The sequence below is a fragment of the Streptomyces sp. HUAS 31 genome, from assembly GCF_028198125.1.
In the GTDB taxonomy this organism is placed as follows: Bacteria; Actinomycetota; Actinomycetes; order Streptomycetales; family Streptomycetaceae; genus Streptomyces; species Streptomyces chartreusis.
Window position 1 is genome coordinate 8439661 of the sequence record NZ_CP116353.1, and the last position, 115343, is coordinate 8555003.

Genomic DNA, 115343 nt, shown 5'->3' on the forward strand with positions numbered 1-115343 from the left:
GTCCGCTTCGGCTACCCGTCCGCCGACAAGGTCTCCCTCGCCTCCCTGGAGGAGGTGGCCAACCTCGACACGCGCGGCGGCGCCGAGGTGCTGCACGGCGTCTCCTTCCGCGCCGAACCCGGGCAGACCGTCGCCCTCGTCGGCTCGTCCGGCGCAGGCAAGTCGACCGTCGCCCAACTCCTGCCGCGGCTCTACGACGTGGACGAGGGCGCGGTACGCGTCGGCGGCGTCGACGTCCGCGACCTGAGCGCCGAGTCCCTGCGCGACACACTCGGCATGGTCACCCAGGACGGCCACCTCTTCCACGACACCGTCCGCGCCAACCTGCTGCTCGCCCGGCCCTCGGCGACCGACGCCGAACTCTGGGACGCCCTGTACCGATCCCGCCTCGACGAACTCGTACGGTCCCTGCCCGACGGCCTCGACACCGTGGTCGGCGAGCGCGGCTACCGGCTCTCCGGCGGTGAGCGCCAGCGCATGACCATCGCCCGGCTGCTGCTGGCAGGCCAGCGCGTCGTCATCCTCGACGAGGCCACCGCCCACCTCGACAACACCTCGGAGGCCGCCGTCCAGGAGGCGCTCGCCGAGGCCCTGGAGGGCAGGACGGCGGTCGTGATCGCGCACCGGCTGTCGACCGTGCGGGCGGCGGACCTGATCCTGGTGGTCGAGGCCGGCCGGATCGTCGAACGCGGCACGCACGAGGAGCTGCTGGCGGCCGAGGGGCGCTATGCGGAGCTGTACCGCACCCAGTTCGAGGAGCGGCCCGGCGGGATCACGGAGGTCGAAGTGGTGGCGTAGAGGGCGGCGCGGCCGGCGACCGAGGGGGCGGAATCGGCCAAGGTCGTCGGCCGTACCCATCAGGAACAAACAAACATCGACAGCCTCATTGCTTCCCCTGTGTTCTCAACCTAATGTGCGTTGGGTTTCCGAACAGCACCGCACATGATCTGACGCTCCCTCAAGCCGTGCAGCGCCGCACTGTCGTCCCGAGGAAGGCCACCGTCGATGCCGCTCTCTCCCGCGTCCCCCAACGGCCCGTCCCGCTCGCCGGGCATGCCGGTCAGCCGCCGCCGTCTGCTGGAGGGAGGAGCCGCCCTGCTCGGCGCGCTCGCCGTCTCCGGGTCGTCCGCCACGGTGCACGCGGCCGACGGGACCCCGACGGCGGCCGGCACCCCGGAGTGGAACGGCCACATCGACGTCTTCCGGATCGGCACCCAGCCGCCGCACACGACGCTCATGCCGTACGCCGACGTCGCCCAGGCGCTGGCCGCCGACCGCACCCGCTCGCCGTACCGCCTGAGCCTCGACGGCGCATGGAAGTTCGCCTACGCCGACCGGCCCGACGACCGGGACGCCGACTTCCACCGCACCGACGTCGACGACAGCGACTGGGACACCATCCCCGTGCCCTCGGTCTGGCAGATGCACGGCTACGACCGCCCGATCTTCGTCAACATCACCTACCCCTGGTGGGGCCCCAACGGCCTCGGCGAGGAGGCGCAGCCCCCGGCAGCGCCCACCCGCTTCAACCCGGTGGGCCAGTACCGGCGCACCTTCACCGTGCCGCGGGGCTGGGCGGGACGCCGGACGTTCCTGCACTTCGAGGGCGTCAAGTCCGCGCACTACGTGTGGATCAACGGGGAGTTGGTCGGATACGCCGAGGACTCCTTCACCCCCGCCGAGTACGACATCACCGAGCACCTGCGGCCCGGCACCAACCAGATCGCCGTGGAGGTGTACCGCTTCTCCGACGGGGACTGGCTGGAGGACCAGGACATGATCCGGCTGAGCGGGATCTTCCGCTCGGTCCACCTCTACTCCACGCCGGCCGTCCATCTGCGCGACTTCAAGCTGGACACCCCGCTCGGCGACGACTACACGGCCGCCGAGCTGGCCGTGACCGCGAGCGTGCGCGCGTACGACGGGCGGGGCGAGGGCGACTACTCCGTCGAGACGCAGTTGTACGACGCCGCCGGCCACCCCGTCTGGCCCAGACCGCTCCAGCAGCCCGTCGACCTGACCTCCGCACCCGCCGGCGAGGACGTGATCGTCCGGGCGAGCAGGGCCGTCCCCGCGCCCAGGCTGTGGTCCGCCGAGCACCCGAACCTCTACACCGCCGTACTGCGCCTGCGCGATCCCGCGGGCAGGGTGACCGAGACCCTCTCGCACCGCGTCGGCCTGCGCGAGTTCGCGCTCAAGGACGGCCTGATGCGGATCAACGGCAAGCCCGTCTCGTTCCGCGGCACCAACCGGCACGAGATGCACCCCGACAGCGGCATGGCGCTCACCCGCGAACACATGGTCACGGACATCGAGATCATCAAGCGGATGAACATGAACTCCGTCCGCACCTCGCACTACCCCAACAACCCGCTGTGGTACGAACTCGCGGACGAGTACGGCCTCTACCTCGTCGACGAGACCAACCTCGAGACCCACGGCATCCGCGGCGAGTACCCCGGCGACCACGCCGACTGGACCAAGGCGTGCGTCGCCCGTGCCCAGGCCATGGTCCACCGCGACAAGAACCACGCCTCGGTGGTCGTCTGGTCGCTCGGCAACGAGGCGGGCGGCGGCAGCACCTTCGTCGCCATGCACGAATGGATCAAGTCCTACGACACGACGCGCGTCGTCCAGTACGAGGGCGACGACCGCCCGGCGATCAGCGACATCCGCTCGGAGATGTACGACAGCCCCTCCCGCGTCGAACAGCGCGCGAAGGACACCTCCGACACCCGGCCGTACGTGATGATCGAGTACGCGCACGCGATGGGTAACTCCAACGGCAACTTCAAGGAGTACTGGGACATCGTCCGCCGCTACGACGTCCTCCAGGGCGGCTGGATCTGGGACTTCGTCGACCAGTCGCTGAGCTGGCCCGTGCCCGTCCGCAAGATCCTCACCGAGTCCGGGCCCGGTGGACTGCGCGGCGAGGTCCTCACCGCCAGCGGTACGTTCGACCGCGCCAAGGGTGTCTCCGGCGCCACCGTCTTCCCCCGTGACTCCCGCCTCGACCTCACCGGCTCGCTCACCCTCGAAGCCTGGATCACCCCGCACCACACCGGCTACCACCAGCCGATCCTCGCCAAGGGCGACACGCAGTACGCGCTCAAGCAGTCGGACCGGACCCTGGAGTTCTTCATCTACGGCGGCGGCCAGTGGATCACCGCGAGCTGGGCCCTGCCGGACGACTGGACCGGCAGCGAGCACCACATCGCCGGTGTCTTCGACGCGGACGCAGGCACGCTCACCCTGTATGTCGACGGCGCGGAGAAGGCCACCCGTACCACCACGCGCAGGCCCGCCGCCAACACCGCGCCCCTCGCGCTCGCCACCGATGTCGACAACCCCACCCGCGAGTTCAGCGGCACGATCCGCCGGGCACGCGTGTACGCGCGTGCGCTGAGCGCCGCCGAGCTCGGCTCCGACTCACGCGGCCCCGGCGACGACGGCGTACGGTTCTGGTTCGACGCGGCCACCGCCGGCCTCACCGAGAAGCGGCCCCGGCAGAAGACGTTCTTCCCGTACGGCGGCGACTGGGGCGACAACCCCAACGACGGCACCTCCAACGCCGACGGCATCGTCACCGCCGACCGCCGGTACACCGGCAAGGCGGCCGAGATCAAGCGGATCTATCAGGCCGTCCACGCGACACCCGCCTCCGGTGACGTACTCGCTCCCGGATCGGCGATCACCCTCACCAACGAGTACCTGTTCACCAACCTCCGTGAGTTCGACGGCTGTTGGGAACTTCTCGCCGACGGCAAGGTGATCCGCCGCGGCAAGCTGAGCCGCGCCCAGCTGGACGTCCCGCCCCTGAGCAGCAAGGACATCACGGTGCCGGCCGGCCTGCCGGGCGACCCGGCACCGGGCACCGAGTACTTCCTCGAACTGTCCTTCACCACCAAGGACTCCACCCCCTGGGCGAAGGCCGGCTTCGAGGTGGCCAAGCAGCAACTGCCCCTCGACGCCGACGTCCCGGCCGTGACGCCCGCGCCGCTGGCGAGCGTGCCCGTGCTGAAGCACACCGACGGGGACCAGGCGGTCACGGTCAAGGGCAAGGACTTCTCCGTCACCGTCGACAAGAGCACCGGGACCATCACCTCCTACGAGGCCCGGGGCACCCGGCTCATCACCTCGGGCCCCGTGCCGAACTTCTGGCGGGCGCCCACGGAGAACGACCGCGGGAACGGCCAGCACACCCGCAACCAGACCTGGCGCGACGCGGGCACCGACCGGGCCGTGACCGAGGTCAGCACACGCCCCCTGGGTGACAAGGCCGTCGAGATCAAGGTCGCCGGCACCCTGCCGACGGCCGTCGAGTCGACGTACACCACCACCTACACCGTGTTCGGCAACGGCGAGATCAAGGTCGACAACACCCTGCACCCGGGCGCCGCGTCCCTGCCCTACATCCCTGAGGTCGGCACGCTGCTGCACCTGCCAGGACGGTTCGAGCGGCTGCGCTACTACGGCCGCGGACCTGAGGAGAACTACGTCGACCGCCGCGACGGCACCGACGTGGGCGTGTACTCCGGCACGGTGTCCGAGCAGTGGACGCCGTACATCCGGCCCCAGGAGAACGGCAACAAGACCGACGTCCGCTGGATCGCCCTGACCGACGCCTCGGGCAGCGGCCTCCTCGTCTGCGGGGAGCCCCTGCTGGAGGTCAACGCCTCGCACTTCACCCCGGAGGACCTGTCTTCCGGAGTACGGCACGAGTACCAGCTCGCCCCGCGCGAAGAGGTCGTCCTGCGCGTGAACCACAAGCAGATGGGCCTGGGCGGCGACAACAGCTGGGGCGCCCACACCCACGACCGGTACAAGCTGTTCCCGAGCCGGGACTACTCCTACACCTACCGGCTGCGGCCGCTGGCCGACGTGGCCGGGGCGATGGCGGCCTCGCGCAGGCCGACCGGGGTGGAGTGACCGAGGGGATGGGGGTCCGGACGCGCGCCCGGACCCCGGTCAGCCGGTGTCCAGGGCGCCCACCAGACTCGCCACCGTCACGGTGTTGAAGACGAACGCGATCGCGGAGTTGGCCGCCACCGTGCGCCGCATCTCCCGCGAGATCACCGACACGTCAGTGGTCCCGAACGTCGTCATGACCGACAGGGCGAAGTAGACGTAGTCGGCCCAGGCGGCGGGCTGGTCGCCCGGGAACTCCAGGCCCCGTTCGTTCTCCAGCAGGTTGTCGGCCTGGAAGGTGACCGCGAAGGACACGCACACGCACATCCAGGCCATGACGACGAGAGCGAGCGCCGTCAGCACCCGGGGCTCCACGGGGAACCGTGAACCGAGATGCCCGGGGCGCCACACCACGGCCACCACGAGCGCGGCCGCCGCGATGAACAGCGACACCCCGGGGCCGGGCGCGGTCCCGAGCACATAGCGCTGGAGCAGCGTGCCCCGGTCGCTGCGCTCGGCCCAGTTGCGGATCCGCTCGTCGGAGGCCGTCGAGAAGGCGGGCACCGTGAGGACGAGATAGGTGAACAGATAGACGAACAGGATCACCACGCCCGCGTCCGCGCCCGAGAACGCCCCCAAGTGGTCACGGAGGGCGGCCACCAGGGCCAGAATCGCCGCCACGAGGAGCGCGACGACGGTGCTCACTCCCGCTCGACGGCGTTCGGAGAGCCAGGAATGCACCGACGAACTCCTCTGGATCGCGGCTTTCACACCGATCTCACCCTGTTCGGGCGAAGCCGTAGCCTAGTGGCCCGGCCTTGCTTTTCACCCGCGCAGCGCGCGGCCGGGAATCCCGCGTGACGAGCCTCTCGATGCGGTCCCGCACGGCCTTTCCGTACGCTGGTCCCGCCCATCGGGTGCATGAGCCCTTGACCTGCACAAGCAGGCAGGGAGCCGAACATCAGGGAGTACTTCGTGCTGCGCACCATGTTCAAGTCCAAGATCCATCGCGCCACCGTCACCCAGGCCGACCTGCACTACGTGGGATCGGTGACCATCGACGCGGATCTGCTCGACGCCGCCGACCTGCTGCCCGGCGAGCTCGTCCACATCGTCGACATCACCAACGGCGCCCGCCTGGAGACCTACGTCATCGAGGGCGAGCGCGGCTCGGGAGTCGTCGGGATCAACGGGGCCGCCGCCCATCTCGTCCACCCCGGCGACCTCGTGATCATCATCAGCTACGCTCAGATGGCCGACGCCGAGGCGCGGGAGTTCCAACCGCGGGTCGCGCACGTGGACGGCGCCAACCGGATCGTGTCCCTGGGCGCCGACCCGTCCGAGCCGGTGCCGGGCTCCGACCAGGAGCGCAGCCCGCAGGCCGTACCGGTGGCCTGACCGCCGCACTCGGCAGCAGACGGAAGACGGACCAGGGAGCGTGCCATGAGCGACATCGAGATCCGCGACGACCGTGCGGCGGGCCGCCTGGAGGCCCTCAAGGGCGACGAAGTCACCGGCCACATCGAGTACTTCGTCCTTGAGTCCCCGGCACGCGCCCTCGTCCCCGTCCACACGATCGTGGAACCGGCCCACGAGGGGAAGGGCATCGCGGGTTCCCTGGCGCGCGAGCTGTACGGCATGGCGGAGCGCGAGGGAATCGTCGTGGCGCCGCTGTGCCCGTACGTCGTGAAGTGGGCCGAACGCCACCCCGACGAGGCCCCGGCCGCCGACCCGGCGCTGCTGGAGGCGGCCAAGGACTGGCTGCGGGCGCACCCCGAGCGGTTCTGACGCGGGGCGGTTCCGAGCGGGCCGTTCCTGGGCGGGGCCGGCAGGGACGACACCGGGCCTGACGCGGGGCGGTTCCGAGCGGGCCGTTCCTGGGCGGGGCCGGCAGGGACGACACCGGGCCTGACGCGGGGCGGTTCCGAGCGGGCCGTTCCTGGGCGGCCCGGCAAGGACGACACTGGTCCTGACGGGCCCACTTGGCCGCCGTCGTTGACGCGGGTGAGTGACTGGTGGCGCGGCCCTCGGGTACGCGGGGGAGTAGTCCAGAGCCGATGTCACGGACTGCTGGAGGACGCCATGACCAACCCGTATCCGGACCCGGTCCATCCGGGACCGACCCCGGGCCCGGAACCGCCGCATCCGGAGCCGCCGCACCCCGAGCCGCACCCGGTTCCGCCGCCGGAGCCCACGCCGGCTCCCGAGCCGCCCCCACCCGCACCACCTCCGCCCGGACCGCCCCCCACGCCCGGTCCGCCCCCGACTCCGGGTCCCCCGCCCACCCCGGGTCCGCCCCCGCCGGGACCCCCGAGCCCGCCTCCGCCCCAGCCCCCGGACCCTTCCCCGTCGCCGATCCCACCGGGACCGGAGCCGGTGCCGAGCCCCGAGCCGGGGCCGCCGCTCACCTGAGCCCGCCATGTACGCAGGGTGAGACCGACGCCGGTTCCTGCCGCGCGACGAGCGCCGGCTCGTGCTGATCCGGCGCTCGTCGACGGGGTCGGTGCCGGTTCAGGTGGCGACGAGAAGTCGCCACCCACCGCACGCGCCCGGGAGCGCGGAGAGCTGTGCGATCAGCTCCCCGCGCACCCCCGCGCCCCAGGGCCGCACACGGCCCGCGCGCCGACCCGCCCGGACCGTTCTACGGCGCGATCTCGAACCGGGGCGGTCGGAGCCCCGCCAGGCACGACTTGTTCGGCGCCGTCGGAGAGTCGAAGAAGGAGACGGTGATCGAGCGCGCGCACGGCGATTCGGCGAACGCGACATGAGCGACGTAGGGGACCGTGACGACCGTCGACCGGCTCAGGGTGCGGGCGACGTAGGCGCCGTTGCTCGCCCCGGTCTGGGCGTCGAAGCCGGCCGACATGACGAGCGTCGGGATGCTGCTGCGCGTCACGTTCCTGATCGAGCGCGGGGCCGGGGGAACGCTCCAGGCACGGCAGTCCGCGTGGAGGAAGGGGAGCTGCGGCGCGTTGGCCAGGACCGAGCGGGGGAACGACGGGAAGGCGCGCCGCCCCGCCCGGATCACATCGGCCTCGCTCTCGAAGGGCGTCCACTCGGAGCAGAAGACGCCGTAGGCGAGGCCGTGGGCGAGCCTGCCGATGGCCTGGGGGCTGAGTTTGCCGCCGGCCCACTGTTCGGCGATGCGCTGCGGATTGCCGTGGGCCAGTTCGTCGATGGAGCGGGGCACTCCGGCCGCCAGATGGGTGGCCGAGGTCAGCCAGTTCACCAGGACTCCGCCGTCCAGCACGACCTTCACCGGTGCCGGGCGGCTCGGGACCGTCACGGTGGTGGTGATGGGCCGGGCCTCGAGCTGACGGACGAGGCGCTCGAAGGTGTCCGACAGATGCGGGTAGCGCCGGTTGCAGGAGGGCTGCTGGGCGCATGCCCTGAACAGGCCGTCGAAGCCCTGACGTGCGGCACTCCAGGTCAGGCTCGCCCCGGCGAGGGACGGCGGGAGGACGCCGTCGATGCCGACCGACCGGACGCCCTGCGGGAACTTGCGCATGTAGGTGAGCGCCAGGTCGGTGCCGTAGGAGATGCCGAACACGTTCCACTGTCTGATGCCGAGCGCGACGCGCAGGGCGGCGTAGTCGGCGGCGCTCTCACCGGTGTTGTAGGCGCTGAGGGCGGCCCCTTGGCGCTTCAGCTGCTCGCGGCAGGCCCGCGTCGCCCGGACGTGCAGGCGTCCGGTGGAGGGTGCGCCGTAGACGAGGCCGACGGAATCGGCGTTGAACCGGTCGATGTTCGGGCACAGGAGAGCCGGATCGGCCGAGTACGTGCCGCGCTGCGACATGAAGATGACGTCCCGGTCACGGTTCAGGCCGCCGTCGATCGCCAACTGGGCCTCGGAGACCGCGTCGTCTCCCGGTCCGCCGGCGAACCACACGATCGGGTCGGCCGCCCGCTTCTTCACCGCCGCCACGATCGCGACGCCGAGGGTGATCGTCCGCCCCTTGGGCCGGTCGTGCTTCTCGGGCACGGTGAGCGTGCCGCAGCGGGCCCCTTCGAGCGCGGGGATCGGATCGGCGGTGCGCGGGCAGGGGCCCGGCACGAAGCGGGCGTCGCCCACCGTGCGGGCGACCGTGCCGAGCGGCGCTCCCGGGCCGTTCTCGGCACTGGCGGGCGCGGCGACGAGACCGGCGAGGAGGAGACCGGCGGTGGCTCCGGCGAGCGCGGCAGGGAGCCGTCGCGGGGTGCGCCGGTGGTGGGGCTGACGGATGGACATCATGCGGTCTCCGGGGTGGGCGTGATGGTGAACGGCTTCGGCGAGAGCCCCGACACACAGCGGGTGTCGGGCGCGGTCGGACGGGCGAGGAATGAGGCCAGGACGTTCTGCGCGCAGGGCGACTGGGGGACCACCCAGTGGCCGATCCCGGGAATCCGCACGACGGTCGACCGGGACAGCGTGCGGGCCGCGTAGGCGCCCCAGCGCGCCCCGGTCTTCGCGTCGAAGGTGCCGGACAGCACGAGCGCCGGCACCGTGCTGACGGTCGTCACACGCTGGACGGCGGTGCGGTCCGGGACGCTCCAGGCGCGGCAGACGTCGTACTCGAAGGGAAGCTGCGGCGCCTGCGCCAGGACCGTGTCAGGGAACCCGGGGAAGGCCCGGCGCCCCGCCCGCAGCAGGTCGGCCCGCGTGTAGCCGGGCACCCATTCGCTGCACGCGACCGACTGTGTGAGGCCGTGCGCGAACTCGCCGAGGACGGGTGTGGCGCCGGCGGCGCGGGCCCGCGCGAAGCGGGTCGGGTTGCCGTGGGCGAGCTCGTCGAGGGCCGCGGGGACGTCGACGGCCGGTACGGCGTTGGCGACCAGCAGATTGACCAGGGCGCCCCCGTCGAGGACGACCTTCACCAGGGCCCCTCCGGCCGGCGGCCGCGCCATCACCGTCAGGGGGCGTGCCTCCAGCCGCCGGACCTGTTCCGTCAGCACACGCGGGAGGTTCGGGTAGCGCTTCTTGCAGCGTGGCTGAGCCGCGCAGGCCGCGAAGATCGTCCGGATCCCCTCACCGGCGCTGTCCCAGGTCCACGGCAGACTGACGATCTGCGGAGGCACGACCGAGTCGATCGCGACCGAGCGCACGCCCCGGGGGTGTCGGCGCAGGTAGGTGAGCGCCAGGTCGGTGCCGTACGAGTAGCCGTAGACGTTCCACCGGTCGATGCCCAGCGCCCTGCGCAGGTCTGCGAAGTCCGCCGCGTTCTCGGTGGTGTTGTAGGCGCTCAGCTCCACTCCGCGTGCCGTGACGCGGGTGAGGCGGTGGCGGCACTCCTTGGTCGCGCGGACCAGGAGCCGCCCGGTCGACGGGGCGTCGTAGCGCAGCCCCACGGCGTCGGCGTAGAAGCGGTCGACCTCCGGGCAGGCGAGGTTCGGCTGTGCGTGGAGCGTCCCGCGCTGGGCCATGACGATCAGGTCGCGGTTCCGGTTCAGGCCCGAGTCGATCAGGAAGGGGATGTCCCCGATGGCATCGCCGCCGGGACCCCCGGTCATGAACACCACCGGGTCCTTGGCCGGCCTCGCCGACACGGCCGGGATGATGGCGACGGTCAGCCGGATGGTCCGCCCGCCGTGCCGGGCCCGGTTCTCGGGGACCTCGAGCACCCCGCACCGCCCCGGAATCGGCTCGGGCACGGCCGGGCAGGGACCGGGCACGAACCTCGCGGGCGATACCGGCCGCGGCCCGCCCAGGGGCGCCGCCACGGCACCGCCGGGTGTCGGGGCGAGCACGGCCAGGAAGGCCAGCCCTGCCGCGACCAGCCCCGCTCCGCCACGAACCCGCCGTCCGCGTCTCTGTACGTACCCGTACCGCGTCCGCCTTCGTACGGACCCGCCGTTCCTGTGAACGGGCGGCACGCAGCCCGCCCTGTTGCCCCATTTGGCCATGTGATCCCGTTTCTCCGACGTCCCGGACACGTCGACGTCGACGACGCCGCGTGGCGCCGCCCGCCGGCGGTCAGGTCTCGGCGGGCACGGCGTACGTCAGCCTGGGCGGGCGGGCGGAAGCCCACCACTCGTGGGCGCCAGTCGGAGCAGTCCGGGCTCACCCGGACAGAGGTCCGCCCCCCGCCCGGTCGAGAACCGGGCAGGGGGCGGTCACATGACGGTCGGCCAGGTGCTAGGAGGAGACCTCCGAACGGTCGCCGCCCCACAGCGTGTGGAACGAGCCGTCGCGGTCGGTGCGACGGTAGGTGTGCGCACCGAAGAAGTCGCGCTGCCCCTGGGTGAGCGCCGCCGGCAGCCGCTCGGCGCGCAGTGCGTCGTAGTACGCGAGGGCCGCGGCGAAGCCCGGCGTGGGCACGCCCTGCCGGGTCGCGGCGACCAGGACCTCACGCCAGTCGTCCTGCGCGGCCGCGATCTCCTGCGCGAACGTGTCGTCCGACAGCAGGCTCGGCAGGTCGGCGCGGGCGTCGTAGGCCGCCCGGATGCGGTCCAGGAAGGCCGCGCGGATGATGCAGCCGCCGCGCCAGATGGCCGACACGGCACCCAGGTCGATGTCCCAGTCGTACTCGGCGCGCGCCGCGTCGATCTCGTGGAAGCCCTGCGTGTACGACACGATCTTCGACGCGTACAGCGCCTGCTCGACCCGGTCGGCGAAGGCCGCGGCCTCGGCCTCACCGAGCGGCGTCGCCTTCGGACCGGCCAGTCCGCGAGAGGCCTCGCGCAGCGCCGCGTGCCCGGACAGGGAGCGGGCGAAGACCGCCTCCGCGATACCGGACACCGGGACACCCAGGTCGAGCGCGATCTGCACGGTCCACCGGCCCGTGCCCTTCTGCTCGGCCTGGTCGACCACCACGTCCACGAACGGCTTGCCCGTCGCCTCGTCGACGTGGGACAGCACCTCGGCGGTGATCTCGATCAGGTAGGAGTCCAGGCGGCCCTGGTTCCAGGTCCGGAAGATCTCCGCGATCTGCGCGGGCTCGTACCCGGCGACGTCCCGGAGCAGCTGGTACGCCTCGCCGATGAGCTGCATGTCGGCGTACTCGATGCCGTTGTGCACCATCTTCACGAAGTGACCCGCGCCGTCCGGACCGACGTGCGTCACGCAGGGCGCGCCGTCCTTCGCCTTCGCGGAGATCTTCTCCAGCATCGGGCCCAGCGAGTCGTACGACTCCTTCGGGCCGCCGGGCATGATGCTCGGCCCGTGCAGCGCGCCCTCCTCGCCGCCGGAGACGCCCATGCCCACGAAGTGGATGCCCTGCTCGCGCAGGTCCCGCTCGCGGCGGCGGGTGTCGGCGAAATGCGCGTTGCCGCCGTCGATGATCATGTCGCCCGGCTCCAGCAGCGGCGCGAACTCCTGGATCACCGCGTCGGTCGGCTCACCGGCCTTCACCATGATCACCAGGCGCCGCGGGCGCTCAAGCGCCGCCACGAACTCCTTGGCGGTCTCGGCCGCGATGAACTCGCCCTCGTTCCCGAACTCCTCCACCAGCGCCCGCGTACGCGCGGGCGTCCGGTTGTGCACAGCGACCGTGTAGCCGTTGCGGGCGAAGTTCCGGGCCAGGTTGCGGCCCATGACCGCGAGACCCGTGACGCCGATCTGCGCCGAAGTGCTCATGCGTTGGCTCCTAGTGACCTCGATATATCAGCGGTGCCGGTCATGCCCGCCAGTATTTCCCCATCGTCCATCCTGACGTGCCGGTACTCCGAGCGCACATCCGGGGTGGCGTGATGTCGCAGGCACATACGCACGAAACGCCCCGGCGCACTCAGCCGTCCCGGGTGCCGGACAACGTGCGCCCCTTCCGCGCCACTTGGCGTACAGGGGCGGCTGATTTTCCGTCTTGTCATGGCCTGTTCGCAGCGCTTACTTTTGCCCCTCCTGACGCACGTCAATGGGGGGCTCCTTCATGGCCGTACGCGGCCGGCACCGCCGGTACCAGCCGAACAGGATCAACCGCGCCTCGCTCACCGTCACCGCGGGCGGCGCCGGCATGGCGCTCCCCCTCATCGGCACCGGCGTCGCACACGCGGCCGACCTGGACACCTGGAACAAGGTCGCCGCGTGCGAGTCGACCAGCAGGTGGCACGTCAACACCGGCAACGGCTTCTACGGCGGACTCCAGTTCGCCCAGTCCACGTGGGAGGCCTACGGCGGCACGCGGTACGCGCCGCGCGCGGATCAGGCCACCAAGGACCAGCAGATAGCCGTGGCGGAGAAGGTGCTGGACGGGCAGGGGCCCGGAGCCTGGCCCGTCTGCTCGGAGCGGGCCGGCCTGACCCGGGGCGGGGACGCCCCGGACATTCAGCCGGCCAGTACCACGAAGCAGACGCCGAAGAAGACCCCGAAGACCTCCGTCCAGGACGTCCAGCCGCAGAGCACGCCCCAGTCGCGGGCCGGCAAGGCCGAGATGTACACCGTGGTCCGCGGCGACACCCTCTCGGAGATCGCCGAGTCGCAGCAGGTCAAGGGCGGTTGGCGGGGCCTGTACGCCGCGAACCGCAAGGCCATCGGCGCGGACCCCGACCTGATCCTGCCCGGACAGCGCCTCGCCGTGCGTGGCAAGGCCGCCACCATCACGGAGCCGGCGCCCACCACCAGATCCACCCCGAAGAAGACCTCCGCCGAGCCGAAGGAAGAGGCCACCACCAGCAGCCGCTCGATGGTCGCCCCGGTGAGCGCGGCCACGGGCACGCCGTACCGCAAGGCGGGAGCGCTCTGGTCGAAGGGCTACCACACCGGCGTCGACTTCGCCGTGCCGACCGGCACGTCCGTGAAGGCCGTGGGTTCCGGCCAGGTCGTCAGCGCCGGGTGGGAGGGCTCCTTCGGTTACCAGGTGGTGATCCGGCACGCCGACGGCCGCTACACCCAGTACGCCCACCTCTCGGCGATCTCCGTGCGGGACGGGCAGTCGGTCGGGGCGGGCCAGCGCATCGGCCGGTCCGGGTCCACGGGCAACAGCACGGGCCCGCATCTGCACTTCGAGGTGCGGACCGGGCCCGGTTTCGGCGCCGACGTCGACCCGGTGGCGTACCTCCGGGCCGGCGGGGTCAGGATTTGACGCGCGTCCGGTGCCGGTCCAGCACCGGCAGTGGGACGTACGGGCCGCCGTAGAAGGGGCCGTAGAGGTTCGGGGAGTCGTGACCGTCGGGAAGCGCCGGCTCCGGCTCCTCGTACGGCGCCTGCGCGACCTGCGCCGGGATGAGGATGCCCTCGATGCCGTCCGGGACGAGGATCTCCTCGTGCAGCTCCTCGCGGGGGAGCGCCACGGCACGCTCCGGAAGCGTGTCCAGCAGCTCGGCGGCGGGGAGCGCGCCCAGGTCCCGCCCGGTGGGCGTCGCCTCGGCCGGTACCGTCTTCGGGAGGACCGGCTCGGTCCCGGTGCGGGCGATGCGCTCCGTCGTCAGCAGGATCAGGCCGCCCGCGGCCACCACACCGCAGCCCAGGGCGAGCACCGTGCCGGTGGTGCCGTACCGGAAGGTCTCGCCGAACATCGTGATGCCGACCGCGGCCGCCACCACCGGGTTCACGACCGTCAGCGTGGCCAGCGGCGCCGCGAGCCCCGCACCCCGGTAGGCGGCCTGCGACAGCAGCAGTCCGGCCGTGGCGAAGACACCGATCGTGGCCAGGGCGGGCACGTCGGCCGCCGACACCCCGCCGTTCCAGTCCACGGCGACGATCTTCGTGAACACCGAGGACATGCCGAAGGCTATGCCGGACGCCGTCGCGAGCAGCATGCTGCGCACCGCCGGGTGCCGGTGGGCCGCCCGGCCGGCGACCATCAGCGTCACCACGATGCCGCCGGTCACCAGCGCCACGGCCACCCGCTCCGCGGTGTCGAGGGACTGCGACTCGGAGGCGCCGACCAGGGACAGCAGCCCGGCGAGACCGACCGTCGCCATGATGGCGCCGCGCCAGGCCGTCGACCCGGCCCTGCGGCCGAAGAAGAGCGCCGCCATCGGCAGCGCGAACACGATCGTCAGGGCACCCGACGGCTGCACCAGACTCAGCGGACCGAAAGCCAGCGCCACCACATGAAGCAGACCACCGAGGCCGTTCAGCGCGACCGCCGCCCACCAGCCCGGCCGGCGCATCGGCGCGAACTGCTGCCCCGGCGAGGACACCGCGACACGCTCCTGCACGATCGCCCCGCCCGCGTAGGCGACGGCGGAGACGAGCGACAGCAGCACGGACAACGCGAGGGCGCTCATGAGCTGCTCCTCTGCGTGAAGCGGGGGCGCGAACCCCGGCGCGGCGAACGGTCGGCTTTCATAATCAACACGATGCCTCGAAAAGCTCTTCCCGTCGTCGTACCAGAGCACGCACTGTGTCGTACTGCCGATGGAGTACCCGAGCGCCGGACTCATCCCTCAGGGGGGTGACCCCGGGCGGAGACCCCCAGGTGAAGACCCCGACACCCCCTGGTACTACTGCTCTTCGTGGATCTCGACCCCGATCTCGCAGCGCTCCGGCCGCTCGGCGGCTTCTTCGTCCTACGCGCGACCGGGGAACCTCTTCGGCCACCCGCGACGCTGGCGCAGACCTACGCGCGGCCGGCCCTCCCGGACAACCAGGATCCTCTTGATTTCCGGGTCCGGAAAGTCGGGCACGCCCTGCGCGCCCCCGAGCCGCGCGTCGCCGCCTCCATCGCCCAGCAGGGCCTCGCCGCCCGGCTGTGGTCGGTCGCGCTCGGCTGCGCCGCCCTGTACGACGCCGTCCCCGACCTCGACCCGCGGCTGCTGCGCTGGGACCCCGACGGCAGCGCCCCCGACGACCTGTGGCTCACCGAGGTGCGACCGCGCCCCGCGGACCCGGCGACCGTCGCCGACGTCGTCCTGCACGGCCACCTCGAACCGCTGAACGCCGCCCTGCGCTCCCGGTACCGCGTCGCCGACGGTCTGCTGCGGGGCAACGCGGGGTCCGCGCTCGCGGGCGCCGCCCGGCAGCTCGACCAGTGGGCCCGCGCCCACGGCCGTACCGACGTCGCCGCGCGCACCCGCGCCCTGACCGCCGAACTCCTCGCCCACCCCCTGCTCGCCGGCACCGGCACCCTCACCGCGGCCGGGTTCCGGCGCCGCAGCTGCTGCCTCTACTACCGGGTGCCCGGCGGTGGCGTATGCGGTGACTGTTGCTTCACACGAGCCCCGCGCTCTTCCCCACACGCACCATCTGGGTGACCATGAAAGGGCAACCAGCCGCTGAGAACAGGGGGTTCCGGGTGCGAGTGGGACTGCTGACCCGGGAGTACCCGCCGGACGTGTACGGCGGCGCGGGTGTCCATGTCGAGTTCCTCGCCCGGGAGTTGCGGGATCTCGTCGACCTGGAGGTGCACTGCTGGGGCGAGGGCCGCGCGGTCGGGGTGCTGCGCCACCGCCCCTGGTCCGCGCTCGACACCGGCAACGACGCGCTGCGCACCTTCTCGGTGGACCTCGCCATGGCCGCCGGCCTCGAAGGCCGCGAACTCGTCCACTCCCACACCTGGTACGCCAACCTCGGCGGCCACCTCGCCAAGCTGCTGTACGGCATCCCGCATGTGATGACCGCCCACTCCCTGGAGCCGCTGCGCCCCTGGAAGGCAGAGCAACTCGGCGGCGGCTACGCCTTGTCCAGCTGGGCCGAGGCCACCGCGATCGAGGCCGCCGACGCGGTGATCGCCGTCTCCGGAGCCATGCGCGAGGACATCCTCGGCTGCTATCCCGCGCTCGACCCCGGGCGGGTCCACGTCGTGCACAACGGCATCGACACCACCCTGTACCGGCCCGACCACCGCACCGACGTCCTCACCCGCTTCGGCCTCGACGCCGACCGCCCGTTCGTGCTGTTCGTCGGCCGCATCACCCGCCAGAAGGGCGTGCCGCACCTGCTGCGCGCGATACGGCACATCGACCCGGCCGCGCAGGTCGTGCTGTGCGCCGGCGCGCCCGACACCCCCGAGATCGACCAGGAGTTCCGCGATCTCTACCAGGAGCTGAGCCGGGTCCGTGAGGGCGTGCACTGGATCCCGCAGATGCTGCCCCGCCCGGAAGTGATCCAACTCCTCACGCATGCGGCGGTGTTCGTCTGCCCTTCGGTGTACGAACCGCTCGGCATCGTCAACCTGGAGGCGATGGCCTGCGGAACCCCCGTGGTGGCCTCGCGGGTCGGCGGCATTCCAGAGGTCGTCGACGACGGCAAGACCGGCCTGCTCGTCCCGCTGGACGACGACTTCGAGGCCGGGCTCGCGCACGCCCTCGACTCCGTCATCGGCGACCCGGAGGCGGCCCGCCGGATGGGGGAGGCCGGACGGGAGCGCGCGGTGGGGGAGTTCGGCTGGGACGCGGTGGCGCGGCGGACGGCCGGGCTGTACCGGGAGATCCTCAAACAGGCTTAGTGCGCGCTACTCAGGGGCAGGCTGGCATCAACCACGGTGAGGGGAGCGGCCATGCGTCGTGGCGGACCTTCGGTGCTCGGAATCGTACTCGCGGGCGGAGAAGGCAAACGCCTGATGCCCCTGACCGCGGACCGCGCGAAACCAGCAGTCACCTTCGGCGGTACGTACCGCCTCGTCGACTTCGTCCTCTCCAACCTCGTCAACGCCGACATCCTGCGCATCTGCGTCCTCACGCAGTACAAGTCGCACTCCCTGGACCGACACATCACCACCACCTGGCGGATGTCCAGCCTGCTCGGGAACTACGTCACCCCGGTCCCCGCCCAGCAGCGGCTCGGCCCGCGCTGGTACCTCGGCAGCGCGGACGCCATCCTCCAGTCCCTGAACCTCGTCCACGACGAACGCCCCGAGTACGTCGCGGTGTTCGGCGCCGACCACGTGTACCGCATGGACCCGCGCCAGATGCTCGCCCAGCACATCGAGGGCGGCGCGGGCGTCACGGTGGCCGGCATACGCGTGCCGCGCGCGGAGTCGTCGTCCTTCGGCGTGATCAGCCCCGACACGGACGGGCAGACGGTGGACCGCTTCCTGGAGAAGCCCGCCGACCCGCCCGGACTCGTGGACGACCCGGAGTGCGTCTACGCCTCGATGGGCAACTACATCTTCACCACCAAGACCCTCGTCGAGGCGCTCCAGCGGGACGCCGAGGACGAGAACTCCGTGCACGACATGGGCGGTTCGATCCTGCCCCAGCTCACGGACCGGGGCGAGGCCCAGCTGTACGACTTCAGCGCCAACCACGTCCCCGGCGAGACCAACCGCGACCGCGGTTACTGGCGGGACGTCGGCACCCTGGACGCGTACTACGACGCCCACATGGACCTGATCGCCGAGCGCCCCGCCTTCAACCTCTTCAACCGCAGCTGGCCCATCTACACCCACTCGGGCCAGCTGTCCCCGGCCCGCTTCAACGCGGGCGGCATGGCCAGCGAGTCGATCATCAGCGCCGGGTGCCTGATCCGCGGGCAGGTCACGCGGTCCGTGCTGTCGCCGGGGGTCGTGGTCGACCCCGGGGCGGTGGTGCAGGGGTCGGTGCTGCACGACAACGTGCACATAGGGCGGGGCGCGGTGGTGCGCGGCGCGGTGCTCGACAAGAACGTCGACGTCCCCCCGGGTGCGACGATCGGCGTCAATCCGGAGCGGGACGCCGACCTGTACACCGTCTCCAAGGGGGGCGTGATCGCGCTGGGGAAGGGGCAGCGGGTCTCGTAGCCGGGGCCGGGAGACTTCCGGCTACGACAGCGCGGCCGTGAGCCGTTCCACGCCCGGACCGGACAGCCCGGCCAGTGCCGCGGGCCGGCCGGTCGCCAGGAGGAGCAGGTCGCCGACCGGTCCCCGGGCCTCGTCCGGCCCCTCACCCGTCGACCAGTCCGCGTCGGTCGCCACCAGGCGCACGCCGCGCAGCCGCTTGGCCGCGCCGTAGAAGCGGCTCGCCACCACGTGGTCCAGTGCCGCGACCGTCTGCTCCGCGGGCATCGCGTGTGCCCGCCCCAGGGGGCGGGCGATGTCCTGCCCGTGGACGAGGAAGTCGGTGAGCGGGTCCAGCGGGGAGGACAGGGGCGCGCGCCGTGCCGAGCCCGCGGTCTCGCGGATCTGCGCGATCAGTTCATGAGGGCCGAAGCGGGCCGCGCGCTCCCGGGCGACGTCGAACTCCATCCGGTTCCAGTCACCGCGCGCCCGGATCGCCGCCTTCAGCGTGCCCAGGAGCGTGGAGCGGGTCGACAGCGACAGATGGGCCACCACGTCGTGCACCGTCCAACCGGAGCACAGTGAGGGCACCGACCAGTCGCCGTCGTCGAGCCCGTCCAGAAAGCCGGCGAGATTCAGCCGCTCGTCCTTCGTCCAGGAAAGAACCCGATGTGTGTCCATGACCGACTCTCCTCAAGGGGGCGGGCGGCAGCGGCGGCCGCTGTGCTGTCGCTGCTGTGACCGCCGGTCGGGCAAGGACTGATCGGGCCACTGAGGTGACCTGAGTCACCCCCGCTTTGACGCCTCCCGGGTGACGCGCTCGGGATGCCCGGTGACGCTACCCGTGCTGAAGTGACCTCATATGCACCATGAGTCCCGCCCCTTTCACGAGAGGCGGGACTTAATCTGTCGTTAACTGAGCGTAGCTTGATCGTACTTGACTGTAATCGCCAGAGGGCGATTGACTGCTGGTCCACCCCTTCGTCGACGCGAGGCAAGCCATTGACTTCTGACCTGCTCGCCCCCCTCGACCTGGCGTTCTGGAACATCGAGTCCGCCGAGAACCCCATGCACCTGGCTGCGCTCGGGGTCTTCGCGGCGCACTCGCCGACCGCCGGGGCGCACGCGGCCGACCTGCTCGCCGCGCGAGCCGCCGCCGTGCCGGGGCTGCGGATGCGCATCCGGGACGCCTGGCAGCCGCGCGGCATCCTCCAGCCGTTCTCCTTCGGCGGCGCCGCCCGCGAGCCCGCGCCGCACTTCGACCCGCTCGACCACGTCCGGCTGCACGCCCCGACCGCCGACTTCCAGGCGGTGGCCGGACGGCTCATGGAGCGCCCGCTGGAGCGCGGCCGGCCGCCGTGGGAGGCGCATGTACTGCCGGGCGAGGACGGCGTGTCCTTCGCGGTGCTGTTCAAGTTCCATCACGCCCTCGCCGACGGTCTGCGGGCGCTGACGCTCGCCGCGGCCGTCCTCGACCCGATGGACCTGCCCGCGCGCAAACCCCGCCCGGAGGAGCCCTCGCGTCGGCGGCTGCCCGATGTGCGCAGGCTGCCGGGGCTGGTGCGCGGCGCCCTGTCCGACGTCGGCCGGGCACTGGACATCGGCGCCTCCGTCGCCGTGTCGACGCTGGCGGTGCGCTCGTCGTCCGCGCTGACCGCCGAGCCCAGCGGCACCCGCCGTACCGCCGGGGTCGTCGTCGACATCGACGACGTGCACCTGATCCGCAAGGCGGTGGGCGGCACCGTCAACGACGTCACCATCGCGGTCGTCGCGGGCGCCCTGCGCCGCTGGCTCGACGAGCGCGGCGACGGCAGCGAGGGGGTCGCGCCGCGCGCTCTGATCCCCGTCTCCAAACGCCGCCCGCGCACCGCGCACCCACAGGGCAACCGGCTCTCCGGCTACTTGATACGGCTTCCGGTGGACGACCCCGAGCCGCTGCGCCGCCTGGCCGCGGTGCGCACCGCCATGGACCGCAACAAGGACGCGGGCCCCAACCGGGGCGCGGGCGCCGTCGCGCTGCTCGCCGACCACGTCCCGGCGCTCGGTCACCGGCTCGGCGGACCGCTGGTCGGCGGTGCCGCCCGGCTCTGGTTCGACATCCTCGTCACCAGCGTGCCGCTGCCCGGCATCGCCCTGAAGCTCGGCGGCCACGCCGTCACCGAGGTCTACCCCTTCGCCCCGCTGGCCCGCGGCCAGTCCCTGGCGGTGGCGATCTCGACCTACCGCGGGCGCGTCCACTACGGGCTCGTCGCCGACGCCGAGGCCGTGCCCGATCTCGATGTGCTCGCACGGGCCCTGTCCGAGGAGGTCGCCGCGCTGATCACCGCCTGCGCCCCCTGAGCCCTCGTTCTCCGGCCTGATTCGCCGGATTTTGGAGGAGAGGCCCGGCCCTCCGTACAATTCCCCGTTCGAAAGCGGGCGCGACCGGAGCGCCGCGGGTGATCAGGGAAACGGCAGCGGCGATGACGGTGACAGAGGACGGCGCGACGGCGACCACGGCGGACGTCGTGCACGAGCCCGGTGACGAGATCGTGTACGGCCCCGGCATCGACCCGGAGCGGCTCGCCCTGTGCCTGAGCGTGCTGGAGGAACTCGACCGGCTGGAGGTCGACCACCCCGACGCCATCGCCGTGCGCCGGGCCACCGCCGGCCTCTACCGCACCGTCAAGCAGCGCCGCCGCCAGGAGCGCCGGGCCGCCAAGACCGCGCACGACAAGCAGGTCACGGAGGCCACGGCGACCGGCTCCGCCCAGCGCATCGACGACGAGACCGAGGGCCTGCTGCCCTCGTCGAACACCGAGGAGGGCAGGATCGCGGGGATACTCCAGCGCCCGCGCTCCTGCTACACCTGCAAGTCCCGGTACGTCGAGGTCGACTACTTCTATCACCAGCTCTGCCAGGACTGCGCCCGCCTCAACCGCGGCAAGCGCGACGCCCGCGCCGACCTCACCGGCAAGCGCGCCCTGCTCACCGGCGGCCGCGCCAAGATCGGCATGTACATCGCGCTCCGGCTGCTCCGCGACGGCGCGCACACCACGATCACCACGCGCTTCCCCAAGGACGCCATCCGCCGCTTCAAGGCCATGGACGACTCCGGTGACTGGATGCACCGCCTTGAGGTCGTCGGCATCGACCTGCGCGACCCCGCCCAGGCCGTGGCCCTCGCCGAGCAGGTCACCGAGGCCGGGCCGCTCGACATCCTCGTGAACAACGCGACCCAGACCGTACGCCGGCTGCCCTCCGCCTACGCCGCCCTGGTCGACGGCGAGAGCGCGCCGCTGCCCGCCGGTGAGCTGCCCGCCCACCACGTCATCGGCGCGTTCAACTCCGGCGCGGTCGACGGCCTCGCCGCGCTGCCGCTGGGCACCAGCGGTCTCGACGCCCAGAAGGTCGCCGACCTCGCCCTGGTCGCGGGCAACGCCAGCGTCGCCCGGCACCTCGACGGCACCGCCATCGACGCGGGCGGCCTCGTGCCCGACGTCGTCGACTCCAACACCTGGGTGCAGACCATCGACCAGATCTCCCCGGTGGAGCTCCTGGAGACCCAGCTCTGCAACTACACCTCGCCGTTCATCCTGATCAGCGCGCTGCGCCCGGCGATGGCCGACGCCGCGAAGAAGGCGTCGAGCGGGCGCGCCTACGTCGTGAACGTCTCCGCGATGGAGGGCGTCTTCGGCCGTGGGTACAAGGGCGCGGGGCACCCGAACACCAACGCCGCGAAGGCCGCGATGAACATGGTCACGCGGACCAGCGCGCAGGAGATGTTCGACAGCGACGGCATCCTCATGACGTCGGTCGACACCGGCTGGATCACGGACGAGCGTCCCCACTACGACAAGCTCCGCCTTGCCGAGGCCGGGTTCCACGCGCCGCTCGACCTGGTGGACGGGGCGGCGCGGGTGTACGACCCGATCGTGCGGGGCGAGGCGGGCGACGATGTGTACGGGGTCTTCTTGAAGGACTACGCGCCGGGTAAGTGGTAGGCGAGGTCGGTGGGGCGCCTGCGGGCCCGTTGTGGCTGATCGCGCAGTTCCCCGCGCCCCTAGGAGGTTGCCGTACCGCGCGATCGAAGGCGCTCGTGGATCGCGTATCCCGTTGCTGTCCCTGCCGCTCGCACCCGCGTCCCGCCATCCACCAGCAGATCCGCCCCGGTGATCCACTCCGCCGCGTCCGACGCCAGCCACACCACCGCTCGGGCCACGTCCTCCGGCTCGCCGATTCGGCCCAGCGGCAGACCGGCAGCGACCTCTTCCTCACCCGGCTCCCACACGAAACGCGCCATCTCCGTGCGGACCAGTCCGGGCGAGACGGAGTTGACCCGGACCCTCGGGCCCAGTTCGCCCGCGAGCTGCCGGGTCAGGTGGAGGAGGGCCGCCTTGCTGGTGCCGTAGGCGCCGATGCGGGGGCCGACATGGGTGGCGCCCTCCGTGCAGACGTTGACCACCGCGCCGCCGTGTTCGCGCATCCAGGCGTGCCAGGCGCACTGCACGAGCCGCAGTGGTGCCTCGACGTTCACCGTGAACGCCTCGCGCCAGGCGAGCGGATCGACGTCCATGAGGGGGCCGTACGGCTGGTTGGTCGCCGCGTTGTTCACGATCACGTCGATCCGGCCGAACTCGCGCAGGGCGAGGTCCGTCACCGCCCGGGGATGTTCCGGGTCGGCCACGCTCCCGGCCAGCCCGACGCCGCCCAGCTCGGCGGCCGTCCGCCGGACCTCCTCCGCGTCCCGCGCGGTCACGCAGACCAGCGCCCCGGCGGCGGCCAGCTGCCGGGCGACGGCGTGGCCGATGCCGCGTGTGGCGCCGGTGACGACGGCGGCCCTGCCCTGGAGACCGTACGGCGGCGTCATCGCCGTACGGTCTCATGACGAGCCGTCAGTTGGCAGCCCCGAGGGGCGAGTTCCTGGACGCCACCAGCTCCAGCACCGCCCGCCAGTCCTCCAGCACCCCGGCTTCGAACTCGGCGCTGCGGCCCTCCTCGTCGGCCTGGTGCAGGCGCATCAGGTCGTCGTCGGCCAGGTCGCGGGCCCGGCAGTGTTCGCGGACGAGGCGGGAGACCCGTTCGCCGAGCAGGGGCCGGACCGCGTCCGCGGCGCAGTCGGAGTGGTGGGTCACGTCGCCCGGGCGCAGCAGCGGGCCGATGGCATGAACGAGCCCCGCGACCTGGAGTTCCTTGTCGGCGGGGCGGACGCGGCGCAGCAGCGCGGCCGTCTGGAGTGCGTGTTGGTGGAGATCGACCCGGGTGCCTGCGAGGCCCGGGGCGTCCCGGCTGCCCCGGCAGGCGTTCAGCAGATCCATCAGCTCTTCGACACTGCGCAGCTCCATGCGCCAGTCCTCCCGCCGGACGAGCCGTTGCCGTCCGTCAGCAGATCATGGCCGCCTTGCGAATCGGCCAACGGGACTTGAACTGCGCTGCGTCCATGGGAACGGGGCCGGGCGGAGACGCGTCGCTGAGCCGAACGGGTGACTGGTAAACGCAGTATTACGTAGGAAAACAGTGGATAACGGGCAGGTGAAAACTGGTCGACTCCGGATAGTTACAGGTTGTTTGCAGCCCCATCGAGCGGGGGGCCGCTCATTTGGTTAATCTGTAGCGGACGGACAGCAATACAGGGTTCCAACCCACACCCACGGTCCGTCCCGGGACAAGCCGGCGCACAACGGCCTGCTCTCGCACCAGTTATCCGGCGCCACCGCGACCGAGTCGACGTTGAGTTAGACCCGAGCGGGCGTCAGGTGCCGGACCGCAGACTGGTCCGGCCCGCCCCGAGGGTGATCCGACACAGAAGGAGTGCGCGGTGACACCTGAGAAGACGAATCGCGAGCAGCGCCCCAAGGAACGCACGGAGCGCGCGGGCCGCCGGTCCACGGAGCTCGGCAGTCTCGATGTGTGGGCCAGGTCCGCCCCCATCCGTCTGGCGGGGTACGAGGACGACCTCGCCGAGCCCCACATCCTGCCCAGCGTCGACTGACCTGGCAGAACCCTTCGCGATCGCCGACCGCATGGGCGTGCGAGACTCACGCCCATGCTGATCAGAGAAGCCGCGGCCGACGACTGGCCGCGGATTTGGCCTTTCTGGCACCGGATCGTCGCCGCCGGCGAGACCTACGCATGGGATCCGGACACCTCTGAGGACGCCGCCCGTGCGCTGTGGATGAATCCGGCCAAGGACGTCTACGTCGTCGAGGACGACGCGGGGTCCCTCGTCGCCTCCGCCTACGTCACCCCCAACTACGGCGGCCCGGCCGCCGGAATCGCCAACGCCGGCTTCATGGTCGACCCCGCCCACGGCGGCCGCGGCATCGGCCGTGCCCTCGCCGAGCACATCGTGGCCGTGGCCAGGGCTGACGGCTACCGGGGCATGGTGTTCAACGCCGTCGTCGAGACCAACCCGGCCGTGGCCCTGTGGGCCTCCCTCGGCTTCGCGATCCTCGGCACCGTTCCGGACGCCTACGACCATCCCCGGCACGGCCGGGTCGGGCTGCACATCATGCACCGGGCGCTTTAGCGGTCCGCCTTCACCTCCTCATTGTTTGCCTAAAAGCTTTAGGCAAGTGCATACTCGCTTTCGGCAAGCGAGAGGATGGCTATGGCACGCGTAGGGCTGACCACGGAGCGTCTGGTCCGGGCCGGGGCGGAGCTCGCCGACGAGATCGGCTTCGAGCAGGTGACCGCGTCGGAGCTCGCCCGGCGGTTCGACGTCAAGGTCGCGAGTCTGTACTCGCACGTGAAGAACTCCCAGGACCTCAAGACGCGCATCGCCCTGTTCGCGCTGGAGGAGCTGGCCGACCGGGCCGCCGACGCCGTCGCCGGGCGCGCGGGCAAGGACGCCCTCGTCGCCTTCGCGAACGTCTACCGCGACTACGGCCTCGAACACCCCGGCCGTGCCGCCGCCACGCGCATGACCCTCGACGCCGAGACGGCCGCGGCGAGCGCCGGCGTCCGGCACGCGCAGATGACCCGCGCCATCCTGCGCGGCTACGACCTGACCGAGCCGGACGCGACCCACGCCGTACGGCTGCTGGGCAGCGTCTTCCACGGGTACGCCAGCCTGGAACTGGCGGGCGGCTTCAGCCACAGCGCGCCCGACTCCGAGGAGACCTGGCACCGGATCCTGGACGCCCTGGACGCCCTGCTGCGCAACTGGCCCACCGAGCCCACCCCTTGATCGACAGGCTGAAGGACATGGACACCGAGCACGACTGGATCACCACGACCGTCACCGCCGACCTGCTGCGCGGCGCCCTCGACGTCGAGCGGACAGAGCGCGGTGTGCTGCCGCACCGGCTGCCCGCCCGGGCGCGTGCCCAGAACACCGACGGACAGCTGGCCATGGCCGAGTCGCAGCCCTCCGGCGTACGGCTGGCCTTCCGCACCCGCGCCACCGCCGTCGAACTGGACACCCTGCCCACCAAGCGCACCTACGTCGGCGCGCCGCCCCGCCCACACGGCGTGTACGACCTGGTCGTCGACGGCCTTCCCGCCGGGCAGGGCAGCGTCACCGACGGCAACGTCCTGATCATCGACATGATGGCCGGCACCACCGAGGAGCGCCCCGGCCGGCCCGGCACCGTCCGCTTCACCGGGCTGCCCGCCCGCGACAAGGACGTCGAGATCTGGCTGCCGCACAACGAGACCACCGAGCTGATCGCCCTGCGCACCGACGCCCCCGTCGAGCCGGCCGGCGACCCGGGCCGCAAGGTGTGGCTGCACCACGGCAGTTCGATCAGCCACGGCTCCGACGCCGCGAGCCCCACCGCCATCTGGCCCGCGCTCGCCGCGTCGCTCGGCGGCGTGGAGCTGATCAACCTGGGCCTGGCCGGCAGCGCCCTGCTCGACCCGTTCACCGCCCGCGCCCTGCGCGACACCCCCGCCGACTTCATCAGCGTCAAGATCGGTATCAACCTGGTCAACATGGACCTGATGCGGCTGCGCGCCTTCGGCCCCGCGGTCCACGGCTTCCTCGACACGGTCCGCGAAGGCCACCCGACGACGCCGCTGCTCGTCGTGTCGCCCATCCTGTGCCCCATCCACGAGGACACACCCGGCCCCTGCGCACCGGACTTCAGCGGCATGAGCGACGGCGGGCTGCGGTTCGTCGCCATGGGCGACCCGGCGGAACGCGCGAGCGGGAAGCTGACGCTGGGTGTCATCCGGGAGGAGCTGTCCCGCATCGTGAAGCAGCGGGTGGCCGACGACCCGAACCTGCACTACCTCGACGGCCGGGAGCTCTACGGCGAGACCGACTCCGCCGAACTGCCGCTGCCCGACGACCTGCACCCCGACGCCGCCACGCACCGCCTGATCGGTGAACGCTTCGCACGCCTCGCGTTCACCGCCGAAGGACCGTTCGCGGCGCCGGACCACGGCGGGTCCGTCTAGTCCAGCGGCGCCGTCCGCCGCCAGGGCCGCAGCTCCTCCATCCGCTCCGCCAGCGCCAGCAGCTCAGCCTCCGAGCCGGGCCGACCGACCAACTGCACCGCGGTGGGGGCGCCGGACGGCAGCGTGCCGAGCGGGACCGCCATCGCGGGCCAGCCGGTGAGGTTCCACGGCGGCGTCAGCGGCGAGTAGTTCGTGTTGGCCATGATGTTGCGCAGCCAGCCCCGCTCGTGCCAGGGCTCGGACCTGGGGGAGCGGCGGGCGAGCGCCGGGGTGAGCAGCACGTCGTACTCGTCGAAGAACGGCTCCAGCCTCCGGCGCAGTTCCTCCCGGCTCGCACCGGCGCGCGCCCGGTCGACGAACCGCTTCCCGACAGCGGCGTGCACCCGCGTCCGGCGCGTGAGCCGCCGGGCGTCGAGGCCCTGGGCGTCCACGGCCGTGCCCGCGGTCCAGTGGGTCAGCGAGGTGACGCCCAGCGACATCGGGTACGGCGGATCGGCCCGCCGCACCTGGTGACCGGCCTTGATGAGCAGCCCGGCGGCCTCGCGCGCGGCACTCGCGTACGGCTTGCTGACGGCGACCCCGGCTATCGGGCTGCGCAGGGACACGGCGATCCGGTACGTGCCGGGCGTGTCCGGGCGTACGACCTCGGTGTCGGCGAGTACCGACAGCATCAGGCGGGCGTCCTCGACCGTGGTGGCCAGCGGGCCGTTCTCCGACATGCCGAACCAGTCGCCGTCGCTGACACCGGCCGGGACCACGCCGGTGCCGGGCTTTATCGTGACCAGTCCGCAGTTGGCCGCGGGTATCCGCAGCGAGCCCATGCCGTCGTTTCCGAGGGCGATCGGCACCATGCCCGCGGCGACCGCGGCCGCGCTGCCGCCGGACGAACCGCCCGCCGTGCGCGAGGTGTCCCACGGGTTGCGGGCGGTGCCGTGCACGCCCTCGGTGGTGCCGAAGACGCACAGCTCCGGCACGTTCGTCAGCCCCACGACCACCGCGCCTGCGGCCCGCAGCCGGGCCACGGTGACATGGTCCTCGTCGGACGGCGTGTCCGGTGTCGCCGCCGAGCCGACGCGCTTGGACTCGCCGCGCACCGCGAGGTTGTCCTTCACGGCCACCGGCACGCCCGCCAGCGGGAGTTCGGCGAGGTCGCCGCGCGAGGCCACCTCGTCGGCCTCGGCGAGCGCGGCCTCGGCCCGCACCACCCGGAACGCGCCGATGTCGCCGTCGACGCGCTCGATCCGGGCCAGGTGCTCGGCCACCACCTCCCGGGGGGTGGCCCGCTTCTCGCGTACGGCGGCGGCGATCTCGGTGGCGGTCCGGCCGACCCAGCTGGTCACGGGCGCTCCTCAGGGCTTACTCGCGAGTATGTAGGAGGAACTCTGCCGCTCGGCGGGCCCGGCGTCGAGAGGCCGCCGGGCTTGGATATTCGCGTGGCTCTTGTTGGACTTTTCGCGCCGCGGCTTCTCAGCACCGCCCCGTTGACCTGCGCATCATCCGACGAATGCGCCAACTCGGCTGTTCCCAACTCCCATTGACAGCCCTTGGGGCCCGCTCAATGATCAGACATCCGATGAATGGGAGTGTCTTATGAGGAGACGCTGGAGAGTCGCCGGAGTGCTCGCGGCGCTGACGCTTCTGCTCACGGCGCCGCTGCCGGCCCTCGCCGTGGAGGAGGCTGCGCAGGCGCCGGTCACGGTGCCCGCGCTGACCGACTGGACCCCGGCGGCCGGCAGTTACCGCTACGCGCCGGGCGCCCGCCTGGTGGCCGACGGGGCGAGCGGGCGGAGGGTCGCCGGCACGCTCGCCGACGACCTGCGCGACGCCGGACACGGCACGGTCCCGGTGGTGTCCGCCGGTGCGAGGAACGGCGACATCGTCATCGACGTCCGGCCGGACCGGACCTCCCTCGGTGCCGAGGGCTACGAACTCGCCGCGGGCAAGCGGCTGTCGGTGACCGCGGCGACCGAGACCGGCGCCTTCTACGGCACCCGCACCCTGCTCCAGCTCCTCGCCCGGGGCGACCGCGTCCCCGCCGGCCGCACGGTCGACGTACCGCGCTACAAGGAGCGCGGTGTCGGAGTCTGTGCCTGCTACATCCACGTCTCGATGCCGTGGCTGGAGAACCTGGTCCGCGAGATGGCGTACAACAAGCTCAACCAGCTGCTCCTCGAACTGAAGGTGAAGAGCGACACCCATCCCGAGGCCAACACCTGGGGCTACTACACCAAGGACGAGATCCGCCGCTTGGTCGCCCTCGGCAAGCGGTACCACGTCGAGATCATCCCGGAGATCAACTCCCCGGGCCACATGGACCCGTGGATCGAGAACCGGCCCGATCTCCAGCTGACCGACTCCGACGGCGACAAGCAGCCCTCGCGCCTCGACATCACCAGGCCGGAGGCCCTCGCCTACTACACCGGCCTGATCGACGAGTACGCCGAGGTCTTCACCTCCACGTCCTGGCACATGGGAGCCGACGAGTACATGCTCGGCTCCGACTTCGCCAAGTACCCGCAGATCCTGAAGTACGCCCAGGACAGTTACGGCCCCGGTGCCACGCCGCAGGACGCGTTCATCGACTTCGTCAACCGCGTCCACGCCCACGCCGCGGACAAGGGCAAGCGGCTGCGCATCTGGAACGACGGGCTCACCGGCGCCAACACCGTCCCGGTGACCGCCGGCACGACGGTCGAGCACTGGCTGAACGTGGCGACCAAGCCGAGCCAACTGCGGGCCCAGGGCTACCCGTTGATGAACGCCGCCTACGCCCTCTACCTCGTCCGCGGCGGCTTCCACAGCGACACCGAGGGCCTGTACGACCAGAGCTGGGACCCGCGCAGCTTCGAGGGCGAGAAACTCGCCACCTCCGACGGCATCACCGGCGCGAAGATCAGCCTCTGGCCCGACAACGGCCGCGGCGAGACCGAGAACGAGGTCGCCGTCGCCCTGTGGCCCGCACTGCGGCACATCGCCCAGGCCACCTGGGGCGACCCGCACCCCGACAGCACCTACGCCGCCTTCACCGCGCGCGGCACGGCGGTCGGGCATGCGCCGGGATGGCGGGACCTCACCCGGGTACCGGTGGCGGACGGCCCGTACACCTTCCGCACCCGGGGCCGGACCTTCGACGCCGAGGTGGCGCGCACCGCCGACGGCCATGTCACCGTGCGGACGGCGGAGGGCTGCCTGGAGATCCGGGGCGGGAAGCTCACGCTCAACGTGCCGCTCCAGCCCGGCGTGGAGGCGGCCCCGCAGGTGTGCGACCCCCGCAACACCCTCCAGCGCTGGCAGCTGGAGCCCACCGCAGGTGGCTACCGCCTCGTCAACGCCATCACCCGCATGCCGGTGGGCGTCACGGACGACGGGCGGCTCGCCCAGTACCCGCCGGACCAGCGCACTCCCGCCGTATGGCGCCTGAGCGCCTGAGCACTTGCCCCTTGAGCGCCTGAGCACCTCAGCATCTGACCCGAGGAGCCTTCCCATGGCCGTTTCCCGACGCGTGTTCCTCGCGACAGCCGCCGTCCTCACCGCGACCGGCGTGAGCCGACCCGCCCTGGCGGCATCCGCCGGCGCGACGGAGGACCCCCGCTACCGCATCCCCGTCAGCCCCGACGACACCGAGGCCGACCTGGTCCGCAAGGCCTCCCAGGTCCGCCCCACCGCACGGCAGATCGCCTGGCAGCGCCTGGAGCGCACCGCGTTCCTGCACTTCGGCGTCAACACCTTCACCGGCCTCGAATGGGGCACCGGCGACGAGGACCCCGACGTCTTCCGGCCGGCCGGCCTCGACACCGACCAGTGGGCCCGCGCCCTGCGCGACGGCGGCTTCAGGCTCGCCATCCTCACCGTCAAGCACCACGACGGCTTCGTGCTCCACCAGTCCCGCTACACCGACCACTCGGTGGCGTCGAGCAGTTGGCAGGGCGGCCGGGGTGACGTCCTGCGCTCCTTCGCCGACTCCATGCGCCGCCACGGCATCAAGGTCGGCGTCTACATCTCGCCCGCCGACGAGAACCAGTACCTCCACGGCGTCTACGCCAATGGCAGCGCCCGCACCGACCGCACGATCCCCACCCTCGTGGCGGGCGACGACCGCACCCCGCCCCGCTCGTACACCCTCCCCGCCACCGACTACGGCGCCCACATGCTCAACCAGCTCTATGAGGTCCTCACCGAGTACGGCCCGATCGACGAGGTGTGGTTCGACGGCGCGCAGGGCCGCATCCCGCCGGACAAGGTGGAGAAGTACGACTGGGACAGCTGGTACACCCTCGTCCGTTCCCTCGCGCCCGACGCGGCGATCGCCGTGTCCGGCCCCGATGTGCGCTGGGTCGGCAACGAGGGAGGGCTGGCCCGGGAGGACGAGTGGAGCGTCGTACCGGTCCAGGAGAAGGACCACGGCCGCACCGACTACGCCCTCGCCTACGACGCGCCCGACATGGGCAGCCGCGCCGCGCTGGTCAGGGCCCGGCCGGTGGCCGACCACCTCCAGTGGTGGCCGGCCGAGTGCGATGTGTCGATCCGCGACGGCTGGTTCTACCATGCCGACCAACAGCCCAAGAGCGTCGAGCAGTTGACGGACATCTACTTCCGGTCGGTGGGCCGCAACTCGGTGCTCCTGCTCAACGTCCCGCCCGACACCGACGGCCTGCTGCCCGCCGCCGACGTGGCCCGGCTGCGGGAGTTCCGCGAGCGCGTGGAGCGCGAGCTGCCCGAGGACCTGGCACGCGACGCCCGCACGACCGCCGCACCGGGCCGGATCGCCGTCGACCTCGGCCGGGAGCGGGAGGTGGACCGGATCCGGCTCGCTGAGGACATCCGGCACGGGCAGCAGGTGGAGAGCTTTGTCGTGGAGGCACAGCAGGGCGGCGCCTGGACGGAGGTGACCCGGACCGGGACCATCGGCGCGAGCCGGATCGTGCTCCTTGCGGCACCGGTGCGGGCCAGGCGCTGGCGGGTGCGGGTCACCGGCTCGCGCGCGGCGGTCCGGCTCGCGGAGTTCGGGCTGTACCGCTCACGGGTCTAATTCGGTTGACCGGGGCGGGGCCGTACGGGCTGGATGGGGTGCATGGCCGACATCCAGGGCACCTACGACCGTCTGTTCATCGCCGTGCCGAACGCGCTGGCCGACATGCTGGAGGCGGGGGACGCCGGCGGCTCCGTCGCGGTCTTCGTGGACGGCGAGCCGGTCGTGGACGTGTGGGGCGGCTTCACGGACGCCGACCGCACCGTTCCGTGGGAGCGCGACACGATCGTCAGCGTGTTCTCCGTGACCAAGACGATGACGGCGCTGTGCGCCCTGGTCCTCGTCGACCGGGGCGAACTCGACCCCGACGCCCCGGTCGCCCGCTATTGGCCGGAGTTCGCGGCGGAGGGCAAGGAGAAGGTGCTTCTGCGGCACCTGCTCTCGCACACGGCCGGCCTGCCCGACTGGGACGGCCCGGTCGACGAGCTCTACGACTGGCCGGCCGCCACGTCCCGGCTCGCCGCGCGCACCACCCGCTGGGAGCCGGGCACCGCCGCCGGGTACCACTCCCTCACCCAGGGATTCCTGGTCGGCGAGGTCGTGCGCCGGGTCACCGGCCGCAGCGTGGGGGACTTCCTCGCCGCGGAGGTCACGGGTCCGCTGGGCGCCGACTTCCACATCGGCCTGCCGCCCGAGCACGATCACCGGGTCGCCCCCGCGATCCCGCCGACGGGCAAGGACGAGGACTACTCCGCGAGCGCGCCGGGCAACCCGACGGGCTCCGAGGCGGGCAACGGCGTCCGAGTGCGCGACGGCAACAGCACGGCCTGGCGCCGCGCACAGATCCCCGCGGCGAGCGGCTACGGCAACGCCCGCTCGGTCGCGCTGGTGCAGTCGGTCCTGGCCTGCGGGGGAGAGGTGGGCGGCGTACGGCTGCTGTCCCGGGCCGGCTGCGACCGGGCCTTCGAGGAACAGTTCGACGGCGACGACCGCGTCCTCGGCATGCCGATGCGCTGGGGCCTGGGCTACGGCCTCTTCGGCACCACGTACGGCTGGGGCGGCTGGGGCGGATCCCTGATGATGCTGGAGCCCGACAGCCGGATGGTCGTGGCGTACGTGACCAACCAGATGCGCGAACCCGCCGAGGACACACGGGGGATGGAGATCGTGACGGCGGCCTACGAAGGGCTCCAGGGGCTGCACCTCTGAAGCGGGCGACGGGGTGGCGCGTGACCGACGGCGCCGGAAAGCGACGCCACGGGCGCGTCACGCGCCCCGCGCCACCCCCGTACTCCCACGCTCGATCAACGTCGGCACGGGCACCCGCACGGCCCGGGCCGACCCCCCGTCGAGCAGCGCGGTCAGTTCCTGTGCCGCGGTGCGGCCGAACTCCACGCTGTCGCGGGACAGGGCGGAGAGCCACGGCTTGACCATGCGGCACAGGGCCGAGTCCTCCCACGAGACGACCGAGACGTCCGCCGGTACGGAGAAGCCGAGTTCTGCCGCCGCGACGGCACCGGCGACCGCCATCACGTCGTTGTCGTAGATCAGCGCGGTCGGGGGAGCGGCGCCCTCCAGGACCCGGCGGGTGACGGCGGCGCCCTCGGCGTCGGAGTAGTCGGTCGTCACCGACCGCACCTCGGACAGGCCACGGCGGCCTGCCTCGGCGCGCAGGGTGCGGATACGGCGCTCGGTGTGGGCGAGCCCCGGCAGACCGGCGATGTGCACGATCCGCCGGTGGCCGAGCGCGTACAGGCCGTCCACCACCGAGGCCATCGCGCCCGCGTCGTCGGCCCAGACGGTCGACAGACCCGGGTGCCGCTCGTCCGGCGCGCCTCCTATGACCACGGCTGGGAGGCCGAGTTCGTCCAGGAGGTCCGGACGGGGATCGTCGGTGCGCGGATCGACGACCAGGACGCCGTCCACACGGTGCTCGGCCCACCAGCGCCGGTACACCGCGCACTCGTCGGCGACGTCCTCCACCACCTGGAACAGCAGCCCCAGATGGCGCTCCGCCAGCACCTCCTGGATGCCGGAGACGAGCTGCAGGAAGAACGAGTCCACCCCCAGCTTGTCCGCCGGACGCGCCAGCACGAAACCGACCGTCGCCGCGCCCTCCCCGGACAGCGCGCGCGCCGCCGTGCTGGGCCGCCAGCCCAGCTCCTCGGCGACCTGCCGCACCCGGTCCCGGGTGTCCTCCGACACGCCCGGCCTGCCGTTCAGCGCGAAGGAGACCGCGCTCTGCGAGACCCCGGCGTGCCGCGCTATGTCCTTCATCGTCGGACGCCGGGCCGGTGACCGCTTGCCTGACATCGTGCTCCCCCCCATTCCGGCGGCACATTCCCCGAGCAGTATGCACTAATGCGGTTCAGCTGCGTGATCCTAATGCGGTTCAGCTCGGTGATCCTAATGCGCATTAGTCACTAAAGAAATTAGCTGCGCGAGAGCCATTGACGGGCCCGTGGAACGGCGTGCAGGGTCTGCCACGTCGACCAACCCGCCCGCAAAGGAGGCCGGTTCACGGTGCCCATATCCCGTAGAGCCCTCGCTGCCGCATTCGCCGTCTGTGTCGCGCTGCCGCTCAGCGCCTGTGGTTCGTCAGGCGGTGACAGCGGCAGCACCGACGCCTCCGGCAAGGTCGAGGGCGACATCACCTTCCAGACCTGGAACCTGCGCGCCAATTTCAAGGACTACTTCGAGGGCCTGATCGCCGACTTCGAGAAGAAGTACCCCGGCACCAACGTCAAGTGGATCGACCAGCCCGCCGAGGGCTACGCCGACAAGATCAGCGCCGACGCCGCCGGCGGCACCCTCCCCGACGTCGTCAACGTCTCGCCCGACCTGGTCGCCCCGCTCGCCAAGGCGGGCCTCGCGATGGACCTCGACAAGGCCGCCGGGAAGTACAAGAAGGAGTACCTGGACGGGGCCTGGGCCAGCCACCAGGTGCCCGGCCTGGAGGGCACGTACGCCTTCCCCTGGTACCTCAACACCGGCCCGCTCTTCTACAACAAGACCCTCTTCAAGGAAGCGGGCCTCGACGCCGAGCAGCCGCCGAAGACGTACGACGAGGTCTTCGACGCGGCCCTGAAGATGGCAAAGGAGACGGACGGCAAAGTCGCCACCCTCGCCAACGTCCCCACCGTCGAGGACTTCGGCCGCTACGGCGTGGAGCTGATGAACAAGGAGGGCACCGCCTTCACCTTCAACGACGCGAAGGGGGTCGAGCTCCTCACCAAGTACAAGGAGCTGTACGACGCCAAGGCCCTCGACCCGCAGGCGCTGACCGCCACCCCCGAGTCGTCCGGCAAGAAGTTCCTCACCGGCGCCGTCGCCATGAACCCCGGCAGCGCGCTCGACCTCGGCAACTTCAAGAAGCAGGCGCCGAACCTGTACAAGAACATCGGCATCACCGACCAGATCACCAGCACCGGCCACGTCAACATGTACGTGATGGGCGTGATGGTCAACGCGCAGACCAAGCGCACGCCCGCCGCCGTCGCCTTCGCGCACTACGTCACCGACGCCGAGCACCAGATGTCGTTCGCCAAGAAGGTCGCCATCTTCCCCAGCACCGCCGGCTCGCTCGACGACCCGTACTTCACCAAGGAGGACGGCACCGACGAGACACGGGTGCGGATCGCCGCCGCCAAGTCACTTAAGAACGCGGTCAACTACACGCCGGTGCTGTTCAGCGAGCAGATGAAGACCGAGCTGCGCAACGAGGTCGCCAAGGCGTTGCAGGGCAAGGAGAGCCCCGAGGAAGCTCTGGACAACGCTGTCAAGGCCTGCAACACGCTGCTCCAGCAGCAGGGTTAGTACGCGATGGCCCTCTCCACCGTCTCCCGGGTGCGGCGCCAGCTGCCCACCAGTCCCTGGCTGTTCGCCGCCCCGGGGCTGCTGATCACCGGCGCCTTCATCCTGTACCCGTTCCTCTCCACGCTGGTCAACGCCTTCACCGACCGCCGCACCCTGATCCCCGGCGAGTTCGTGGGCCTGGCCAACTTCCGTGAGCTGCTGAACGACGACATGTTCTGGATCGGACTGCGCAACAGCACGCTGTACGTCCTCGGCGTCGTCCCCGCCCTCGTCGTGCTGCCCCTGCTGCTCGCGCTCCTGGTGCAGAAGAACATCCCCGGCATCACCTTCTTCCGGTCCGCCTTCTACACCCCGGTCGTCGCCTCGATCGTGGTGGTCGGGCTGATCTGGGTGTGGCTGCTCGACGAGCGCGGCCTGGTGAACTCCCTGCTGGAGACGATCGGCGTCGGCCGGGTCGGCTTCCTCAGCGACCAGTGGCTGCTCCTGCTGAGCGCCATGGCCGTGACGGTCTGGAAGGGCCTCGGCTACTACATGATCATTTATCTGGCCGCGCTCGCCAACGTGCCCCGCGAACTGCACGAGGCGGCGGCCGTGGACGGCGCCGGCGCCATCCGCCGCTTCCTCACGGTCACCGTGCCCGCCGTGCGCTCCACCATGGTGCTGGTCGGCGCGCTGTCCTCGGTCGCCGCCTTCAAGGTGTTCTCCGAGGTGTACCTGATGGCGGGCCCCAGCGGCGGCCCGGCGGGCGAGGACACCACCCTCGTGATGCTCGTCCAGCGCACCGGCACCGGCCTGACCGGCCGCGTCGGCTACGCCTCGGCCATCTCGGTCGTCGTCTTCGTCGTCACCGTCGCCCTGATGCTGCTCGTACTGCGCGCCGACCGGAGGGAGGAGTCATGAGCGTCATGGAGAAGGTACGGCCCACCCCCGCCGAGCGGGTCGCCAAGCGCGAACCCCGCGTCACCGACGAACACGGCCGCCGCGTCCGGGTCTGGGAACTCGCACTGCGCTATCTGCTCCTGCTGGCCGTGCTCGCCCTCACCGTCGGCCCGTTCCTCTGGCAGCTGTCGACCTCGCTCAAGGGCCCCACCGAGGACATCTTCAGCTCCCCGCCGAAGTTCCTGCCGGGCGACCCGACGCTGCACAACTACGAGCGGGTCTCCGAGACCATCCCGGTCTGGGACTACGCCCTCAACTCGCTGAAGGTCGCCACCGCCAACGTCGTCACCAACTGCGTCGGCGCCGCACTCGCGGGCTACGCCCTCGCCCGGCTGCGCTACCGGGGCCGCAAGGTCGCCACGCTCGTCTTCATCCTGGCGATGCTCGTGCCCGTGGAGGGCATCATCATCGCCCAGTTCACGACCATGCGGGAGCTCGGCCTCAACAACACCCTCATCGGTGTTGTCCTGCCCGGCTGCATCAGCGCCCTGAACGTCCTGCTGATGCGCAACGCCTTCCTGAATCTGCCGTACGAGATCGAGGAGGCGGCCTACGTCGACGGGGCCGACGTCTGGCAGCGGTTCCTGCGCATCGCGCTGCCGTCGGTGAAGGGGACCCTCGCCGTCGTCGCGATCTTCGCCTTCATGGGCGCCTGGGACGACTTCCTGTGGCCGCTGATCGTGCTGAGCGACCCGTCCAAGTTCACCCTGACCATCGGCCTCAACTATCTGCACGGCACCTTCGCAGGCGACGAACGCCTGGTCGCCGCCGGCACGATCATCGCCGTCGCGCCGCTGATCGCCCTCTTCGCCTGTCTCCAGCGGTACTTCTTCCGCGGTGTCGGCGAGGGCGCGGTCAAGGGCTGATCCCGCACCCGCTTCTCGCACCTCCGACGTACCTCCGTGACAAGGACACGCATGCCTTCTGCCGTGCGCTTCGGCGTCAACTACACCCCGAGCGAAGGGTGGTTCCACCACTGGCTCGACTTCGACCTCGACTCCGTACGCGCCGACCTCGACTCCATCGCGGCGATCGGCCTCGACCACATCCGGGTCTTCCCGCTGTGGCCGTACTTCCAGCCCAACCGCACCCTGATCCGCCCCAGGGCCGTCGAACAGCTCGTCCGGCTCGTCGACGCCGCCGCCGAACGCGGCCTCGACGTCAACGTGGACGGCCTGCAAGGCCACTTGAGCAGCTTCGACTACCTGCCGGCCTGGACCCGGACCTGGCACCGCCGCAACCTCTTCACCGACCCGGACGTCCTCGACGGCCAGGCCGCCTACCTGCGCACCCTCGCCGCCGCCCTCGCCGACCGGCCGAACTTCCTCGGCATGACCCTCGGCAACGAGGTCAACCAGTTCTCGGCGGGCCCGCACCCTGATCCCGACCGCGCCGGCGAGGACGAGATCGACCGGTGGCTCACGCGCATGCTCGCCGCCTGCGAGGAGGGCGCCCCCGGGCGGCTGCACCTGCACGCCGAGTACGACGCCACCTGGTACCAGGACGACCAGCCGTTCACGCCGGCCCAGGCGGCCCGCCGCGGCGCCGTCACGGCCGTGCACTCCTGGGTCTTCAACGGCACCGCCCAGCGCCACGGCCGTACCTCGGTCCCGTCCGAGCACCACGCCGCCTGGCTCGTCGAGCTGAGCAAGGCGTGGTCCGACGAACCGCATCGGCCCGTCTGGCTCCAGGAGGTCGGCGCCCCCGCGCCGCTGGTCCCGCCCGAGCACGCCGCCGCCTTCACCGCGGCGACCGTCACGAACGCCCTGGACTGCCCCGACCTGTGGGGCATCACCTGGTGGTGCTCCCACGACGTGTCCCGCGAGCTGGCCGACTTCCCCGAACTCGAATACGGGCTCGGCCTGCTGACCAACGACCGCAAACCGAAGGACACGGCCCGGGTGCTGGAGCGGGCGGCCCAGCAGGCGCCGCGGACGCCCGAGCCGCGCACGACGGCGCTGGTCGTCCCCGCCGATCCGGGCTCCCGCTCGCTCTGCGCACCGGGCGGCCCGGTCTTCGACGCCTATTTCCGGCTGGTCGCCGACGGCGCCCGCCCCACCACCGTCCTCGATGTGCGCGCCGCCGACCACGCACACCTCGCGGCGCGCGGCATCACCGAGGTCGTCGCTCCCGATCAGGTACTCCCCACCCCACAAGGAGGCACCCGCTCGTGAAACCCACCAGACGCACCGTCCTCATCGCCGCCGCCACGGCCGCGATGCTCCCCTCGTCCCCGGCGGTGGCGGCACCACGGCCCAAGGCCGCCGCCCTCCAGCCGTACGCGTCCTACTGGTACCCGGATTCGCTGCCCTCCGGCAGCCCCGGCACCGGCATCACCTGGCGCAGCCTGAAGTCCTGGCGCCCCGCCGACGACGCGGACCTCGCCTTCAACGCCTCGACCGTGCCGCTCGCCCCGCGCTTCACCCCGGCCCCGGCCAACACGACCGCACGTTCGGACCAGGCCAGGATCCAGTCGCTGGTCTCCTTCGGGCCCACCGCGAGCAACCCCTCCCAGGGCTCCGCCACCGCCGACTACTACGCCCTCACGCACTGGGCGTACATCGACGAGCTGGTGTTCTGGGGCGGATCCTCCGGCGAGGGGCTGATCCTGGCCCCGAACGCGCCGATCGTGGACGCCGCCCACCGCCACGGCGTACCCGTCCTCGGCAACATCTTCCTGCCGCCCGTCGCCTACGGCGGCCAGTTGCAGTGGACCCGTGACCTGGTGCAGAAGGACGCGGCCGGACGGTATCCGCTGGCCGACCGGCTGGTCGCGGTCGCGGCGGCGTACGGCTTCGACGGGTGGTTCGTCAACGCCGAGACCAGCGGCGGGAACACCGCCCTGGGCACCGACATGCTCGGCTTCCTGCGCGAGCTGAAGACGCTCGCCAAGGCCAAGGGGCAGCGGGTCACCTGGTACGACTCGATGACCGTGAACGGCAGCGTGAGCTGGCAGGGCGCGCTCAACTCGCAGAACGAGCCGTTCTTCCAGGCCGCCGACGACATGTTCGTCGACTTCCGCTGGACGGCCGCGAAACTGACCTCTTCGGGCCAGCGGGCCGGACAACTGGGCCGCGACCGCTACGAGTTGTGGGCCGGCGTCGACGTCGAGTCGAACGGCTGGAACTCGTCCGTGAACTGGGACGCCATCGTGCCCCGCGACAAGGCGCACGTCGTGTCGGTCGGCTTCTACCGGCCCGAGTGGACCCGCAACCACCTGCCGGCCGACGGCCGGACGCCGGGCGACTTCCACGCCGCCGACGACCACTTCTGGACCGGGCGGTCACTGGACCCCTCGCGCCCCGACACCACGGACAGCTGGCGGGCACCGGCCGTGTCCGTAGCCGACCGGTCGACGGTCACCTCGATGCCGTTCGCGAGCGTCTTCAACACCGGGCACGGGCTGCGCTGGTACGAGGACGGGCAGGTGACGTCCGACGCCCCCTGGAACCATCTCGGTCTCCAGGACCGGCTGCCGTCCCGCCGCTGGGTCGTGCACACCGACGGGCAGCGGCCCGCGGTGACCTTCGACTTCGCGGCCGCGTGGCGCGGCGGGAGCAGTGTGCTCGTCGACGGGGCACTGGACCGGCCGACCGTACTGGACGTGTATGCGACACGGCTGCCCGTCACCGCCGACACGGTCGTCGAGCTGACCCACCGGGCCGACGCGGGCGCGGTGAAGGTCGAGCTGGCCGTCGCCACCGCCGAACCCACCACGCCCGGTGCGACACCGCCGTACACCTACTACCCCGTGACCTCGGGCAGCGGCTGGCAGACCACGACCGTACGGCTCACCGGCCTGGCCGGCACCGTGCGCGCGATCGGCGTCCGGCTCACCGCCGCCGGCGCCGGCCAGGTGCGGTGGCGGCTGGGCGGCATCGCCGTGCGGAACGCCCCGCAGACACCGGCGGCGCCCTCCGGCCTACGGATCACCGCGGCCTCGGGCGGCGACCTGCGTCTCGCCTGGAATCCGGCCTCCGGCGACGTACGCCACCACACCCTGCACCGCCTCCTGCCCGACGGCACCCGGCGCTTCCTCGGGGGCACCTGCCAGAGCGCGTACTTCCTCGGCGGCCTGAAGCCGGAACAGGGCGAGCAGGAGGCACGGTTCGAACTGCGTGCCGTAGGGGAGCTGTACACCACGTCGGCCCCCGTGACCGTCACCCACCGCTGGTAACCACCCGCCCGGACGACCTACGGAGCACCCCGCATGCATGACGACCGCAACCTGGTCGAAGCCCGCCTCAAGCGCGTCCTCGACGAGCGCATCCGCCCAGCCGTGTACCCGGAGTCCGTGCCGCTGGACGTGGCGGTGTGGCACGCGCCCGGCGAGCCGGTGCCCGTCGCCGAGGGACTCGCGGCCGAACCCGAGCCGATCGAGGTGGGCGCCCGCTGGGGTGCTCCGTGGGGCACCAGCTGGTTCCGGGTCACCGGGACCGTGCCCGAGGCGTGGGCGGGCAGGACCGTCGAGGCCCTGCTGGACCTCGGGTTCGACGAGAACATGCCCGGCTTCCAGTGCGAGGGCCTGGTCTACCGGCCCGACGGCACCCCGGTGAAGGGCCTCAACCCCCGCAACCAGTGGGTGCGCATCGGTGCCCCGGTGGAGGGCGGCGAGGAGGTGCGGCTGCACATCGAGGCGGCCTCCAACCCCGTCATCCTCGACTACCACCCCTTCCTGCCCACGCAGCTGGGCGACAAGGAGACCGCCGGCAGCGAACCCCAGTACAGACTGACCCGGATGGATCTCGCCGTCCTCGACGAGAACGTCTGGCAGCTCGTCATCGACCTGGAGGTGCTCGGCGAGCTGATGGCCGAGCTGCCGGTGGAGTCGGCGCGGCGCTGGGACATCCTGCGGGCGGTGGAGCGGACGCTCGACGCGATCGACCTCCAGGACGTGAACGGCACGGCGGCGCGGGCCCGGGAGCAACTCGCCGAGGTGCTCGCCGTGCCCGCCGTGCCGTCCGCCCACCGCATCAGCGCCGTCGGACACGCGCACATCGACTCGGCATGGCTGTGGCCGCTGCGCGAGACGGTGCGCAAGGTGGCCCGTACGACGTCCAACATGACCGCGCTCATCGAGGACGAGCCCGACTTCGTCTTCGCCATGTCCCAGGCCCAGCAGTGGGCGTGGGTGAAGGAGCACCGGCCCGAGGTGTGGGCGCGGGTGAAGAAGGCGGTCGCCGACGGCCGGTTCGTGCCGGCGGGCGGCATGTGGGTGGAGTCGGACACCAACATGCCGGGCTCGGAGGCGATGGCCAGGCAGTTCGTGCACGGCAAGCGGTTCTTCCTCGACGAGTTCGGCGTCGAGAACGACGAGGCGTGGCTGCCCGACACCTTCGGCTTCGCCGCGGGACTGCCGCAGATCATCAAGGCGGCGGGCTCCAAGTGGCTGCTGACGCAGAAGATCTCCTGGAGCCAGACCAACAAGTTCCCGCACCACACCTTCCAGTGGGAGGGCATCGACGGCACCCGGATCTTCACGCACTTCCCGCCCGTCGACACCTACAACTGCTCCATGAAGGGCAGCGAGATCGCCCACGCGTCCCGCAACTTCAAGGACAAGGGCAGGGCCCGGCACTCCCTGGCGCCCACCGGCTGGGGCGACGGAGGCGGCGGCACGACCCGCGAGATGATCGCCAAGTCGGCCCGGCTGCGCGACCTGGAGGGCTCGGCCACCGTCGTCTGGGAGACCCCGGACGCCTTCTTCCGCAAGGCCGAGGCCGAGTACCCCGACGCGCCCGTCTGGGTCGGCGAGCTCTACCTCGAACTGCATCGCGCCACCCTCACCAGCCAGGCCAAGACCAAGCAGGGCAACCGCCGCAGCGAACACCTCCTGCGCGAGGCGGAACTGTGGGCCGCGACCGCCGCCGTCCGCGCCGGATTCCCCTACCCGTACGAGGAGCTGGACCGGATCTGGAAGACGGTGCTGCTGCACCAGTTCCACGACATCCTGCCCGGCTCGTCCATCGCGTGGGTGCACCGTGAGGCCCGCGCCACGTACGAGCGCCTCGCGGGCGAGCTGAACGCCGTCATCGACTCGGCCCAGCGCGTCCTGGCGGGCGAGGGCACGACCGAGCTCGTCTTCAACTCCGCCCCGCACGCACGCGAGGGTGTCCCGGCGGGCGGGGCACGACTCCCGGCGACCGAGGGCCGGACATCGCTCGCACCGCGCCCCGACGGCGGCTTCGTCCTCGACAACGGCCTGCTGCGCGTCGAGATCGACGCCCGGGGCCTGGTCGTCTCGGCGTACGACATCGAGGGCGACCGCGAGACGATCGCGCCGGGCGGCGCCGCAGGTCTCCTCCAGCTGCACCCCGACTTCCCGAACATGTGGGACGCCTGGGACGTCGACGCGTTCTACCGCCACACCGTCACCGACCTGACCGGCGTGGACGAACTCGCGGCCGGTGCGGACGGGGCGTCGGTGCGGGTCACGCGGTCCTTCGGCGACTCCCGCGTCACCCAGCACCTGTCGCTCGCACCGGGCGACAAGCGGCTGCTGCTCGACACGGAGGTCGACTGGCACGAGACGGAGAAGTTCCTGAAGCTGGCCTTCCCGCTCGACGTGCACGCGGAACGGTACGCCTCGGAGACCCAGTTCGGGCACTTCCACCGGCCCACCCACACCAACACCAGCTGGGAGGCCGCCAAGTTCGAGGCCTGCAACCACCGCTTCGTCCACGTCGAGGAGCCCGGCTGGGGCGCCGCCGTCGTCAACGACTCGACGTACGGCCACGACGTGACCCGCACGGTCCGCACCGACGGCGACCAGGGCACGACCACCACGGTCCGGGTCTCGCTGCTGCGCGCCCCGCGCTTCCCGGACCCCGAGACCGACCAGGGCGTCCACCGCTTCCGGCACGCCCTGGTGCCCGGCGCGGGCATCGCGGACGCGGTGCGTGAGGGCTGGCGGATCAATCTCCCGGAGCGGCGGATCACCGGCGGGGGAGAGGTGTCGCCGCTGGTGACGGTGGACCGGGACGCCGTCGTTGTCACCGCGGTGAAGCTGGCCGACGACGGCAGTGGGGACGTGGTGGTCCGCCTCCACGAGGCGCACGGTGGCCGGACACGGGCCACCCTGACGGCGGACTTCGAGGTCGCGGACGTCTCGGCGACGGATCTGCTGGAACGTCCGCTGCCGGAGCCGCCGTCGCGCGAAGGGGCGCGCGTCGCGCTGCGGCTGCGCCCCTTCGAGCTGGTCACGCTGCGGTTGCGCCGCTCGTAGGCGCACGGACGGGTGGCGGCGGGGCGTCGGGCTGAGGTGATCAAGCAACTGTCCCCACACTCGAGGGGGTGGAGTCACAACTCACCCCCTGGAGGCACATTTGAAGCTTGTCACGCGGGCTCAGCTCGGCTGGCCGACATCCGCCGCACCCACCCAGACATCGACCAAGGGCGTGAAGGTCCACTACGAGGGCGCACCGGTCAGTGTCCAACTTCTCGATGACCACGACCTCTGCATCGCCAAGTGGAAGAAGATCCGCGTCGACCACCTGGCGAACAAGAAGGAGAACTACTCGGACATCGCCTACAACTACGGCGCCTGCCCGCACGGCTTCCTCCTGGAGGGCCGCGGCCTCGGCAGACGCACCGGGGCGAACGGCAACCAGGACCTCAACCGCGGCCACTACGCGATCATGGGCCTGGTCGGCTCGGAAGGGCTGACCAAGCCGACGGACGCGATGCTCGGGGCGATCCGCGACGGCATCGAGCTGCTGCGCAGACATGGCGCAGGCAACGAGATCAAGGGACACCGGGACGGCCTCGCCACGGAGTGCCCCGGCAAGCACCTGTACGCCTGGGTGCAGCAGGGCGCCCCACGTCCCGGCGGTCCGACGCCGGAGCCCGGCCCGCGCCCCGTGATCGATGTGTCCAAGGTGGTCGCGGCGGCCCTGCACGATCCGGCCGAGGCCGGCACGCCCGTGTCGTACGCCGGGGTCAAGACCGTGGAGAAGGCCCTCGTCGCGGAGGGCCTTCTCGCCGCGCACCTCGCGGACGGCCACTTCGGCACCGCGACCGTCGAGGCGTACGCCGACTGGCAGCGCCGCTGCGGGTTCACCGGCGACGACGCCAACGGTATTCCGGGCTTCACGTCACTGGAGCAGCTCGGGCGGCAGCACGGCTTCGACGTGAAGGCCTGACGCGGCCGGGGAGCGGGGCGGTTCCACTCACCGGTGGGTGACTCACCGGCAGGTGAAGGGAACCGCCCCGGTCAGCCGAGCTGTGCCCGCAGCCACTCCTCCACCTCGCCCACATGCGCGGCCGCCGCGGCCCGCGCCGCCTCCGGATCGCGGGCCACCAGGGCCCGGTGGATCGCGGCGTGTTCGCGGCGGGTGCGCTCGAAGGCGCCCTCCTCCTGGTAGCCGCGCCAGACGCGGGCACGGAAGGTGCGGGAGGAGAGGCCCTCCAGGATCGCCGCCATGGTGTCGTTGCCCGCGGCCACCGCGATCTCACGGTGGAACGCCAGGTCGTGCGCGAGGATCTCCTCCGGGTCGTCCGTGGCGTTCATCGCGGCGAGGTGCTTCTCGACCTCCGCCAGCTGATCCGGCGTGATCCGCGCCGCCGCCAATGCCGTCGCCGTGGACTCCAGGATGCGGCGCACCTCCAGCAGCTCCACCAGCCGCGGGCCCCGGGACAGATCGGCGACCACGCCGAACGTCTCCAGCAGGTCGCCGGCCTCCAGCTGTGTGACGTAGATGCCCGAGCCGTGCCGGGCCTCCAGCACGCCCAGCACCGTCAGCGCGCGGATCGCCTCCCGCATCGAGCTGCGGGACATGCCGAGTTGCGCCGCCAGATCGCGCTCGGTCGGCAGCCGCTGCCCGGGCTCCAGCCGGCCCTCCGCGATCATCGCCTTGATCCGCTCGATGGCGCGCTGCGTCACGGTGCCCTTCTGCGGGGCCGTCTCGTCCACGTTCACGCCGTTCCTCCTGTCACCGGTGCGCGCAGTCTAACCAGCGAGGTGGTCCGACCAATACCGTCTCGATGCTGGAAAATCTGCCGCTGGAGGGTGTTCCTCCCCGGAAGTGGTCTGATAAATATGCGGGCACCTGCTCGAACCATGTGCTCGAACACGCTCAACGAGGAGCCGCCAGATGCCCGGCACTACAGCGCGGAAGCAGAACAGGTCACGGAAGGTCGGAGCGGTGTGCGCGGTCGTCGGCGCCTCGCTCGTGCTCGCCGCCTGCGGCAGCACCAAGGACACCGGCGCGTCGAGCGCCGAAGGCGGCGGCAGCGGCAAGGTCGGGGTGATCCTGCCCCTGCTGACCTCGCCGTTCTGGCAGTCGTACAACGACTACGTGCCGAAGATGGCCGACTCCGAGGGCGTCGACGCGCTCAAGACGGTCAACTCCAACAGTGACCCGTCGCAGCAGATCACCGACATCAACAACCAGCTCAACCAGAACGTGAAGGGCCTCGTCGTGGCCCCGCTGGACAGCGCCGCCATCGAGGCCGGCCTCGACCAGGCCGAGCGCAAGGGCGTGCCGGTCGTCGCCGTCGACGTGGCGCCCGACAAGGGCAAGGTCGCGATGGTGGTGCGCGCCGACAACGTGGCCTACGGCGAGAAGGCCTGCCAGTACCTGGGCGAGCAGATCCCGTCCGGCAAGGTCGTGCAGATCATGGGCGACCTCGCCTCGGTCAACGGCCGCGACCGCTCCGAGGCCTTCCGGGCCTGCGTGAAGAAGAACTTCCCCAAGCTCAAGGTCCTGGAGATACCGGCCAAGTGGGAGTCCGACACCGCGGCCTCCAAGCTGGACACCCTCCTGAACGCCAACCCCGACATCAAGGGCATCTACATGCAGGCCGGCGGCGTCTACCTCGCCCCGACCCTGCAGACCCTGAAGTCCAAGGGGATGCTGAAGAAGGCCGGACAGGACGGACACATCACGATCGTCTCCAACGACGGCATCCCGCAGGAGTACGACGCCATCCGCAAGGGCGAGATAGACGCGACCGTCTCCCAGCCCGCCGACCTGTACGCCAAGTACGGCATGTACTACATCAAGGCGGCGATGGAGGGGAAGAAGTTCCAGCCCGGCCCGACGGACCACGACTCCACGATCGTGAAGCTGCCCAGCGGCATCCTGGAGGACCAGCTGCCCGCGCCGCTGGTCACCAAGGACAACGTCGACGACCCGAAGCTCTGGGGCAACACGGTCAAATGACGACGCCACTCGTACAGGCGCGGGATATCGTCAAGCGCTACGGTCCCACCACCGCCCTCGCCGACGGACGGCTCACCGTCCTGCCCGGCGAGTCGCACGCCCTCGTCGGCCGCAACGGCGCCGGCAAGTCGACCCTGGTCCAGATCCTCACCGGACTCCAGGCCGCCGACGAGGGCGAGGTCCGCTTCGACGGCGAGCCCGCACCCCCGCTCGCCGACCGTGACGCCTGGCGTCGCAAGGTGGCCTGCGTCTACCAGAAGCCAACCGTCGTCCCCGAGCTGACGGTCGCCGAGAACCTGTACATCAACCGGCAGCCGCTCAACCGCGGCATCATCAGCTGGCGCAAGCTGCGCTCGGAGGCCGCCGAACTCCTCGCCACCTGGGACGTGCACGTCGACCCGGAGGCCCGCACCGCCGACCTCAAGGTCGAGGACCGGCAAATGGTGGAGATCGCACGGGCGTTGAGCTTCGGCGCCCGCTTCATCATCCTCGACGAGCCGACCGCACAGCTCGACAAACGCGAGATCGAGCGGCTGTTCACACGGATGCGGGCGCTCCAGGACTCCGGCGTGACCTTCCTGTTCATCTCGCACCACCTCCAGGAGGTCTACGAGGTGTGCCAGGCCGTCACGGTCCTGCGTGACGCCCGCTGGATCACCACCGCCCCGGTCGCCGAACTCCCGCGCCGGGCCCTGGTGGAGGCCATGGCGGGGGAGTCCCTGGAGGCCATCGCCGAACAGGCCGTGGACCCCAGGGACGTCGACCACGACGCCCCCGTCCTGCTCGAAGCCCGCGGGCTCACCTCACCGGCGTACGAGGACATCGACCTCACCGTCCGACGGGGCGAGGTCGTCGGGCTCGCCGGGATCAGCGGCAGCGGCAAGGTGGAACTCGCCGAGTCCTTCGCGGGGCTGCACACCCCGACCGGCGGTACGGCACAACTGGGCGGCGAGCGGCTGCCGTTCGGGAATGTGGGAGCCGCCCTGAAGGCGGGCGTCGCCTGCGTGCCCCGTGACCGGCACGACCAGGGCCTCGTCGCCGGCATGACCATCGGCGACAACGCCACCATGAGCGTCCTGGAACGGCTCGGCCGCTTCGGCTTCGTCGGCACCGAACGCAAGCGCGGCCTCGCCACCGCCCTCATCGAACGCCTCGACATCCACACCGAGGGCCCCGACCAGCCCGTCTCCGACCTGTCCGGCGGCAACGCGCAGAAGGTCGTCATGGCCCGCGCACTGGCCTCCGACCCCCGGCTGCTCGTGCTGATCAACCCCACCGCGGGCGTCGACGTGAAGTCCAAGGAGTCCCTGCTGGCCCGGGTGGACAGCGCCCGCGAGGACGGCATCGCCGTGCTCGTCGTCTCCGACGAACTCGACGACCTGCGCCGCTGCGACCGCGTCCTCGTCCTGTTCCACGGCCGTGTCGTCGCCGAACACCCGGCCGGCTGGCGCGACCACGAGCTGATCGCCTCCATCGAAGGAGTGGACCACCATGGCTGACACCAAGGCCCCACCGGCCCTGCCCCTGAAGGTGCCGGACGCCCGTGCCGCCAGGACCGTCCTGCTCCGCCGCGCCCGCGAACTCGCCCTCGTCCCGGCGCTGTTGCTGCTCCTGGTGCTCGGCGCGGTGGTCAACGACTCGTTCCTCACCGAGCGGAACCTGATCTCGATCCTCGGCGCGTCTGCCGCGCTCGCGATGGTCGTGCTGGCCGAGTCGCTGGTCCTGATCACCGGCAAGTTCGACCTGTCCCTCGAATCCGTCGTCGGCATCGCGCCCGCCGTCGGGGCGCTGCTCGTGCTGCCCGCCGCGCAGTCCGGCTGGGGCACCGAACTCCCCGCCGCCCTCTCCCTGGTGGCGATCCTCCTGGTGGGCGCCGCCGTGGGTGCCTTCAACGGGATCCTGGTCGTGAAGTTCAAGCTCAACGCGTTCATCGTGACACTCGCGATGCTGATCGTCCTGCGCGGGCTGCTGGTCGGCGCGACCAAGGGCAAGACCCTGTTCGGGATGCCCGAGAGCTTCTACTCCCTGGCCACCACCACCTTCATCGGCATCCCGATGTCGGTGTGGCTCGCGGCCGCCGCCTTCGCGATCGCCGGGTTCGTCCTCAAGTACCACCGCATCGGACGCGCCCTGTACGCCATCGGCGGCAACGCGGACGCCGCCCGCGCGGCCGGCATCCGGGTCGAGCGCGTGATGCTCGGCGTGTTCGTCGTCGCGGGCACCCTCGCGGCCGTCGGCGGGATCATCCAGACCGGCTACGTCGGCGCGATCAGCGCCAACCAGGGCAACAACATGATCTTCACCGTGTTCGCGGCCGCGGTGATCGGCGGCATCAGCCTCGACGGCGGCAAGGGCACCATGTTCGGCGCCCTGACGGGCGTGCTCCTGCTGGGCGTGGTCCAGAACCTGCTCACCCTCGCCCAGGTCCCGTCGTTCTGGATCCAGGCCATCTACGGCGGAATCATCCTGATCGCCCTCATGATCGCCCGTGTCACCACGGGCCGGGCCCAGGACTGACCACGGCTGCCAACCGCCCCTCGACGGAAAGGACTTCAGTGTCCCAGGCCCCCGGTACTCCCACCCGCGTCACCGCGGTCGACACCTATGACATCCGCTTCCCCACCTCGCGCGAGCTCGACGGCTCCGACGCGATGAACCCGGACCCCGACTACTCGGCCGCGTACGTCGTGCTGCGCACCGACGCGGGGGACGGCCACGAGGGGCACGGATTCACCTTCACCATCGGGCGGGGGAACGAGATCCAGGTCGCCGCGATCGAGGCGCTGCGCGGCCATGTCGTGGGCCGGCCCGTAGAGGAGCTGTGCGGGGACCCGGGGATCCTCAACCGCGACCTGATCGGCGACAGCCAGCTGCGCTGGCTCGGCCCCGAGAAGGGCGTGATGCACATGGCGATCGGCGCGGTCATGAACGCCGTGTGGGACCTGGCCGCCAAGCGCGCGGGCAAGCCCGTGTGGCGGCTCCTCGCCGATGCCGCCCCGGAGTGGATCGTCCGGCAGATCGACTTCCGGTACATCACCGACGCGCTCACGCCCGAGGAGGCCCTCGCCCTGCTGCGCCGGGGCCGTGAGGGAGCGCCGGAACGCACGGCGCGGCTGCTGGAGCGCGGCTACCCCGCCTACACCACCTCCGCCGGCTGGCTCGGCTACGACGACGACAAGCTCGGCCGGCTCGCCGCCGAGGCCGTCGCAGGCGGCTTCCGCCAGATCAAGCTGAAGGTCGGCGCCGACCTGGAGGACGACGTACGGCGCTGCCGTGTCGCCCGCGAGGTCGTCGGGCCGGGCATCCGCATGGCGATCGACGCCAACCAGCGCTGGGACGTGGCCGAGGCCATCCGCTGGACCAAGGCCCTCGCCGAGTTCGACCCGTACTGGATCGAGGAGCCCACCAGCCCCGACGACGTCCTCGGCCACGCCGCCATCCGTGAGGCCGTCGCCCCGGTCAAGGTGGCCACCGGTGAGCACGTGCAGAACCGGGTCGTCTTCAAACAGCTCCTCCAGGCCGGCGCCCTCGACGTCCTCCAGATCGACGCGGCCCGCGTCGGCGGCGTCAACGAGAACCTCGCCATCCTGCTGCTGGCCGCCAAGTACGGCGTACCGGTCTGCCCGCACGCGGGCGGTGTCGGGCTGTGCGAACTCGTCCAGCACCTGTCGATGTTCGACTACGTGGCGGTCACCGGCACCACCGAGGACCGGGTCATCGAGTACGTCGACCATCTGCACGACCACTTCCTCGACCCGGTGGTGATCAGGGAAGGTCACTACACGGCACCCACCGCGCCGGGTTTCTCGGCCGCCATGCGGCCCGAGTCGATCGCGCGGTACACGTTCCCGGACGGCGCCTTCTGGGCCGCCGACCGCGATGAGAAGAAGGGGCACGCGGCATGAGCGACTTCGACGGTCTCAAGGCGCTGGTGACAGGGGGCGCCTCCGGCATCGGCCGGGCCACGGCCGAACTCCTCGCCGCGCGCGGTGCCCGGGTCGCCGTCCTCGACCTGGATCCGTCCTCCGTCGACAAGCCCCTGCTCGCCTTCCGCGCCGACGTCACCGACGACGCCTCCGTACGTGAGGCCGTGGCGGCCGCCGTGGCCGACCTCGGCGGTCTGGACGTGCTGATCAACAACGCCGGCATCGGCGCCCAGGGCACCGTCGAGGACAACGACGACGCCGAGTGGCACCGGGTCTACGACGTCAACGTCGTCGGCATGGTCCGAATGTCCCGTGCCGCACTCCCGCACCTGCGGGAGTCCGCGCACGCGACCATCGTCAACACCTGCTCGATCGCCGCCACGGCCGGGCTTCCGCAGCGGGCGCTGTACAGCGCGACCAAGGGCGCCGTGTACTCGCTCACCCTCGCCATGGCCGCCGACCACGTCCGTGAGGGCATCCGAGTCAACTGCGTCAACCCGGGCACGGTGGACACCCCCTGGGTCGGCCGCCTCCTCGACTCCGCAGCCGACCCGGCCGCCGAACGCGCCGCGCTGGAGGCCCGCCAGCCCACCGGGCGCCTGGTGTCGGCGGACGAGGTCGCCGGCGCCGTCGCCTACCTGGCGAGCCCGCTCTCCGGCGCCACCACCGGCACCTCCCTCGCCGTCGACGGCGGCATGCAGGGCCTGCGCCTGAGGCCGGTGGGCCGGTGAACCGGCTCGGTCGCACCGACGTCGAGGTCAGCCCGCTGTCCTTCGGCGGGGCCGCCATCGGCAACCTGTACACCGAGGTCGGCGAGGAACAGGCGCACGAGGCCGTGGCCGCCGCCTGGGACGCGGGCATCCGCCACTTCGACACGGCCCCGCACTACGGCCTCGGCCTGTCCGAACGCCGCCTCGGCGCTGCCCTGCGGGAGTATCCGCGCGAGGCGTACACCATCTCGACCAAGGTCGGCCGTCGTCTGGAACCGGTGCCGGACGCGACGGGCGACGACCTGGCCAACGGCTTCGCCGTACCCGCGGACCGGCGCCGTGTCTGGGACTTCGGCGCGGACGGCGTACGGCGCGCCCTCGACGACAGTCTGGAACGGCTCGGGCTCGACCGCGTCGACGTGGTCTACCTCCACGACCCCGACGACCACGCCGAAGTGGCCTTCCGCGAGGGCTATCCGGCGCTGGAGAAGCTGCGCTCCGAGGGCGTGGTGGGCGCGATCGGCGCCGGGATGAACCAGGCCGAGATGCTGACCCGCTTCGTCGCCGACACGGACGTCGACGTGGTGCTGTGCGCCGGCCGCTACACGCTGCTGGACCAGAGCGCGCTCGACGATCTGCTGCCCGTGGCGGTCGAGTGCCACACCTCCGTCGTCGTCGGCGGAGCCTTCAACTCCGGCCTCCTGGCGGATCCGGGGCCGGACTCGACGTACAACTACACGCAGGCCCCACCGGAGTTGCTGGACCGCGCACTGCGCATGAAGTCCCTCGCCGACCGCCACGGCATCACCCTGCGGGCCGCCGCCCTCGCGTTCTGCGCCGCGCACCCCGCCGTCGCGAGCGTGCTCGTGGGCGCCCGGTCCGCCCACGAGGTCCGGGACTGCGCCGAGCAGTTCGCGACGGAGGTGCCGATGGCGTTCTGGCAGGAACTGCTGGAATCCGGCCTGCTGTCCGACAAGGAGCCGCGATGAGGGTCGCCCTGCACACCAAGGTCCGCGCGGACCGGATCGACCGCTACGAGGCGGCCCACCGGGAGGTGCCGGTCGAGCTCACGGACGCGATCCGGGCCGCCGGCGCCACCTCCTGGACGATCTGGCGCAGCGGCACCGACCTCTTCCACGTCCTGGACTGCGAGGACTACGGCCGCCTCCTCGCCGAGCTGAAGGAGCTGCCGGTCAACGTGGCCTGGCAGGCCCGCATGGTCGAGCTGCTCGACGTGGTGCACGACTACTCCGACGAGGGCGCGGACGCCGGCCTGCCCGTCGTGTGGGAGCTGCCGTGACGATCGTCGACGCCCACCACCACGTGTGGGATCTGTCGGTGCGCGACCAGGACTGGATCACGGGTCCAGAACTCCGGCCGCTGAGAAGGAACTTCGGCGTCGGTGACCTCGCCCCCGAGGCGCGGGCTGCCGGAGTCGGCCGTACCGTCCTCGTCCAGACGATCACCGTCCCGGAGGAGACCCCTGAATTCCTGGCGCTCGCCGCCGAGCACGAGCTGATCGCGGGAGTCGTCGGCTGGACCGACCTCACTCGCCCCGACATCGCCGACGAGCTGGTCCGGCTGCGCGAGCTGCCCGGCGGCCGGTACCTCAAGGGCATCCGCCACCAGGTCCAGGGCGAGGCGGACCCGGAATGGCTGCTGCGCGCGGCCGTACGACGCGGACTGGCGGCCGTGGCGGAGGCCGGCCTGGTCTACGACCTCGTGGTGCTGCCCCACCAGCTCCCCGCCTGCGTCGAAGTGGCCGCCGACCTCCCCGGACTCACCTTCGTCCTGGACCACTCGGGCAAACCGCCGATCGCCTCCGGCACCCTCGACCCCTGGACCCGTGACGTCCGTGCCCTCGCCGCACTCCCCAACACCGTCTGCAAACTCTCCGGCCTCGTCACCGAGGCCGACCTCGCCGACTGGACGGTGACCGACCTGCGCCCGTACGCCGACGTGGTACTGGAGGCCTTCGGCCCCGGGCGCCTGATGTTCGGCTCGGACTGGCCGGTGTGCACGCTCGCGGCGACGTACGGCCAAGTGCTGGCCGCCGCCGGGGAGTTGACCGCTGCGCTCTCCGACGCCGAACGCACACAGGTCTTCGAGGGCACCGCCGTCCGCGTCTACGCTCTTTGACGGCGCCCTGCGCGAGACGTCTCAGCTCACCTCCGGCCCGTCGACGTTGAAGGTCGACTCACCTCCGGCGCCGGCTCGCACGACGATGATGTCGGCGGGCTCGGCCGAAGGGTTGCTCTCCCGGTGGACGGAGCCCTTGGGGACGTGGATGAAGTCACCCGGTCCGGCCTCCACCGTGTTCGCGCCGTCCGGGCCGAACTCCATTCGCAGAGCGCCGGTGAGGACGTAGATCACCGATTCCCAGTCCCCGTGGTGGTGCCAGCCGGAGACCATGCCGGCCTCTGTGCGGACGAACCCCGACCAGGTTCCCTCGGTGGCGAACGCCTCCTGCCGGTCCATCCCCGGGGTACGGGGCCCCGGCCTCCGGTCATCGGGCGTGACGACCCTGACCGGATCCTGCTGACTGGCCATGACGATCCCTTTCCGGCGAGCCTTCTCGAACCTCACGACTTCTGGGCCGTCCCCGCCAGCCGGGTGGGCGGCAGATACTCCCGCACATAGGTCCGTTCCCAGCACGCGCCCGTCTCCCGGAGCTCACGCCAGGTCGTGTAGCGGTAGCGGAACAGGCGGGCGCGGATGTGGCGGGGCGGGGCGTCGGGCGGGAACGGGGAGCGGCGCAGGAGTCTGAGGGTGTCGCGGTCGTTCTCCAGGAGCCGTTCCACCAGAGCGCCGAACCACGGGCCCGCGTACGCGGGGGACAGGGCTGCGAACCACATCAGCCAGTCAAGGCGCAGGTGGTACGGCGCGAACTGGCGCGGCCAGCGGCGGGGGTCGCCCGGCTTGCCCTTGAACTCGTACTCCCGCCAGTCCGAGTCCTCACGCGGCACGTCGTCGGCGGTCCCCTCGACGACCACCTCGTAGCGGATCCGGCTGACGCTGCCGAACGCGCCGTAGGTGTTGACCAGATGCAGCGGGTCGAAGGAGCGGTTCATGACCTGGCGGCGGGAGACCATGTTCGCGACCGGGTGGTAGCTGAGGAACAGCAGCAGGGCGGCGACCGCCAGGACCACCACCTCGTACCAGAGCGGCGCCTCCGGCACGGACGGCGGATCGCTCGGGAAGGCCAGCGCCGACAGCGCCAGGACGATGGTGATCCAGTTCAGCCAGGAGAAGTTGCCCGACAGCACCAGCCACAGCTGGGTGACGATCATCAGGGCGGCGGCGGCCGTCGCTACGGGCTGCGGGGTGAAGAGGAGGAGGGGCACGACGAGTTGGGTGAAGTGGTTGGCGGCCACCTCTACGCGGTGCAGCGGCTTCGGCAGATGGTGGAAGAACCAGCTCAGCGGGCCCGGCATCGGCTGGGTCTCGTGATGGTGGTCGAGGCAGGTCAGCTTCCGCCAGCAGGCGTCGCCGCGCATCTTGATCAGACCCGCGCCGAACTCGACGCGGAACAGGATCCAGCGCAGCAGGAACAGCACCACGACCGGCGGCGCCACCTCGTCGTTGCCCAGCAGCACGGCGAGGAAGCCGACCTCGAGGAGCAGCGACTCCCAGCCGAACGAGTACCAGGTCTGGCCGACGTTCACGATCGAGAGATACAGCGCCCAAGGGACGAGCCACAGCAGCATCGCGGCCCACAGGGGCGCCAATGAGTCCACCCCGGCCAGCAGCGCCGCCGAGACCGCGCAGCCCGACCAGGCGCAGCCGGCGAAGAACCGGTCCGAATAGTGGAGTTGGAACAGGCTCGGGGCCGCCCTGAAGCGCACCTGCGCGACGAAGCGCGGCACGGGCAGCATCCCCCGCTCGCCCATCAGCGCCCGGAACTGAAGGGCCGCCGTCAGGAACGCCACGAGGTACACGGCGGCCAGCGCCCGCTGGAAGACCAGCCGGCTCGTCCAGTAGTCCGGTGCGACGAACCAGTCCACGGCCGTACGCCTCCTCTCCTCATTGTCGCGCCCCCGTCCCAGGTGACTCTCCGTATACCACTTCTCCGCTTGCGTAACCCATGTGAGTGAAGCAGACAATGGTGACGAATTTCCCGACGACCGGCGGGAGGACGTGGTGCGGACACCCACCCGAACCATGGTCACGGCCTGCGCGCTCTCGGCGGCACTCCTCGTCGCCGGCTGCGTCGGCGGCAGCGACACGAACACGCCATCCGGCGAGGACCTCTTCCTCCAGCCCGCGGCGGACCGTGGACCCGATCCCTTCACGGCCTCCACGACGACCGCCGAGGCCGCCGCCTCGCCGCTCACCCGAACGCCGCAGCCGTCGCGGTCGGGGCGCACCGGCCCCCGGTCCCTGTCCGGCGCGACACCCGGGCTCTACGGCGGCACCCGCGGGGCCGGGAGCTGTGACGTCCAGCGGCAGATCGACGTCCTCGCCGCCGACCGGACCAGGGCCCGCGTCTTCGCCCTGGCCGCGGGTGTCTCCCGGGCGTCGATACCGGGCTATCTGCGCAGTCTGACCTCGGTCGTGCTGCGGGCGGACACCCGGGTCACCAACCACGGGTTCCGCGACGGGACGGGCACCGGTTACCAGTCCGTCCTCCAGGCGGGCACCGCAGTTCTCGTCGACGCCCACGGAGTGCCTCGCGTCCGCTGCGCCTGCGGCAACCCGCTCGCCCCGCCGGTCGGGACCCGGGGTGAGAGCGGCGTCAGCGGCCGGAGCTGGTCCGGGTACGAGCCGGGCCGGGTGGTCGTGGTGGCGCCGGCGCCCCAGGTGATCGCCGACATCACGATCATCGACGTCGTCGACAACACCTGGATCGAGCGGCCGGTCGGCCATCGGGGTCACGACCACGACCATGTCGTACCGCCGGCGAAGCCGATGCCTCCCGACCGGGAGAAGCCCCAGCACGACCGGCCCGGACACGACAGTGGCAGGCCCACGCCCACGCCCACACCCTCGCCCTCGCCCTCGCCCTCGCACGAGAGCGGGCCCGCCTCGCCCCCGGAGCGGACACCCGCCGACTGCGTGACCCCGGACGTCACCGTCACCCCCGGCGCCACGGACATCCAGGCCGACGCCCCCTCGGACCAGGGCCGCCGCTCCACCGACTGCCCCACGGCCACCGTCACCCCGACCGCCCCGCCCTCCTCGGCCGACCCCGGCGGCACCCACGCCTCGCCCGAAGAGCCCAGCGCCCCCGCCTCCCGCACCGAGCCCGAGACCTCCCCCGGCTCCTCGCAGGAGGTCGGTCCCGAGACCGTCCCGGACGGCCCGGACACGCCCGACGGCGGCGGGCTGATCCCCGACGATCCCGGCGCGACCGGCAGCATCTTCGGCAGCCCGACCGACGTGTTCGACGGCTGACCGCCACCGGGGCACGGACCGCACGATGAGCGGGAAAGGTTCCGTCGTCCCAGTCGAAGAATCCGGCAAACCCTGGCAAGGTGGGCCCATGGTTGATCGGGGAGCGAGCGCCCTGTCACTCCCGGACGACTGGCCCGCCCACCCGGACCCGATCCTGGCGCTCAACCGCATGGGCACCTTCGACTGGGACCTGGACAACGGCGTCTTCCACATGGACGCCCAGGCCCACGAGGTCTTCGACCTGCGCCCCGACGAATACGACGGCAACCCGGCGACCCTGGCGGTACGGGTGCCGCCGCCCGAGGGCTACCGGCTGGACGGCCTGGTCTCCCAGGCGATGAAGGACGGCAGCGAGAACTACGGCACCTACTTCCGCATCCGCTGCCGCGACGGCACCCTGCGCTGGACCCACACCCAGGGCTACATCCGCCGCGACGAGACGGGGCGCCCGCGCCGCATCGTCGGCATCGTCCGCGTGGCCACCGAGGAACTCGCCGAGCTCGAGCAGCGGCATCAGCAGGCCGCCGACGACGAGGCCCGGCGCCAGCAGACCAGCGTCGTCCAGCTCACCACGGCCGCCCTCGCCCACGCCCGCACCATCCAGGACGTCATCGACGTCCTCAAGGACACCCACGGCCTCACCCACCTCGGCGCCACCAGCCTCGTCATGGGCCTGGTCGAGGCCGGCCGCATCCGGCTGGTCGCCGAGGGCCCCTCCGGCAGCTTCGTGCCCGGCACCCTGATCACCCGAATAGACGAGCAGTACCCGATGAGCGAGGTCGTACGGACCCTCAGCCCGCGGTTCATCGAGTCGCCGGAGGAGTTCGCGGACAGCTACCCGGTCCTCTGGCCGCACATCACCGACCTGCACATCACGTCCGCCGCCTACATGCCGCTGATCGCCCAGGCCAGGCCCATCGGCGCCATCGGCCTGCTCTACAACGACCGGCGAGGCTTCACCTCGGACGAGCGCAACGTCCTCGTCGCCCTCGGCAGCAGCATCGCGCAGAGCCTTCAGCGGGCCATGTTCTACGAGCAGGAGAAGGACCTCGCCGCCGGCCTCCAGCAGGCCATGCTGCCGCGCACCATCCCCAGCGTGCCCGGCGCCGACGTGGCCGTGCGCTACCGCTCCGCCTCCCTCGGCCGGGACATCGGCGGCGACTGGTACGACCTGATCCCGCTGCCGGGCGGCCGGGTCGGCGCCGTCATCGGCGACGTCCAGGGCCACGACACCCACGCCGCCGCCGTGATGGGCCAGCTGCGCATCGTCCTGCGGGCCTACGCCGCCGAGGGACACACCCCGGCCACGGTGATGGCCCGCGCCTCGGTGTTCCTGCACGAACTGGACACCGACCGTTTCGCGACCTGCCTGTACGCCGAGGCGGACCTGTCCACCGGCGTCGTGCAGGTGGTGCGGGCCGGTCATATCGACCCGCTGGTCCGCGAGCCCGGTGGCGCCTGCCGCCGGGTCTCCGTCGAGGGCGGACTGCCGCTCGGCCTGTCCGCGGAGTTCGGGCAGCTCGAGTACCCGGTCGGCACGATCGAGCTGGACTCCGACCACACCCTGCTGCTGTGCACCGACGGCCTGGTCGAACAGCCCGGCACCGACCTGGACGACGGCATGCAGACCCTCACCGCGCTCATCGCCACCGGCCCGAACGACGTCCGTGATCTCGCGGACCGGCTCATCGACGTCGCGGAGGAACGCGGCGGGGACGACGACGTGGCGCTGCTCCTGCTGCGCCGCCGCGTCCTGGACGCCCCGCAGCCCGGCGGCCGGCTCCAGCAGCACGTCGCGCCCGGCGACCCCGAGGCCCTCACCGCGGCCCGGCACATGATCCGCGCCGCCGTGCGCTCCTGGGGCGCCGCCGACCGGGCGGACGAGATCGAGCTGGTCGCCGACGAGCTCATCACCAATGCCCTGATGCACACCGAGGGCTCGGCCGTGGTGACCCTGCGGGTCCTCGCCGGCTCCGAACGCCGGCTGCGCGTCGAGGTCGAGGACTCCTCCAGCGCCCTGCCGCGCCGCCGCGAGGCGGGGGAGTCGGGTGTCTCCGGCCGCGGGCTGCTCCTGGTCGACCTGCTCACGGACGTGTGGGGCGTGGAGGCCCGGGGCGGCGGCAAGGCGGTGTGGTGCGAGTTCGTGGTGCCGGAGCGGCCCTGAGGCACATGGCGCCGTCGGCACCGGATGGCACTCTGGACGTATGCCGGAACTCCCCGAGGTGGAAGCGCTCAAGGACTTCCTGACTGAGAACCTGGTCGGGCACGAGATCGTGCGGGTGCTGCCCGTCGCGATCAGTGTCCTCAAGACGTACGACCCGCCGGTCACCTCCGTCGAGGGCCACGAGGTCACCGCCGTGCGCCGGTACGGCAAGTTCCTGGACCTGGCGACGGCCGAAGGCCCGCATCTGGTGACCCACCTGGCCCGCGCGGGCTGGCTCCAGTGGAAGGACCAACTCCCGAGCGGCATGCCCCGCCCCGGCAAGGGCCCGCTCGCGCTGCGCGTCGCCCTGGAGACCGGTGCCGGCTTCGACCTGACGGAGGCCGGTACGCAGAAGCGTCTCGCGGTGTACGTCGTGCAGGACCCGCAGGAGGTCCCGGGCGTGGCCCGGCTGGGCCCGGACCCGCTCGCAGACGACTTCGACGAGAGACGGTTCGCGGCACTGCTGAAGGACGAGCGCCGCCAGCTCAAGGGCGCCCTGCGCGACCAGAGCCTCATCGCCGGGGTCGGGAACGCCTACAGCGACGAGATCCTGCACGCGGCCAGGATGTCGCCGTTCAAGCTGGCGGCGGCGCTGACCCCGCAGGAGACGGCACGGCTGTACGAGGCCCTGCGGACGACCCTCACCGAGGCCGTCGAGCGTTCGCGCGGGCTGGCGGCCGGCCGTCTCAAGGCCGAGAAGAAGAGCGGCCTGCGCGTCCACGGCCGCACCGGCGAGCCCTGCCCGGTCTGCGGCGACACCATCCGCGAGGTCTCCTTCAGCGACTCCTCGCTCCAGTACTGCCCGACCTGCCAGACGGGCGGGAAGCCGCTGGCGGACCGGCGGATGTCGCGGCTGCTCAAGTAGCCGGGACCGGAGTGCGAGAGCGTCAACGGGGGTTGAGCGTGACCAGGTGCTCGCCGTCGGACGTGCGCACCTCGTAGCGCATGATCTCGTCGCTGTGCATCGCCGACGCGCCCATCATGGTGTTCTCACGGGCGTCGTGATGGGCCGCCGACCAGCTGGTCACGGTCTCCTCCGAGCCGTCCCGGCCGATGGCGATCAGGTGGCAGGGGCGCGGACCCGCGCCGTCCTTCACCTTCAGCTCCACCTGGCTGCCGTACATCTCGTTCTCGGTCGTGACCTGCGCCCACACCCCGGACCGCTCGTCGGTCGCCTCGACCACCTGTACGGATCTGTCGTCGCCGCCGGCCATGATCGCGACGCCGGGGGCGGCGAGGGCGATCACCACGGAGGCGGCCACGGCGTACAGGGTGCGCCGGCGCCGGGCGCGATGGCGGATCGCCACCGCTTCGAGCAGCCGGTTCAGCATCTGGGGGCCCGGCTTGGTCATGGGGCTCACGAACCGGGGGGTGGAGCGCCGGTACAACATCAACTGGCGGGCGACGGGCCCGAACTCGGTCACGTGTGCCGCACAGCGGGGGCACTCCATGAGGTGGTCCTCGAAGCGGAACGCCTCCGCCTCGTTCAGCACGCCGAGCGCGTACGCGGCGACGTCGCGATGCCTCTCCAGGGACCTCATGCCGAATCCTCGTGCCGTTGGGTGTGGGGTGTGTTACTCCTTGCGCCCACTGGTACGCACCAGACAGTCGAATCACTCAAGCCACTCGGAGAATCGCAACCAAGGGATTCGGAGCGGTCGGCGTCGAGGATTGGTCCGAGGAGAAAAGAACTTAAAAAAGGTGGATGGCGAGGTGCCCGAGCGGCAGTCCGAGCTGCCACGCCGGTGTCCACACCTTCGGTCCCTCGTCCTCTCCTACCGGCGCACCACCGCCCGGCACGGCGTTCAGATCGGGCGCGAGCAGCTCGGTCTCCTGGAGCCAGCGCCAGGCCGCCTCGGCGAGTTCCAGGTCGGGCGCGGGCCCGCCGGAGTCGGTCGCCTCGGCCGCGAGGCCCGCCATGCGCTCGCGCACCCAGTCCTGCCACGGCTGGTCGTAGGCCGTCAGCGACAGCCACGTCTCCAGCTGGGTCACCACCCGGATGCCGGACAGCTCGCCGTCGGTGTCGGACAGGAAGATGGTCAGCGCCAGGGCGTCACGCCCGGCGCGGAACTCGAAGGACGTCGGCGGCATCAGATCGCCGGTGCGCAGCAGCTCGTCGGCGATGTACTCGGCGTACAACCACGCCATGGGGACGGTGAGTTCACCGCCACCGGTGCCGTCCGTGCTCTCCTGACCTCTGTGCAGCATCCCTTCCTGCCTTCCTCCGGTGAGTGCGTCGCCCCACCCCGGGGCCGTGGGCCCTTGCCCAATCCGGAACACGGATGAGGACAGCCGATTACTCAACCGGGGTGTTCAGCAAGGCGCTTTACGGAGGTTTGACTAAGCCTTCGGTTTCACCGCAGGTCGGCCGCGTATCCGGGAAGCACCCGACGCAGTGCGCGCAGTGCGTAGTACGCGCGGGACTTCACCGTACCGGGCGGAATACCAAGGGTTTCCGCGGCCTCCGCAACACTCGCCCCTTGGAAGTACACGAGCACCAGGACTTCACGGTGCTCGGGAGTGAGTGTCTTCACAGCCTCGCGGACGTCGAGCATCTCGGCGGCCCGCTCGGCGTGGTCTGAGATCACGCGCGCGTTCTCCAGGATCGCGTCGCCGACCTCCGGCGGGCGTGCCTGCCGGGCCCGCCGCGCGTCGATCGCCAGGCGTCGCCCGACGGTCAGCAGCCACGGCCGCACCGAGTCGAAGTCGTCGGCGCGCAGGGCCTCGGGATGCTGCCAGGCGCGCACCAGCGTCTCCTGCACCAGGTCCTCGGCGCGCTGCCGGTCGCCGTCACAGAGCCGGAGCAGGAGCGCGAAGAGGGGCCGGCCGTGCTCCCGCTGCAGTGCGGCGAGCTCGTGCTCGGCGGTCGTCCCGTTCGTGAGGGTGGTTCCGGCCGTCATGGCCGTATGGCATCGCAGGCCGCAGTTCTGGGACAGGGCGCTCACACGGATCTGCGGCGGACGGTCGATCGCGTCGGCGAACGGTTCGGTGAACGGTCCCTTCCGCAAGCCGGGGCGGGCCGGACGGCCTAATGGAAGCGGCCGGATTGTTTGCGAGCGTGCTCTATTTCGTACCTATTTTGGTGCGTATATACGACCACAAGGGGTGAGCTGATGATCGCACGCAGTCGGCTTGTGGCCATCGCTGTCACGGCCGTGCTTGTCGCAGGTGCCGCATGCCAGGCCCACAACCGCGAGGTCGCAGGACGTCCGGCACCGTCCGCCGGCACCCGCGGCTTCACCCTCGTCGCCTCCGGGGACGTCCTCCCGCACACTCCGATCATCGATCGCGCCCGCTTCGACGCGGGCGGCAAGGGGTACGACTTCCGACCGATGTTCGCCGGCGTACGACCCGTGGTCTCCCGCGCCGATCTGGCGTTGTGTCATATGGAGACCGTCTACGGCGAGGACGGCGCGTACACCGGCTACCCCCTCTTCAAGTCCCCGCCGGAGGTGGCCCGGGGCATCGCCTCCGCCGGCTACGACGGCTGCTCGACGGCCTCCAACCACAGCCTCGACGACGGGGCCGCCGGCATCCTGCGCACGCTGAACGCCCTCGATCAGGCGAAGGTGCGGCACGCGGGCACGGCCCGCACCTCGGGCGAGGCGCGCAGTGTGACCGTGATGCGCGCGGGCCGCGCCAAGGTCGCACACCTCGCGTACACCTACGGCGTCAACGACTTCCCGCTCCCGCCGGGCCAGCCCTGGGCGGTCAATCTGATCGACCGGGAGAAGATCGTCGCGGACGCCCGGGCCGCCCGGAAGGGTGGTGCGGACGTGGTGGTCGTGTCGATGCACTGGGGCACCGAATGGCAGGACGCGCCCGACGAGGAGCAGTTGAACCTGGCCGAGCAGCTCACCGCCTCCCGCACCGGCGACCGTCCCGACATCGACCTGATCCTCGGCACCCACGCCCATGTCCCGCAGGCGTACGAGAAGGTGAACGGCACCTGGGTGGTCTACGGCATGGGTGATCAGGTCGCCGGCGCGATGTACAACTCGCAGGGCGTGCAGGACCCGCGCGGCAACCAGTCCACGCTCGCCCGCTTCCGCTTCGATCCGCCGGCCCGGGCCGGCGGGCGCTGGGAGGTGTCGAAGGCCGAGTTCGTCCCGCAGTTGTTCGACATCGACGCGGGGCGGGTGCTCAACCTCAACCAGGCCATCGCCAAGGGCGCCGAACTGAGCGGTGTGCGGGACCGGATCCGCGAGGTCGTGCTCAGCCGGGGCGCGGGGGACGACGGGCTGTCGATGGGGGAGTAGGTCAGTCCGCCTCGACGTGGTCGAAGGTCTTGAGCATCTCCTTCAGCACGCGCACGCACGCCTGGAGCTCGGCCTCGGTCAGCTCGCCGCCGACCTGCCGGTTCAGGGCGTGCTCGCGCGCGAGGATCGCGGTGATGACGGCCTCGCCCTCGTCCGTGATCCGGATCAGCGAGGAGCGCTGGTGCGCGGGGTTGGGCGTGGTCTCGGCCCAGCCCCTGGCCAGCGCGTCGTTGACCATGCGCTGCACGAACTGCCGGGTCAGCGTCATGAGACGGCCCATCTGAGGCACCGTCATGGGCCCGTACCTGTGCAGCAGCACCAGCACGGAGCGCACGCCGACGGAGACCCCCTCGACCTCCTCGCCCTGTTCGAGCTTGCGCAGGCCGCGGCGGTAGAGCGCGCCGATCAGATCGAAGACCTCGCTGACCCGGTGGCCGAGGTCGTCGGGGGAGAGGGGCTTGGCGGAGTCGTTCACGGGGTCATCATGACACCTGGGTTGCCAAATTGCTCGAAGAATGACACCTTGGTTGTCATGACGACAGCGACGAAAGCTTCGGACCTGCGCACCTTCGCCTCCGCCGACGGCGACCTCGCCTACCTCGACACCGGCTCCGGGGACCTCGTGGTCCTCCTCCACTCCGGATACGTCGACCACCGCGTCTGGCACGCCCAGATACCGGCCCTCGCCGCCGGCCACCGCGTGATCGCCCTGGACGTACGCGGCCACGGCTCCTCCGCCAACGCGAGCAAGCCCTTCCGCTGGGCCGACGACATCGCCGCCCTGCTGCGCCACCTCGACGCGGGCCCCGCGGTCCTCGTCGGCCTGTCGATGGGCGGGCTGATCGCCACCAACACCGTGCTGGAGTACCCCGAACTCGTCCGCGCCGTCGTCACCTGCGGTGCCGCGACAGGGGAGTTCCAGTACACGGACGACTGGACCCGCGGTCTCCAGGCCGAGATGGCCCGCGCCCTGGAAGCCGCGGACATCGAAGGCTGGCTCGATGCGTTCGTACAGGTACTGCCCGGCCCGGAGCGCACCGTCGCCGACGTCGACCAGGACAGCCTGCGGCTGATCCGGGACATGGCCCGCGGCACCCTCGCCAAGCACACACCCGGCGAGAAGGACTGGTTCGTGCCCGTGCCGGACACCTTCGCCCGCGCGGCGGGGATCACCGTCCCGCTGCTCGCCCTCAACGGGGGCCTGGAGCCCGCCGACATGCTCGCCGCGGCCGAGCGCCTCGCCGGCACCGTCCACGACGGCCGCACCGAGGTCGTCGACGGCGTCGGCCACTACCCCAACCTGGAGAAGCCGGAGATCTTCAACAAGATCGTGCTCGACTTCCTGCGGACCCTCTGAAACCCGGTGCCACCGGACGGCTCAGCGTGCGACCGCGCAATGCGGGTCCGGCACGCTGAGCGGGGCGGGCGGCACCACAGCCCCCTACGGGACGACCGTCACCGGCCAGCGCCCCGCCTTCACCAGCCGGATCGCGACGGAACCCACGATCCGGTGCCCGGCCTGCTCCGAGGCGCCCACCACCACGGCGTCCGCCTTCAGGTCGTCCGCCGCCTTCACCAGCCCGTTGTAGGGGTCGCCCTGGAAGGTGTGGAACTCCCAGCGGACGTCGAATATCCCCTTGAGCCGCTCCGTGGCCTCCCGGATGTAGGAGATCAGGGACTCGGCGATCTCGTTGGTCGTCTCCGCGACCGGTGCCCCGAGCGCCGCGCCCGCCGTCATCACCGGCTGCACGTACACGACGGCGAGCAGTGCGTTCTGCCGTCGGGCCAGGCCACCGGCGTAGGCCGCCGCGCGCAGCGACGAGTCGGAGCCGTCCACTCCGACCACGATGACCTTGGGCCCGTCCGTGCCCCGCTCGAACCGGTGCGAGTGCTGTTCCGTCACGGCAGGAGGCTATCGGAAGGCCCAGGTCCCGCCGTCGGCCGGGACGCTCGACGGGCGAGGAGGCGCCGGGCTTCCTACAGTCGGAACATGAGTGCCACCGTGGAGGCCGCGCGGGACAAGGACGTCACGGGCCCGGCACGGCCGCCCGGACACGGCTGGAGGAGCAGGGTGCCGGAAGGTTTCGCGACCTTCTTCGGCGCCCTCGGACTGCTCTGCGTCCTGCTCGCCCTCATCCCGCCGCTCCGGGTCGCGCTGCGCCCGGTCGTACGCGCCCTCGACCAGATCATCGTCCCCGTCAGCGCCAACCTCGCCTACGCCGTCTTCCTCTTCCTGCTCGCCGCCGCGACGGCCGCTCGCAAGAAGATCGCCTGGTGGCTGGTCGTCGTCTATCTGGGCCTGCTCGTCCTCTCCGACATCGTCGGCACCGTCTTCGGCGACTACGCCGACTCCGTCCCGTCCCTCATCGTGTGCGGCCTCGCCCTCGCCCTGCTGATCGTCGTCCGCGGGGAGTTCTACGCAGCCTCCCGCAGAGCGGCCGTACGAAGAGCCCTCGGTGTCCTGCTCGTCGGACTCGTCATCGGCATCCTGGTCGGCTGGGGGCTCGTCGAACTGTTCCCCGGCACGCTGCCGCAGAGCCAGCGGCTGGCGTGGGCCGCCGACCGGGTCTGCGGCGGCCTGGTCTCCGGCACCACCTACGACGGACGGCCGCCGCGCCCCCTGTACTTCCTGCTCGGCCTGTTCGGAGCGCTCGCCCTCCTCAACGCCGCCGCCACGCTGTTCCGCTCGCAGCGCATGGAGGCCGCCCTGCACGACGACGAGGAGGCCCGCATCCGCGCCCTCCTCAAGGCCTACGGCGACAAGGACTCCCTCGGCTACTTCGCCACCCGGCGCGACAAGGCCGTCGTCTTCTCGCCCAGCGGCAAGGCCGCCGTCACCTACCGCGTCGAGGCCGGCGTGTGCCTCGCCAGCGGCGACCCGGTCGGCGACCGGGAGGCATGGCCGCACGCCATCGCCGCCTGGCTGGCCGCGGCCCGCCGGCACGCCTGGGTGCCCGCCGCGATGGGCGCCTCCGAGGACGGCGCCACCGCCTACGCCCGCGCCGGACTCGGCGCCCTCCAGCTCGGCGACGAGGCGATCCTGCGGCCGCAGGACTTCGACCTCGACGGCCGCGACATGCGGGTCACCCGGCAGGCCGTCCACCGCGTCCGCCGCACCGGCGCCCACTGCCGTATCCGCCGGCACTCCACCCTCGGCGAGGCGGAGATGGAGGAGATCATCCGCAAGGCCGACGCCTGGCGCGACACCGAGACCGAACGCGGCTTCTCCATGGCCCTGGACCGCCTCGGCGACCCCGCCGACGGCGACTGCCTCCTCCTGGAGGCCCTCGGCGGGGACGGCGAGCTGCTCGCCCTGTTGTCCTTCGTGCCCTGGGGCCGCGAAGGCGTCTCCCTGGACCTGATGCGCCGTGACCGCGGCGCCCCCAACGGCGTCATGGAGTTCATGGTCGCCGAACTGTGCGACGCGGCGCCCAAGCTCGGCATCCGCCGGATCTCCCTGAACTTCGCCGTCTTCCGCTCCGTCTTCGAGGAGGGCGCCCGCATCGGCGCCGGGCCCGTGCTGCGACTGTGGCGGCGCCTGCTGCTGTTCTTCTCCAAGTGGTGGCAGCTGGAGGCCCTCTACCGCTCCAACGCGAAGTACCAGCCCGAGTGGTACCCCCGCTTCATCTGCTACGGCGAGGCCGCCTCCCTCGCCCGCATCGGCATGGCGTCCGGCGTCGCCGAGGGCTTCGTCTCCGTACCGTCGCTGCACAAACTCCGCAGAAAGGGGCACCCGAGGAACCAGCCCCGCCCCGCGACCACCGAGGGACTGCCCTCGCTGGCGGCACTCGGCCTCGAAGGAGGGGACGAGGCCGGGGCGGCCGGGCCGGATGCGGGCCTGCCCGAACAGGTCCGCATCCGGCACCGCACCCTGGACCGGCTGCGCACCGAGGGCGTCGACCCCTACCCTGTCGGCATCCCGGCCCGCACCCACGCCCTCGCCGAGGTCCGCACGGGCGAGCAGGTCACCGTCGCCGGCCGGGTCATGCTGGTCCGCGACTTCGGCGGCCTCGTCTTCGCCGTGCTGCGCGACTGGTCCGGCGACCATCAACTCGCCCTCACCCGCAAGGACTCCGGCGCCGCCCTCGACCGCTTCACCGCCGACACCGACATCGGCGACCTCATCAGCGCCACCGGCCTGGCCGGCACCAGCGACAAGGGCGAACCCACCGTCTTCGTCACCTCGTGGCAGCTCATCGGCAAATGCCTGCGCCCGCTGCCCGACAAACGCCGCGGCCTCGCCGACCCCGAGGCCAAGGTCCGCATGCGCTACCTCGACCTGGTCTCCAGCCCCGCCGCCCGCGACGTGGTCCGCGCCCGCTCCACCGCCGTCCAGGCCCTGCGCCAGGGCCTGCTGGAGCGCGGCTATCTGGAGGTCGAGACGCCGGTTCTCCAGCAGATTCACGGCGGCGCCAACGCGCGCCCCTTCACCACCCACATCAACGCCTACGACCTCGACCTCTATCTGCGCATCGCCCCCGAGCTGTACCTCAAGCGGTTGTGCGTCGGTGGCGTGGAGAAGGTCTTCGAGATGGGCCGCACGTTCCGCAACGAGGGCGTCGACTACAAGCACAACCCCGAGTTCACGATCCTGGAGGCCTACCAGGCGTACGCCGACTACGACGTCATGCTCGACCTGGTCCGCGAGCTGATCCAGGGCTGCGCACGGGCCGCCTTCGGAACGCCGGTCGCCCACAAGGACGGCAAGGAGTACGACATCTCCGGGCAGTGGCCGGTCAAGACGGTGTACGGCGCGATCTCCGAGGTGCTGGGCGAGGAGATCGACCCCGACACCGAGCTGCTCAGACTGCACCGCCACTGCGACCGTGTGGGCGTGCCGTACGTCGCCGACGACGGCCACGGCGACGTGGTCCTGGAGATGTACGAGCGGCTCGTCGAGGAGAAGACCCATCTGCCCACCTTCTACAAGGACTTCCCCACCGACGTCTCCCCGCTCACCCGCCAGCACCGGGGGGACCCGAGACTCGCCGAGCGCTGGGACCTGGTCGCCTTCGGCACCGAACTGGGCACCGCCTATTCCGAGCTCACCGACCCCGTCGAACAGCGCCGCCGTCTCACCGCCCAGTCCCTGCTCGCCGCCGGGGGAGACCCCGAGGCCATGGAACTCGACGAGGACTTCCTCGACGCCCTCGAATACGCCATGCCGCCCACCGGCGGCCTGGGCATCGGCGTCGACCGGCTGGTCATGTTCCTCACCGGCCTGACGATCCGCGAGACGCTGCCGTTCCCGCTGGTCCGCCGCCGCTGAGTGGTGCCACGGGCGGCCCATGGCGCAGGTCCGTGCGAGTGCTTTCGTGCGTCCGTACCGGTGTCGTACTGGTGCGTCGGTCTCTCACCGGGCGACCCATGAGTCATGACGAAGGATCAGCTGCCCCCGCGTCTGCTCACCCGACGCCGCGCGCTGCTCGCCGGCGCCGCCGCCGTCGGAGCCGCCGGCACCGCCGGGCTGTTCACGACTTTCGCGGGCGACGAGCAGGTCCGGCGCGCCGCCGCCCCGACCGCGACCCCCACCCCGGCCGCGGGCCCGCAGGCGCGCTCCGCGCTCAAGCCCTCCTCGTACCGTCTCCAGCCGCTCACGGGATTCGCCCCGCCCAGGGCCGCCCCGCGCCGCACCCTCGTACGCCACGCGCCCATGCTCCAGGTGAACGGACGGGGCCGCCGGATGGTGCTGACCTTCGACGACGGCCCCGACGCCCGCTACACGCCGCACATCCTGGACACCCTGCGCGATTACGACATCCGCGCGATGTTCTTCGTGTGCGGCGAGATGGTCGCCGAGAACGGGGACCTCGTCGCCAGGATGGCCGACGAGGGCCACGTCGTCGGCAACCACACCTGGTCCCACCCGCTGCTCACCCGGCTCAGCCGGCGCGCGATCCGCAGCGAGATGGAGCGCACCAGCGACGTCATCGAGGACTCCTGCGGCGAACGCCCCGTCTGGTTCCGCGCCCCCTACGGCGCCTGGAACCGCGCCGCCTTCCAACTCGGCGCCGAACTGGGCATGGACCCGCTGGCCTGGACCGTCGACACCCTCGACTGGACCACCCCCGGCACCCGCAGGATCGTCGACCGGGTCGAGAACGGCGCAGCCCCCGGCGTCGTGGTGCTCTCGCACGACGCCGGGGGCGACCGCTCCCAGAGCGTCCACGCGCTGCGCTTCTATCTGCCGCGGCTGCTGGACGCCGGATACCACCTCACCGTCCCGGAACGGCATTACGCCTGACGGCTTTCGCCGCCCGGTCGGGGAACGCTCAGCGGACCTCGACCAGGCTGGCGAAAACGACGACGTTCCCGTCGTAACCGGTCTGCTTCGAGAAACCGCCGCCACAGGTGATGACCCGCAATTCGGCGGTTCCCTTCGACGCGTAGACCCGGTCTCCGGGGAAGTTGTCCTTCTGGAACACCTCGACGCCGTAGATCTCGAATACGGCCGTCTTTCCGTCCTTGCGGAGGACTTCGACGCGATTTCCCTTCGCGAGTGAGCCGAGGCCGTAGAACACGGCGGGCCCCTGCAGATTGTCGACGTGGCCGACGACCACCGCGGTGCCCTTCTCGCCGGGCGAGACGGAGCCGGTGAACCAGCCCGACAGATTGGGGTCCTCCGGCGGGGGCGCGCCGACCCAGCCGTCCAGGTCCAGACCGACCGGGATCGTCGGCGCGTCGACGTTGATCGCGGGGATCCGCACCCGGTCCGGCAGGGCGAAGGACAGCGGCTGAGCGGCCCGGGCCAGGACCCGGTCGGGCAGCTGCCGGTCCGCCGCGGCCGCCGAGGCGGGCTGCGGCGGACCCACGTCGAACTCGCCGGAGCCGTTGCGGACGAGCGCGAGACCGGTCAGCAGCACCAGCGCTATCACGCCCCAGGGAGCACGCTTCCTCCGCCGCTCCTCCTCTTCGGCCACCTCGAAACCGGACATTCGACTTCCCCTCTCGACGCGGCCGTCGCCACGTCATTCGCGCATACGAAAACGCTAAGTCCCACACGCGAAACCGGCGACGGGGCAGATACGAACGGGTGGTGCGAACTCCTTCGGTGCGCCATCCGAGTTGCCAGGGGCCGGAAAATTCTGACGGTCCGTGACCTGCGGCAATCCCGATTGTGGGGTTGTCCCCCGGCGTGTCTCCTCACCAGGACGGACCATTGCCGAAATGCGGCCTCGGGCACGGCAACTGAGGGTCTTTCTGGGAGGCGTTTTCTCGCCGATCGATACCGGGGACGGTTCCCGGGGCGTCTTCCGCGGAGGATCACATGCGAACCACTCGTACCCTGGCGGCCACCGCCACCGCGGTCGCCGCCCTCGGTCTGGCCGCCCCGGTGGCCGCGGCACGCGACGGCATGCCGCCCGTCGGCCCGAGCAACATCGTCGCCCTGCCCAGTGTCATCGCCCGCGGCGGGCAGCTGACCATCACCGTCGACGGCTGCCCGCGCGGCGGCACCGCGACCTCGGACGCGTTCCGGCCCACGACCCTGACCCCGGTCGGCGGCAACACGTCCAAGGGCACCGCGACGATCGACAACAACGCGCGGCCGGGTGCGCACAGCATCACGGTGCACTGCACCGGCGCCGGCCGGCCCCTGACCCACCCCAACGCCTTCACCGTCATCGGCGGCGTCCGCGGCGGTCTCGGCGGCAGCACCTCCACGGGCGCGACGCCGACCGACATGGCCATCGGCGGCGGGCTGATCGCCGTGGCGGTCGTCGGCGGCGCGGTGTTCTGGATGCGGCGCCGGGCGGAGAAGCGGATCTGATCCGCTTCTCGGCGCCACCGCAGGAGACAGGTCGCACGAGCACAGACCTTCGCCCCGGCCCCCCTCGTGGGGAACCGGGGCGAAGGTCTGAGTGCGTGGGTGCCGGCGTCAGGAGCCGTCCTCGTCGGTGCGGCGCCGGGAGAGGTGGTACGCGGTGCCGAGCGCGGCCGTGATGAGCGCGGCCCCAAGGCCGATCTCCTTCAGATCCAGTCCGGCGAGAGTGCCGCCCTCGCCCGCGCGAACACCGTGCTCCGGTTGTTCGGGGCGATCGGGCCCGTCGGGTCGGTCGGGCCGGTCCGGTCTGCCGCCGGCGATGGTGAGGTCGACGCTCTGCCAGAACGTGCCGCAGTAGAAGGACACTTCGTAGACGGCGCCCCGTCGGGCGTCCCTGTCCACCCGGGCCCAGGCCGTCGTCCGCCATCGGGGAATGGTGACCGTGTCGAAGACCCCCGAGGAGACGGTCACGCCCTGTTCGCAGCCCGTCGCCCGCAGCCGGACGTGCTCGCCGGGTTCGACGGTGGTGGGCCGGACGGTGGCCCAGAAACCGGAGTTGTCGCCCTGCGCCTGCGCCTGCGCGGCGGGGGCGGTCATGGCGAGGGCGCTGACCCCGAGCAGCGCGGCAGAAGCGACGCGTATCGCACGCATGGTGTCCTCCGGTCCCCGAGGAGCAGTCGCGGACCATTTCCGCTTGCGCCAGAAATGCACCTCGGTGAGCGAAACGCTAGGAACGTGCGCGCGGCCGCGCGATCGGTGTCGTACGAATGGGGCATGCGTGTGGGCCGCTCAGGGGACGGCGTTCCGGCGAGCGGGTGACGGCGGCGGCATGGCTGCTTCACATCGAGTGCCACAAGTCGCCGCCGTCACCCCGTGCGGGCCGGTCAACGCATGAACTGCGGGAAGAGCGCGAGGAACGGCTCCGTCGACGCCGTCACCCCGCGGCTGTAGGGATCGTCGAAGTCCCAGATGAGGAAGAGCAGGAAGGCGATCAGAGCGGAGAACAGCCCGGCGAGGATCAGCTCACGGGCCGTGCGCCGGATCTGAAGGGCGAACACCATCCCGATGGTGACGACACCACCGGCCAGCAGCCCGAACCAGACCACGCCCGGCATGGTGTCGCCGGTGGAGTTCGAGCGTGAGTTGCGCGCCTGGTCCGCCGCCGTCACCTGGTCGAGGAGCGGCTGATAGGCCTGCGCCTCGAAGTCCGACCTGGGCTCGTAGTCGGTGACGTCCCGGCGGATGCGCTGGAGGAGCTCGGTGCCGCGGTCGGTGACCTCGCCGTGCTCCGACATGTGCTTCCACTCCTTGGTGACGACGTGTCCGACATAGGCGTTGACATCGTCCCGAATGCGGTCGCGCACTTCGGGCGGATACACCCGGACCCGCTCGGAGACCTCGTGCAACGCCACGGCCTCCGCCTGGACATGGTCCTGGGCGGCGCTGCGGGCCTCCCACACCCCGGCGATGGCCAGGCCCAGCACGATGGCGTACACCACGCCGATCCACATCGTCATGTACTCGATGACGTCCGGGGTCTCGGAGGGATCCTCGTCGTCCGGTGCCGTGCGGTGCCGGACGAGGGTGATGACGACCACCACGCAGCAGGCGGCCAGCATCGCGAGGGTGAGAACAAGCCATTCCGGCAAGAGGGGCCTCCAGGGTCAGCGCGGTCGGAGCGCGGCGACGGCGGCGATGGCGGGCACCGCGATGAGCAGGACGAAGGTGAGGGGCGACTGGGCGCGGTGCACGGCCCGCTGGTGCGGGGTCGCGCGGTACGGCGGGTAGCGCACCGGTGTCGCGGAGGGGGTCGGGGTGGGCTTGACCGACGGCTTCGGCGTCGGAGTCGGGGTGGGCGGCGGTTCGGGAGCCGGCCGCGCGCGGGGCGGCGCGGGCCGGGGAGCCGGCTTCGCCGGGGGCGGAGGAGGCGGCTTCGGTTTCGGGGTGGGCGTGGGCTTCGGCGGCGGTGTGGGGGTGGGTTCGGGTGCCGGCGTCGTCTTCGGTGGCGGCGGTGGCGGCGAGGGCGTCGGGGTCGGTGTGGGACTGGGTGTCGGGGTCGGTGTCGGGCACTGCGGGGGAGTCGGCCAGGTGTCGGGGCCTGCCACGGCGACCGCCCGCGCGCCGTCCGGCCCGGTGTCGGTGACCGCGACGACCTGTGCGCCGTCCGGCCCTGTGCCGACGTGCGCGCAGGACGTGGCCACGGCCGCCCCGGAAGGTGCCGACACCAGGAGCCAGGTCAGCGTGACCACCGTCAACACCCTTGTGGTCAGGGTGGATTGGGTCGGTTCGAGTGCATGCACGACGAAGATCTTCAGGGCACCACGCCCACCGACGTGCCGGAGAACGGGTGGAATGCCCCGAACGGGCGACATGCGCCCCTCGAAAGGTTTGTTCACGGGGCGCGGACATGACCGCCGGGGCGCACGCGCGTGCGACGGGAGGCGTGTGGAGGCGGCGCGGTGATGCGGTGGTTCACGGCTGTGACGAGGGTGCCGTCACAGGTTCCGTAAAGAAATTTGTGCGCCGGTTGAACACCAGAGTGGCTTTCGTGCGTACCTCTTGTCGTGCGGCGGCGCAGCAGGGCGCTGCAACACCCTTGTGATTATGGGGAGTTGAAGATGAAGACCTCGTGGCGGAGCGCCTCGCTCGTGGTGAGCGCCGTGGCGGTGGCGGCGCTGACGACGGCATGCGGCTCGGAAACCGCCCCGCCGGCGAGCAGCCAGAACGTGGGTGCCACGGCCGCGGCCGGTGACTACGGAAGCGGCACCGGCCTCGGATCCGGTTACGACGCGGGCGCGGCGGGCCAGGAGGGCTCCGCCACCCAGGCCGCCTCGGCCGGTGAACTCACCGTGGCCACCAACGCGGAACTGGGCGAGTTGCTGACCGACAGCGACGGAATGACCCTCTACCGCTTCGACAAGGACGTCGCCGACCCGGCCAAGTCGAACTGTGACGGCGACTGCGCCACCAAGTGGCCGCCGGTTCCCGCGAACGACGCCAAGGCGGGCGTGGGCATCGACAAGAACCTGCTCGGCTCGGTCACCCGGACCGACGGCACCAAGCAGCTGACGATCGACGGCTGGCCCGCCTACCGTTACGCCAAGGACACCAAGGCCGGTGACGTCAACGGCCAGGGCGTGGGCGGCACTTGGTACGCACTTGCTCCCACCGGCAAGAAGGCGGAGGGCGAGGACGCCGATCTGCCCGGCCTGTCCACGCGCAAGGACTCCAAGCTCGGCGAGATCGTGATCGACAAGAACGGTCACACGGTCTACCGCTTCATGAAGGACTCACCCTGGCCGATGAAGACGGCCTGCACCGGCGAGTGCCTGGACAAGTGGCCCGTCATCGCACCGGTCGACGCCGAGGACACCGAGGGCATCGACCTGAAGGGCTCCGGTCCCCGGGGCCAGGGATACGTGGTCTTCGACCGGCCCGACGGCATCAAGCAGCAGACCATCGACTGCGTACCGATCTACACCTTCGCCGGTGACGAGAAGCCCGGCGACACCAACGGTCAGGGCGTGGGCGGCACTTGGTTCGCCATCCGCCCGGACGGCAAGCCGGTCGGCGCGCCGGGACAGTAAGGATCACACCTCCCCAGGGTTGATCGCCTCACCCGGTCGAGAAGTCCATGGAAGGGAGTCACGAGGACGCGAGAGTGCCGGACGAACGACCGGCGCGCCGACTCACCGGTCCGCCCCCTGAGCTCCACGCGCAGGGGGCGGACCGGTTTGCCTGCATTCACCGGAGTTCTTCGCCTTCTTTCACCATGGTTCGGAACTCTGTGGAATGCTTCGGATACTTTTCGTAGAGGGTGCGAGGGACGTCAATTCGGCACGTGCCGCTGGCAGTGACCGGGAACGGATGGTCAATTTCCGTTTCCGCTCGCTCCTTTGGCGGGCGATCAGTAGCCTCAGCTCGAACACTGGATCGCCTACGCCTTGGAGAGATAGATGGAGCGTCCCGCCTGGGCTCCCCGGAGCATCGACATCTCGGTGCCCAGCGTCTCGCGGATCTACGACTACTATCTGGGCGGTTCGCACAACTTCGAGGTCGACCGGGAAGCGGCCCGCAGGGCCATGGACTTCATGCCGGGCCTCCCCAAGATCATGCAGGCCAACCGGGCGTTCATGCGCCGCGCGGTGCGCTTCGCCCTCGACGAGGGCATCACCCAGTTCCTGGACATCGGCTCCGGAATCCCGACGTTCGGCAATGTCCACGAGGTGGCCCAGGCGGAACGTCCCGGCGCACGCGTGGTGTACGTCGACCACGACCCGGTCGCCGTCGCGCACAGCCAGGCGGTTCTCGCGGGCAACGACGACGCGGACATCGTTGCCGCGGATCTGCGCAAGCCCCAGGAGATCCTGTCCAGTTCCGAGGTGGAGCGGCTGATCGACCTGAACCGGCCAGTGGCGCTGCTGCTCGTTGCCATACTGCACTTCGTGGAGGACGAGGACGAACCGTACGAGGCGGTGGCCCAGCTGCGCGACGCGCTCGCGCCCGGCAGCATGCTGGTGCTCACGCATGCCTCCTACGAGGGGATTCCGCTGCCCGAGGAGCGGGCCAAGGGCACGGTCGACGTGTACAAGGACATTCGCAACCCGCTGATCATGCGTTCGCGCGAGCAGATCGCGCGGTTCTTCGAGGGGTACGACATGGTGGAACCCGGATTGGTGCCGATGCCGAGCTGGCGGTCCGACACCACACCGGATGACGAGGATCCGTGGGCCTTCTCCGGGTTCGCCGGCGTAGGGCGTACCGCGTGAGCGCGGGGCCGGACGGGCCGGAGGACAGACTGCGCCGGTTCGCGACGATCTGGAGCCGGGCGGTCTTCCCGGTGACCTCGACGTCGTCGACCCGGCCGGAGTTCGAGGAACAACTGCTGCCGCTCGCCCGGCGGTTGAGCGAGGCACTCAGAGCCAGGGCGTTCGACGCGGACGAGGGCAGGGCCGTCGGCGCCGCGTTGATCGCCTCGCACTGCACCGACCCCGAGGCGCTCAGCCGCTCGCTGGACTGCGTCGACGCCTACCTCGTGCTGTACTGCGGCGACGGCGGTGACCAGGAGGACCTGCGGGCCCGCTCCGGACGGCTCCAGCACGCCATGGCCGCCGGGTTCGCCCAGGCGCTGCGCGAGCGGACCCTCGCCGAGCAGGAGGCGATCTCCGCGGCCGCGCTCAAGGCGCAGGGCGTCGTCGCCCAGGCACTTCACGACACCGAGGCCCGCTTCCGCGCGGTCTTCGAGGGCGCGGCCATAGGAATCGGCATCGCCGACCTGACGGGCAACATACTGCAGGTCAACGGCGCCCTGCTGCGCATGTTCGGCGTCTCCGAGCAGGCCATCCGCAGCCGCAACGTCAAGGAGTGGACCCACCCCGAGGACGCGCCGCAGACCTGGAAGCTCTACGACGAACTCGTGCGCGGCGAGCGCGAGCACTACCACGTCGAAAAGGCCTTCTACCGGCCCGACGGAACGGTCCTGTGGACCAACCTCACGGTCTCCCTGCTGCGCGACGCCGACGGTGAACCCCAGTACCAGCTGGCCCTGATGGAGGACACCACAGAGCGGCGGCTGCTCAATCTGCGGCTGCGCTACGAGGCCACCCACGACGCGCTCACCGGACTGCCCAACCGCACCTTCTTCTTCGAGCGCCTGGAGAAGGCACTCGGCGCCGGGGCAGGCCAGCGGTTCGGGCTCTGCTATCTCGACCTGGACGGCTTCAAGACCGTCAACGACAGCCTCGGCCACGCGGCCGGCGACCGGCTGCTCGTCGAGGTCGCCGACCGCCTCCAGTCCTGCGCCACCGCGCCCGGCGAGATGGTCGCGCGGCTCGGCGGCGACGAGTTCGTGGCGCTGACCACCGGCCCCGACACCGAGCGCGAGGTCGACGAGCTCGCCGCCCGGATCATGAACGTCCTGGTCGCCCCGATCAGCGTCGACGGCCGCGAGCTGACCGTGCGCGGCAGCATCGGCATCGTCGAGGGCCCGGCGGGCGAACGCAGCCCGGCCGAGGTGCTGCGCAGCGCCGACATCACGATGTACCGGGCCAAGTCGGCGGGCGGCAACCGCTTCGAGCTGGCCGACGAGGAGGCCGACGCCCGCGCCATCACCCGGCACGGGCTGACCACGGCGCTGCCGACGGCCCTGGACCGGGGCGAGTTCTTCATCGAGTACCAGCCGCTGGTCCACCTCGGCGACAGCAGCGTGCGCGGCGCCGAGGCCCTGGTGCGCTGGCTCCATCCGCAGCACGGCGTCCTCGGCCCTGACCGGTTCATCCCGCTCGCCGAGCACACCGGGCTCATCGTGCCGCTCGGCCGCTGGGTTCTGGAGCAGTCGGTGCGCCAGGCCCGCGCGTGGCGGGAACGCCACGACGACGCCGGGCCGTTCCGCATCAACGTCAACCTCTCGCCGTGCCAGCTCACCCACCCCGGGCTCGTCCAGGACACCGTCGACATCCTGGAGCGCGCGGGCATGGCACCCGACGCGCTCTGCCTGGAGGTCACCGAGTCGGCCCTCATCGGCGCCGACGACGCCCTGCTCAAGCCCCTGCGGCGGCTGGCCGACATGGGCGTCGACATCGCCCTGGACGACTTCGGCACCGGCTACTCCAACCTCGCCAACCTGCGCCGGCTGCCGGTCAGCATCCTCAAGCTGGACCGCTCCTTCACCCAGAGCATGCAGCGCTTCCCGGCCGACCCCGTCGACCTCAAGATCGTCGAGGGCATCGTCTCCCTGGCGCACAGCCTGAACCTCGCGGTGACGGTGGAGGGCGTGGAGACCGGCGCCCAGGCCGAGCAGCTGCGGATACTGGGCTGCGACACGGCCCAGGGCTGGTACTACGCCCGTCCCGGCCCGCCGGAGCGCCTGCACGAGCTGGCGCTGGTGGACGCGACCGGCTGAGACACCGGCAGCCGTACGGGGCGAGCGGTTTCCCGTCCCGTGCGGCTTTCCGCCGGTCGGATAGCGTGAGAAGCATCGACGGCGGTTCGGCACGCCCGTTCGGTGAGCGGAAAGGCAGGGCCCGCCATGGCCGAAAGGCCGGTCGATCTGGATCTGCGCAAGCTGCGCTACTTCGTCGCCGTGGCCGAGCGCCGGCACTTCGGCCAGGCGGCGGTCGCCCTGCACGTCACCCAGCCCGCGCTGTCCCGGCAGGTGCGGCAGCTTGAGCACGAGCTGCGGGTGGAGCTGTTCACCCGCAGCACCCGCGACGTCGCGCTCACCCCGGCAGGTGAACAGTTCCTGCGCGACGCCAAGGCACTGCTCGCCGCCTCGGAGGCCGCCCAGGAGCGGGCCCGGCGCATCGGCGCCGGCGACAACGCCCTGATCGTCGGGTTCATGCTGGGCACGGACGTCGGCCCGGCCCTGAACGCGTTCTCGGCGCGCTTCCCCCGCGTGTCGATCGAGCTGGTCCGGCTGCGCTGGTGGAGCCAGGCACGGGCCCTGCTGGACGGCAGCGTCGACGTCGGGTTCGTACGGCCGCCCCTGGAGACCGAGGGCATCGACCTCCTGCCGCTGTACCTCGAGCACATCGCCGCCGTCCTGCCCGTCGACCATCCCCGGGCGCAGGACGCGAAGGTCGCGCTGGCCGCCCTCACCGACGAACCCGTCCTGGAGTACGCCGAGGCCACCGAGGCCTGGTCGGCGGTCTGGAACGCCGATCCGCGGCCCGACGGCACCCGGCCCGGCCACGGCCCCGCCTTCCACGACATGGAGGAACTGCTGGGCTACGTCCGCGGCGGACGCGGCATGGCCTTCGTGCCGAGTTCCGTCGCGGCCGCGTTCCCCCGGTCCGACATCGCCTACGTCCCGGTCGCCGACGCGGCGCCGGGGCAGGTGTCGCTGGCCTGGAACCCCGCGCGGCCCTCGCACCTCGTCACCAGCTTCGTCGAGACCGTGCACGCCGCCGCCCGGGTGCGTGGCACCGCGTAGACCTGCGCCGATGCCGCCCGGGCATCAATCGGGCCGCAACCGGCATTGGACGCGGCCGAAGAGGGCTCACAGACTCGGAAGTACCAGGAACTCACCGGAGTACCTCCCCCGATCCCCCTTTGGAGCCCGCGATGCGTGCTGCTGTCGCCACCGGCCCGAACCTCCCGCTGGCCCTCGACAACCTCGACATTCCCCAGCCCGCCGCCGGAGAGGTCCTCGTCAAGGTCACCGCCTGCGGAGTCTGCTTCTCCGACCTGAACCTGCTGCGTGGCCACTACCCCTTCGCCCGGTACCCCGTCGTCCCCGGCCATGAGATCACCGGCGTGGTGACCGCCGTCGGCGAGGGCGTGACCTTCCCGGAGGTCGGCACCGCGGTGGGCGCCCAGTTCCTGTACGACTCCTGCGGGCACTGCGACTACTGCGTGCGCGGTGACCAGATCCTGTGCCCCCGCAAGCGGATCACCGGCATCGTCGCCGACGGCGGCTACGCCGAGTACGCCCTGTTCAAGGCCGGCTTCGTCACCCCGCTGCCGGACGGACTCGACCCGGTGGCCGCGGCCCCGCTGATGTGCGCCGGCCTCACCGCCTTCAACGGTCTGCGGCAGGCCGGCGCGACGGCCGGTTCCCGGATCGCCGTCGTCGGCCTCGGCGGCGTCGGTGCCCTGGCCGCGCGCTACGCCGTCGCCATGGGCGCCCGCCTGGCCGTGGTGGGCCGCTCCAGGCGCGGCGAGGACCAGGCCAAGGCCCTGGGCGCGGAGCTGTTCGTCGCCACCGACGAGTCCGACCCGGCCGACGCCCTCAAGGGCTGGGACGGCGGTGCGGACGTGGTCCTGAACGCCGCCCCGTCCACCACGGCGGCCGCCGCCACCCTGGGCGGCCTCGCCCCCGACGGCACCCTGCTGCTCCTCGGCTACGGCAACGAGCCGCTCACCCTGCCCACCCCGCCCATGATCCTCAACCGGCTGCACGTGGCGGCCTCCCCGTCCGGTTCCCCGCACGACCTGCGCGACACCCTCGCCTTCTCGGCGGCCCACGGCATCCTGCCCGAGGTCACGCCGATCACCCTGGAGCAGGCCCCGGCCGCGCTCGACGCCATGGCCGACGGAACCGCCCGCGGCCGCAGCGTGATCACCTTCGGCTGACCCGCCGGATCACCCTCCCGCACCTGCTCGCAGGCCCGCACACCCGCCCAGCAAGGAGTAACGCCATGCCCTCCGTCGTCCTCGTCACGGGTGCCTCCAGCGGCTTCGGCGCCCTGACCGCCCGAGCCCTCGCCGACGCCGGACACACCGTCTACGGCGGCATACGGCAGACCACCGGCCGCAACGCCCCGGCGGTCGCCGACGCCCGGTCCTACGCCGACGAACACGGTGTCGCGCTGCGCACCGTCGAACTCGACGTCTCCAGCCAGGAATCCGTGGACGCCGGGGTCGCGCGGGTCGTGGCCGAGGCGGGCCGCGTCGACGTCGTCGTGCACAACGCCGGGCACATGGTGCTCGGCCCGACCGAGTCCTTCACGCCCGAGCAGATCGCCGAGATCTACGACACCAACGTGCTGTCCACGCAGCGTGTCAACCGCGCGGTCCTGCCCGGGATGCGCGAGCGGCGTGACGGCCTGCTGCTGTGGGTCGGCTCCTCCAGCACCTACGGCGGCACCCCGCCCTACCTCGGCCCGTACTTCGGCGCCAAGGCCGCGATGGACCACCTGGCCAAGAGCTACGCGGTCGAGCTGAGCCGCTTCGGCATCGACACGGCCATCGTGGTCCCCGGCTCCTTCACCTCGGGCACCAATCACTTCGCCCACGCGATGCACCCTGCCGACACGGCCACGGCAGAGGCGTACGACGCCTTCTACGCCGGTCTGATGGACGACGTCGGCAAGGCGCTGGCCGCCCTGTCGCCGGCGGACGCCGACGTCCGTGAGGTCGCCCGCGCCATCGTCCGCATCGTCGACACCCCGAAGGGCGAGCGGCCCTTCCGCACCACCATCGACCCGGCCGACGACGGCTCGGAGCGGGTCAGCGACGTCGCCGACACCGTCCGCGCCGACTTCTACGAGCGCATCGGCATGCCGGACCTCCTGGCCCCGCGCTCCTGACGCTCACCGCTCCAGCAGCATCCGCTGCAACTCCCGCGCGGCCCGCGGCGGCGCCACATCGCTGCGGTGGGCCAGCGCGATCGTCCGGTTCAGACCGGGCCGGGCCAGCGGGGTGACCCGCAGTCCCCGGCCCGACCGCGCCGCCACCATGCGCGGAACGACGGCGAGGCCGAGGCCCGCCCGCACGAACCCCAGCACCGCGTCCATCTCCCCGCCCTCGACCGCGAAGTCCGGCTCGAAGCCCTCGGCACGGCATGCGGCGACCGTCAGTTCCCGCAGGTCGTAGCCGTGCCGGAACATCACAAGACGCTCGCCCTCCAGATCGGCGATCCGCACGGTACGCCGGCTGCCGCCGGGCCGCGGTGCCTCGGGGGAGGAGACGACAACGAGGTCCTCGCGCAGCAGCTCCACCGTGGTCAACGCCGGGGACGGGGTCGGCAGGGGCAGCACGACCAGGGCCAGGTCGAGGGCACCGCGGGCGAGCTGCCGTACGAGATCGTGCGAGCCGCCCTCCTCGATCAGCAGCTGGATGCCCGGATAGCGGTCGTGGAAGGCGCGCAGCACGTCCGGGAGCAGGCCCGTGCACAGGCTCGGCGTCGCACCGAGGCGGACCCGGCCGCGGCGCAGCTGCACCAGCTCCTGCACCTCGTGCCGGGCGGTGTCCGCGTCGGCCAGGATGCGCCGGGCCAGCGGCAGCAGCGCCTCCCCGGCGTCCGTGAGGGAGATGTTGCCGCGCGCCCGCAGGAACAGATCCGCGCCCAACTCCCGCTCCAGCGCCTTGATCTGCTGCGACAACGAGGGCTGCGCGACATGCACCAGGTCGGCGGCCCGGGTGAAGTGCCGGGTCTCGGCGACCGCCACGAAGTACTGGAGCTGCTGGAACTGCATCCACCCATCATAGGCGTCGGCTATTGAAACGAGCCGGACCATGTCTTGGACCGATGGGGCCGTTCGGCCCTAGCGTCGTGTCCCATGGCTCTGGCAACGCGGACGGATCGACGGCCGTCCATGGCACGCACGGTGTGGGACTCCACCGTCGGCAAGAAGACCGTGATGGCGGTCAGCGGGCTGATCATGCTGCTGTACCTGGTCGTCCACATGATCGGAAACCTGAAGATCTTCTTCGGGGCGGGCGAGTTCAACCACTACGCGCACTGGCTGCGCACGGTCGGCGAGCCGTTCATGCACTACGAGTGGACGCTCTGGCTCGTCCGGATCGTGCTGGTCGTCGCAGTCGTCGCGCACGCCACCTCGGCGTACCAGCTCAGCCGCCGAGACATCAGGGCCCGCCCCAGCAAGTACGTGCACAGGAAGCCGCGGGCGAGCTACGCCACGCGCACCATGCGCTGGGGCGGCATCATCCTCGGCCTGTTCATCGTCTGGCACATCCTGGACCTGACGACCGGCACCGTGCACTCCGGCGGCTTCCAGGAGGGCCACCCGTACCAGAACGTCGTGGACACCTTCTCCACCTGGTACGGCAACGTCATCTACATCGTCGCGATGCTCGCGCTCGGCCTGCACATCCGGCACGGCTTCTGGAGCGCCGCCCAGACCCTCGGCGCCGGCAGCCGCACCCGCGACCGCGCCCTGAAGGCCACGGCCAACATCCTCGCGCTGCTGCTCACGGTCGGTTTCATCGCCGTACCCGTGGGCGTCATGACCGGATTGGTGAGCTGACATGTCTACCTACGCCGACTACACGACCGGCGAACCGGTCCTCGACGCCAAGGCCCCCGCCGGTCCCGTCAACGAGCGCTGGGACACCCGCCGCTTCGAGGCCAAGCTGGTCAACCCCGCCAACCGGCGCAAGCACACGGTGATCGTGGTCGGCACGGGCCTGGCCGGCGGTTCCGCCGGGGCCACCCTCGCCGAACAGGGCTACCACGTCGTCCAGTTCTGCTACCAGGACTCCCCGCGCCGCGCCCACTCCATCGCCGCCCAGGGCGGTATCAACGCGGCGAAGAACTACCGCAACGACGGCGACTCGATCCACCGCCTCTTCTACGACACGGTCAAGGGCGGCGACTTCCGGGCCCGTGAGTCCAACGTCCACCGGCTCGCGCAGATCTCGGTGGAGATCATCGATCAGTGCGTGGCGCAGGGCGTGCCGTTCGCCCGCGAGTACGGCGGTCTGCTCGACACCCGTTCCTTCGGCGGCGTGCAGGTCTCCCGCACGTTCTACGCCCGCGGCCAGACGGGCCAGCAGCTCCTCCTGGGCGCCTACCAGGCCCTGAGCCGGCAGATCGCGGCGGGCAACATCGAGATGCATCCCCGTACCGAGATGCTCGACCTGATCGTCATCGACGGGAAGGCGCGCGGGATCGTGGCGCGCGACCTGATCACGGGCCGTATCGACACGTACTTCGCGGACGCCGTCGTCCTCGCCAGCGGCGGCTACGGCAACGTCTTCTACCTGTCGACGAACGCCATGAACTCCAACGCCACCGCCGTCTGGCGGGCGCACCGGCGCGGCGCGTACTTCGCCAACCCCTGCTTCACGCAGATCCACCCGACCTGCATTCCGCGCACCGGCGACCACCAGTCCAAGCTGACGCTGATGAGCGAGTCGCTGCGCAACGACGGCCGGATCTGGGTGCCGAAGGCGAAGGGCGACGACCGGCCCGCGAACCGGATCCCCGAGGACGAGCGCGACTACTACCTGGAGCGCATCTACCCGTCCTTCGGCAACCTGGTGCCCCGCGACATCGCCTCCCGCGCGGCGAAGAACGTCTGCGACGAGGGCAGGGGAGTGGGCCCCGGAGGACAGGGCGTCTACCTCGACTTCGCGGATGCCATCAAGCGCATGGGCCGGGGGGCCGTCGAGGCGAAGTACGGCAACCTCTTCGACATGTACCAGCGGATCACCGACGAGGATCCGTACGAGGTGCCGATGCGCATCTACCCGGCCGTGCACTACACGATGGGCGGCCTCTGGGTGGACTACGACCTCCAGACCACCGTCCCCGGCCTGTTCGCGATCGGGGAGGCCAACTTCTCCGACCACGGCGCGAACCGGCTCGGCGCCTCCGCCCTGATGCAGGGCCTGGCCGACGGCTACTTCGTGCTGCCGGCCACCATCAACGACTACCTCGCCCGCAACCCGCACCACGAGCAGGTCACCGACGAACACCCGGTCGTCCAGGAGGTGCTGGCCGACACCCAGGACCGGCTCAACCTCCTGCTCGCCGTCGACGGGGACCGCACCCCGGACTCCTTCCACCGCGAGGTCGGCGAACTGATGTGGGAGTTCTGCGGCATGGCCCGCACGGAGACCGGACTGCGCAAGGCCCTGGAGCGCATCCCGCAGATCCGCGAGGAGTTCTGGCGCCGGATCAAGGTCCCCGGCACCGGCGAGGAGTTCAACCAGTCGCTGGAGAAGGCCAACCGCGTCGTCGACTACCTGGAGCTCGCCGAGCTGATGTGCCTCGACGCGCTGCACCGCGACGAGTCCTGCGGCGGCCACTTCCGCGAGGAGTCGCAGACGCCGGACGGCGAGGCGGCCCGCAAGGACGACGAGTTCGCCTACGCGGCGGCCTGGGAGTTCACCGACACGGGCGCCGCTCCCGTGCTGCACAAGGAAGACCTGGTCTTCGAGTACGTCCACCCCACCCAGCGGAGCTACGCATGAAGCTCACCCTGCGCGTCTGGCGGCAGAAGAACGCCGACGCCGACGGCGCCATGTCCACCTACGAGGTGGACGGCATCTCCACCGACATGTCCTTCCTGGAGATGCTCGACACCCTCAACGAGGAGCTCATCCTCAAGGGCGAGGACCCGGTCGCCTTCGACCACGACTGCCGCGAGGGCATCTGCGGCGCCTGCTCGCTCGTCATCAACGGCGACGCGCACGGGCCCGAGCGGACTACCACCTGCCAGCTGCACATGCGGTCCTTCGAGGACGGCGACACGATCGACATCGAGCCGTGGCGGGCGTCGGCATTCCCGGTGATCAAGGACCTGGTCGTGGACCGGTCCGCGTTCGACCGGATCATCCAGGCCGGCGGATACATCACGGCGCCGACCGGCGCGGCTCCCGAGGCACACGCCACGCCGGTGCCGAAGCCGGACGCCGACCTCGCGTTCGAGCACGCCGAGTGCATCGGGTGCGGGGCGTGCGTGGCGGCCTGCCCCAACGGGGCGGCGATGCTGTTCACCTCCGCCAAGATCAACCACCTGAACGTGCTGCCGCAGGGCGCGCCCGAGCGGGAGACGCGGGTGCTGGACATGGTCGCGCAGATGGACGACGAGGGATTCGGGGGATGCACGCTCACCGGCGAGTGCGCCACCGCCTGCCCCAAGGGCATCCCGCTCATGTCCATCACCAGCATGAACAAGGAGTGGCTGCGGGCTACGCGGAAGGTGAAGCGGTAGCGCCCTAGGGCCGACGGTTCGCGGGCGGCTGCGGGTGCGTCGTGGCCGATCGCGCAGTTCCCCGCGCCCCTTGGGGTGTTGCCGCCGGGGTCGGCTGTCAGGAAAAGAGACGTTCGCCGGAAGGTGCGGACGGGCGGGGTCGGGAGGTGCTCCCCGGCCCCGTCTCGCCTTTCCCGCACCCGTCAGGTGAACGGCGCCGGACCCTCCGGCTGACCGGACGGGCACCGGAATGTGGACGACCGGTACCGGTCCACGCCGTTCAACATCCGCACATCCGCGCTCCTGGCACAGGTCACGCGTACGCCAACCGGCATAGGAAGAACAGGGGCGGCACACAGCATCGCTCGCATCTGCCCGCCGCTCGCCGTCCCCGGCCCGTGACCAGGAGTAAGCCATGACCGGCGTACTGACCGTCGACCGTCCCCCGCAGCCCACGGCACCCACCCGCTACACCGTGGGACTCGCCCGCAACGAGGATGACGTGCGCGCCGCCCAGCGGCTGCGGCACGACGTCTTCGCCGGCGAGATGGGAGCCCTGCTGACCACCCCGCAGCCGGGCCACGACATCGATGCCTTCGACGCGTACTGCGACCACCTGCTCGTCCGTGAGGAGGTGTCCGGACAGGTCGTCGGCACCTACCGGCTGCTCCCGCCGGAGCGGGCCGCGGTCGCGGGCCGACTTTACTCCGAGGGCGAGTTCGACCTCACCCGGATCGACTCCCTCCGCCCGAATCTGGTCGAGGTCGGCCGCTCCTGCGTCCACCCCGACCACCGCGACGGAGCCGTGATCAGCCTCATCTGGGCCGGCATCGCCCGCTACATGGTCGACCGCGGCCACGAGTGGCTCGCCGGCTGCTGCTCGATCCCGCTCGCGGACGGTGGCACCCTCGCCGCCGCGACCTGGGACCGTGTGCAGGCCAAGCACCTGGCCCCGGAGGAGTACCGGGTACGGCCGCTGCGGCCCTGGGAGCCGACCGCCCCGGTCCCCGCCACCCGGATCGAACTGCCCGCCCTGCTGCGCGGCTACGTCCGCCTCGGCGCCTGGGTCTGCGGCGAGCCCGCGCACGACCCGGAGTTCGGGGTCGCCGACCTGTACGTGCTGCTGTCGATGCGCCGGGTCAACTCGCGCTATCTGCGGCACTTCCTCTCCCTCGTGCCGGCGTGACGGACGTGGCGGCCATGAGCACCACCTCCCTCGGTGCCGTGGGTCTCCCCGCGGCGATCGCCCCCGCGGCCGGCACCCCGGTCGCGGGCAGCACGAGGCACGCGGCCGACGCGGGAACCCTGTGGCGGCCCAGTGCTCCCTGCACCCCGCGGATCTGCATGGACGCGACAGGGCCGGCCAGGGCCGTACCTCTGGCCGCCCTGCGGATCGTGGCGGTCCTGCTCCTGCTGATCGTCGGCTGCGCGGCGATGCCGCTCGGCGGAAGGATCCCTGCCGGACAGGTCCGCCGATGGTGCCGGTGGGTGGTACGGGCCGCGGGGGTCCGGGTACGGATCGCCGGTCCCGCGGCACCCGAGGGCGGGCTGCTGCTGGTCGCCAACCACGTCTCCTGGCTGGACATCCCGCTGCTCGCCGCCGTGCGCCCGGCCCGGATGCTCGCCAAGTCGGAGATCCGTGGCTGGCCCGTCGCGGGTTGGCTGACCGCACGCAGCGGCGCCCTGTTCATCGACCGGGACCGGATTCGTGCCCTGCCGGAGACGGTGGCCCGGATCGCGGATGGGCTGCGGGCCGGCCAGGCGGTGACCGTCTTCCCCGAGGGCAGCACCTGGTGCGGCCGGGCGCAGGGCCGCTTCCGCCGCGCCGCCTTCCAGGCCGCCCTCGACGCGGGCGTCCCGGTGCAGCCGGTGCGCCTGCACTACGGCCTCGCGGACGGCGCGTCCGGCACGGCCGCCGCCTTCGTCGGCGACGACTCGCTGCTGGCGTCGGTGTGGCGCGTGGTCAGGGCACGCGAACTGGTCGCGGAGGCGGAGGTGATGGAGCCGATCGTGCCGGGCGGCCGATTCGACCGTCGCTCCCTGGCCGAGGCGGCAGAGGCGTCCGCGCTGCCGCGGGAGAGCCTGGTCCGGGTTCCCCGGCAGCAGCGCGCCGTGCCCGTCACGGGGACCGATCAGCCGGTGTCGCCGGCCCCGTCGCGCGAGCCCCTCACGGCATGACCCGGGCGAGATAGGAGGCCGTCGCGCTCCCCGTCTCCTGTGCCACCCGAGCGGGCGGACCCGCCGCCACGATGCGTCCGCCCGCGTCACCGCCGCCCGGCCCCAGGTCGATCACCCAGTCCGCGCCCGCGACCACGGACATGTCGTGCTCGACCACCACGACCGTGTGCCCGGCGTCGACCAACCCGTGCAGCTGGCGCATCAGCACCTCGACGTCGGCCGGATGCAGCCCGGTCGTCGGCTCGTCGAGGAGGTACAGCGTGTGGCCGCGCCGGCCGCGCTGCAACTCGCTGGCCAGCTTGATCCGCTGGGCCTCGCCGCCCGACAGCTCGGTGGCGGGCTGCCCCAGCCGGAGGTAGCCGAGGCCGACGTCGAGGAGGGTGGCCAGACTGCGGGCCACCGTCGCGGTGTCCGCGAAGAACTCCGCCGCGCTCTCCACCGTCAGATCCAGCACCTGCGCGATGTTCCGTCCCCGGTACGCCACTTGCAGCGTCTCCGGGTTGTAGCGGGCCCCGTCGCAGTCCGGGCACGGCGCGTACGTGCTCGGCAGGAACAGCAGCTCGACGCTGACGAACCCCTCGCCCTGACACGTCTCGCAGCGCCCTCCCGCGACATTGAACGAGAAGCGCCCGACGCCGTAACCGCGGGCCCGCGCCTCGTCGGTGGCCGCGAACACCTTGCGCACCACGTCGAAGAGGCCGGTGTAGGTGGCGAGATTGGAGCGCGGGGTCCGGCCGATCGGCTTCTGGTCGACCGACACCAGGCGCCCGACGCCGACCAGGTCCTCGGTGATCTCGCCGACGAGCGTCGACTTTCCCGAGCCCGAGACCCCTGTGACGGCGGTGAACACGCCGAGCGGGAACTCGGCGGTCACCCCGCGCAGGTTGTGCCGGGTCGCCGGCCCCACCTTCAACTGGCCGTGCGGGGCGCGTACTTGGCGTGGTGCGGCGGGGGAGTCGTCGAACAGGAAACGCGCCGTCGCCGACTCCGCCACCCCCTCCAGCTCCGCCACCGGACCGCTGTGCAGCACCCGTCCGCCGTTCTCACCGGCCCGCGGACCCACGTCGACCAGCCAGTCGGCGCCCCGCATGACGTCGAGGTGGTGCTCGACCACGAACACCGTGTTCCCGGCCGCCTTGAGCCGCGCCAGCACCCGCAGCAGGGCCTCCGTGTCCGCCGGGTGCAGTCCCGCGGACGGCTCGTCGAGGACGTACACCACACCGAAGAGCCCGGACCTGAGCTGGGTCGCGAGCCGCAGGCGCTGGAGCTCGCCCGCCGACAGGGTGGGCGTGGCCCGGTCCAGGCTGAGGTAGCCGAGGCCGAGCTCGACGACCGGCCCGATACGGGACTTGAGGTCCTCCGTGAGGACACGCGCCGTCTCCGAGGCACCGCCCTCCAGCGAACCCGCCAGCTCGGTCAGCGGCAGCGCCGCCAGCTCGGCGATCGTGCGGCCCGCGAAGGTCACCGCCAGCGCCTCGGGCCGCAGCCTGCTGCCGCCGCACGCCGGACAGGGCGCGGCTGCCAGGAACCGCTCCGCCTTCGCCCGCAGGGTCGTGCTCCTGGAGTCCGAGAACGTCTTCAGCACATACCGCCGGGCACTCATGTAGGTGCCCTGGTACGGCCGTTGGATACGGTCCGCGTCGCGCACCGGGTGCACGGTGACGACCGGCTGCTCATCGGTGAACAGGATCCACTCCCGCGCCTCGGCGGGCAGCTCACGCCAGGGCCGGTCGACGTCGTGGCCGAGCGCGTCGAGGATGTCGCGCAGGTTCTTGCCCTGCCAGGCGCCCGGCCAGGCGGCGATCGCGCCCTCCCGGATCGACAGCGCGGGATCGGGGACCAGCAACTCCTCGGTCGTACGGTGCACCTGCCCGAGCCCGTGGCACTGCGGGCACGCCCCGGCCGCAGTGTTCGGCGAGAACGAGTCCGAGTCGAGCCGCTCGGCGCCCGGCGGATAGTCGCCGGCCCGCGAGTACAGCATCCGCAGGGAGTTGGAGAGGTTGGTGACCGTGCCGACCGAGGAGCGCGACATCGGTGCGGAGCGGCGCTGCTGCAGGGACACCGCGGGCGGCAGGCCGGTGATCTCGCCGACCTTCGGCGCGCCGACCTGGTGGATCAGCCGGCGGGCGTACGGCGCGACCGACTCGAAGTAGCGGCGCTGGGCCTCGGCGTAGATCGTGCCGAAGGCGAGCGACGACTTCCCCGACCCGGACACCCCCGTGAACACGGCCAGCACATCCCGCGGAATGTCGACGTCCACGCCCTTGAGGTTGTGCTCGCGGGCGCCACGGACACGGACGTTCGGGTCGTGCGGGGAATGCATGGGGCAGACGCTCCGGAGGGTGGGCCGTCAGGGGTCGGGCAAACCCCGCGATTGTATGCGAACCAGACGCGGAGCCGGCATGAGCCACCTGTTGTTCACGACGACGTCGGCTCACCCACACCGGTCGCCCTTAGCGTCTCGCCAGTCTCTCTTCCTACCGAGGAGTATCGTGAGCGCTTCCGCTCTGAGCACTCTCACCGCCGCGCTGCTGATGGTCACGGGCGCCTCCGCCCCGCAGCCGGTCTCCGTCTCCGCGCGCGTGGAGACCCCCGCCGTGTACGACGACGAGGCGGGCGGCAACGCCGACGACCCGGCCGTCTGGGTCGACCCCCGCGACCCGGGCCGCAGCCTTGTGATCGGCACCCTGAAGGAGGCCGGCCTCGACGTCTACGACCTGGCCGGCAGGCGCCTGCAGCACATGGCCGCCCCGGCCGCGCCGGGCGAGGACGCCGCGCCGGGCCGCTTCAACAACGTCGACGTCGTGTACGGCTTCGAACTGGGCGGCAAGAAGACCGACTTGGCCCTGGTCAGCGACCGCGGCCGGGACCGCGTGCGGGCCTACGCCATCGACCCGGCGGCCGTGGCCGCGGGCCGGCCCCCGCTGCGGGACGTCACGGCGGCGAACGCCGCGCCGGTCTTCTCCGCGAGCGAGACCGAGGTGGACGACCAGCGCACCGCCTACGGCCTGGCCGCCTTCAGCGACGACGACAACGCCTACGCCGTCGTGTCGCGCCGCTCGGAGACCCGCGTACGGCTGCTGCGCCTGGAGGACCGCGGCGGGCGCGTCGGCTACCGCACCGAGGACACCCTCGACCTGCCCGGCTCCTTCACCCTGCCGAACGGCAGGAGCTGGACGCCGTGCGCCGACCCCGGCGATCACGCCCAGGTCGAGGGCATGGTCGTCGACCAGGACAAGCACGTCCTGTACGCCGCCCAGGAGGACGTCGGGCTGTGGCGCGTCGAACTCGACGACGAGGAGTTCGAGCGGCCCCGGCTCATCGACCGGGTACGGGAGTACGGCACGCCGTGGACCTATGACGCCGAGGAGGAGTGCGTCATCGACACCGCCCACGACCCCGGCTTCGGCGGTGACCACCTCAGTGCCGACGCCGAGGGCGCCGCGATCTACCACGCCGCCGACGGCAAGGGATATCTGCTCGCCTCCAGCCAGGGCGACAACACCTTCGCCGTGTACGAGCGCCAGGGCCGTAACGCCTACCTCGGCTCCTTCGCCGTCACGGACGGCGCCGCCACCGACGGCGTGCAGCACTCCGACGGCGCGACCGTGGTCAACGTCCCGCTGGGCCGGTCCTTCCCCAAGGGCCTGCTGGTCACCCACGACGGTGAGGCGACGCCCGCGGACGGCGACCGGGAGGGCACCGACTTCAAGTTCACACCCTGGGATTCGGTGGCCGGCGCGTTCCCGAAGCCGCTGACGATCGACACCAAGTCGTTCGACCCGCGCGACACGGACTGACGCACCGTCCGGCGGCCCGCCCTCACCCCTCGGCGATCCGGGCGAGCCGCCGGTAGGAGTCCAGCAGCCCCGCACGGTCGTACGTACTCGTCGTGACCAGCACCTCCTGCGCCCCGGTCTCCTTCAGCACCGTCTCCAGCTCGTGCGCGACCTGCTCCTCCGTGCCGGCGATGTGGCCGATGAGGCCGCCGTCGTAGAAGCCACGCTCCTTGCCGGTCATGGTGAGCGCCTCGACGCGCTCGGCGGGCGGCAGCGGCGGGAAGGTGCCGTGGGTGCGCGAGTGGGCCATCGACCAGGCCTCCGGCACGAGCAGCCGCCGGGCCTCCTCGGGCGTGCCGGCCACCGCGATCGTGCCGGAGATCACGACGTACGGCTCGCCCGCCCACGCGGAGGGCCGGAAGTGGTCGCGGTAGTGGTCGATGCCGCGCCGCATCTTCTCCCGGTTGCGCAGATCACCGATCACCATCGGCAGGCCCGCGCGGGCCGCGATGTCCGCGCCCTCGCCCATGGCCAGCACGAACGGCGGCACGGTCAGCCCCTCGGCGGGCCGCGCGTGCACCCCCGTCGGAGAGGTGCCGCGGAACCAGCCGAGCAGCTCCTGGATCTGCGCCGCGAAGTCCTCGGCGTCCCCCTTGTCCCGGCCCAGCGCCTTGCGCACGCCGTCGGTGAAGCCCACGGACCGCCCGAGGCCCATGTCGACGCGGCCGGGGAAGAGGGACTCCAGCACCCCGAACTGCTCGGCCACTATCAGCGGTCGGTGGTTGGGCAGCATCACCCCGCCGGTGCCGACCCGGATGGCGTGCGTCGCACCGGCCACGGCGGCGGCGAGCACCGTCGGCGCGGAACCAGCGACGCCGGGCACGCCGTGGTGCTCCGAGACCCAGAACCGGTGGTAGCCGAGCGCCTCGACCTCCCGCGCCAGGCTCACGGTGTCGCGCAGCGCCTCCGCGTTCGTGTGGCCCTCGCGGGTGCGGGAGCGGTCGAGGACGGAGAAGCGGGTCGCGGCGATCACGGAGCTCATACAGGCTTCAACACCCGGGAGGCTCCAGGATTCCTCGGCGGTGGTTCGCGGTGGTTCTCAGGGCGCGATGTTGTGGTTCAGGCGGAACAGGTTGCCCGGGTCGTAACGCCGTTTGAGGTCGCGCAGACGGTCGTGGTTCGTGCGGTAGTTGGCCCTTACGCGGTCCTGGTCGTCGGCGTCCATGAAGTTCACGTAGCCGCCCTCCAGGGAGTGCGGTTCCAGCCCCCGGTGGTAGGCGCGCACCCAGTCCTTCTGGGCCTCGCAGTCCTCGCGGGTGGCGAGCGTCGGGCTGAGCGCGATCGCGTAGTCGGCGTCCCGGTAGGAGAAGGCGGTCTCCTCCGGTCCGACCCGGTGGCAGGCGCCGTCGATCGGGAAGACCACCGTCACGCTCTGGATGGACGGGGTGGTCGCGCCGTACTCGACCAGGGTGTCGACGACTCCGTCGGGCAGGCTCTGGGTGAAGGAGCCCTTCCAGTAGTGGTACAGCCCGGCCGGCACAAGGTCGTCGAAGAGGGTGTTGATCACGGGGTAGGGCATGCGTTCCAGGTGCCGGCCCAGGACCGGTCCGAGCGCCGAGACCCGCTCGCGGATACGGTCGTCCTCCTCCCGCGACCCGGTCCAGCAGGTGACCATGCCGCACACCGGACGCCCGTGCCAGCGCTCCGGCAGGAACGGCACCGGCGGTCCGAGGCCCACGACGAAGACGGCCCCGAGCCGTTCGTCCGCCTCGGCGACCAGCTCCCGGTACCCGCGGATCACGTCGGCGTCGAGCGGGAAGAAGGTCGGCCCGCCGAGGATGTCGGCGATCGGGTGCAGCCGGTAGGCGAAGGACGTCACGACGCCGAAGTTGCCGCCGCCCCCGCGCACGGCCCACATCAGGTCGTCGTGCTGCTCGTCCGTGCAGGTCACGAATGATCCGTCGGCCGTCACCAGGTCGACCGAGACGAGGTTGTCGCAGGCCAGACCGCAGCGCCGGGCCAGATGGCCGAGGCCGCCACCGGTCGTCAGACCGCCCACGCCGGTGGTGGAGACGATCCCGCCGGTGGTGGCCAGCCCGAACGCGTGGGTGGCGTGGTTGACGTCCGCCCAGGTGCAGCCGCCCTCCACCCACGCCGTGCGGGTGTCGGGATCGACGCGGATGCCGCGCATCAGGCCGAGATCGAGTACGACGCCGCCGTCGCAGGTGCCGTAGCCGGGCACGCTGTGGCTGCCGCCGCGCACGGCGAGCGGCACGCCCTGCTCGCGGGCGAAGTCGACGGTGGCCATGACATCGCCGGTGTCGACGGCCCGCACGATGATCGCCGGCCGCCTGTCGTGCATGGCGTTGTAGACCTTGCGGGCCTCGTCGTAGACCGGATCGCCTGGCTCCACGACGGTCCCGCGCACCGCTCCGCGCAGCCGGTCCAGCAGCCGCTCGTCGAGCGTGGGTGTGTAGGTGGCCATGACCCCACCTGCTTTCCGCTCCTGGTAGGGAAGGGGTACCCCTCCGGTCTACGCCGCGGTGGCGCCGGCCTCATCGCCGGAATCGCCCATCGCCGGCGGACCGATATGGGCAGAACGGCCCATCGGCGGGTGTCGGGCGAGGCCGTGCCGGTGGACGGTCATCGGGCGCGGGCGGGCCGGTGGACGGTTATCGGGCGCGGGCGGGCCGGTGGAGGGGCTCAGGCGAGGCCGTGCCGGAAGGCGTACGCCGTCGCCGCGGCCCGCGAGGACACGTCGAGCTTGGCGAAGATGTTGTTCAGATGCCGGGCCACGGTGTGCTCGCTGATCACCAGCTCAGCGGCGACGGCCCGGTTCGTGCGGCCCGCCGCGACCAGCCGCAGCACCTGGATCTCCCGCTCGGTGAGCCCGCCGGGCCGCCGTCGGCGTACGTCGGCGAGCAGGGCCGCGGCCCGGCGGGCGTCCGGTGCGGCACCGAGCCGGCGGAACTCCTGCTCAGCGGCCCGCAGTTCCATCCGCGCCCCCTCGGTGTCCCCGGCGGCCCGGTCGGCGGCGGCCAGGGTCATCCGCACCTGGGCCGCCTCGTACGGCACCCGCAGCTCCAGCCACAGGGCCAGCGCGCGGCGCAGCCGTGGCAGCGCACGGTCGAGGTCACGGGCGGCGAACGCCACCGCCCCGGCGCCCGCCGCGGCGCTCGCGTGCAGCGGGGTCGCCTGCGAGCCGCACCGGCGCTGCCAGTCCCGGGCCAGGGTCCGCAGCCGCTCGGCGGCGGTGCGCGCCTCGGGCGTGCGGCCCAGCGCGAGACCGACCTCGACCTGGGCCGCGAGCAGACAGCACCGGTCGAGTCCGCCGGCCTCGGCCGTGTCGGCGAGCGCGAGCCGCAGGGTCGCCGCCGACGCGTCGGCCTTCCCCTGGGCCAGCCGCAGCAGCGCGAGTCCGGGCTGCGGGTCCCGGCCGAGTTCGTGGGCCCGGTCGTACGACTCCTCGGCCGCCGTGAGCTCACCGCGCCGCCGCTGGATCTGGCCGACCAGATAGACCGCCTCGGCGGCCGTCCGCCGCTCGTACGGCAGCAGTTCCGCACAGGTCCGCTCGGCCTCGGCCAGCGCCTCGGACCAGTTGCCGCGCAGCTCCAGCACCTGCACGCGGTGCACCCGGCACAGTCCGCGGAAGTTGTTCTCGGCCGGCATCGCCGCGCACCACCGCATGGCCGCGTCGGTCCACTCGGCGGCGCGTTCCAGGTCGACGCAGGCCATGGACTGCTGGAGGCCCAGGCAGTAGACCCAGCCGGTGAAGAAGGAGCTGAGCTCGCCCGCCATGGCCGCGCACATCGCCTCGTCCAGCAGATCGAGCCCTTCGCCGACGCGGCCCTGGGCCACCAGCACACCCGACTGCGCCTGCACGCCCATGGCCAGCAGATCCGGGCTGCCGCCCCGCCGGGCGACCGCGGCCATGTGCCGGGCCGCCGTCATCGCCTCGTCGAAGGCGCCGCGCCGCTGCGCGTCCTCCGTGTCGACCCAGGCGAGATAGCACTGCTCGACACATTCCGGCTGGCCGTGCAGCTGCCGCCGCGCCCGGCGCAGCCAACCGGCGGCCAGGGCGGCGCGCCCCGCCATCTGGTGCTCGTAGAAGAGGAGCCAGGCCATGTGCCCGGCCCGCCGGGCCGTACCCGCCGCGACATAACCGGCGTAGGCCCGCATGCGGTGGACGATCGACTCCTCGATCCGGCTCGTCCACCAGGCGGCGTCGGCGAACGCGGCGCAGTCGTCGGCGGTGAGACGGGCGGTGTCCAGGCCGTCCAGCAGCCGGTACGCCTCGGCCCAGGACTCACGCGCGACGGCGTCCCTGGCCTGCCGCAGGGTGTCCGCGGCCGCCCTGTCGATCGTCCGTTCGGTCACCCGCGGCTCCCTCCTCGCGCTCGGAGAGCAGAACCGGCCCCCACCAGAATAGGCAGGACGGGCGCCGCCTGGTCATGGTCAGTCCTCGGGGCGCAGCAGCCCGCGTTCGTACGCCTTCACCAGGTGCTGCGGCACGAGGTGGCGTACGCCGTCGATCGTCACGGGGACCAGCGACGGCGTGGCGGCCTTCCACTGCGCGCGGCGGTGGCGGGTGTTGCTGCGGGACATCTTCCGCTTGGGAACGGCCATGGGGACATCCTCGGTGAGCTCGGTGAAGGAACACCGAGGACGCTACATGAAAATGGATCCCATTAACAATTACTCCTTGGTGCCCACCAGCATCCTCACCTCGAACTCCTTGTACGCCGTGTCGTCCCGCGGTTGCCGCCGTTCGCCGAGGACCGTGCCGAGCCAGCCGAGCAGGAAGCCCGCCGGGATGGAGACGATGCCCGGGTTCTGGAGCGGGAACCAGGCGAAGTCGGAGTCCGGGTAGAACGAGCCCGGCGTGGCGGAGACCACCGGCGAGAACAGCACCAGCAGTACCGAGCAGACCAGGCCGCCGCAGAGGCTGAGCAGCGCTCCCTCGCCCGTGAAGCGGCGCCAGAAGAGGGTGTAGACGATCGTCGGCAGGATCGCGGACGCCGCGATGGCGAACGCGAGGAACGCGAGCGTCGCGGTGTTGGCACCCCAGGAGACGAGTGCGAGCAGCATCGCCAGGACGCCGATGACGACCGCGGACAGCCGGGCCACCGTCAGCTCCTCGGTCTCGCTCGCGCGCCCCCTGCGGATCACCTCGCCGTACACGTCGTGGGCGAGCGAGGAGGCGGCGGCAAGGGTGAGGCCGGCCGCGACCGCGAGCAGGGTGACGAAGGCGAGGCAGGACAGCAGGGCCGTGAGGATCCCGCCGCCCAGTGCGTTGGCGAGCAGCAGGACGGCCGCGTCGCCCTTGTGGTCGGTCTCGGCGATGGTCTCCCGGCCGACGACGGCCGTGGCGCCGAGGCCCAGGATCCCGGCCGCGAGGCAGACCAGGCCCACCAGCCCCACCGCCCATACGAGGGAGGAGCGCAGCACGTCGACCTTGCGCGGGGCGAGCAGACGCATCAGGACGTGGGGGAGCGCGGCGAGGCCGAGGACGATCGCCAGTTCCAGGCTGAAGAAATCGAGCTTGCTGGTGGTGCTCGCGCCGTAGCGAAGCCCCGGTTCGAGGAAACGGGCGCCGGTCCCGCTGTGGTCGGCGGCCGCGGACAGCAGGGTGCCCGGGTTCCAGTCGTAGCGGTGCAGGACCATGACGGCGGTGACCGTCACGCCGGCCAGCAGCATGACGGCCTTGATGATCTGGATGACCGTGGCGCCGGGCATGCCGCCGATGGCCGCGTACACGATCACGACGGTGCCGATCACGATCACGCACAGGGTGCGGGTGGCGGGGCTGGGTTCACCGGTGAACTGGGTCAGCAGGGCGATGCTGCCGACGAGCTGGGCGACGAGGTAGAGGGTCGTGATGACCAGCGTGCACAGGGCGAGGGCGAGCCGCGCCGGCCGTTGCAGCCGGGTCAGGCGCAGCGCCAGCGTGTCGCCGAGCGTGAACCTGCCCGCGCGGCGCAGGGGTTCGGCGATCAGCAGCAGCACCGTCATCCAGGCGACCACCGTGCCGCCGAGGTACAGCAGGCCGTCGTAGCCGGTGAGGGCGACCAGGCCGGTGCTGCCGAGCAGGGTCGCGGCCGACACGTAGTCGCCGCACATCGCGAGGCCGTTGCGCAGCGGGGACATGGTGCGGTTGCCGAGGTAGAACTCGCTGATCTCGTCGCGCTGCGGGGCCGTCAGCAGCGCCATGAACAGCGTGACCACGACCACCGACAGGAACAGCACGAACGTCAGTTGCAGGCTGAACCGGTCGACGATGCCTTGGGACACGGTCACCACGTGCGGTACCCCCTGGTGCCGGGACGGACGGTCCGCTCGGGCTCGCCGCGCCCGGCGGGTGCGCGGAGCTGCGCCGTCTCGTGCTGGTGCAGGCGTGAGCCGAGGCCGCGGGCGATCGGGTCGACCCGGGTGCGCATGTGGCGCCGGTACCACCAGGCCGTCAGGCCCATCACGACGAACTGCCCGAGTCCGATGGCCAGGCCGAGGGTGAGGTCACCGGTCAGGCGCTGGTTCACCAGGCCGGGAACGGAGTGCGACAGCAGGACGTACAACAGGAATCCGCCGACCGACAGGAGTGTCGCGCGGACACCGAACCTGCGCTGGGTGCGGCGCAGGGAGTGGAATTCGGGATCTTCGGATATGCGGGTGAGCGGCGCCGGTTCGTTTTTCGGCGAACCGTATGTGAGGGAATTGTCGTGCCAAGGTGAAAACTCGGGCACAGGCGCACCTTCTTCGCTGCGTCATGCCGAACGCACTGCTGAGTGCGGGCTTGTTGGGGGACGCTCGACGGGGAGAGTGGGGGACGGGCGGGGCTGCGAAAGCCGGAAGCCGGAGTATGTCAGCGGCCTCTTTGAACAATCAACCGCCGTGGTGAATTGTCGCCCCCGGGTGGCGCATTCCGGCCCCTCGCGATTCGCGTCTTTCGATCGGACCGTACGAAACGGGCCCTGAGCGGAAAACCGCCCAGGGCCCGGTGCGAGGCTCAGAAGCGGGCGCCGACGGCCGCGCCGTTCCGCGGCACGAGGAAGGCCGGGGCCGACGGCGGAGTGCCGTCGGCGGAACGTGGGCCGGTGAGGGGCGTAGGGTCGGTGCTGAGTACCGAGGAGCCGTCCCAAGTCCCGCCGAGATTCCAGGAGTTGCCCGAGGAGATCGTCCCCGGGCCGACGGCGGCGGCTCGTGCGTCGGCGACGGACAGGTTGGCGGTGAGGGTGGCGGCGGCATCCGAGGTGTCGGCGTCGAAGCCGGTGCCGGCATTGGCCCAGGTCGTGTCGCGGGTCAGGGTCAGCTTGCCGGGATTGCCGTTGTCGGTGACACCGTGCGCCGCGTTCCGGAACGCGATCGAGTTGCGCAGGACGTGCCCGACCGCGGGGGCCGGGCTGCCGCCGCCCATCTTGAAACCGTTGCCGTCACCGGCGAAATCCGGAAAGTTCCAGCGGTTGTAGCCGTTTCCGTAGGAGATCGTGTTCTCGATCAGAATCGGCGACGAGAACTTCCAGGCGTCGAACCCGTCGTCGACGTTGTTCCACAACCGGGCGCCACGCACCACGTTGCCGCTTCCGCTGCCTTCCTTGGCGGCCAGACCGTCGGCACTCTCGCCGTTCTTGCGCGGGTCGCGATTGCCGTGACTGTCCAGGTTCAGGATCTGGTTGTCGCCGGAGGATCCCTGGAGCTGGAAGCCCGACTCGTAATTGTCGTGTGTGGAAATCCGGGAGAAGACGTTGCCGTTGCAGCCGTCGCAATAGATTCCATAGGGTCCGTTGACGATCTCCAGACCGGAGATCCGCCAGTGCGACGCCTCCATGTGAATCGCCCCGCGCTCGGCCCGCGGAATGCTCCCGCCGACCGGCGTATGACTGGCGGGCAGCCGCTCACCGTCCACGACCACACGCTCGCCCTGGTACGCGCTCAGGGTGATGGGCTGCGAGGCGGTACCCGAGACGCCGATGCTGATGTTGTCCGTGAGGGCGTACGTGCCTCCGCGCACGACGATGGTGTCACCGGGCCCGGCCAGATCCACGGCCCGCTGAATGGTCCGCAGGGGCCGCTGGACTGTGCCGGCCGCCGAGTCGTCCCCGCTCACCGCCACGACCAGCGTCGTCGCGGCGGACGCCTCACCCGCGCTCCCCAGCACCGCCAACAGAGCCGCACTCACCGCCCAGACCGCCGTACGACGACTTCCACTCATCGGACCCTCCCGCCTCCGCCTGCGTGCCATGTCGTACGGCAGTGGCCGCAGGGGGCCGGGAGGTTGCCGGGGTGCCCACGGGCGACCGCCGGGGCGTCAGTGTCCCGGCGTCCCGTCCCGGCGGCAGTGCACGAAGAGGTGCGGTTCGGGGCCGCCGTCGGGGTGGGCCGGGGTGAAGGTGGTGTCGTGGCGGGACAGCACCGTCAGGCCGGCCGACTCCAGCATGCCGGTGAGGTCGTCCTCGGCGAAGCTCGTCGCGAGGACCCGGCGGCCCATGAAGACCACCTCGACGTCCTCCACGTCCGCGGGCACCGTGGCCAGCACCAGGTGGCCGCCGGGCCTCAAGGCCCGCGTCAGCCGCCGCACCAGGGCCGACTGCTCGGCGCGCGTCATCTGGAGCAGGGAGAAGAACACGCACACGCCGTCGAAGGAGTCCGCGTCGAGCGGAAACTCCCGGATGTCGTCGCAGCGGAACTCGGCCTCGGGGACCTGACGGGCGGCCAGTTCCACCATGACCGGGGAGACATCGACGCCCAGGACCGAGTGCCCCGCCCCGACCAGCGTGGCCGCGGTGGGCCGTCCGGTGCCGCTGCCCACGTCCAGCGTCCGCGCGGCCGGCGGCAGCCGCTCGATCAGCCACTCCAGCGCCGACAGGTGCGCGGGGGCGTGGGCGAACGCCTTCTCGTAGTCGGGGCCGAGATCGTCGAACAGCACTGCGGCAGGCGGCCGTTGGTCGTCGTGCCTCACGTCGGAGTCCCTTCGCTCGCCGGCCCGAATCGTCGCATCCGCGGGACGCGTGCCACAACGGGTGCCCGGTGCGCGTCCCCGCGGCCCCGGCAGGGGAGAATGAGGGCCGAACCCAACCGACCCTTGCGGAGGAGCCGGGAGATGCAGGACGAGCGAGCGGGGCAGGTCGCCGGGCCCGAGGACCTCATCGATGTGGCCCGCCTGGTCACGGCGTACTACGCGCTGCACCCCGACCCGGCCGAACCCGGGCAACGGGTGGCGTTCGGCACCTCGGGACACCGCGGATCGGCCCTCGCGACGGCGTTCAACGAGGACCACATCGCCGCCACCAGCCAGGCCATCTGCGAGTACCGCACCGCCCAGGGCACCGACGGCCCCCTCTTCCTCGGCGCCGACACCCACGCCCTGTCCGAGCCGGCCCGGATCACGGCCCTGGAGGTGTTCGCCGCCAACGACGTGACCGTCCTCATCGACCAGGCCGACGGCTACACGCCCACCCCGGCGGTCTCCCACGCCATCCTCACCGCCAACCGCGGCCGCACCTCCGGCCTCGCCGACGGCGTGGTCGTCACCCCCTCGCACAATCCGCCCGCAGACGGCGGCTTCAAGTACAACCCGCCGAGCGGCGGCCCCGCAGGCTCCGAGGCGACCTCCTGGATCCAGGACCGCGCCAACGAGATCATCACCGGCGGCATGAAGGACGTACGGCGCATCCCCTACGCCCGCGCCCTGGCCGCCCCCGGCACCGGCCGCCACGACTTCCTCGGCCAGTACGTGGCGGACCTGCCGAACGTGCTGGACCTGGAGGCGATCAGGTCCGCGGGCGTACGGATCGGCGCCGACCCCCTCGGCGGCGCCTCCGTCGCGTACTGGGGCCGCATCGCCGAACAGCACGGGCTCGACCTCACCGTCGTGAACCCGCTCACCGACCCCACCTGGCGCTTCATGACGCTGGACTGGGACGGCAGGATCCGCATGGACTGCTCCTCTCCGTACGCCATGGCCTCGCTCATCGAACAGCGCGACCGGTACGACATCGCCACCGGCAACGACGCCGACGCCGACCGGCACGGCATCGTGACCCCCGACGCCGGCCTGATGAACCCCAACCACTACCTGGCCGTGGCGATCTCATACCTCTTCTCGCACCGGGAGCAGTGGCCCGCGGGCGCCGGCATCGGCAAGACCCTGGTCTCGTCCAGCATGATCGACCGGGTCGCGGCGGACGTCGGCCGGCCACTGGTCGAAGTCCCCGTCGGCTTCAAGTGGTTCGTGGACGGCCTGTCCGACGGCACCCTCGGCTTCGGCGGCGAGGAGTCGGCCGGCGCGTCCTTCCTGCGCCGCGACGGCTCGGTGTGGACCACCGACAAGGACGGCATCACCCTGGCCCTGCTCGCCTCCGAGATCACGGCGGTCACCGGCAGGACCCCGTCGCAGCACTACGCGCAGCTCACCGAGCGCTTCGGCGCCCCCGCCTACGCCCGCGTCGACGCCCCGGCCACTCGCGAGGAGAAGGCCCTGCTCGCCAGGCTGTCCCCGCGTCAGGTCACCGCCGACACCCTCGCCGGCGAGCCGGTCACCACGGTCCTCACCGAGGCCCCCGGCAACGGCGCCGCCCTCGGCGGCATCAAGGTCGCCACCGACAACGCCTGGTTCGCGGCCCGCCCCTCGGGCACCGAGGACGTCTACAAGATCTACGCGGAGTCCTTCCTCGGCCCGGACCACCTGACCCGGGTACAGGAGGAGGCCAGGTCGGTGGTCCTCGCGGCGCTCGGCACCTGACGTGGACGAGGCCGTGCTGACGGCGATGATCGCCGCCGGAGCCGCGATCGGCGGCGGAGCGCTGACCGGGGTGTTCACGTTCGCCGCCGCCAAGCGCCAGGCCGACGCCGCCTGGGCGGCGGGCGAACGCCAGGCCGCGGCGGCCTGGGAGGCCGGCCGCCAACAGGCAGCCGCCGCCTGGGACGCCGGACAACTCCAGGCCACGGCCCAACTCGACGTCGCCCGCCGCACCCTCACCGAACAGACACTCGCGAACCAGCGGGCGCTGCGACGGGCGGCGTACGTCACGTACCTGAGCCGCACCGACAGCGCCCAACAGGCTTTGGCGGCCTGGCAGAACGCGATCGGCACGACGGACGAGTCGCAGCGGCGGCGGGAGTACGACGCCGCTACGGCCGAGGTCGGGGAGGCGCTGAACGTCGTACGACTGGAAGGGCCCGACCCCGTTACGGCGGCGGCCGAGACCCTGCGCGACTCACTGACCGCCAACGCTTCCGGAACGGGTCACCCCGTCGCCCAGGAGGCTTTCCTCGCCGCGGCCCGTGCGGCGCTCACCCCTGCGTAGGCCGTGCCTGGCGGGATAAGATCGGTGGTTCCCGAGCAGTTGGCATGAAGCGGGGGCCAGGTGCACCTGAAGGTGTCGTACGAGGACGGACCGGACGGCATCACAGTCGTGCGGGTCGAAGGCGATGGCGAGGGGTGCACACTTGACGCCGCCTCCGCTCCCGCGCTGCGGTCCGTGCTGCTGGAGACGATCGGGCGCGGGCGGCTGCTTCTGGTCGTCGACATGAGTGCGGTGGACAGCGTCGACAGGGCGGGCCTCGGTGTACTGGTCGGCGGGCTGAAGCGGGTTCGCCGCCAGGGCGGGACGGTCGCACTGGTCGGGACGAATCAGCGGATGCGGGAGATCCTTGCCGCGACGCGCCTGGACCAGGTCTTCGGCCTCTATGAGACGGTGGCGAACGCGGTCGTTGAAATTGCCGCCGATTACGCGGAGACGAGCATTGAGCAGCGGCGCGCCGACCTCGTGGACCGGGCGAACCACATCGTCCCCTCGGGTGGCCATTCTTACGAACATGTCTCCGACCATGTCACCGTGGTCACAGTCGTGGGCGAGTTGGACGTCTACACCGCGCCGTACTTGCGCGAATTGCTGGTCGAGCTGGTCAACCACGGGCGGGTATTCCTGGTCCTGGACATGACTACCGCCGATTACCTCGACTCCACGGGATTCGGCGTGGTGGTAGGTGGTCTGAAGCGGGTCCGCGCCTACGACGGCATGATGGCGCTGGTCGTGCCCGAGGACAGAATCCGGAAGGTCTTCCGGATCACCGGACTGACCAAGGTCTTTCCCATCTTCGACACGGTGGAGCCTGCCGTGGAGTTCCTCGGCCGCGAGGTGTCCGGCGTCCATGGCTGACGACAGGGTCCGGCTGCGCACCGCCGCCGAGTGGGACCCCGTTCGCCTCGGCGTCCACCCGGCCCCGGGCCCGGACGGGGCCATGGACCTGCCACTGACGGAGTACCTCGCCCGCCCGCACGATGCCACCCTGCGCCGGCGGTTGGCCCGTACCGCGGAGTCCAATCAGGCGGCGCTGGTGCTGCTGGTGGGGCGTTCCGCGAGCGGGAAGACGCGGGCGCTGTACGAGGCGGTGGCCGCGGTGCTGCCCGACTGGCCCGTGCTGTTCCCCGCCGACGCGGAGGAACTGGTGGAGTGGATCGAGGGCGGCGGCATCGACCCGCGGACCGTGCTGTGGCTCAACGAGACGCAGCGCTATCTGGACGGTGCCGCCGGTGAGAGGGCAGCCCGGGCGCTGGGGCGGCTGCTGGACCGGGTGGCGCCGCTCGCCGTCGTGGGCACGATGTGGCCGGAGCACATGCGGCGCCTGACGGCACGTCAGAACGGTCTGGAGAGCGCGCCGCACACCCTCGCCCTGCTCACCGGACCCCACGGGATGATCACGGTGCCCGACACGCTGTCCGGTGATGCCGCGGCCGTCGACTCGGCCGCCGTACGTGACCCGCGTATCGCCGCCGCCGTACGAGCCGCCGGATCGGGGCAGCGGGTGCTGCAACACCTCACCGCGGGGCCGGAGTTGGTGCGGCGTTGGGAGATGGGTCCGGACCAGTGGTTCACCGCGACCGAGCACGCCGTGCTGACGGCGGCCGCGGAGGCACGCAGGCTCGGTCACGCCAGCGCGGTGCCCGCACGCCTGCTGAGGGAGGCGGCGGCCGGATTCATGGACTCCACCGCGCGTGCGACCGCGGGCAAGGAGTGGTTCCCGGACGCGATCGGCGCGCTGACGGCCACGGAGGGCGGCCCGCCGCCGCTGATCGCGGAGCGGTACGAGCCGGGGGTCGGCGAACCCGACAGCTATCGCCCCGACGACTACCTCGAACAGCACATCCGCCGGGTCCGCGCCCACCGGGCGCCGCCCGCCGAGTTCTGGTCGGGGGCCTGCTGGGCGAGGACCGCCGACGACGTCCACGCGCTCGCGCGGTCCGCCGAACAGCGGCGTCGTTACGCAAGCGCCGCGCCCTTGTACGAGCGGGCGATCGAGCTGGGCCACGTGCGGGCCCGGGCGGCCCTGGCCGTGCTGCGGGAGACCACCGACGGACGGGCCGCCGCGCAGGAGACGGCCGCGTCGGATCCCGTCGCCTGGGCGGCACTCGCCGTGTCGAGGGAAGCGGAGGGCGACGGCCCGGGTACCTACGACGCGTATCGGCGCGCGGCGGAGTCGGGCGACGCGTGGGCCTGGGCGGCCATGGCCCGCATCCGTGAGGCGGAGGGGGACCCGGCGGCGGCGGACGCTGTCGCGGCCCGGGCGGCAGCGGCCGGCGAACCGCTGGCCTGGCGGACGCTCGGCCGGATGCGGGCGGCCCGAGGCGTCCCGGCGACCGAGGCGTTCGAGCAGGCGGCGAACGCCGGCGACGGCTGGGGGCACATGGGGCTCGCGCAGGTCGCCGAACGCGCCGGTGACCTCGCCACGGCCGTCATGCACGCCACCCGGGCGGCGGGCACCGAGGTCGACTCGGCCTGGGCGGCGCTGGTACGCCTGTACTGGGCCCTTGGTGACCGCGCGTCAGCTCGGGATGCGGCCACGAGCGGCGCGGACGCCGGGCACCCGGAGGGCTGGTCCATCCTGGCCCGGCTTCGTGAAACGGCCGGCGACCGGTCGGGTGCCGCCGCGGCCCATCGCGAGGCGGCGGCCCTGGGTGTCGGCGCCGCCTGGCGCGAACTGGCGCTGCTCGCCGAATCGGACGGCGACGGCGCGGCCGCCGAGGAAGCCGCCACCCAGGCGGCTCGCACGGGCGACCCGGAAGCATGGACCGCACTGGCCGAAGCACGCGAGGAGATCGGGGACGACGCGGGTGCGGCCCACGCCGCAGCGGAGGCGGCACGAGCGGGAGACCTGGACGCCTGGATCATGCTGGCCCGGGCCCGGGAGAACGCCGGAGACAGCAGCGGCGCAGAGCAAGCCGCCGACCTGGCGGCCGAGCGCGGTGCCACCGATGCCTGGTCCGCCCTTGCCCGGATGCGTGAACGCGCCGGGGACCGGGAGGGATCCCGGCGGGCGGTGCTGAGAGCCGCAGGCCTCGGCGCCTCCGACGCCTGGACGGCGCTGGGCCGCGTGCGGGAGCAACTGGGCGACACCCAGGCCGCCGAACGCGCCTACGTCCGCGGCGGCGAGGCCGACGACACGGAGGCGTACGCCGCGCTCGGCGCCCTGTACCAGGAACAGGGACGGTCGGCCGAGGCCCGCACCGCCTACCGGTCGGCCGTGGACGCGGGTCTCCCGGACGCCTGGGAAGGGCTGCTGTCGGTGCTGGCGGCCCAGGCGCCCCGCGCGGTCTCGGCGCGGACGGTGGCGCGACTGCGTACGACCGGACTGCCGGCGGAAGACTGAGAGCGGCCGGCCCGGTCGGTCGAGTTCGGCCCTGAGCGGCGTACGCCGAAGCTGTGAACGCCGCTCAGCCCCCCCGTCCCCGCCCGCTCCGCGATCAGCTCAGCACTCGGGGCCCCACACCGCGCTGTTCAGGGTGACCGCGCCGATGAAGGAGTCGCGGTTGGGGTCATTCGGGTAGTGCAGGCAGCCCTGGTAGTTCTGGCCGCCGGTGGTGACGTTGAACCGGATGTGGTCGGCGCCCGGGAAGCGCACGCCGTTGTTGACGATGACCATCCCGTGCTCGGAGTACAGGTTGTACAGGTTCCCCGTCGACTTCCACCTCGGCTGGCCCCACGCCACGTCGTTGTCCCACACGCAGACGTACTCCCTGGGACAGTCCGACACGTCGGCCGACGCCGGGGGCGCCGAGGCCACCGCCGTGCCCACCGTCATCAGAAGTGCCGCCGCGCCAATGCCGGCCCTCTTGCGAAACCGTGCCTTCAAGGTTTCCTCCGTCTCAGTCACTGGTCGCTGGTGAGTGGCCAAGCATCGTGGCTCGTACGGGGCCCCGGTCCCAGACAGATGTCAGGGACCGGGGCCGCTCCGGCTTGCCTAATGTGCGGGGCGACGACCGCGGGACCTCCCGCGAGCCGATCCGTCACGCCGTCGAAGGGGACCTCATGCGCAAGTGGACCGCGGCACTCGCCGCTGCCGGGGCACTCGCCCTCGTGTTCACCACCTCCCAGAGCGCCTCGGCCGCGGGCCACGGCCGTGGCTGGTACGGCGTGTGGGCGGACGGGGTCAACGTCCGCGACATGACCGAGGGCGGTTGCTTCGAATCGCCGAGCACGTCGAACTGTCCCTCGATCGGCCAGATCAACTCGTGGGACGAGGTGCTCGTCTACTGCCAGATCCCGGGCCAGTCGGTCGGCGGCAACCCGTACTGGGTGATGGTCGCGCCGCGCGGCTGGGACAAGTACGGGATCATGTCCAGCTACTACATCGAGAACAGCACCAACTGGATCGACGGCGTACCGGGCTCGAACGGGTGCGTGATCTAGGAGCCGTTGGAGGCGATCTCTTAGGGTGAGCGGTGTGACCGACAGCAACAAGCCCCCGCTCGCCGTGTTCGACCTCGACAACACGCTCGCCGACACGGCGCACCGGCAGCGCTTCCTGGAGCGCAAGCCCCGTGACTGGGACGCCTTCTTCGCGGCCGCCCCGCAGGACCCGCCCATCGAGGAAGGGGTCGCCATGGCGCGGGCGAGCGGGGAGGAGTGCGAGGTCGTCTACCTGACCGGGCGTCCCGAGCGCTGCCGGCGCGACACGCTCGACTGGCTCGCGGCGCACGGGCTGCCGGAAGGGCGGGTGTACATGCGGCGCAACGACGACCGCAGGCCCGCCCGGCGCACCAAGCTGGAGATCCTGAACCGTCTCGCCCGCACCCGTGAGATCCGGGTGCTGGTGGACGACGACGAGCTCGTGTGCGAGGACGCCGAACGGGCCGGCTTCACCGTCGTACGGGCGCGTTGGACCGCCCCTTCCGCGGCGCTGAAGTCGGCGCAGGAGCGGGAGGGGCGGACCTGAGGACCCGGGAGGCGGGGGCGTACCCGGCGTGCTACCCGGCTTCGTCCAGGCGGAAGCCGACCTTCATGGTCACCTGCCAGTGCGCGATCTGCCCCTCTTCGAGCTGGCCGCGCACCTCGGTCACCTCGAACCAGTCCAGGTTGCGCAGGGTCTGCGAGGCGCGGTCGATACCGTTGCGGATGGCCTGGTCCACGCCCTCGGGCGAGGTGCCGACGATATCGGTGACCCGGTAGGTGTGGTTCGACATGTGGGTGCTCCTCTCACACGCGTCACTCCACGGTGCCCCAAGGAGGGGCAACGCGCGAGCCGTCCGTCACCGCGCCACGCTCAGTGACAGGGCGAACCTGTCCTGACCGTCCGTCCACCAGTGCGCCAGCTCCAGTCCGGCCGCCGACAGTTCCGCGCGGACACCGTCCCTGCGGAACTTCGCCGACACCTCGGTGCGCATCTCCTCGCCGGCGGCGAAGTGCACGGCGAGGTCCAGCGCGGGTACCTTCACGGTCTGCGCCGTACGGGAGCGCAGCCGCATCTCGATCCACTCGTTGTCCCGGTCCCAGACCGCGACGTGCTCGAAGGCACCGGGATCGAAGTCGGCGCCCAACTCACGGTCGATCACGGTCAGGACGTTCTTGTTGAACGCGGCCGTCACGCCGGCGGCGTCGTCGTAGGCCTCGACGAGGACCTGTTCGTCCTTGACCAGGTCCGTGCCGAGCAGCAGCGCGTCACCGGGGGAGAGCAGGGCGCGGACGGAGGCGAGGAACACGGCGCGCTCGGCCGGCAGCAGATTGCCGACCGTGCCGCCGAGGAACGCCACCAGCCGGGGCCCCGGCGTGTCCGGCAGGGCCATTCCGCCGGTGAAGTCGGCGATCAGGGCATGGACGTCCAGCCCCGGCCGCTCCTCGATCAGGGCCTGCCCCGCCTGGGTGAGCGCGCTCTCGCTGACGTCGACGGGGACGTAGGTGTGCAGCCCGGTCAGCGCGTCGAGGAGGAACCGCGTCTTCTCGGACGAGCCGGAGCCCAGTTCGACCAGGGTGCGGGCGCCGGTGGCCGCGGCGATCTCGCCGGCCCGGTCGACGAGGATCTCGCGTTCGGCTCGCGTGGGGTAGTACTCGGGCAACTCGGTGATCTTCTCGAAGAGTTCGCTGCCCTGAGCGTCGTAGAACCACTTCGGCGGCAGCGTCTTCGGTGTGCCGGTCAGGCCCTTGAGGACGTCGGCGCGCAGTGCGGCGTCGGTGGCGTCCTCGGGCAGGTTGCGGGTGAGAAGGAACGGACTCACGTGCGGGGCTCCTTCGGTGGTGCGGGTACCAGGGTGTCGCTGGGGTCCTTGAGCGGGGTGAGCAGTACGTCGGTGCGGCTCGCCGCGAGCAGGGTGCGGTCGGGGACCTCCCGCCAGTGCGGATCGTCGTCGTAGGGCTCGGAGGCCACGACGGTGCCGCCGCCGGGCCGGGTCAGATACCAGAGCGTGTCGCCCCAGGCGGTCGCGGCGATGCTCTCGCCGTCGGTGAGCAGCAGGTTGAGCCGGGAGCCGGGGGCCGCCTCGGCGACCTCCACGACCGTGTCGGCCAGCGCCTGCCCCACCTCGTCGCCGCCGTGCAGCCGCGCGAGGATCAGCGCCCACACGAACGCGGAGTCGTTGCGGGCCTCCATCGACAGCAGGTCCACGGGCGGCACGCCGGGGACGAGCGGGGCCATCGAGCCCGGCCAGCCCTTCACGGCGCCGTTGTGGCTGAACAGCCAGGGACCCGCGGCGAACGGCGCCGCCGCGGCCTCCCCGTCGGCTCCCGCCACCGTCGCGTCCCGTACGGCGGCGAGCAGCGCGCCGCTGCGCACGACCCGGGCGAGATCGGCGAAGGACAGGTCCGCCCAGATGGGCCCTGCCCGGCGGTAGCGGGCCGGCGCCGGGTCCCCGTCGGCGTACCAACCGACCCCGAAACCATCGGCGTTGACGGTCCCGTGCCGCTGTCGCCGCGGCGCCCACGACTGGCGGTACAGGCTGTGCGGCGGCTCCACGAGGAGCCTGCCGAGCGGCTCCTCGGGGCCGAGGTACGCGAGATGCCGGCACATCAGGCGTCCCCGGCGGAGCGGGCCGTGCGGAATCCGGAGAAGATCTGGCGCCGGATCGGATAGTCCCAGTTGCGGAAGGTGCCCCGGCAGGCGACCGCATCCACCGCGAACGCGCCGCCGCGCAGCACCTTGTACTCGGGCCCGAAGAACACCTCCGAGTACTCCTTGTACGGGAACGCCTGGAAACCCGGGTACGGCAGGAAGTCGCTCGCCGTCCACTCCCACACGTCACCTATCAACTGACGTATGCCGAGCGGTGATTCGCCCTCCGGGTAGCTTCCGGCGGGTGCGGGCCGCAGATGGCGCTGGCCGAGGTTGGCGTGCTCCGGCGCCGGGTCGGCGTCGCCCCACGGGTAGCGCGTCGAGCGGTTGCCGGCCGGATCGTGCCGGGCCGCCTTCTCCCACTCGGCCTCGGTGGGCAGCCGGCGCCCGGCCCAGCGGGCGTAGGCGTCCGCCTCGTACCAGCTCACATGCAGCACCGGCTCGTCGGGCGGGACGACCTCGGTGACGCCGAAGCGGCGCCGCAGCCACTGCTTGCCGTCCCGCTGCCAGTAGAGCGGGGCGTGGATCGAGTGCTGCCGGATGTGCGCCCAGCCCTCCGGCGTCCACCAGCGTTCGGTGTCGTAGCCGCCGTCCGCGATGAAAGCCTGGAACGCGGCGTTCGTCACCGGCGTGGTGTCCATGTGGAACGCCGGCACCTCGCGCCGGTGCGCCGGGCGTTCGTTGTCCAGCGCCCACGGCTCGGTGGACGTGCCCATGGTGAACGGGCCGCCGGGGACCAGGACTTCGGACGGCCCCGTGAACAGGGGCACCGGGTCCGGGTCCGGGGCGGTCAGGGCCTGCGGGCCCTTGCGGAGCTGATGCGTGATCAGCATCGTCTCGTCGTGCTGCTGCTCGTGCTGCGCGATCATCCCGAAGGCGAAGCCCGCCTCGGTCAGCCGCGTCCCGTGGAACGCGGTGCTCTCCAGGATGTCCAGCACCCGGCCGCGCACCTCGGAGGCGTAGTGCCGGGCCTCGGCGGGCGGCAGCAGCGGCAGCGAGGGGCGTTCGGCGCGCGGGTGCTCGAAGGCGTCGTAGAGGCCGTCGATCTCGGGCCGCATCGCCTCCCGCCCCGCGACCGCCCGCAGGAGCCACATCTCCTCCTGATTGCCGATGTGGGCGAGGTCCCACACCAGCGGCGACATCAGCGGCGAGTGCTGCGCGGTGAGGTCGGGCTCCTCCACGCAGGAGGTGAGCAGGGTCGTGCGGGCACGGGCGGTGGTCAGGGTGGTCAGCGCCCGCTCGCGGAGAGTGTCGGCGTCGAAAGCGGGGTCGGTCATGTGCGGATGTCCTTCCCATGCAGAGTGCGGTCCGTGCCGTAGAGCTCGTCCAGCAGGTCGTCGGCGGGGCAGCGGCCCCGCGCGACATAGCGGTCCCGGTACGCCGCCACAGCGTCCGTGACGGCGGCCGTGGCGCCCAGCCGGGGCAGGGCCTCCAGCGCCGCCGCGAAGCAGACCTCCGCCACCTCCCGCAGCTCGGGGTCGGCGAGGCCCGAGCGGGCCGCGTCGAGCCACAGCGGATTGTGCGGCGCCGGCTGCGACAGGGCGCGCTCGGCCAGCGGCTTCACGGCCCGGTAGGCGGTCTCGGCGGCCTCCGGATCGTCGAAGAGCGCGGTCGTCACGGCGAGCGGCACGATCCAGCCGTCCTCGCCGGGCTGCGCGTCGATCATGCGCAGCTCCAGATGGCCGCGCGGTCTGACCGGCGGGAACAGCGTGGTGAGGTGGTAGTCCAGATCCTCCTGCGTGGGCGGCCTGGGCGCCCCCGATCTGGTCCACTCCCGGAACGACAGGCCCTCGGGCACGTCCCACGCGCCGCCGTCCTGCCGTACGCACATCACCGGCGCGTCCACGACGTGCCGGGCCCAGGCGGCCCTTGGATCGCCGTTCAGCGGGGGAGCGCCCGCGCGGTCCGGGCCTATCTCCATCCACAGCAGCTGCCGGGTGGAGAGCCAGCCGGTGGGCTCGCGCCCGGCCAGCGGCGAGTTCGCGAAGGCCGCGACCAGGACCGCGCCGAGCTGGTGCGCAAGCCACCAGCGCCGGCCGTGCCCGAGCGGGCCGGGTTCCTCGTAGCCGGCGTCCAGACACACCTGTACCGAGGCCGAGGTGCACATCATGGCGCGGCCGGCCGGGCCGGCGCGGTCGAGGCAGGTCTCCATGGCGTCGTAGCGCGGCTGGCGCAGGAAGCGCCGCGGCGAGTGCCAGGGATCGTTGCCTATGCCGACCAGACCCAGATCGTGCTCGCGCAGTACGGCGCGGGCGGTGTCGAGGTCGGTGGAGACGGTACCGATGCACTCCATCAGAGAGGTGGCGGGCGGGGAGCTCAGCTCCAGCTGACCGCCGGGTTCGACGGTGAGCGCCGACCTCAGGGGCACGGTCCGTAGTGCGGCGTAGGCCGCTTCCAGTCGTTCGGGTGTCACGGGGAGCTGCGGGCTGCGCAGCTCGTGGACGAGCCATTCCACTTCGACCCCGAGGGTGCGGGGCGGGCCGGTCTTGAAGCAGATGCCCCGGACCAGGGCCTCCACCTCGGCTTCGGTGACTGCGGTACGGGGCTGCTCCGTACAGCCACTTACCGAATCGGACATGTCGGGATCCTCCTGAATAGTCCAGAGTGCCACCGGCCCGGATCTTGTGGGCCGGGTCGGCACACTCGACCCACCCAAGACCCTCGCGCCGATTCGCACAAGGGTGCGTACCGGCACGTTCCGGGGCGGTAATTTCCTCTCTCCGGGCGTTAGCAGGGGCTTTCCCGGTCGTTCTTCCGGTCGGTTGTGGGGCCCGGGAATTCTGTTGCACCGCATGACCAGCATCGCTCAGGATGCCGGGGTGAGCACGACGGGGGAGATCGCGGGCGGCCGCAGCGGCCGGATGACAGTGCGGTGCACGGTGGTGACGCTCGGCGTCCGGAGTCGGCCGGCGGTGGCGCCGTGAGCGCGCGCCTGCGCGGCATCGCGCAGCAGACGGAACAGATCGTGGCGGCGGGCAGCTACCGCGCGCCGGACGGCCGAGAGGTGTCCGTCGCGGCGGAGATCGAGGCGGCACGCTCGGGCACCCGGATGTACGGGCCGGAACCTGTGGAGGTGCCCCGGATTCCCACTGGGGAGACGTTCTTCGAGGTCACGGGGGAGAGCAGCCTGGAGGCGGCCCGCCGGCTCGGCGGCGACACGGCCGTACTGAACTTCGCCTCGGCCCGAAATCCCGGCGGCGGCTATCTGAACGGCGCCCAGGCCCAGGAGGAGGCCCTGTGCCGGGCCTCGGCGCTGTACGCCTGCCTCATCCGGGCCCGGCGGTTCTACGACCACCACCGCGCCCACCGCGACCCGTTCTACACGGACCGTGTCATCCACTCACCCGGCGTGCCCGTCTTCCGCGACGACCGCGGTGACCTGCTGGACGAGCCGTACACCGCGGGCTTCCTCACGGCCGCCGCGCCGAACGCGGGCGTCGTGCGGCGTACGGAACCCGGGCGTGCGGCGGAGCTGCCGCGGGCGCTGGCGACACGGGCCGAGCGCGTGCTGGAGGCGGCCGCCGCACACGGGTACCGGCGACTGGTGCTCGGCGCCTGGGGCTGCGGGGTGTTCCAGAACGACCCGGCGCAGGTCGCGGGCGCGTTCCGTGCGCTGCTCGGGCCCGGCGGGCGGTTCGCCGGGGCTTTCGAGCACGTGGTGTTCGGGATCCTCGACCGCACGCCGGACAGCCCGGTGCGGGCGGCTTTCGGCCGGGCTTTCCCCGAGGCGTGAACTGCGGCCGCACGCCGGACAGCGGGCGGCTTTCGCAAACGCCTTCCCCGAGGCGTGAACTGCGGTCGCACGCCGGACAGCGGGCGGCTTTCGCAAACGCCTTCCCCGAGGCGTGAACCGCGCTTCGGCGCTCAGGTCCAGCCGTAGCGCTCGTGCAGCCGCTTGCGGACCAGGTTGAACCGCCCCCGGTCCAGGGCGCACGCCTCACGGCGCATGCCCCGCTCGTGCAGCCGCAGGATGCGGTCCACGTCCACCCAGGAGTCGCGGCCCGACTTGTCCCACGGCCCGCTGCCGATCGCCACCCACTCGCGATCCCCGTCGTGCCGCTTGCTGGACAGCTGTACGGCGAGGAAGGTCCCGCCGGGCTCCCGCGCGACGACGAGGACCGGGCGGTCCTTGCCCCGGCCGTCGTTCTCCTCATAGGGGACCCAGGTCCAGACGATCTCCCCGGGGTCGGGGTCGCCGTCGTGCGCGGGGGAGTACTCCGTGCGCACCTTGCCGACCGCGCGCGGGTCGGCCTCGGTCGTGGCGGTGGGGCCGCTGCGGCCCGGGACGTTCTCGTCGGTGTACGTGCTCACGGGGGCACCTTAGGGGCTGCCCCCGTGAGCCGAGCGTGAAGGGTCGCTCTTACGTGCGAAGCTTCACTTCTCGTCCATCGGCACCTTCTGGACAAGCCCGTTGAGCGGTGAGTTGCCCTCCGGCGCCTGCCCGTCCTGGTTCATCGACGCGAGCAGCCGGCGCGCCAGACCCAGCCCCGTGCCGCCCATGGTGAGCGCCTTGGCGAACATGTCGGCCATGCCGTCGGCGCCGTTGAGCACCACCATGTTGTCGACGTTGCCGAACGCGGACGCGCCCGCCTGGACGATCTCCGGCCAGTTCTCGGCGAGTTGCTGGGCGACGACGGCCTCCTGGTTCTCCGCGAGAGCGGCGGCACGGGCCTTGATGGCCTCCGCCTCCGCGAGCCCCTTGGCCTTGGCCGCCTCGGCCTCCGCGAGACCCCTGGCCTGGGCCGCGGCGGCCTCGGCCTCACCGGTGGCACGGGTCGCGGACGCCGTGGCCGCGCCGCGCGTCTTGGTCGCCTCCGCCTCGGCACCCGCGGCCGCCTTGACCCGGGTGGCCTCGGCGGCGGCCGCCAGTTCCGTCTCCTTCGCCCTGGCCTCGGCGGCCGAGATACGCGCGTCACGCTCGGCCTCGGCCAGCGTCCGCTTCTCGTAGGCCTGCGCGTCGGCGGGCTTGCGGACATCGGCCTGGAGCTGCTGCTCGCGCCGGTGCGCCTCCAGCTCCGCCACCCGCGTCTCCTGGACGACGACCTCCTGCCGGGCGGCCGCGTCCGCGAGCGGGCCCGCCTGCCGGGCCTTGGCGCCCGCCTTGTCGCGCTCGGCCTGATAGCCGGCCTGGAGGATCTCGCTGTCCCGGGTCGCCTCCGCCATCCGCGCGTAACTCTGCTGCTCCGCCTCGGTGGCCAGCCGGTTCGCCTCGGCCTGAGCGATCCGCGCGTCCCGCTGCACGGCCGCCGCGTGCGGCGCGGCAAGGTTCTGGATGTAACCGGTCGGGTCCTCGATCTCGTGGATCTGGAGCGAGTCGACGATGAGCCCGAGCTTCTCCATCTCCGTCCCGCACGCCGCCCGGGTCTGCCCGGTGAGCTTGTCCCGGTCGCGGATCATGTCCTCGACCGTCAACCCGCCGACGATGGACCGCAGATGACCGGCGAAGACGTTGTGGACCCGCTCCGACATCAGCTTCTGCTGGTCCAGGAAACGCCGGGCCGCGTTGGCGATCGACACGAAGTCGTCGCCGACCTTGAAGATGACCACGCCCCGCACCTTCAGCGGAATGCCCTGGTGGGTCACGCAGTCCACGTGCAGTTCGGTCTCGTTGAGATCGAGCGACAGCTTGCGCACCGCCTGCACCCCGGGCAGCACGAGCGTGCCGCGTCCGGTGACGATCCGGAAGCCCATCCCCTCCTCCAGGCC

100 protein-coding genes and 1 pseudogene (2 of these 101 only partly in view) are annotated in these 115343 nt (G+C 71.7%); 61 read left to right on the forward strand and 40 right to left on the reverse strand.

Annotated elements, in window-relative coordinates; genetic code table 11:
• Together PGH47_RS37395 and PGH47_RS37400 are read left to right on the forward strand one after the other, a co-directional pair.
• Positions 1–798, forward strand: partial view of an ABC transporter ATP-binding protein gene (locus PGH47_RS37395; RefSeq protein ID WP_271668243.1) — the end only. The gene continues 1092 nt to the left of window position 1, outside the view; 798 of the gene's 1890 nt are visible here — the last part of the coding sequence; the start codon falls outside the window, past its left edge; its stop codon occupies positions 796–798.
• Positions 799–1005: 207 nt separating this feature from the next.
• Positions 1006–4929, forward strand: coding sequence for a glycoside hydrolase family 2 TIM barrel-domain containing protein (locus PGH47_RS37400; protein WP_271667119.1), 3924 nt, complete (start codon positions 1006–1008; stop codon positions 4927–4929).
• 39 nt (positions 4930–4968) lie between these two features.
• Here PGH47_RS37400 and PGH47_RS37405 read toward each other — a convergent pair whose 3' ends face one another.
• Positions 4969–5649 carry a DUF1345 domain-containing protein gene (locus PGH47_RS37405; RefSeq protein ID WP_271667120.1) on the reverse strand — a complete coding sequence of 227 codons (681 nt, stop codon included), beginning with the start codon at positions 5647–5649 and terminating at the stop codon, positions 4969–4971.
• A 234-nt stretch (positions 5650–5883) separates the two neighbouring features.
• Here PGH47_RS37405 and panD point away from each other — a divergent pair, with 234 nt between their 5' ends.
• Together panD and PGH47_RS37415 are read left to right on the forward strand one after the other, a co-directional pair.
• Positions 5884–6306, forward strand: coding sequence for an aspartate 1-decarboxylase (gene panD / locus PGH47_RS37410; protein WP_271667121.1), 423 nt, complete (start codon positions 5884–5886; stop codon positions 6304–6306).
• 45 nt (positions 6307–6351) lie between these two features.
• Positions 6352–6696, forward strand: coding sequence for a GNAT family N-acetyltransferase (locus PGH47_RS37415; RefSeq protein ID WP_271667122.1), 345 nt, complete (start codon positions 6352–6354; stop codon positions 6694–6696).
• Between the two features lie 853 nt (positions 6697–7549).
• Here PGH47_RS37415 and PGH47_RS37420 read toward each other — a convergent pair.
• The 3 genes from PGH47_RS37420 to gndA all read right to left on the reverse strand — a co-directional run bounded on the left by PGH47_RS37420 (position 7550) and on the right by gndA (position 12460).
• Positions 7550–9139 (reverse strand): alpha/beta fold hydrolase, encoded by a 1590-nt coding sequence (locus PGH47_RS37420; protein ID WP_271667123.1) that lies wholly within the window; start codon positions 9137–9139, stop codon positions 7550–7552.
• Complete coding sequence (locus PGH47_RS37425) at positions 9136–10395, reverse strand: alpha/beta fold hydrolase (protein ID WP_271668244.1); 1260 nt, start codon at positions 10393–10395, stop codon at positions 9136–9138. The genes PGH47_RS37420 and PGH47_RS37425 overlap by 4 nt, the downstream gene beginning before the upstream one ends.
• Positions 10396–11020: 625 nt before the next feature.
• A complete protein-coding gene (gndA, locus tag PGH47_RS37430; protein WP_271667124.1) occupies positions 11021–12460 on the reverse strand; it encodes an NADP-dependent phosphogluconate dehydrogenase in 1440 nt (479 codons plus the stop codon).
• 292 nt (positions 12461–12752) lie between these two features.
• Between gndA and PGH47_RS37435 the strand changes: the two genes are divergently transcribed.
• The gene (locus PGH47_RS37435) at positions 12753–13904 is read left to right on the forward strand and encodes a transglycosylase family protein (protein WP_271667125.1); all 1152 of its coding nucleotides are present in this window, start codon (positions 12753–12755) and stop codon (positions 13902–13904) included.
• Here PGH47_RS37435 and PGH47_RS37440 read toward each other — a convergent pair.
• Positions 13894–15054, reverse strand: a complete 1161-nt coding sequence (locus tag PGH47_RS37440) for a DMT family transporter (protein ID WP_271667126.1) — start codon at positions 15052–15054, stop codon at positions 13894–13896. The two genes, PGH47_RS37435 and PGH47_RS37440, sit on opposite strands and share 11 nt — an antisense overlap.
• A gap of 228 nt (positions 15055–15282) precedes the next feature.
• Between PGH47_RS37440 and PGH47_RS37445 the strand changes: the two genes are divergently transcribed.
• The 3 genes from PGH47_RS37445 to glgC are packed head-to-tail and all read left to right on the forward strand — an operon-like array spanning position 15283 to position 18485.
• The gene (locus tag PGH47_RS37445) at positions 15283–16020 is read left to right on the forward strand and encodes a (2Fe-2S)-binding protein (protein WP_271667127.1); all 738 of its coding nucleotides are present in this window, start codon (positions 15283–15285) and stop codon (positions 16018–16020) included.
• A 41-nt stretch (positions 16021–16061) separates the two neighbouring features.
• Positions 16062–17213, forward strand: coding sequence for a glycogen synthase (gene glgA / locus PGH47_RS37450; protein ID WP_271667128.1), 1152 nt, complete (start codon positions 16062–16064; stop codon positions 17211–17213).
• 51 nt (positions 17214–17264) lie between these two features.
• A complete protein-coding gene (glgC, locus tag PGH47_RS37455) occupies positions 17265–18485 on the forward strand; it encodes a glucose-1-phosphate adenylyltransferase (protein ID WP_271667129.1) in 1221 nt (406 codons plus the stop codon).
• Positions 18486–18506: 21 nt separating this feature from the next.
• On the opposite strand, the gene PGH47_RS37460 is transcribed toward glgC, so the two are convergent.
• On the reverse strand, positions 18507–19142 hold the full coding sequence (locus PGH47_RS37460; protein WP_271667130.1) for a maleylpyruvate isomerase family mycothiol-dependent enzyme: 636 nt from the start codon (positions 19140–19142) through the stop codon (positions 18507–18509).
• A 321-nt stretch (positions 19143–19463) separates the two neighbouring features.
• Between PGH47_RS37460 and PGH47_RS37465 the strand changes: the two genes are divergently transcribed.
• Both PGH47_RS37465 and PGH47_RS37470 read left to right on the forward strand, forming a co-directional pair.
• A complete protein-coding gene (locus PGH47_RS37465; protein WP_271667131.1) occupies positions 19464–20801 on the forward strand; it encodes a wax ester/triacylglycerol synthase family O-acyltransferase in 1338 nt (445 codons plus the stop codon).
• Positions 20802–20923: 122 nt separating this feature from the next.
• A complete protein-coding gene (locus PGH47_RS37470) occupies positions 20924–22444 on the forward strand; it encodes an SDR family NAD(P)-dependent oxidoreductase (protein ID WP_271667132.1) in 1521 nt (506 codons plus the stop codon).
• 59 nt (positions 22445–22503) lie between these two features.
• On the opposite strand, the gene PGH47_RS37475 is transcribed toward PGH47_RS37470, so the two are convergent.
• The gene (locus tag PGH47_RS37475) at positions 22504–23310 is read right to left on the reverse strand and encodes an SDR family oxidoreductase (protein WP_271667133.1); all 807 of its coding nucleotides are present in this window, start codon (positions 23308–23310) and stop codon (positions 22504–22506) included.
• Between the two features lie 25 nt (positions 23311–23335).
• On the reverse strand, positions 23336–23785 hold the full coding sequence (locus PGH47_RS37480; RefSeq protein ID WP_271667134.1) for a hypothetical protein: 450 nt from the start codon (positions 23783–23785) through the stop codon (positions 23336–23338).
• Positions 23786–24258: 473 nt separating this feature from the next.
• On the opposite strand from PGH47_RS37480, the gene PGH47_RS37485 reads away from it, so the two are divergent.
• The 4 genes from PGH47_RS37485 to PGH47_RS37500 all read left to right on the forward strand — a co-directional run bounded on the left by PGH47_RS37485 (position 24259) and on the right by PGH47_RS37500 (position 26843).
• Complete coding sequence (locus PGH47_RS37485; protein ID WP_107908540.1) at positions 24259–24432, forward strand: hypothetical protein; 174 nt, start codon at positions 24259–24261, stop codon at positions 24430–24432.
• Positions 24433–24486: 54 nt separating this feature from the next.
• Complete coding sequence (locus PGH47_RS37490; protein WP_271667135.1) at positions 24487–24969, forward strand: GNAT family N-acetyltransferase; 483 nt, start codon at positions 24487–24489, stop codon at positions 24967–24969.
• Positions 24970–25050: 81 nt separating this feature from the next.
• Positions 25051–25629: a TetR/AcrR family transcriptional regulator gene (locus PGH47_RS37495; RefSeq protein ID WP_271667136.1), complete on the forward strand. Its 579-nt coding sequence runs from the start codon at positions 25051–25053 to the stop codon at positions 25627–25629.
• A gap of 17 nt (positions 25630–25646) precedes the next feature.
• Positions 25647–26843 (forward strand): GDSL-type esterase/lipase family protein, encoded by a 1197-nt coding sequence (locus PGH47_RS37500; RefSeq protein WP_271667137.1) that lies wholly within the window; start codon positions 25647–25649, stop codon positions 26841–26843.
• On the opposite strand, the gene PGH47_RS37505 is transcribed toward PGH47_RS37500, so the two are convergent.
• Positions 26840–28183 carry an amidase gene (locus PGH47_RS37505; protein ID WP_271667138.1) on the reverse strand — a complete coding sequence of 448 codons (1344 nt, stop codon included), beginning with the start codon at positions 28181–28183 and terminating at the stop codon, positions 26840–26842. The genes PGH47_RS37500 and PGH47_RS37505 overlap by 4 nt on opposite strands.
• A gap of 250 nt (positions 28184–28433) precedes the next feature.
• On the opposite strand from PGH47_RS37505, the gene PGH47_RS37510 reads away from it, so the two are divergent.
• Genes PGH47_RS37510 through PGH47_RS37520 form a run of 3 tightly spaced genes read left to right on the forward strand, consistent with a single transcriptional unit; the run spans position 28434 to position 33021 of the window.
• The gene (locus PGH47_RS37510) at positions 28434–30272 is read left to right on the forward strand and encodes a family 20 glycosylhydrolase (protein ID WP_271667139.1); all 1839 of its coding nucleotides are present in this window, start codon (positions 28434–28436) and stop codon (positions 30270–30272) included.
• A gap of 55 nt (positions 30273–30327) precedes the next feature.
• A complete protein-coding gene (locus PGH47_RS37515; RefSeq protein WP_271667140.1) occupies positions 30328–31872 on the forward strand; it encodes an alpha-L-fucosidase in 1545 nt (514 codons plus the stop codon).
• Between the two features lie 42 nt (positions 31873–31914).
• A complete protein-coding gene (locus PGH47_RS37520) occupies positions 31915–33021 on the forward strand; it encodes a serine hydrolase domain-containing protein (protein WP_271667141.1) in 1107 nt (368 codons plus the stop codon).
• Between the two features lie 57 nt (positions 33022–33078).
• On the opposite strand, the gene PGH47_RS37525 is transcribed toward PGH47_RS37520, so the two are convergent.
• Complete coding sequence (locus PGH47_RS37525; protein WP_150498652.1) at positions 33079–34125, reverse strand: LacI family DNA-binding transcriptional regulator; 1047 nt, start codon at positions 34123–34125, stop codon at positions 33079–33081.
• A gap of 210 nt (positions 34126–34335) precedes the next feature.
• Between PGH47_RS37525 and PGH47_RS37530 the strand changes: the two genes are divergently transcribed.
• The 7 genes from PGH47_RS37530 (at position 34336) to PGH47_RS37560 (ending at position 44708) form a co-directional block, all read left to right on the forward strand.
• Positions 34336–35628: an ABC transporter substrate-binding protein gene (locus tag PGH47_RS37530; protein WP_271667142.1), complete on the forward strand. Its 1293-nt coding sequence runs from the start codon at positions 34336–34338 to the stop codon at positions 35626–35628.
• A gap of 6 nt (positions 35629–35634) precedes the next feature.
• Positions 35635–36528, forward strand: a complete 894-nt coding sequence (locus tag PGH47_RS37535; RefSeq protein WP_030953551.1) for a carbohydrate ABC transporter permease — start codon at positions 35635–35637, stop codon at positions 36526–36528.
• Positions 36525–37433: a carbohydrate ABC transporter permease gene (locus PGH47_RS37540; protein WP_271667143.1), complete on the forward strand. Its 909-nt coding sequence runs from the start codon at positions 36525–36527 to the stop codon at positions 37431–37433. Before PGH47_RS37535 ends, PGH47_RS37540 begins: the two co-directional genes overlap by 4 nt.
• A 51-nt stretch (positions 37434–37484) precedes the next feature.
• Complete coding sequence (locus PGH47_RS37545) at positions 37485–38741, forward strand: glycoside hydrolase 5 family protein (RefSeq protein WP_271667144.1); 1257 nt, start codon at positions 37485–37487, stop codon at positions 38739–38741.
• Entirely contained in the window at positions 38738–40744 is a 2007-nt protein-coding gene (locus tag PGH47_RS37550; RefSeq protein WP_271667145.1) for an endo-beta-N-acetylglucosaminidase, read from the forward strand. Before PGH47_RS37545 ends, PGH47_RS37550 begins: the two co-directional genes overlap by 4 nt.
• A gap of 33 nt (positions 40745–40777) precedes the next feature.
• Positions 40778–43792, forward strand: a complete 3015-nt coding sequence (locus tag PGH47_RS37555; protein ID WP_271667146.1) for an alpha-mannosidase — start codon at positions 40778–40780, stop codon at positions 43790–43792.
• A gap of 100 nt (positions 43793–43892) precedes the next feature.
• Positions 43893–44708, forward strand: coding sequence for an N-acetylmuramoyl-L-alanine amidase (locus PGH47_RS37560; RefSeq protein ID WP_271667147.1), 816 nt, complete (start codon positions 43893–43895; stop codon positions 44706–44708).
• Positions 44709–44779: 71 nt separating this feature from the next.
• Here the strand turns inward: PGH47_RS37560 and PGH47_RS37565 are convergent, their stop codons facing one another.
• The gene (locus tag PGH47_RS37565) at positions 44780–45478 is read right to left on the reverse strand and encodes a FadR/GntR family transcriptional regulator (protein WP_107908672.1); all 699 of its coding nucleotides are present in this window, start codon (positions 45476–45478) and stop codon (positions 44780–44782) included.
• A 181-nt stretch (positions 45479–45659) separates the two neighbouring features.
• Between PGH47_RS37565 and PGH47_RS37570 the strand changes: the two genes are divergently transcribed.
• The 8 genes from PGH47_RS37570 to PGH47_RS37605 are packed head-to-tail and all read left to right on the forward strand — an operon-like array spanning position 45660 to position 53505.
• Positions 45660–46730, forward strand: coding sequence for a sugar ABC transporter substrate-binding protein (locus tag PGH47_RS37570; protein WP_271667148.1), 1071 nt, complete (start codon positions 45660–45662; stop codon positions 46728–46730).
• Positions 46727–48229, forward strand: coding sequence for a sugar ABC transporter ATP-binding protein (locus PGH47_RS37575; protein WP_271667149.1), 1503 nt, complete (start codon positions 46727–46729; stop codon positions 48227–48229). The genes PGH47_RS37570 and PGH47_RS37575 overlap by 4 nt, the downstream gene beginning before the upstream one ends.
• Positions 48222–49247 (forward strand): ABC transporter permease, encoded by a 1026-nt coding sequence (locus PGH47_RS37580; protein ID WP_271667150.1) that lies wholly within the window; start codon positions 48222–48224, stop codon positions 49245–49247. Before PGH47_RS37575 ends, PGH47_RS37580 begins: the two co-directional genes overlap by 8 nt.
• A gap of 38 nt (positions 49248–49285) precedes the next feature.
• The gene (locus tag PGH47_RS37585; protein ID WP_271667151.1) at positions 49286–50635 is read left to right on the forward strand and encodes an L-fuconate dehydratase; all 1350 of its coding nucleotides are present in this window, start codon (positions 49286–49288) and stop codon (positions 50633–50635) included.
• A complete protein-coding gene (locus tag PGH47_RS37590) occupies positions 50632–51387 on the forward strand; it encodes an SDR family NAD(P)-dependent oxidoreductase (RefSeq protein ID WP_271667152.1) in 756 nt (251 codons plus the stop codon). The genes PGH47_RS37585 and PGH47_RS37590 overlap by 4 nt, the downstream gene beginning before the upstream one ends.
• Positions 51384–52355 carry an aldo/keto reductase gene (locus tag PGH47_RS37595; protein ID WP_271667153.1) on the forward strand — a complete coding sequence of 324 codons (972 nt, stop codon included), beginning with the start codon at positions 51384–51386 and terminating at the stop codon, positions 52353–52355. The genes PGH47_RS37590 and PGH47_RS37595 overlap by 4 nt, the downstream gene beginning before the upstream one ends.
• Positions 52352–52666 (forward strand): L-rhamnose mutarotase, encoded by a 315-nt coding sequence (locus tag PGH47_RS37600; protein WP_030956205.1) that lies wholly within the window; start codon positions 52352–52354, stop codon positions 52664–52666. The genes PGH47_RS37595 and PGH47_RS37600 overlap by 4 nt, the downstream gene beginning before the upstream one ends.
• Entirely contained in the window at positions 52663–53505 is an 843-nt protein-coding gene (locus PGH47_RS37605; RefSeq protein ID WP_271667154.1) for an amidohydrolase family protein, read from the forward strand. Before PGH47_RS37600 ends, PGH47_RS37605 begins: the two co-directional genes overlap by 4 nt.
• Positions 53506–53526: 21 nt before the next feature.
• Here the strand turns inward: PGH47_RS37605 and PGH47_RS37610 are convergent, their stop codons facing one another.
• Together PGH47_RS37610 and PGH47_RS37615 are read right to left on the reverse strand one after the other, a co-directional pair.
• Positions 53527–53916 (reverse strand): cupin domain-containing protein, encoded by a 390-nt coding sequence (locus tag PGH47_RS37610; RefSeq protein ID WP_271667155.1) that lies wholly within the window; start codon positions 53914–53916, stop codon positions 53527–53529.
• Between the two features lie 32 nt (positions 53917–53948).
• The gene (locus PGH47_RS37615; protein WP_271667156.1) at positions 53949–55370 is read right to left on the reverse strand and encodes a lipase maturation factor family protein; all 1422 of its coding nucleotides are present in this window, start codon (positions 55368–55370) and stop codon (positions 53949–53951) included.
• A gap of 82 nt (positions 55371–55452) precedes the next feature.
• Between PGH47_RS37615 and PGH47_RS37620 the strand changes: the two genes are divergently transcribed.
• The 3 genes from PGH47_RS37620 to PGH47_RS37630 all read left to right on the forward strand — a co-directional run bounded on the left by PGH47_RS37620 (position 55453) and on the right by PGH47_RS37630 (position 59828).
• The gene (locus tag PGH47_RS37620) at positions 55453–56760 is read left to right on the forward strand and encodes a DUF6777 domain-containing protein (protein WP_333938185.1); all 1308 of its coding nucleotides are present in this window, start codon (positions 55453–55455) and stop codon (positions 56758–56760) included.
• An 88-nt stretch (positions 56761–56848) separates the two neighbouring features.
• Positions 56849–58924, forward strand: a complete 2076-nt coding sequence (locus PGH47_RS37625) for a SpoIIE family protein phosphatase (protein ID WP_271667157.1) — start codon at positions 56849–56851, stop codon at positions 58922–58924.
• Positions 58925–58964: 40 nt separating this feature from the next.
• Complete coding sequence (locus PGH47_RS37630; protein ID WP_271667158.1) at positions 58965–59828, forward strand: Fpg/Nei family DNA glycosylase; 864 nt, start codon at positions 58965–58967, stop codon at positions 59826–59828.
• 22 nt (positions 59829–59850) lie between these two features.
• On the opposite strand, the gene PGH47_RS37635 is transcribed toward PGH47_RS37630, so the two are convergent.
• The 3 genes from PGH47_RS37635 to PGH47_RS37645 all read right to left on the reverse strand — a co-directional run bounded on the left by PGH47_RS37635 (position 59851) and on the right by PGH47_RS37645 (position 61863).
• On the reverse strand, positions 59851–60504 hold the full coding sequence (locus PGH47_RS37635) for an anti-sigma factor family protein (protein WP_126899110.1): 654 nt from the start codon (positions 60502–60504) through the stop codon (positions 59851–59853).
• 151 nt (positions 60505–60655) lie between these two features.
• Entirely contained in the window at positions 60656–61171 is a 516-nt protein-coding gene (locus PGH47_RS37640; RefSeq protein WP_126899111.1) for a hypothetical protein, read from the reverse strand.
• Positions 61172–61317: 146 nt separating this feature from the next.
• A complete protein-coding gene (locus PGH47_RS37645) occupies positions 61318–61863 on the reverse strand; it encodes a sigma-70 family RNA polymerase sigma factor (protein WP_030952315.1) in 546 nt (181 codons plus the stop codon).
• Positions 61864–62076: 213 nt separating this feature from the next.
• Here PGH47_RS37645 and PGH47_RS37650 point away from each other — a divergent pair, with 213 nt between their 5' ends.
• Positions 62077–63222 carry a CapA family protein gene (locus tag PGH47_RS37650; protein ID WP_271667159.1) on the forward strand — a complete coding sequence of 382 codons (1146 nt, stop codon included), beginning with the start codon at positions 62077–62079 and terminating at the stop codon, positions 63220–63222.
• 1 nt (position 63223) lies between these two features.
• Here the strand turns inward: PGH47_RS37650 and PGH47_RS37655 are convergent, their stop codons facing one another.
• The gene (locus PGH47_RS37655; RefSeq protein ID WP_093748111.1) at positions 63224–63697 is read right to left on the reverse strand and encodes a MarR family winged helix-turn-helix transcriptional regulator; all 474 of its coding nucleotides are present in this window, start codon (positions 63695–63697) and stop codon (positions 63224–63226) included.
• Between the two features lie 57 nt (positions 63698–63754).
• On the opposite strand from PGH47_RS37655, the gene PGH47_RS37660 reads away from it, so the two are divergent.
• Positions 63755–64579 (forward strand): alpha/beta fold hydrolase, encoded by an 825-nt coding sequence (locus PGH47_RS37660; RefSeq protein WP_271667160.1) that lies wholly within the window; start codon positions 63755–63757, stop codon positions 64577–64579.
• Between the two features lie 84 nt (positions 64580–64663).
• On the opposite strand, the gene PGH47_RS37665 is transcribed toward PGH47_RS37660, so the two are convergent.
• Positions 64664–65125 carry a universal stress protein gene (locus PGH47_RS37665; protein WP_030952323.1) on the reverse strand — a complete coding sequence of 154 codons (462 nt, stop codon included), beginning with the start codon at positions 65123–65125 and terminating at the stop codon, positions 64664–64666.
• Between the two features lie 87 nt (positions 65126–65212).
• On the opposite strand from PGH47_RS37665, the gene lysX reads away from it, so the two are divergent.
• Together lysX and PGH47_RS37675 are read left to right on the forward strand one after the other, a co-directional pair.
• The gene (gene lysX, locus PGH47_RS37670) at positions 65213–68491 is read left to right on the forward strand and encodes a bifunctional lysylphosphatidylglycerol synthetase/lysine--tRNA ligase LysX (RefSeq protein WP_271667161.1); all 3279 of its coding nucleotides are present in this window, start codon (positions 65213–65215) and stop codon (positions 68489–68491) included.
• A 105-nt stretch (positions 68492–68596) separates the two neighbouring features.
• Positions 68597–69466 carry a polysaccharide deacetylase family protein gene (locus tag PGH47_RS37675; protein WP_271667162.1) on the forward strand — a complete coding sequence of 290 codons (870 nt, stop codon included), beginning with the start codon at positions 68597–68599 and terminating at the stop codon, positions 69464–69466.
• Positions 69467–69494: 28 nt separating this feature from the next.
• On the opposite strand, the gene PGH47_RS37680 is transcribed toward PGH47_RS37675, so the two are convergent.
• The gene (locus PGH47_RS37680) at positions 69495–70157 is read right to left on the reverse strand and encodes a class F sortase (protein ID WP_093748115.1); all 663 of its coding nucleotides are present in this window, start codon (positions 70155–70157) and stop codon (positions 69495–69497) included.
• Between the two features lie 332 nt (positions 70158–70489).
• On the opposite strand from PGH47_RS37680, the gene PGH47_RS37685 reads away from it, so the two are divergent.
• The gene (locus PGH47_RS37685) at positions 70490–70990 is read left to right on the forward strand and encodes a hypothetical protein (RefSeq protein WP_269645866.1); all 501 of its coding nucleotides are present in this window, start codon (positions 70490–70492) and stop codon (positions 70988–70990) included.
• Positions 70991–71098: 108 nt separating this feature from the next.
• Here PGH47_RS37685 and PGH47_RS37690 read toward each other — a convergent pair whose 3' ends face one another.
• The 3 genes from PGH47_RS37690 to PGH47_RS37700 form a co-directional block, all read right to left on the reverse strand.
• Positions 71099–71635 carry a hypothetical protein gene (locus PGH47_RS37690; RefSeq protein ID WP_271667163.1) on the reverse strand — a complete coding sequence of 179 codons (537 nt, stop codon included), beginning with the start codon at positions 71633–71635 and terminating at the stop codon, positions 71099–71101.
• A gap of 233 nt (positions 71636–71868) precedes the next feature.
• Positions 71869–72633, reverse strand: a complete 765-nt coding sequence (locus tag PGH47_RS37695) for a bestrophin-like domain (protein WP_271667164.1) — start codon at positions 72631–72633, stop codon at positions 71869–71871.
• Positions 72634–72648: 15 nt separating this feature from the next.
• Positions 72649–73233: a hypothetical protein gene (locus PGH47_RS37700; RefSeq protein WP_271667165.1), complete on the reverse strand. Its 585-nt coding sequence runs from the start codon at positions 73231–73233 to the stop codon at positions 72649–72651.
• A gap of 369 nt (positions 73234–73602) precedes the next feature.
• Between PGH47_RS37700 and PGH47_RS37705 the strand changes: the two genes are divergently transcribed.
• The 6 genes from PGH47_RS37705 (at position 73603) to PGH47_RS37730 (ending at position 81012) form a co-directional block, all read left to right on the forward strand.
• Complete coding sequence (locus PGH47_RS37705; RefSeq protein WP_271667166.1) at positions 73603–74571, forward strand: SCO0930 family lipoprotein; 969 nt, start codon at positions 73603–73605, stop codon at positions 74569–74571.
• A gap of 369 nt (positions 74572–74940) precedes the next feature.
• Positions 74941–75753, forward strand: a complete 813-nt coding sequence (locus PGH47_RS37710) for an SAM-dependent methyltransferase (RefSeq protein ID WP_271667167.1) — start codon at positions 74941–74943, stop codon at positions 75751–75753.
• A complete protein-coding gene (locus PGH47_RS37715; protein ID WP_271667168.1) occupies positions 75750–77885 on the forward strand; it encodes a putative bifunctional diguanylate cyclase/phosphodiesterase in 2136 nt (711 codons plus the stop codon). Before PGH47_RS37710 ends, PGH47_RS37715 begins: the two co-directional genes overlap by 4 nt.
• A gap of 126 nt (positions 77886–78011) precedes the next feature.
• Positions 78012–78914 carry a LysR family transcriptional regulator gene (locus tag PGH47_RS37720; protein WP_271667169.1) on the forward strand — a complete coding sequence of 301 codons (903 nt, stop codon included), beginning with the start codon at positions 78012–78014 and terminating at the stop codon, positions 78912–78914.
• A 131-nt stretch (positions 78915–79045) separates the two neighbouring features.
• Entirely contained in the window at positions 79046–80056 is a 1011-nt protein-coding gene (locus PGH47_RS37725) for an alcohol dehydrogenase catalytic domain-containing protein (RefSeq protein ID WP_271667170.1), read from the forward strand.
• A gap of 65 nt (positions 80057–80121) precedes the next feature.
• A complete protein-coding gene (locus tag PGH47_RS37730) occupies positions 80122–81012 on the forward strand; it encodes an SDR family oxidoreductase (protein ID WP_271667171.1) in 891 nt (296 codons plus the stop codon).
• Positions 81013–81015: 3 nt separating this feature from the next.
• Here the strand turns inward: PGH47_RS37730 and PGH47_RS37735 are convergent, their stop codons facing one another.
• Complete coding sequence (locus PGH47_RS37735) at positions 81016–81900, reverse strand: LysR family transcriptional regulator (protein WP_107908505.1); 885 nt, start codon at positions 81898–81900, stop codon at positions 81016–81018.
• Between the two features lie 120 nt (positions 81901–82020).
• Between PGH47_RS37735 and PGH47_RS37740 the strand changes: the two genes are divergently transcribed.
• The 5 genes from PGH47_RS37740 (at position 82021) to PGH47_RS37760 (ending at position 87543) form a co-directional block, all read left to right on the forward strand.
• Positions 82021–82692, forward strand: a complete 672-nt coding sequence (locus tag PGH47_RS37740) for a succinate dehydrogenase (protein WP_271667172.1) — start codon at positions 82021–82023, stop codon at positions 82690–82692.
• Position 82693: 1 nt separating this feature from the next.
• Entirely contained in the window at positions 82694–84643 is a 1950-nt protein-coding gene (locus PGH47_RS37745; RefSeq protein WP_271667173.1) for a fumarate reductase/succinate dehydrogenase flavoprotein subunit, read from the forward strand.
• Positions 84640–85386 carry a succinate dehydrogenase/fumarate reductase iron-sulfur subunit gene (locus PGH47_RS37750; RefSeq protein ID WP_269641562.1) on the forward strand — a complete coding sequence of 249 codons (747 nt, stop codon included), beginning with the start codon at positions 84640–84642 and terminating at the stop codon, positions 85384–85386. Before PGH47_RS37745 ends, PGH47_RS37750 begins: the two co-directional genes overlap by 4 nt.
• Before the next feature lie 394 nt (positions 85387–85780).
• Entirely contained in the window at positions 85781–86551 is a 771-nt protein-coding gene (locus PGH47_RS37755; RefSeq protein ID WP_125527745.1) for a GNAT family N-acetyltransferase, read from the forward strand.
• A gap of 158 nt (positions 86552–86709) precedes the next feature.
• Entirely contained in the window at positions 86710–87543 is an 834-nt protein-coding gene (locus tag PGH47_RS37760; RefSeq protein WP_271668246.1) for a lysophospholipid acyltransferase family protein, read from the forward strand.
• Here PGH47_RS37760 and PGH47_RS37765 read toward each other — a convergent pair.
• Positions 87533–89866 carry an excinuclease ABC subunit UvrA gene (locus PGH47_RS37765; RefSeq protein ID WP_271667174.1) on the reverse strand — a complete coding sequence of 778 codons (2334 nt, stop codon included), beginning with the start codon at positions 89864–89866 and terminating at the stop codon, positions 87533–87535. The two genes, PGH47_RS37760 and PGH47_RS37765, sit on opposite strands and share 11 nt — an antisense overlap.
• Positions 89867–90035: 169 nt before the next feature.
• Between PGH47_RS37765 and PGH47_RS37770 the strand changes: the two genes are divergently transcribed.
• On the forward strand, positions 90036–91343 hold the full coding sequence (locus PGH47_RS37770; RefSeq protein ID WP_271667175.1) for a phytase: 1308 nt from the start codon (positions 90036–90038) through the stop codon (positions 91341–91343).
• Positions 91344–91365: 22 nt separating this feature from the next.
• On the opposite strand, the gene PGH47_RS37775 is transcribed toward PGH47_RS37770, so the two are convergent.
• From PGH47_RS37775 to PGH47_RS37810, 8 genes are all read right to left on the reverse strand, one after another.
• Positions 91366–92364 carry an LLM class flavin-dependent oxidoreductase gene (locus PGH47_RS37775; RefSeq protein ID WP_271667176.1) on the reverse strand — a complete coding sequence of 333 codons (999 nt, stop codon included), beginning with the start codon at positions 92362–92364 and terminating at the stop codon, positions 91366–91368.
• Between the two features lie 57 nt (positions 92365–92421).
• Positions 92422–93807 carry an FAD-binding oxidoreductase gene (locus PGH47_RS37780; protein WP_271667177.1) on the reverse strand — a complete coding sequence of 462 codons (1386 nt, stop codon included), beginning with the start codon at positions 93805–93807 and terminating at the stop codon, positions 92422–92424.
• 218 nt (positions 93808–94025) lie between these two features.
• On the reverse strand, positions 94026–95699 hold the full coding sequence (locus tag PGH47_RS37785) for a LuxR family transcriptional regulator (RefSeq protein WP_271667178.1): 1674 nt from the start codon (positions 95697–95699) through the stop codon (positions 94026–94028).
• Positions 95700–95777: 78 nt separating this feature from the next.
• Entirely contained in the window at positions 95778–95948 is a 171-nt protein-coding gene (gene rpmF, locus PGH47_RS37790) for a 50S ribosomal protein L32 (protein ID WP_107908778.1), read from the reverse strand.
• Between the two features lie 69 nt (positions 95949–96017).
• On the reverse strand, positions 96018–97622 hold the full coding sequence (locus tag PGH47_RS37795) for a sodium/solute symporter (RefSeq protein WP_271667179.1): 1605 nt from the start codon (positions 97620–97622) through the stop codon (positions 96018–96020).
• Complete coding sequence (locus PGH47_RS37800) at positions 97616–98062, reverse strand: DUF485 domain-containing protein (protein ID WP_271667180.1); 447 nt, start codon at positions 98060–98062, stop codon at positions 97616–97618. The genes PGH47_RS37795 and PGH47_RS37800 overlap by 7 nt, the downstream gene beginning before the upstream one ends.
• A 263-nt stretch (positions 98063–98325) precedes the next feature.
• Positions 98326–99528 carry a right-handed parallel beta-helix repeat-containing protein gene (locus PGH47_RS37805; protein ID WP_271667181.1) on the reverse strand — a complete coding sequence of 401 codons (1203 nt, stop codon included), beginning with the start codon at positions 99526–99528 and terminating at the stop codon, positions 98326–98328.
• Positions 99529–99624: 96 nt separating this feature from the next.
• Positions 99625–100275 (reverse strand): class I SAM-dependent methyltransferase, encoded by a 651-nt coding sequence (locus tag PGH47_RS37810; RefSeq protein WP_271667182.1) that lies wholly within the window; start codon positions 100273–100275, stop codon positions 99625–99627.
• Positions 100276–100416: 141 nt separating this feature from the next.
• Between PGH47_RS37810 and pgm the strand changes: the two genes are divergently transcribed.
• From pgm to PGH47_RS37835, 5 genes and pseudogenes are all read left to right on the forward strand, one after another.
• On the forward strand, positions 100417–102057 hold the full coding sequence (gene pgm, locus PGH47_RS37815) for a phosphoglucomutase (alpha-D-glucose-1,6-bisphosphate-dependent) (RefSeq protein WP_271667183.1): 1641 nt from the start codon (positions 100417–100419) through the stop codon (positions 102055–102057).
• Position 102058: 1 nt separating this feature from the next.
• Positions 102059–102622 carry a hypothetical protein gene (locus tag PGH47_RS37820; RefSeq protein ID WP_271667184.1) on the forward strand — a complete coding sequence of 188 codons (564 nt, stop codon included), beginning with the start codon at positions 102059–102061 and terminating at the stop codon, positions 102620–102622.
• Between the two features lie 72 nt (positions 102623–102694).
• Positions 102695–103012 (forward strand): annotated as a pseudogene (locus PGH47_RS37825) (STAS domain-containing protein); the annotation flags it as partial.
• A gap of 90 nt (positions 103013–103102) precedes the next feature.
• Positions 103103–103477, forward strand: a complete 375-nt coding sequence (locus PGH47_RS37830) for an STAS domain-containing protein (RefSeq protein WP_376059853.1) — start codon at positions 103103–103105, stop codon at positions 103475–103477.
• A complete protein-coding gene (locus PGH47_RS37835) occupies positions 103470–105965 on the forward strand; it encodes a hypothetical protein (RefSeq protein WP_271667185.1) in 2496 nt (831 codons plus the stop codon). Before PGH47_RS37830 ends, PGH47_RS37835 begins: the two co-directional genes overlap by 8 nt.
• Positions 105966–106064: 99 nt before the next feature.
• Here the strand turns inward: PGH47_RS37835 and PGH47_RS37840 are convergent, their stop codons facing one another.
• Positions 106065–106397 (reverse strand): hypothetical protein, encoded by a 333-nt coding sequence (locus PGH47_RS37840; protein WP_271667186.1) that lies wholly within the window; start codon positions 106395–106397, stop codon positions 106065–106067.
• A gap of 227 nt (positions 106398–106624) precedes the next feature.
• On the opposite strand from PGH47_RS37840, the gene PGH47_RS37845 reads away from it, so the two are divergent.
• A complete protein-coding gene (locus tag PGH47_RS37845; RefSeq protein ID WP_271667187.1) occupies positions 106625–107005 on the forward strand; it encodes a hypothetical protein in 381 nt (126 codons plus the stop codon).
• A gap of 34 nt (positions 107006–107039) precedes the next feature.
• Positions 107040–107531: a phosphatase domain-containing protein gene (locus tag PGH47_RS37850; RefSeq protein WP_271667188.1), complete on the forward strand. Its 492-nt coding sequence runs from the start codon at positions 107040–107042 to the stop codon at positions 107529–107531.
• Between the two features lie 31 nt (positions 107532–107562).
• On the opposite strand, the gene PGH47_RS37855 is transcribed toward PGH47_RS37850, so the two are convergent.
• The 5 genes from PGH47_RS37855 to egtA all read right to left on the reverse strand — a co-directional run bounded on the left by PGH47_RS37855 (position 107563) and on the right by egtA (position 112215).
• On the reverse strand, positions 107563–107778 hold the full coding sequence (locus PGH47_RS37855) for a dodecin (protein ID WP_030950329.1): 216 nt from the start codon (positions 107776–107778) through the stop codon (positions 107563–107565).
• Between the two features lie 66 nt (positions 107779–107844).
• The gene (gene egtD / locus PGH47_RS37860; RefSeq protein ID WP_271667189.1) at positions 107845–108807 is read right to left on the reverse strand and encodes an L-histidine N(alpha)-methyltransferase; all 963 of its coding nucleotides are present in this window, start codon (positions 108805–108807) and stop codon (positions 107845–107847) included.
• Positions 108804–109595, reverse strand: a complete 792-nt coding sequence (gene egtC, locus PGH47_RS37865; RefSeq protein ID WP_271667190.1) for an ergothioneine biosynthesis protein EgtC — start codon at positions 109593–109595, stop codon at positions 108804–108806. Before egtC ends, egtD begins: the two co-directional genes overlap by 4 nt.
• Positions 109595–110914 carry an ergothioneine biosynthesis protein EgtB gene (gene egtB / locus PGH47_RS37870; RefSeq protein WP_271667191.1) on the reverse strand — a complete coding sequence of 440 codons (1320 nt, stop codon included), beginning with the start codon at positions 110912–110914 and terminating at the stop codon, positions 109595–109597. Before egtB ends, egtC begins: the two co-directional genes overlap by 1 nt.
• A complete protein-coding gene (gene egtA, locus PGH47_RS37875; protein ID WP_271667192.1) occupies positions 110911–112215 on the reverse strand; it encodes an ergothioneine biosynthesis glutamate--cysteine ligase EgtA in 1305 nt (434 codons plus the stop codon). Before egtA ends, egtB begins: the two co-directional genes overlap by 4 nt.
• Positions 112216–112429: 214 nt before the next feature.
• Between egtA and PGH47_RS37880 the strand changes: the two genes are divergently transcribed.
• Both PGH47_RS37880 and PGH47_RS37885 read left to right on the forward strand, forming a co-directional pair.
• Positions 112430–112561: a hypothetical protein gene (locus PGH47_RS37880; RefSeq protein WP_271667193.1), complete on the forward strand. Its 132-nt coding sequence runs from the start codon at positions 112430–112432 to the stop codon at positions 112559–112561.
• Positions 112558–113370 (forward strand): TIGR02452 family protein, encoded by an 813-nt coding sequence (locus PGH47_RS37885; RefSeq protein WP_271667194.1) that lies wholly within the window; start codon positions 112558–112560, stop codon positions 113368–113370. The genes PGH47_RS37880 and PGH47_RS37885 overlap by 4 nt, the downstream gene beginning before the upstream one ends.
• 131 nt (positions 113371–113501) lie before the next feature.
• Here the strand turns inward: PGH47_RS37885 and PGH47_RS37890 are convergent, their stop codons facing one another.
• Both PGH47_RS37890 and PGH47_RS37895 read right to left on the reverse strand, forming a co-directional pair.
• Positions 113502–113948, reverse strand: coding sequence for a type II toxin-antitoxin system PemK/MazF family toxin (locus tag PGH47_RS37890; protein ID WP_271667195.1), 447 nt, complete (start codon positions 113946–113948; stop codon positions 113502–113504).
• Positions 113949–114011: 63 nt separating this feature from the next.
• Positions 114012–115343 carry the 3' portion of an SPFH domain-containing protein gene (locus tag PGH47_RS37895; RefSeq protein WP_126898971.1) on the reverse strand. 138 nt of this gene lie beyond the right edge of the window, so 1332 of the gene's 1470 nt are visible here — the last part of the coding sequence; the start codon falls outside the window, past its right edge; the stop codon is at positions 114012–114014.

Coding starts and splice junctions, on each gene's coding strand:
- PGH47_RS37400 (WP_271667119.1), top strand. CDS start 1,006: ATGCCGCTCTCTCCCGCGTCCCCCAACGGCCCGTCCCGCTCGCCGGGC.
- PGH47_RS37415 (WP_271667122.1), top strand. CDS start 6,352: ATGAGCGACATCGAGATCCGCGACGACCGTGCGGCGGGCCGCCTGGAG.
- PGH47_RS37420 (WP_271667123.1), bottom strand. CDS start 9,139: ATGATGTCCATCCGTCAGCCCCACCACCGGCGCACCCCGCGACGGCTC.
- PGH47_RS37425 (WP_271668244.1), bottom strand. CDS start 10,395: ATGACCGGGGGTCCCGGCGGCGATGCCATCGGGGACATCCCCTTCCTG.
- gndA (WP_271667124.1), bottom strand. CDS start 12,460: ATGAGCACTTCGGCGCAGATCGGCGTCACGGGTCTCGCGGTCATGGGC.
- PGH47_RS37435 (WP_271667125.1), top strand. CDS start 12,753: ATGGCCGTACGCGGCCGGCACCGCCGGTACCAGCCGAACAGGATCAAC.
- PGH47_RS37440 (WP_271667126.1), bottom strand. CDS start 15,054: ATGAGCGCCCTCGCGTTGTCCGTGCTGCTGTCGCTCGTCTCCGCCGTC.
- glgC (WP_271667129.1), top strand. CDS start 17,265: ATGCGTCGTGGCGGACCTTCGGTGCTCGGAATCGTACTCGCGGGCGGA.
- PGH47_RS37460 (WP_271667130.1), bottom strand. CDS start 19,142: ATGGACACACATCGGGTTCTTTCCTGGACGAAGGACGAGCGGCTGAAT.
- PGH47_RS37470 (WP_271667132.1), top strand. CDS start 20,924: ATGACGGTGACAGAGGACGGCGCGACGGCGACCACGGCGGACGTCGTG.
- PGH47_RS37475 (WP_271667133.1), bottom strand. CDS start 23,310: ATGACGCCGCCGTACGGTCTCCAGGGCAGGGCCGCCGTCGTCACCGGC.
- PGH47_RS37480 (WP_271667134.1), bottom strand. CDS start 23,785: ATGGAGCTGCGCAGTGTCGAAGAGCTGATGGATCTGCTGAACGCCTGC.
- PGH47_RS37490 (WP_271667135.1), top strand. CDS start 24,487: ATGCTGATCAGAGAAGCCGCGGCCGACGACTGGCCGCGGATTTGGCCT.
- PGH47_RS37495 (WP_271667136.1), top strand. CDS start 25,051: ATGGCACGCGTAGGGCTGACCACGGAGCGTCTGGTCCGGGCCGGGGCG.
- PGH47_RS37500 (WP_271667137.1), top strand. CDS start 25,647: ATGGACACCGAGCACGACTGGATCACCACGACCGTCACCGCCGACCTG.
- PGH47_RS37510 (WP_271667139.1), top strand. CDS start 28,434: ATGAGGAGACGCTGGAGAGTCGCCGGAGTGCTCGCGGCGCTGACGCTT.
- PGH47_RS37515 (WP_271667140.1), top strand. CDS start 30,328: ATGGCCGTTTCCCGACGCGTGTTCCTCGCGACAGCCGCCGTCCTCACC.
- PGH47_RS37520 (WP_271667141.1), top strand. CDS start 31,915: ATGGCCGACATCCAGGGCACCTACGACCGTCTGTTCATCGCCGTGCCG.
- PGH47_RS37525 (WP_150498652.1), bottom strand. CDS start 34,125: ATGTCAGGCAAGCGGTCACCGGCCCGGCGTCCGACGATGAAGGACATA.
- PGH47_RS37535 (WP_030953551.1), top strand. CDS start 35,635: ATGGCCCTCTCCACCGTCTCCCGGGTGCGGCGCCAGCTGCCCACCAGT.
- PGH47_RS37540 (WP_271667143.1), top strand. CDS start 36,525: ATGAGCGTCATGGAGAAGGTACGGCCCACCCCCGCCGAGCGGGTCGCC.
- PGH47_RS37545 (WP_271667144.1), top strand. CDS start 37,485: ATGCCTTCTGCCGTGCGCTTCGGCGTCAACTACACCCCGAGCGAAGGG.
- PGH47_RS37555 (WP_271667146.1), top strand. CDS start 40,778: ATGCATGACGACCGCAACCTGGTCGAAGCCCGCCTCAAGCGCGTCCTC.
- PGH47_RS37570 (WP_271667148.1), top strand. CDS start 45,660: ATGCCCGGCACTACAGCGCGGAAGCAGAACAGGTCACGGAAGGTCGGA.
- PGH47_RS37575 (WP_271667149.1), top strand. CDS start 46,727: ATGACGACGCCACTCGTACAGGCGCGGGATATCGTCAAGCGCTACGGT.
- PGH47_RS37580 (WP_271667150.1), top strand. CDS start 48,222: ATGGCTGACACCAAGGCCCCACCGGCCCTGCCCCTGAAGGTGCCGGAC.
- PGH47_RS37590 (WP_271667152.1), top strand. CDS start 50,632: ATGAGCGACTTCGACGGTCTCAAGGCGCTGGTGACAGGGGGCGCCTCC.
- PGH47_RS37600 (WP_030956205.1), top strand. CDS start 52,352: ATGAGGGTCGCCCTGCACACCAAGGTCCGCGCGGACCGGATCGACCGC.
- PGH47_RS37610 (WP_271667155.1), bottom strand. CDS start 53,916: ATGGCCAGTCAGCAGGATCCGGTCAGGGTCGTCACGCCCGATGACCGG.
- PGH47_RS37625 (WP_271667157.1), top strand. CDS start 56,849: ATGGTTGATCGGGGAGCGAGCGCCCTGTCACTCCCGGACGACTGGCCC.
- PGH47_RS37630 (WP_271667158.1), top strand. CDS start 58,965: ATGCCGGAACTCCCCGAGGTGGAAGCGCTCAAGGACTTCCTGACTGAG.
- PGH47_RS37635 (WP_126899110.1), bottom strand. CDS start 60,504: ATGAGGTCCCTGGAGAGGCATCGCGACGTCGCCGCGTACGCGCTCGGC.
- PGH47_RS37640 (WP_126899111.1), bottom strand. CDS start 61,171: ATGCTGCACAGAGGTCAGGAGAGCACGGACGGCACCGGTGGCGGTGAA.
- PGH47_RS37645 (WP_030952315.1), bottom strand. CDS start 61,863: ATGACGGCCGGAACCACCCTCACGAACGGGACGACCGCCGAGCACGAG.
- PGH47_RS37650 (WP_271667159.1), top strand. CDS start 62,077: ATGATCGCACGCAGTCGGCTTGTGGCCATCGCTGTCACGGCCGTGCTT.
- PGH47_RS37660 (WP_271667160.1), top strand. CDS start 63,755: ATGACGACAGCGACGAAAGCTTCGGACCTGCGCACCTTCGCCTCCGCC.
- lysX (WP_271667161.1), top strand. CDS start 65,213: ATGAGTGCCACCGTGGAGGCCGCGCGGGACAAGGACGTCACGGGCCCG.
- PGH47_RS37675 (WP_271667162.1), top strand. CDS start 68,597: ATGACGAAGGATCAGCTGCCCCCGCGTCTGCTCACCCGACGCCGCGCG.
- PGH47_RS37680 (WP_093748115.1), bottom strand. CDS start 70,157: ATGTCCGGTTTCGAGGTGGCCGAAGAGGAGGAGCGGCGGAGGAAGCGT.
- PGH47_RS37685 (WP_269645866.1), top strand. CDS start 70,490: ATGCGAACCACTCGTACCCTGGCGGCCACCGCCACCGCGGTCGCCGCC.
- PGH47_RS37690 (WP_271667163.1), bottom strand. CDS start 71,635: ATGCGTGCGATACGCGTCGCTTCTGCCGCGCTGCTCGGGGTCAGCGCC.
- PGH47_RS37705 (WP_271667166.1), top strand. CDS start 73,603: ATGAAGACCTCGTGGCGGAGCGCCTCGCTCGTGGTGAGCGCCGTGGCG.
- PGH47_RS37710 (WP_271667167.1), top strand. CDS start 74,941: ATGGAGCGTCCCGCCTGGGCTCCCCGGAGCATCGACATCTCGGTGCCC.
- PGH47_RS37720 (WP_271667169.1), top strand. CDS start 78,012: ATGGCCGAAAGGCCGGTCGATCTGGATCTGCGCAAGCTGCGCTACTTC.
- PGH47_RS37725 (WP_271667170.1), top strand. CDS start 79,046: ATGCGTGCTGCTGTCGCCACCGGCCCGAACCTCCCGCTGGCCCTCGAC.
- PGH47_RS37730 (WP_271667171.1), top strand. CDS start 80,122: ATGCCCTCCGTCGTCCTCGTCACGGGTGCCTCCAGCGGCTTCGGCGCC.
- PGH47_RS37735 (WP_107908505.1), bottom strand. CDS start 81,900: ATGCAGTTCCAGCAGCTCCAGTACTTCGTGGCGGTCGCCGAGACCCGG.
- PGH47_RS37740 (WP_271667172.1), top strand. CDS start 82,021: ATGGCACGCACGGTGTGGGACTCCACCGTCGGCAAGAAGACCGTGATG.
- PGH47_RS37745 (WP_271667173.1), top strand. CDS start 82,694: ATGTCTACCTACGCCGACTACACGACCGGCGAACCGGTCCTCGACGCC.
- PGH47_RS37750 (WP_269641562.1), top strand. CDS start 84,640: ATGAAGCTCACCCTGCGCGTCTGGCGGCAGAAGAACGCCGACGCCGAC.
- PGH47_RS37755 (WP_125527745.1), top strand. CDS start 85,781: ATGACCGGCGTACTGACCGTCGACCGTCCCCCGCAGCCCACGGCACCC.
- PGH47_RS37760 (WP_271668246.1), top strand. CDS start 86,710: ATGGACGCGACAGGGCCGGCCAGGGCCGTACCTCTGGCCGCCCTGCGG.
- PGH47_RS37765 (WP_271667174.1), bottom strand. CDS start 89,866: ATGCATTCCCCGCACGACCCGAACGTCCGTGTCCGTGGCGCCCGCGAG.
- PGH47_RS37775 (WP_271667176.1), bottom strand. CDS start 92,364: ATGAGCTCCGTGATCGCCGCGACCCGCTTCTCCGTCCTCGACCGCTCC.
- PGH47_RS37780 (WP_271667177.1), bottom strand. CDS start 93,807: ATGGCCACCTACACACCCACGCTCGACGAGCGGCTGCTGGACCGGCTG.
- rpmF (WP_107908778.1), bottom strand. CDS start 95,948: ATGGCCGTTCCCAAGCGGAAGATGTCCCGCAGCAACACCCGCCACCGC.
- PGH47_RS37805 (WP_271667181.1), bottom strand. CDS start 99,528: ATGAGTGGAAGTCGTCGTACGGCGGTCTGGGCGGTGAGTGCGGCTCTG.
- pgm (WP_271667183.1), top strand. CDS start 100,417: ATGCAGGACGAGCGAGCGGGGCAGGTCGCCGGGCCCGAGGACCTCATC.
- PGH47_RS37835 (WP_271667185.1), top strand. CDS start 103,470: ATGGCTGACGACAGGGTCCGGCTGCGCACCGCCGCCGAGTGGGACCCC.
- PGH47_RS37840 (WP_271667186.1), bottom strand. CDS start 106,397: ATGACGGTGGGCACGGCGGTGGCCTCGGCGCCCCCGGCGTCGGCCGAC.
- PGH47_RS37845 (WP_271667187.1), top strand. CDS start 106,625: ATGCGCAAGTGGACCGCGGCACTCGCCGCTGCCGGGGCACTCGCCCTC.
- PGH47_RS37855 (WP_030950329.1), bottom strand. CDS start 107,778: ATGTCGAACCACACCTACCGGGTCACCGATATCGTCGGCACCTCGCCC.
- egtC (WP_271667190.1), bottom strand. CDS start 109,595: ATGTGCCGGCATCTCGCGTACCTCGGCCCCGAGGAGCCGCTCGGCAGG.
- egtB (WP_271667191.1), bottom strand. CDS start 110,914: ATGACCGACCCCGCTTTCGACGCCGACACTCTCCGCGAGCGGGCGCTG.
- egtA (WP_271667192.1), bottom strand. CDS start 112,215: ATGTCCGATTCGGTAAGTGGCTGTACGGAGCAGCCCCGTACCGCAGTC.
- PGH47_RS37880 (WP_271667193.1), top strand. CDS start 112,430: ATGACCAGCATCGCTCAGGATGCCGGGGTGAGCACGACGGGGGAGATC.